Below are 111982 nucleotides of genomic sequence, written 5' to 3'. Positions count from 1 at the left end.
CGCGACCGGCCCGAACAGCCCGCGCCGCCATCCGGTCAGGAACCCGGGCAGCACCGAGGCGAGCAGCACGCCGACGTAGCCGGCACCGGTGATCCCGACCGTCCCGCCCGCGGCGAGCGCACCGGCGGCCGCCGCACCGGCCACCCCACCGGCCAGCACCGGGACGGCGATCCGCGGTCCCAGCAGCGGGTCGAGCTCGGCCCGCAGCCGCGCCGGCAGCAGCCCCGCCGCCGCGGCCACCACCAGCAGCGCCGCGAGCTGTCGGGCCGTGCCGGACCCCGACCACGCCGTCGCCAGGCCGCCGGCGACACCGGCCACCCACCACGGCGCCGTCGTGACCAGCGCGGCCCGGGCCACCAGCGGCCGGCCCCACAGCGCGACGCCCAGGCCGACCAGCGCGGTACCGAGGAACAACGCGGAGTGCAGCGGCCCCGCGACGTCGTCCGTGCCCTGGAGAACGGCGAGCTGCAGCGCGGCCCACGACGCGAGCGGCCAGGCGGCCGCGCTCCGGGCGGCCAGGTGCAGTCCGAGGCAGACCGCGGCCACGATCGCCGACGGGAGCGGGCTGTCGGTGTGCCACGAGGCGGCGATCAGCGCCAGCACGGCCGCGCACGCGGCCAGCGTCTCCTCGGTGCTGCGCAGCTCGTCGAGCGCCGCGACCAGCGAGAGCGCGGCCGTGATGACGGCCAGGACGGCGAACGCGATCCGCGCGTACGGGCCGCCGTAGACCCCGGCGACCGTCGCCGCGGCGGCGACCACGAGCACGGCCCCCACGCCAAGCAGCAGCTGCAGCGGCCGGACGCGGTAGGGCAGCCGAGGTTCCCCCACACCCTCACCGTAGGGCCGGTCAGCGCATCTGCACGACCCAGGCGACCGCCTCGCGGGCCTGCTGCCGCCGCCGCTCGTAGGTCGCCCCGAGCAGCAGGAGCAGCAGTCCGGCCACGGTCAGCGTGACCCACCGCGGCAGCAGCGGCGCGTACGGCCCCAGCCGGCCCAGGACGACGAACGCCAGCGCCGCCGCGCCCAGCACGAACGGCGCCTGCCGGTGGCTCAGGGTCCCGACGACCGTCAATGCCACCGCGGCCGCGACGACGAGCACCAGCCGCAGGGTGCTCGGCTCGGTCACGGCGAGGAACGCCGAGGGCACGAGCCCGACGGCGATCCCCGGTCCCTCGGCGGCCCAGGACGGACCGCGGGCCAGCAGCCGTGGCAGCCCGATCAGCAGGAGGCCCACCGCCGCGGGCAGCGTGTACGCCTCGGGGGTCTGCACGTCGGCGCCGGCCAGCGCGATCCACGCGGCGAGCACGAGGTCGCCGATCGCGACCGCGGCCACCCACGCGCGCTTGGTCAGGACGGCGTACCCGGCCGCCGCGGCGCCGGCGATCGCCAGCTGCAGGCCCACCTGGCCCCACGCGCCGACCGAGGCGGACGTCCCACCGGCCAGCACCGCCGCCACGCTCGCGGCTCCGGCGAACGGGATCTCGTCGGCCCGGCCGGCGCGCATCGTGGCCAGCCCGAAGCCGATCGCGGACAGCACCGCCAGCAACAGGCCGGCGACGGTCGTCGGCAGCAGTCCGCCGTCCTCGGCGACCAGCACGGACCCCGCTGGGGCCAGCACGACGAGCGCCGCGGCAGGCTGCCGGAGCGCCGGGCGCAGGACGATCGCGAGCGCGGCGGGCACCACGACCGCGAAGAGGATCACCGACAGCGGCAGCGAGCCGTGGCTCTCGGCGAGCCGGACGCAGCCGACCAGCCCCACGGTCGCGCCCGCGCTGCCCAGACCGGCGGCTGCGGCCGGCAGCCGGACGAGCGCGACCGCCGCGGTCAGCAGCGCGACGCCCAGCGCACCTGCGACCACCCGGCCCGGCTGACCAGCGGTGTCCAGGGAGCCGCCGAGTGCCAGCCCGGTCGCGACCCCGCCCAGCGTCGCGACCACCCACGGATCCGGGAGCTGGGCGGCGATCCGGGGTACTCGCAGCAGCAGGCACGCGCCGACCGCGGTGGCGAGCACGACCGCCGTCGACAGCCACGATTCCAGAGGCGGCCGGTACGCCGCGGCGCCCACGCCGCCGACCGCCGCGATCGCGGTCCAGAGGGCCGCGAGCACGCCGGCGACGAAGGCCAGGGCCGGGCGCAGCCGCAGCGCGGCCGCGACGTCGAGCACGGCCAGGCCGACCGCGGCCGCGACCCCGGCCGGGCCGGCGAGCACGTCCGTCGTCATCAGCAGGAACGGCACCGGCTGGGCGGCGAAGAGCGCCACCAGCGGCCAGGTGAGCGTGGTCCGCGTCAGCCGGCCCAGTCCCACGGCCACCAGGACGACGACGCCGAGGGCGATCGCCGACCAGATCCGCAGCGACAGTCCGTCCACCCCGAGCAGCCCCTTGCCGTAGGCGGCGGCCAGGTCGACGGCGAGCAGGGCCGCGCCGGCACCGGCGAGCGCCTCCTCGGTCGCGCGCAGACCGCGGCGGGCGGCGAAGGCGGAGGTCCCGCACGCGGCGGCGGTGACCAGCACCATGACCGTGGCCTGGAACGCCAGCCCGAGCCGGGTCCAGGCGAGCGCCACGAACGCGACCGCGCCCGCGACCAGCAGCAGCGCCCCGAGCCCGAGCAGCACCTGCTGCGGGCTCAGGCGTCGCCGTGGCGGCGCAGGCGGCGGGGGAGCGGGCGGTGGAGGAGCGGGCGGGACGAAGGCGGGCTGCGGCGGTGGGGCTACGACCACGGACGGTGCCGCGGCGCCGGGGGCGGACATCCGCAGCGTGGCGAGCAGGGCGTCCCGGTCGCGGGTCAGCTCGGCCAGCGTGGCCCCGATCCGCGCGACGACGAGCGCGGCCTGGCCGACCGCCGGCAGTCCGCAGACCGGGCACGGCGCCGCGGCCGGTCCGGTCGCGGGGGGTGCCGCAGACCGGGCAGGGGAGTCCCGACGGGTGCATGAGCGCATGGTGACGCGTCGGGGAGCTGCGCAGAAGCGTTCTCCACAGCGCGGGTGACACGGCCCACGAACGAGGAAATCGGGTCGGCCCCGGACGGGTGAGCGCCTACCCTGGGATCAGTGATCACGACGACCGGCCTCGAGCTGCGCGCCGGCGCCCGCATCCTGCTCAGCGACGCCGACCTCCGCGTGCAGCCCGGTGACCGCATCGGTCTGGTCGGCCGCAACGGCGCCGGCAAGACGACGACGCTCACCACGCTGGCCGGCGAGCGCCTCCCGCACGCCGGCAAGGTCGACGTCACCGGCGAGATCGGCTACCTGCCGCAGGACCCGCGCAGCGGCGACCTCGACATCACCGCCAGCGACCGGGTGCTCTCGGGCCGCGGCCTCGACGTGCTGCGCGCGCAGATGGTCAAGGCGCAGGTCGCGATGGCCGAGCCCGCCGACGACGCCGAGCGCGACCGCGCCGTCCGGGCGTACGGGCGGCTCGAGGACCAGTTCGCGGCTCTCGGCGGCTACGCGGCCGAGAGCGAGGCGGCCCGCATCTGCACCGCGCTCGGGTTGCCCGACCGGGTGCTCGTCCAGCCGCTGCGGACGCTCTCCGGCGGCCAGCGCCGCCGGGTCGAGCTGGCCCGCATCCTGTTCTCCGACGCCGAGACCCTGCTGCTCGACGAGCCGACCAACCACCTCGACGCCGACTCGATCACCTGGCTGAAGAGCTTCCTCTCCGCGCACAAGGGCGGCCTCGTCGTCATCAGCCACGACGTCGAGCTGCTCGACGCCGTCGTCAACAAGGTGTGGCACCTGGATGCCAACCGGGCCACCGTCGACGTCTACAACCTCGGCTGGAAGCCCTACCTCGCGCAGCGGGAGACCGACGAGCGCCGTCGCCGGCAGGAGCGGGCCAACACCGAGCGCAAGATCGAGGCGCTGTCGGCGCAGGCGGACAAGATGCGCGCGAAGGCGACCAAGGCGCGCGCCGCGCAGAGCATGGACAAGCGGGCGGCGCGGCTGGCGGCGGGCCTCGAGGAGGTCCGGGTCAACGACAAGGTGGCCAAGCTGCGCTTCCCCACGCCGACCGCCTGCGGCCGCACGCCGCTGATGGCCGAGGGATTGTCGAAGAACTACGGCTCGCTCGAGGTGTTCACGGACGTCGACCTGGCCGTCGACCGCGGGACGCGGGTCGTCGTCCTCGGCCTCAACGGCGCCGGGAAGACGACGCTGCTGCGGATCCTGGCCGGCACCGAGACCCCCGACACCGGCGAGGTGCAGCCCGGCCACGGCCTGCGGATCGGCTACTACGCGCAGGAGCACGAGACCCTCGACCTCGACCGCACGCTGCTGGAGGTCATGCGCTCGGCGGCGCCCCAGAGCACCGACACCGAGCTGCGGCGGATCCTCGGCGCGTTCCTGTTCTCCGGTGACGCCGTCGACCAGCGGGCCGGCACCCTCTCCGGCGGCGAGAAGACCCGGCTGGCGATGGCCACGCTGGTCGTCTCCGGGGCCAACGTGCTGCTGCTCGACGAGCCGACCAACAACCTGGACCCGGCCAGCCGCGAGCAGGTGCTGAACGCGCTGCGCACCTACACCGGCGCGATCGTGCTGGTCACGCACGACGAGGGCGCCGTCCGGGCGCTCAACCCCGACAAGGTGATCCTGCTGCCCGACGGCACCGAGGACGCCTGGAGCGAGGACCTGGCGGACCTGGTCGAGCTGGCCTGACCCAGCGTTCGATCAGGTTCCCTGATCAGAAGCTGTCCCCCCGGACCAACGCTGGTGCGGGAGGACAGCGTTCGATCAGGGGACCTGATCGAAGCTTCCCCGGACCGCCCGCTCTCCGGTCGCCGTCGTCACACTCCTGGGTGATCATGGCGTCGGGCGGGCGCGGCGCGTCGGCTCCGGCGGTGCCAGACACGGAGGGGACTCATGGCCGACTCGAACACGGCTGACCTGGGCAAGGGCAAGCGCATCACGGGAGGCGACCGCAGCTCGCTCGCCGATGATCTCCGCAAGCGCTACGACAACGGTGAGAGCATCCGCTCCCTGGCCACCTCCACGAACCGCTCGTACGGCTTCGTGCACCGGCTCCTGTCCGAATCAGGGGCGTCGCTGCGCAGCCGCGGTGGGGCCAACCGCAACGCCAAGAAGGCGGGGTAGATATACAGGACCGTGTGACAGACACGAGTCCTGACGGCTGGGTCCGCACCGACCGGGACGGCGCCGTCCTCACGGTCACCCTCGACCGGCCCGAGCAGCTCAACGCGCAGACGCCGGCCACCTGGGCGGCCCTGCGCCGGGTGGCCGACACCCTGGACGACGACGTCCGCGTCGTGGTCGTCCGCGGCGAGGGTCGGGCGTTCTCGGCCGGGCTGGACCGCAGCCTGTTCAGCACCGGCGAGGGCTCCGGCACGCTCGGCGAGCTCGCCGCCATGCCCGAAGGCCTCGCGCAGGAACGGATCCGCAGCTACCAGCAGGGCTTCCGGTGGCTGCGCTCACCGGGGATCGTGTCCGTGGCCGCGGTCCAGGGGCACGCGATCGGCGCCGGAGCGCAGCTGGCCCTCGCCTGCGACCTGCGGATCTTCACCGAGGACGCCCAGCTGCGGCTGCCCGAGGTGACCCTCGGCCTGGTGCCCGACCTGACCGGCACCAGCAACCTGGTCGACCTCGTCGGCTACGGCCGCGCGCTGGAGATGTGCCTGACCGGCCGGGCCGTCGGCGCGAGCGAGGCCCGCGCCATCGGGATCGCCAACCTCGTCGTCCCGCTCGACGACCTCGACGGCGCCGTCGCCGACCTGGTCGCCGCCCTGCTCGCACCGTCGGCGGGCGCCAGCCGGGCGACCGCGGAGCTGATCCGCTCCGCCGTGCACAACGACCACGAGGAGCAGGACGAGGCCGAACGGGTCGCTCAGGTGCGCCGGATCGCCGATCTCGTCAGCGGTCGCTGAGAGACTCCTGAGGAACAGCGCCCGCCCAGGCCGTGTTGGGCGGGGGCGAGAGGAGGTCGCACCATGAGCAGTCCGATGACCTCCATGGCGGCCATGCGGTCGTTCCGGCGGGATCCGTCGGTGACCGCGCGCGAGCTGCCCAAGGGCACCGTCAAGCGGATCCTCGGCATCGCCCAGCCCTACCGGCGCGAGCTGACGTTCTTCCTGCTGCTGGTGATCGCCTCGTCGGTCATCGGCGTGATCACCCCGCTGCTGGCCGGCGACATCATCAACCGGATCTCCGGGCTCCAGGGCACGGCGGGGCAGATCGTGCGCATCGCGCTGGTCATCGCCGGCCTGGCGGTCCTCGACGCGGGGATCTCGCTGGCCACGCGCTGGTTCTCCTCGCGGATCGGTGAGGGCGTCATCTACGACCTGCGCGGCCGGGTCTTCGAGCACGTCCAGCGCATGCCGGTGGCGTTCTTCACCCGCACGCAGACCGGCGCGCTGGTCAGCCGGCTGAACAACGACGTCATCGGGGCGCAGCAGGCGTTCACCTCGACCCTGTCGGGCGTGGTGTCCAACGTCATCGGGCTGGTGCTCACCGCCGGCGTGATGTTCAGCCTGTCCTGGCAGATCACCCTGATCTCGATCGTGATGGTGCCGCTGTTCGTGCTGCCCGCCCGGCGGATCGGCAAGCGGCTGCAGGAGATCACCCGGGAGTCCTACGGGCTCAACGCCTCGATGAACGCCACGATGACCGAGCGGTTCAACGTCGCCGGCGCGCTGCTGGTCAAGCTGTTCGGCCGCCCGCAGGTGGAGGCGGAGTCCTTCCGCTCCCGCGCGGCCCGGGTGCGCGACATCGGCGTCGTGTCGGCCATGTACGGGCGCACGTTCTTCACCGCGCTCACCCTGGTCGCGGCGCTCGCGACCGCGCTGGTCTACGGGCTGGGCGGCACCCTCGCGTTCAACGGCACGTTGAGCCCCGGCGACGTCGTCGCGCTGGCGCTGCTGCTGTCAAGGCTCTACGGACCGCTGACCGCGCTGTCCAACGTCCGCGTCGACATCATGAGCGCGATGGTCAGCTTCGACCGCGTCTTCGAGGTGCTCGACCTGCCGCCGATGATCCAGGAGGCGCCCGACGCGGCGCCCGTCCCGGCCGACGACCGCTCGATCGAGTTCGACGCGGTGTCGTTCAGCTACCCCTCGGCGGCGGAGGTGTCCCTCGCCTCGCTCGAGGACGTCTCGCTGCCCGAGCACGGCGGTCCCACGGCGGTGCTGCACGACGTCTCGTTCCGCGTCGAGCCCGGCCAGCTGGTCGCGCTCGTGGGGCACTCGGGCGCCGGCAAGTCGACCATCGCCGCCCTGGTGCCGCGGCTGTACGACGTCACCAGCGGTGCCGTGCGGGTCGGCGGCCTCGACGTCCGGCAGGCCACGCTGGCCTCGCTGCGCGACGCGATCGGCGTCGTCAGCCAGGACGCGCACCTGTTCCACGACACCATCCGGGCCAACCTGCTCTACGCCCGTCCGGAAGCCACCGAGGAGCAGCTGTGGGCGGCGCTCACGGGCGCCCGCATCGCCGCGCTGATCCGGTCGCTGCCCGACGGCCTCGACACCGTCGTGGGCGACCGCGGCTACCGGCTCTCAGGCGGCGAGAAGCAGCGGCTGGCCATCGCCCGGGTGCTGCTCAAGGGGCCCGGCATCGTGATCCTCGACGAGGCGACCGCCCACCTGGACAGCGAGAGCGAGCTGGCCGTCCAGCACGCCCTCGACGAGGCGCTGGCCGGCCGGACCTCCCTGGTGATCGCGCACCGGCTGTCCACGATCCGCGACGCCGACCGCATCCTCGTCGTCGACGACGGCCGGATCGTCGAGGCCGGTTCGCACGACGAGCTGCTGGCACTCGGCGGCCGCTACGCCGACCTCTACCGCACCCAGTTCACCGGCGGCGAGCCGCAGACCGTCGACGCCGCGTAGAACAAGGACCCCGTCCTCCCCACCCCTCGCGAGCTCGGGGCGGTGCCCTGGACGGGGCCGCACTAACGTCCCCTTCCATGCCGCCCGCCGCGCTGACCGCCGAGGGCGTGTGGTGGCGCTACCGGCGGGGACCGTGGGTGCTGCGCGAGCTGTCCGTCGAGGTCGCGCCCGGGCAGCTGCTGCGGGTGCGCGGCGGCAACGGCCGCGGCAAGTCCACGCTGCTGCGGCTGCTGGCCGGCGTCGTCGTCCCACCGAAGGGGCGGATCCGGACGCCGGGCCGCGCGGCCTACCTGCCGCAGCTCGCGCGCGACCTGCCGGCGGTCCGCGCCGGGCGCCTGTCCGCCCTGCTGCGCGGCCCGGACGGTCCGGACGACGACCGGCTGGCCGGCCACCTCGCCACCCGGGCCGACGAGCTGAGCGCCGGGACGGCGCGGCGGCTGCTGCTCGACGCCGTGCTGGCGTGGCCGGCCGGGGTCGTCGTCCTCGACGAACCGGCCGACGGGCTGGACGACACCGCCGTGCGCCGGCTCACCGGCGTGCTGACCGACCGGCTCGACGCCGGCGGGATCGTCGTCCTGGCCGAGCACCGCCCGCTGCCGCTGCCCGGCGGGACCGTCCTCGACCTCGGCGGGGTGGTCGAGGCGGAGCCGCGGGTCCGGATCACGCTCCAGGGGGACGGCGCCCGCTCGGTCGTGACCGTGCCCCCGGCGGAGCGGGACGCGGTGCTGCGCGACGCCCTGGGCCGCGGCTGGTCGGTGCTCGCCGTGGAGCCGGACCGGTGAGCGCGCCGCTGGTGCCGGCCGGCCGGGCGGTGCGGCTCGGCGCGACGGCCGCGGTGGCCAGCCGCAGCCTGCTCGGCGCGACCGTCGCGTGGCTGGCCGCCCTCGCCGCCGTCTACGCCTCCGACGCCGGTCCGCCCCGGCAGCCGATGGCCTTCACCGCGGCCCTGCTCTTCCCGGTCGCCGCCTGGGCCACCGCCGCGATGCTGGCCGCCGGCAGCGACGACCTGCGCGCCGTGCTCACGGCGGCCGACGGGCGCGGTCGGGTGCTGGTCGCCGACACCGCGCTGCCGCTCGCCTGGGTCGCCGGCGCCGCCCTCACCGGCGTGCTCGCGCCGCTGCTGTTCGACCCGCACCCGGCGCCGGCGACGTCCTACTTGCTGGGCGCGCTGCTGCACGTCCTCTGCGGCGCGGCCGGCGCGGCCCTGGCGCTGCTGCTGCACGCGCTGCGGGTTCGCCCCGGGGTGCAGCTGCTCGTCGTCGTCCTCACCGGGCTGGTCAGCGGACGGCTGGCGGTGCTGCCCCCGATCGGGCCGGTGCTCGCCGCCTGGTCCGGCGACGCGGACCCGGCGCCGGCCGCCGCGGTCTGGTCGTTCGCCGGACCCCTTCTGGCGACCGCGGGACTGGTCGTCGCGGCCGCAAGGACGCGGCGACGTCGCGGCTGAGCGTGACCGTCCGGGCACGCCGAGTACCGGCTGCGGAGCGCTGCGGCGAGGGTCGAACAGCACCGGCTCGGCGACCACTACCGTCACTCGCGTGACAGCTGCACACCCGCACGACGCCGCCATCCGCACGCTCTACGTGCAGTTCCTGGACGGGTGGAACCGGCGCAGCGGCGCGGGGGTCGCCTCGGCCTTCGCCGACGACGGCGACATCATCGGTTTCGACGGCAGCCACCACCACGGCCGGCTGGCCATCGCCGCCGACCTCCGGCAGATCTTCGGCAGCCACCAGACCCCTGCGTACGTGGCGCTCATCCGCTCGGTCCGCCAGGTCACGCCGGACGTCGCCGTGCTCATGGCGCACGCCGGGATGATCCCGCCCGGAGGGAACGACTTCGACCCGAGGCTGCACGCCGTGCACACGATGGTGGCCGTGCAGGAGTCGGGGCGCTGGAAGATCTCGCTGTTCCAGACCACGCCCGCGGCCTGGCACGGCAACGCCGAGGCGCGCGAGGCGCTCACGCAGGAGCTGCGCGGGCTGCTCGCCCCCCAGTGAAGGTCCTGATCCCGGCCGGGGAGCTGCTCGCCGCGGCGGACCGGCCACGGCTGCTCGACGTCCGCTGGGCGCTCGGGGACGACCGCGGACGCGAGCGCTACCTCGAGGCGCACCTGCCCGGCGCGGTCTTCGTCGACCTCGAGGCCGAGCTGGCGGACCCGCCGTCCCGCGAAGGTGGCCGGCACCCGCTGCCGTCGCTGCAGCGACTGCAGGACACCGCCCGCCGTTGGGGACTGCGCACCGGCGACCGCGTCGTCGTCTACGACGACACCGGCGGCGGCGCGGCCGCCCGCGCCTGGTGGTTGCTGCGCTGGGCGGGCATCGCCGACGTCCGGCTGCTGGACGGCGGTCTGCAGGCCTGGCAGCGCGCCGGGGGAGCGGTCGAGGCCGGCGAGGTCGTCCCGCCGCCCGGCGACGTCGTCCTGACCGGGGGCGGGCTGCCGACCCTCACCCTGGAGGAGGCCGCGGCGCTGCCCGCGGAAGGAGGGCTGCTCCTCGACGCCCGTGCCGGCGAGCGCTACCGCGGCGAGGTCGAGCCGATCGACCCGCGCGCCGGGCACGTGCCGGGCGCGGTCAGCGCTCCCACCACGCAGAACCTCGCGGACGACGGCACGTTCCTTCCAGTGGCTGCACTGAGCGAGCGGTTCGCGGCGCTGGGGGCCGCGAACGGCCGGACCGTCGGCGTCTACTGCGGCTCCGGGGTCACCGCGGCCCACGAGGTCGCCGCGCTGGCGGAGGCCGGCATCGACGCGGCGCTGTGGCCCGGGTCGTGGTCGCAGTGGTGCGCCGACCCGGACCGCCCGGCGGCGACCGGACCGGAGCCGGGATGACCGGGGCGAACCGCCCGTCCGCCGGCACCTGGGTGCTCGCGGCGCTGTCCGCGCTGCTGCACCTAGTGGTCGGCGTCTACTACCTGGCCTCGGGGCTGGTCGCGCCCGGCTGGGCGGTCGCCGTCCTGCTCGTGTGGTGGGTGCTGCTGGCCGTGCAGCTCTCCCGGCTGGCCCTGCGCGGCTCCTGGTGGACGCCGGCGGTACCGGTCGTCGCCTTCGCGACCTGGTTCCTCGTGATCACCCTGGGGGAGCGGTTCCTCCACTGGACCGCCTAGGAGAAGTGCGTCCGCGGCCGCTCGAGCAGCTGCCCGTCGAGGGAGATGTCGACCTTCTCGTTGTAGAACGCGACCAGGCCGGCGATCGGCAGCAGCTGCCGGGTCGGGAAGTCGTAGGACCACGCCAGGTCGCGGTGCAGCGCGTCGCCGATCCGCACCGACCAGTACGCGCTGGTCCGCCCCTTGTACGGGCACTCGGTCACCGAGTCCGACGGCTCCAGCGCCGCGAGCTGCAGGGCGGGACGCGGCAGGTAGTAGCGGGTCGGCAGGCCGGTCTCGAAGACCAGCACCGGGGACGACGACTCCGCGAGCAGCACGCCCTCGAGCTCGACCCGCACCGTCCGCGTCGAGCGGAGGGCGTCCACCCGCGTGTACGGGTTCCGCGGGTGGACGAACACCTGCTCGTCCTCCTCGAACCACGCGTCCAGCGCCGACCACTCGAGGTGGACGGTGCCCTCCAGCTCGCCGGAGGTCGGCGCCCAGGCGGCGGCCGAGCGCTTCTCGTCGCCCGCGGTGAGCCCGTACTGCCGCACCGGCCCGACCTTGCGGCGCTTGTCGACGCCCTCGTCGACGAGGACGCCGGGCGCCAGGTCGGCGATCGGCACGTAGAACTGCGGGTAGAACGGCCACTCCCACACGTAGCGGGCCGCGGTCGTGTCGAGCACGGTCTGCCCGCCGAGCAGGGCCCGCACGCGGCGGGGGACCGGCTCGACGTGCCCGACCGGGGTGATCGACTGGGGGTAGTCGGGCACGTCGTCCTCCTCGAGGGTGGGGGTCTGCCAGCCTGTCAGGCCGGGACGGCGAGCGGCACGCTGTGCAGCGCGGGACGGCGGCGGGAGCTCAGCAGGGCGCCGGCGCCGAGCAGCACCAGCCCGGCCGCGCACCACGTCGACAGCACCAGCAGCGGCGTGCCGGCACCCGCTCCGTCGAACCAGGACACCGAGCGCAGCAGCGTGCCGGTCGCGCCGGGCGGCAGCAGCTGGCCCAGGGTGCCCCAGCCGCTGGGCAGCAGCTCCGGCGCGCTGGTCAGCCCGGACAGCGGGTTGCCCAGCAGCACGATCACCGCCGCGCCGAGCGCGAACCCGATCTCGCGGAACAGGGCGTGCAGGCCGAGCAGGACGAGCGCGGTGGCCGCCATCCCGAGCGCGACGACGCCGGTCGTCGTCCACCAGCCGCTCTGCACCGAGCCGAGCCACGTGCCCAGCACGGTCGCGGTCACCATGCCGCCGACCGTCGCCATCGCCACCGCCGCGGCGGCGCGCAGCGGGATCCGGCGGATCATCCGCGACACCAGACCGGCGGTCAGGATGCCGCCGAGCGCCAGCGGCAGGGCGGCCGCGGCCAGTCCGGCGCCCCGCGGGTCGCTCGCCGGGGTCGGGACGACGTCCTCGACCCGCACCGTGCTGCCCGAGGCGGCGCCGAGCCCGGCGGCCACCTGGCGCAGCGACTGCGCCACCACGGGGGAGGCGGCCGAGGCCACCAGCAGGTGCGGCCCGTCGGCGCCCACGACGACCGCGCCGTAGACCTCGCGGTCGGTGATCGCGGCCCGGGCGGCCTGCTCGTCGGGGAGCGTGCGGACGTCGAGGGCGCCCGGCTCGGCCGCGGCGAGCGCGGCGGCGACCTGCGCCGTGGCCGCGGGCGGACCGGCGACGGCGACCGGGAGGTCCCGGGGAGCGGTGTTGACGGCCGGCCAGGCGAAGGCGGTCAGGACGACGGTGAGCAGGACGGCGAGCACCGCCAGCAGCGGCACCAGGCGGGCGGCGTCCCGGCGGGCGGAGGGGGTGGACATGGGGGTCTCCTCGATAAAACGAATGACCGTTCGCTTACGTCGAGCAGACTCCTCCGGGTTGTACCTGCTGTCAAGAACGATCGTTCGTTTTACGATGGCGACGTGCCTCGCGTCCCCGAAGCCCACCTGGCCGCCCGCCGCGACCAGATCATCGACGCGGCGACCGCCCGGTTCGCCGCCAACGGTTTCCAGGCGACCGGGATGGCCGACGTCATCGCGGCCAGCGGGCTGTCTGCCGGCGCGGTCTACCGCTACTTCCGCAGCAAGGACGAGCTGATCGAGGCGATCGTCGACCGGGTGCTGGGTCGGGCGGCCGACCGGTTCGAGCAGCTGCTGGAGGAGGGCCACGCCCCCGATCCCGCCGAGGCCGTCGCGGCGGCGGTGGACCTGATCGTGTCCGTCGGTGAGGCGGCCCCGGTCGACACCACACGGGTCGCCGTCCAGGCGTGGGCCGAGGCGCTGCGCAACCCCGCGGTGGCCGCCGTGGCCGGGGGCGCGTACGGGACGATGCGCGGCTACTTCGTGGAGGTCGCGCGCCGGGCGCAGCAGACCGGCCGGCTGCCGGCCGACGCCGATCCGGCGCAGCTGGGCGCGGCGCTGTTCTCCTTCGTCCTCGGCTTCCTGCTGCAGCGGCTGCTGCTCGGCGACGTGGACCCGGGCGGCTACGTCGAGTCCGTGCGCCGGCTGCTGGGGTAGCGGACGGTCAGTCGCCCGCGTCCAGGACGGCGCGCAGGGCCGGCTCCAGGAGCCGTTCGATGTCGGCCCGCTGCGCCTGCGCCAACCCGGGGATCTGCAGCAGGTAGCGGGCCAGGCCGAGCCCGAACGTGCACGCCATCACCAGGGCCGCCTTGAGCTCGGCGTCCTTCCCGCCGATCTTCCCGGCGAGCCCCTGGACCAGGGAGCACATCACCTCGTCGCGCATGATCCGGTGCGCCTCGGGATGGGTGAGGAAGTTGCGGGCGAGCGCTGCGGCTGCCTCGCGGTCGGTCGTCTCCTCGAACTTGGCGAACAGGTCGTGCAGGGCGGCGGCCGGGATGTCGGCGCGCTCGGCCTCGCGGAGCTGCCCGCCGCCGTGGGCGCCCTTCATGGCCGCGGCGAAGAGGCCTTCCTTGCTGCCGAAGTACTGCATGACCAGCGCGGGGTCGACGCCCGCTCGCTGGGCGACCGCGCGGATGGTGGCCCGGTCGAAGCCCTCCTCGGCGAAGAGCCGGCGGGCGATGTGGAGGATGCACGCCTCGGTCCGACGGCGCCGTTCCTCCCGTGACGTCGGTTCGGCACTGAACGTGGACACGCGCTCACTCTACAGGTGTTGACCCAGACCGGCGGTCGCTCTACGTTCGTTGAGTCAATGACTCCACGGCTGTTGAGCCAGCCACCAAGGGGCTTGCTGTGACCACCACCGACGCCGGCCCGACGGTCGGCCCATCCCGTCTCCCCGACGGCCGCGAGGTCCGCAAGGGCCTCGCCCTCCTCGTGCTCGCCATGAGCCAGCTGATGATCGTGCTCGACGTGAGCGTCGTGAACGTGGCCCTCCCGGACATCGCCAAGGAGCTGCACGTCGCCAGCGCGAACGACCTGTCCTGGGTCGTCACCGGCTACACCCTGACCTTCGGCGGCTTCCTGCTGCTCGGTGGCAAGCTCGCCGACCGGCTGGGCCGCCGCCGGGTCTTCGTCGCCGGTGCGCTCCTGTTCGCCGTCGCCTCGCTGCTCGGCGGCCTGGCCGGCAGCCTCGGCCTGCTGATCGGGGCCCGCCTGCTGCAGGGGCTGGGCGGGGCGCTGATGGCGCCGTCGGCGCTGTCGATGCTCACCGTCGTCTTCGCCGAGGGGCGCGAGCGCAACCGCGCCCTCGGCGTCTGGGCGGCCATCTCCGCCGGCGGCGCGGCGATCGGCCTCATCCTCGGCGGTGTGCTCACCGAGTACGCGAGCTGGCGGTGGGTGCTGTTCATCAACGTCCCGGTCGCGATCCTGGCCGTGCTCGGCGCGCTGCGGATCCTGCCCGAGAGCCGCGACGCGCGGGCCCGGGGCTTCGACGTCCCCGGTGCCGTGCTGGCGACCGGCGGGCTCATCGCGCTGGTCTACGCGCTGGTCAAGGGGAACGACTACGGCTGGACGTCGGCCCGCACGCTGCTGATGCTGGGGCTGGCCGTCGTGCTGCTCGCCGCGTTCGTCGTCGTCCAGCGCCGGACGCGCGACCCGCTGGTCGACTTCCGGCTGTTCCGCTCGCGGAGCCTGCTGGGTGCCGACCTCGGCGCGCTGTTCGTCGGGGCGGGCCTGTTCGCGGTCTTCTTCTTCCTGGTCCTCTGGATGCAGCAGGTGCACGGGTACTCGCCGCTGCGCGCCGGCTTCGCGATCCTGCCGATGACCGGGTTCATCGTGGTGGGCGCCGCCATCAGCTCCCAGCTGCTCGCCCGCATCGGGGCGCGACCGCTGCTCATCGTCGGGCCGACCCTCGGTGCGGCGGGCATGCTCGCGCTCGCGTTGCGGCTGCAGCCGGACTCCTCCTACGCGAGCGTCATCCTGCCCGCGCTGTGCCTGCTGGCCCTCGGCATGGGCATGACCTTCGTGGCCCTGACCAGCTCGGCGGTCGCCGGCGTGCCGCAGGAGGACGCCGGCGTGGCCAGCGCCCTGCTGAACTCGGGGCAGCAGATCGGCGGCTCGCTGGGGCTGGCCATCCTGACGGCGGTGAGCACGGCGCGGACCGACGCGATCGCGGCCGGCCCGCCCGGGACCCCGGCGTTCGTCGACGCGCTGGTGTCGGGCTGGGCGCTCGGCTTCGTGGTGGCGGCCGGCTTCCTCGCCATGGCCGGGATCGTCAGCGGCAGCCTGGTCCGGCTGCCCCGGACCGGCCCGGTCGCGGAGCCGGAGCCGGTGCCCGCCGTCTAGTCCCGCGCCGCGTCGTAGCGGTCCAGCAGCACGGCGGCGACCCGGTCGTCGGGCAGCAGGGGAGCGGTGACCGCGTCGGCGCCCGCGGCGGCCAGCTTGTCGGCGAAGTGCCCGGGGGCGAGCAGGTACGCGGCGACCACGACCCGGGTGGCTCCGGCCGCCCGGGCTGCGGCGACCGCGTCCGGCACCGACGGGGTCGCCGCCGATCCGTAGCCGCACGTCACCGGGCCGGACCGGCCCCACTGCAGCAGGGCCGCGGTGCGCTCGACGTCGGCCACCGCCCGCGGGTCGCTCGACCCGGCGGCGGCCAGGACGACGGCGGTGCCCGCATCGGCACCGGCCTCCCGCAGCCGGTCGGCCAGCACCTCGACCAGCCGCTCGTCGGGGCCGAGCGGCCGCGCCGCGACCGCTCCCGGGTGCGCCGCCACGGCACCGGCGATGTCGACGTGCACGTGGTAGCCGCCGGACAGCAGCAGCGGGACGACGACGGCCGCCCGTCCCTCGGCGGCCAGCGAGGCGACGACGTCGACGACGGTCGGCGGCTGCACGTCGACGAAGGCCGCGGTGGTGACCAGGCCGGGTCGCAGCCGGCGGGCGGCCAGCGCCAGCTCGGCGATCAGCCGGCGGCCGGTGGGGTTGCGGGTGCCGTGCGCGCAGGCGACGAGCACCGGCTCCTTCACGGAGACCGGAGCCGCCCGCCGTCGACGGCGACCACGGTCCCGGTCACGTAGGACGCGGCGGGGGAGAGCAGGAACGCCGCCACCCTGCCGAACTCCTCGGGCTCGCCGACCCGGCGCAGCGGGATGCCGGCCTCGGTGGCCTGGCGGGCGGCGTCCGGATCGCCGGACGTGTCCCACAGCGACGTCATCCGGTCGGTGGCGATCGAGCCCGGCATCAGCCCGAACACGCGGACGCCCTTGGGCCCCAGGTCGTCGGCCAGCGACTTGATCGTCATCGCCAGCCCCGGCCGCAGGGCGTTGGAGATGGCCAGGCCGCGCAGCGGCTCGCGGACCGACGTGGAGAGGACGAAGCCGATCGCGGCGCCCTCGGCCAGGTGCGGCACCAGCGCCCGGACCAGCCACACCGGCCCGAGGACGACGCTGTCGTAGGCCCGCCGCCACTGCTCCGGCGTCGTCTCGAAGATCTCCCCGGGGGCCGGCCCGCCCACCGAGATCAGCGCGCCGTCGAGGCGACCGAGCCGCTCGGCGGCATCGGCGGCCAGCTGCTGCACGGCGTCGCCGTCGGCGAGGTCGGCCGTCGTCCCGAACGCCTTCGGCTCACCGCCGAGGTCGGCGACGGCCTGCTGCACCGAGTCGGCACCGCGCGAGCTGAGCAGCACGCGCGCGCCGTCGTCGACGAGGGCCCGGGCGGTCGCGAAGCCCAGCCCCCGGCTCGCGCCGGTGAGCAGGTAGCCGCGACCGCCCAGCCCCAGGTCCATGCGGGCTCAGCCCTGCCGCAGCGAGCGCAGGACGTACTGCATGATCCCGCCGTTGCGGTAGTAGTTCGCCTCACCGGGGGTGTCGATCCGGACCCGGGCGTCGAACTCCACATCGCCGGCCGTGACCTTGACCGTGCGGGGGGTGGAGCCGTCGTTGAGCGCGGTGATCCCGGTGATCGAGAACTCCTCGTCGCCGGTCAGGCCGAGCGACTCGCGGTTCTGGCCCTCGGGGAACTGCAGCGGCAGCACGCCCATGCCGATCAGGTTCGACCGGTGGATGCGCTCGTAGCTCTCGGCGATGACCGCCTTGACGCCGAGCAGCGCCGTCCCCTTGGCCGCCCAGTCGCGCGACGAACCCGAGCCGTACTCCTTGCCGGCCAGCACGACCAGCGGGATCCCGGCCTCCTGGTAGGCCTGCGAGGCCTCGAAGATCGTCGTCGTCTCGCCGGTGAGGTGGTTCTTGGTGACGCCGCCCTCGGTGCCGGGCACCAGCTGGTTGCGCAGCCGGATGTTGGCGAACGTGCCGCGGATCATGACCTCGTGGTTCCCGCGCCGGGAGCCGTAGGAGTTGAAGTCGCGGCGGTCGACGCCGTGCTCGCGCAGGTACTGCCCGGCCGGGCTGTCGGCCTTGATCGAGCCGGCCGGCGAGATGTGGTCGGTGGTCACCGAGTCGCCGAGCACCGCGAGGGTGCGCGCACCGGAGATGTCCTCGACCGGCGCCGGCTGGTCGGCCATGCCCTCGAAGTACGGGGGCTTGCGCACGTAGGTGCTCTGCGCGTCCCACTCGAAGGTGTCGCCGGTCGGCGTGGGCAGGTTCTGCCACTGCTCGGTGCCGGCGAAGACGTCGGCGTAGTCCTCGGCGAACATCTCCGCGGTGACGGCCTCGTCGATGACCGACTGCACCTCGTGCGGGGAGGGCCAGATGTCGTGCAGGAACACGTCCTGCCCGTCCTTGCCCTTGCCCAGCGGCTCGGTGGTGATGTCGACGTCCATCGACCCGGCCAGCGCGTAGGCGATCACCAGCGGCGGGCTGGCCAGGTAGTTCATCTTGACGTCGGGGTTGATCCGGCCCTCGAAGTTGCGGTTGCCGGAGAGCACCGAGACGACGGCCAGGTCGGCCTCGTTGACCGCGGCCGACACCGGCTCGGGCAGCGGGCCGGAGTTGCCGATGCAGGTGGTGCAGCCGTAGCCGACCAGGTAGAAGCCGAGCTTCTCCAGGTACGGGGTGAGGTTGGCCTTCTCGTAGTAGTCCATGACGACCTTGGACCCGGGGGCCAGCGTCGTCTTCACCCACGGCTTGGTCGACAGCCCCAGCTCGACGGCCTTCTTGGCCAGCAGCGCGGCACCGATCATCACCTGCGGGTTCGAGGTGTTGGTGCAGGAGGTGATCGCGGCGATCACGACGTGACCGTGGTCGACGAAGGTCTCGGTGCCGTCCTCGAGCACGACCTTGGTCGGCGTGGAGGCGCGGTCGGCCGAGGCGGCCGGGACGATGGCGTGCGGCTTGCCGGCCTCGCCGTTGCCGTGGGCGAACGGGCTGGCCGGGTCGGAGGCCGGGAAGGTCTCCTCGACCGCCTCGTCGGCCGCGGAGCGCGCGTCGGCGGCGTCGTCGGGGTCGCTGTCGGCGTTCCCGGCGTACGTCGGCAGCGCCTCGCGGAAGGACGCCTTGGCGTCGGAGAGCGCGACGCGGTCCTGCGGGCGCTTCGGGCCGGCGATCGAGGGGACGACGGTGGCCAGGTCGAGCTCGAGGTACTCGGAGAACGCCGGCTCGCGCGATGCGTCGTGCCAGAGGCCCTGCTCCTTGGCGTAGGACTCGACCAGCGCCACCTGCTCGGCCGAACGGCCGGTCAGCTTCAGGTAGCTGATCGTCTCCTCGTCGATGGGGAACATCGCCGCGGTCGAGCCGAACTCCGGGCTCATGTTGCCGATCGTGGCGCGGTTGGCCAGCGGCACCGCGGAGACGCCCTCGCCGTAGAACTCGACGAACTTCCCGACCACGCCGTGCTGGCGCAGCATCTCGGTGATCGTGAGCACCAGGTCGGTGGCGGTCGAGCCCTCGGGCAGCTCGCCGGTCAGCTTGAAGCCGACGACCCGCGGGATGAGCATCGACACCGGCTGGCCGAGCATCGCGGCCTCCGCCTCGATGCCGCCGACACCCCAGCCCAGGACGCCGAGGCCGTTGACCATCGTGGTGTGGGAGTCGGTGCCCACGCAGGTGTCCGGGTAGGCGACGACGCGGTCGCCGTCCTGGCGGGGGAAGACGACGCGGGCCAGGTGCTCGATGTTGACCTGGTGGACGATGCCGGTGCCCGGCGGGACGACCTTGAAGTCGTCGAAGGCACCCTGGCCCCACCGCAGGAACTGGTAGCGCTCGCCGTTGCGCTCGTACTCGATCTCGACGTTGCGCTCGAACGACTCCGGCGTGCCGAAGACGTCGGCGATGACGGAGTGGTCGATGACCAGCTCGGCCGGCGCCAGCGGGTTGATCTTCTGCGCGTCGCCGCCGAGCTCGGCCATGGCCTCGCGCATGGTGGCGAGGTCGACGATGCAGGGCACGCCGGTGAAGTCCTGCATGACCACGCGTGCCGGGGTGAACTGGATCTCCTGGTCCGGCTCCGCGTTCGGGTCCCAGTTCGCCAGCGCCCGGATGTGGTCGGCGGTGATGTCCTCGCCGTCCTCGGTGCGCAGCAGGTTCTCCAGGAGCACCTTCAGGCTGAAGGGCAGCTTGTCGGAGCCCTCCACCGCGTCGAGCCGGTAGATGTCGTAGTCGGTGCCCTCGACGCGCAGCGTCGCCTTCGCACCGAAGCTGTCCTTGCTGGCTGCCACTGTGTGCGCCTCACCCTCGTGGTCTCTCCCGCTTGTTGCCACCCTGGATCATCCCAGTCCACCCTGCAGGGCGTAGCCCGGGGCCGTGGGTGGGTCACCCGTGAGCTGCGACACCCGGGGCGCAGCAGTTCCCCCCGGGACGCCCGCCGTTCACCTAACGTGCCCCGCCGTGACCTCGGTGGACTCCCCGGCAGTCCCCGCGGCGCTCGCGCCACCCGCCGCGGAGGTCCGGCCCGACCGCCGCCGGCTGCTCCGCGTCGCGCTGTGGGCCGTCCTCGCCGCGGCCTTCGCCGCCACCTGCGTGGAGGACGGCCTGCCGACCGACCGCATCGTGCTGCTGGGCTGGGTGCTCGCCGGCCTGGTCGTGCACGCGCTCAGCGCCGGGTGGCGCCGGCTGGTGCGGCTGGTGGTCGACTGGTTCCCCCTGGCCGCCGCGCTGCTCGCCTACGACCAGACGCGGGGCCTGGCCGACGGCTTCGGCTTCCCCGTGCACGTCACCGAGCCGGCGGCGGTCGACCGGTGGCTCGGCGGGGGAGTGCTGCCGACGGTCTGGCTGCAGCAGCACCTGACCGCCGAGTGGTGGCAGGCCCTGGCCGCGCTCGTCTACGGCAGCCACTTCGTGGTGACGCCCCTCGTGCTCGGCATCCTCTGGGTGCGCGACCGGCAGCGCTGGGCCCGCTACGCGCGGCTGGTCGTCGCCCTCTCCGTCGCGGGGCTGGTCACCTACGTGCTCTACCCGGCCGCGCCGCCGTGGCTGGCGGCGAAGGAGCACGTGATCGAGCCGGTGCACCGGCTGTCGGGCAGCGGCTGGCAGGTGCTCGGGCTGCCGCGCGCCCGGGCCCTGCTCGAGCACGGGCAGGGGCAGGTCAACCAGGTGGCGGCGGTGCCGTCGCTGCACACCGCGTTCGCCGTCCTCGTCGTCCTGGTCCTGCTGCCCTTCACCCGCCGGGTCTGGCTGCGGGCGGCGCTGGTGAGCTACGCGGTGCTCATGCCGCTGGTGCTGGTCTGGGCCGGGGAGCACTACGTGGTCGACACGCTGCTCGGGGCGCTCTACGCCCTCGCGGTCGTCCTGCTCGTGCCGCGGGCGGAGCGCGCGGTGCGCCGGCTGGTCCGGCGCCGGCGCGCACCCGCGGTGGCTGCGTGACGGAGGAGCCGCAGCGGCGGCGCCGCTCCTGGCTGCGCGAGCTGCCGATCCTGCTGGTCGTGGCGCTGGTGCTCGCCGTCGGCGTGAAGACCTTCCTGGTGCAGGCGTTCTTCATCCCGTCGGGCTCCATGGAGAAGACGCTGCACGGCTGCCCGGGGTGCACCGGCGACCGCGTGCTGGTGACCAAGCCGCCGTACTGGTTCGCCGACCCGCAGCCGGGGGACGTCGTCGTCTTCCAGGGACCGGACACCTGGGAGCCGGAGGCCGCCTCGGAGCAGCCGTCGAACTGGTTCTCCGGTGCGCTGCTCGCGGCCGGGCGGGCGATCGGGGTCGCGCCGCCGGCGGGGGACGACTTCGTCAAGCGGGTGGTCGCCGTCGGCGGGCAGACCGTGCAGTGCTGCGACGTGCAGGGGCGGGTCACCGTCGACGCGAAGCCGCTCGACGAGCCCTACATCTACGAGAACACGCCGATCGACAGGCGGGCGTTCGGGCCGGTGACCGTGCCGCAGGGACGGTTGTTCGTGATGGGCGACCACCGCTCGATCTCGGCCGACTCCACCCAGCACCTCCGGGACAGGTACGGCGGGACCATCGCCGTGGACGACGTGATCGGCAAGGTGTCGATGATCGTCTGGCCGCTGAGCCGGTTCGGCGGCGTCGACGACCCCGACCCGCAGGGAGGACCGTGACACCGCCCGACTGGCTCGCCGCCGCCCGGCAGGTCACCGTGCTGACCGGTGCCGGCATCTCCACCGAGAGCGGGATCCCCGATTTCCGGGGACCGCAGGGTGTCTGGACCCGCGACCCGGAGGCCGAGAAGCTCTCGACGCTGCAGTACTACGTCGGCGACCCCGACATCCGCCGCCGGGCGTGGCAGGAACGCCTGCGCCACCCCGCGTGGACCGCCGAGCCCAACGCCGGGCACGCGGCGCTGGTCGACCTGGAGCGGCAGGGCCGGCTGCGCGCGCTGGTCACGCAGAACATCGACGGGCTGCACCAGAAGGCCGGCTCCTCGCCGGCCGTGGTGATCGAGGTGCACGGCACGGTGCACGAGGTGACCTGCCTGTCCTGCGGCGACCGGACGCCGATGCGCACCGCCCTGGACCGGGTCGAGGCCGGCGAGCGCGACCCGGCCTGCCTCCTCTGCGGCGGCATCCTCAAGTCGGCCACGATCAGCTTCGGCCAGATGCTCGACCCCGACGTGATCGACGCCGCCGCGCGGGCCGCCGCCGACTGCGACGTCTTCGTGGCGGTCGGCACCTCGCTGACCGTGCACCCGGCGGCCGGGCTCACCGACGTCGCCGCGGCGCACGGCGCGCGGATCGTCGTCGTGAACGCCCAGCCCACCCCGTACGACGAGCTGGCCGACCTCGTCGTCCGCGAGCCGATCGGCACGGTGCTGCCGGAGCTGCTCGCGCGTTAACGTGACGGCGACCACGTCGTCGCGGCCGGTCGAGCCGGCCTGAGCACCCCGGAGCCGGACATGCGCGTGCCCCTGACCGCCCGTGACTTCCTCGACCGGGCCGAGCTGGTCTACGGCGACCGGGTGGGCGTCGTCGATGAGCCCGACCAGCCGGCTCCGTCGCTGGGCGAGGTGACCTACCGCGAGCTCGCCCGCCGCGGCCGCGCGTTCCAGGCCGGGCTCGACGCGCTCGGCATCGGCGAGGGGGAGCGGGTGGCGATCGTCAGCCACAACTCCGCCCGGCTGCTCGAGCTGCTGCTGTCCGTGCCGTCGTCGGGGCGCGTGCTCGTGCCGATCAACTTCCGGCTCTCGCCGGAGGAGGTCCGCTACATCGTCGGGCACTCCGGGGCGCGCGTGATGCTCGTCGACCCGGAGCTGGAGGAGTCGCTCAAGGGGGTCGACGCCGAGCACAAGTTCGGCACGGGGGAGGAGTACGAGCAGTTCCTCCGCTTCGACACCGAGCCGCGGCCGTGGGCCGAGCCGGACGAGGACGCCACGGCCACGATCAACTACACCAGCGGGACGACGGCCCGGCCCAAGGGCGTGCAGATGACCCACCGCAACATCTGGGTCAACGCGGTCACCTTCGGCATGCACATGCAGGTCAGCGACCGCGACGTCTACCTGCACACGCTGCCCATGTTCCACTGCAACGGCTGGGGCATGCCGTACACGACCGCCGGACTCGGCGCGAAGCAGGTGGTGATCCGCAAGATCGACGGCGCGGAGATCCTGCGCCGCGTCGAGCGGCACGGCGTCACGCTGATGTGCGGCGCGCCGGCGGTGTGGAACGCCGTCCTCGAGGCCGCGCAGCACTGGGACGGCGAGATCCCCGGCCGCGACCGGGTGCGGATCGTCGTCGCCGGCGCCCCGCCGCCGTCGAAGACGATCGCCCGCGTGGAGGCCGAGCTCGGCTGGCAGTTCAACCAGATCTACGGCCTCACCGAGACCGCGCCGCTGCTCACCATCAACCGGCCGCGCGAGGAGTTCGACGCCCTCGAGCCGGAGGAGCGGGCCAAGAAGCTCTCCCGCGCCGGGGTGCCGGCGCTGGGCATCCGGCTGCAGACCAGCGAATCCGGGGAGGTGCTGGCGCAGGGCAACGTCGTCCTGGCCGGGTACTGGGAGAACCCCGACGCGTCGGCCGAGGCGCTCGACGGCGGCTGGTTCCACACCGGGGACGGCGGCTCGATCGACGACGGCGGCTACCTCACGATCTCCGACCGCAAGAAGGACGTGATCATCACCGGCGGCGAGAACGTCTCGTCCATCGAGGTGGAGGACGTCGTCTTCAGCCACCCGGCCGTCGCGGAGGTCGCCGTCATCGGCATCCCCGACGACAAGTGGGGTGAGCTGGTGACCGCCCTGGTCGTGAAGGCCGAGGGCGCCGACGCCACCGAGGACGAGATCATCGCCCACTGCCGCGGCAAGATCGCCGGCTACAAGATCCCCAAGCGGGTCGAGTTCCGCGACGCCATCCCGCGCACCGCCACCGGCAAGATCCAGAAGTTCAAGCTCCGCGAGTCCTTCTGGTCGGCCTCGGAGCGCCAGGTCAACTGACAGCAGTGTGAGTCTGCGGCGGGTTTTCCGGCTGGAACCCGCCACAGACGCACGTCGCTCCCCGAGGACTGCGTCACCCCTCCGGGTGAGGGGCGCGGCGGCCCGCTGTCCACCTCCCGCCGTCCTGTCGATCAAGGACCTGGGCGTGTATCCGCACGTCAGGTCGTTGATCGGAGGTCGGTTCAGTGCGTGCGCGCAGAGTTACTGGGCGCTCGGTGGGGACGGCGCTCGGCGTCATCGTCACCGCTGCTCTCACCCTGGGCGTGCTCGCCGGACCGGCGAACGCGGCACCGAAGCGACCGTCGGACACCCAGGTCCAGCAGGCGAAGGCGGCCGCCGACGCGGCCACTGCGCAGATCAACGCGCTGTCCGGCCAGCTGGCCGAGGCCCAGGCCGGCGTGGACAAGGCGCAGGCCGAGGCCGCGATCGCGCTCGACGACTACCAGGCCAAGCAGGCGCAGTTCCAGGCCGCGCAGACCGCCGCCGACCAGGCCGCGGCCGCCGCCGCGCAGGCCGCCGCTGACCTGCAGACCTCGCACGACCAGCTGGTCGCCTTCGCCCGCCGCAGCTTCATCACGCACAGCACCTACGCGGGCGCCGAGGTGCTGATCACCTCGGCCGGCCCGGCGGAGCTGATCGAGCGGGCCGCGCTGCTCGACGCCGCCGGCGCGCACCGCACCGACCAGGTCGCCGAGTTCACCGCGGCCCGGCAGCAGGCCGACCAAGCCGACGCCGCCGCGCAGGTCACCCTGACCCAGGCCGGCCAGCTCCAGCAGCAGGCGGCCGACGCGCTGACCGTCGCGCAGAACTCCGAGCGCGCCGCGCGCCAGCAGGCCACGGAGGTCCAGGCCCAGCAGGTCGCGCTGCAGCAGCAGCTCGACCAGGCGCAGGCGCAGCTGGTCCAGCTCGTCGGGGAGCAGCAGGCCGCCGACCGCCTCGCCGCGCAGCAGAGGGCCGCCGCGCCGCGACCGACGTCGAGCTCCACCTCCGACCCCGTCGTCCGCACCGAGGCCGGCCCCGGTAACGCCTCGGCCGCGCAGGCCGCGATCGACGCGGCGATGACCCAGCTCGGCGTCAGCTACTCCTGGGGCGGTGGCGGCACGAACGGGCCGGGCTACGGCATCGACCTCGACCTCAACGTGGTCGGGTTCGACTGCAGCGGGCTGACCCAGTACGCCTACGCGCAGGCCGGCATCGCGATCCCGCGCAACAGCCGCGCGCAGTTCACCGCCCTGGCCAAGGTGGCCAAGGCCGACCTGCAGCCCGGGGACCTGGTCTTCTGGGCCAACGACCCGGCCGACCCGAGCACGATCCACCACGTCGCCATCTACCTGGGTGGCGGCAAGGTGATCCAGGCGCCGGAGAGCGGCGACGTCGTGAAGGTGTCGACCATGTGGTGGAGCGGCTACGCCGGCGCGGTGCGGCCTTCCGCGTGACGACAGCCCCGGGAGCATCGCAGCGAGGAACGAGCGAGGAGCGGACCGGGGCGCGGAGTCGCGCCAAGGACACGGCGTGAGCGACCTGAAAACGTAAGGGCGTCGGGCAGCCACGGGGGGAGCTGCCCGACGCAGGAAACAGGCTAGCAGTGATGGTGGCCGCAAGGCAGGGCCCATGGTGCGTGTCGTGAGATCACCGTGTCGGGCCCGGTCGACACAGCCCTCGCCCAGGAAGCTGTAGGACACTGGCCGTGACGGGCATGCGCCCCGTCGGCGGCCTTCCGCTGCGGAGGGCCGGACCGGCACGACCAGGGAGCCACGTGACCAGCGCCGCCAGCACCCCGCTCGAGACCCCCTCCGGCAGCCCCGCGCCGGTTCCGCCCTCGACCGACGCCGCCCGGCTCGAGCGGGTGCTGTTCGAGATCAAGCGGGTCATCGTCGGGCAGGACCGGCTGGTCGAGCGGATGCTGGTCGCGCTGCTGGCCAGGGGGCACGTGCTCCTCGAGGGCGTTCCCGGCGTGGCGAAGACCCTCGCGGTCGAGACGCTCGCGACGGTGGTCGGCGGCAAGTTCGCCCGCCTGCAGTTCACCCCCGACCTGGTGCCGGCCGACATCATCGGCACCCGCATCTACAAGGCCGGGCAGGACACCTTCGACACCGAGCTGGGCCCGGTGTTCGCCAACTTCGTCCTCACCGACGAGATCAACCGCGCGCCGGCCAAGGTGCAGTCGGCGCTGCTGGAGGTCATGGCCGAGCGGCAGGTGTCGATCGGCGGCGTGACCCACCCGCTGCCCGACCCGTTCCTGGTGCTGGCCACGCAGAACCCGATCGAGTCCGAGGGCGTCTACCCGCTGCCCGAGGCCCAGCGCGACCGGTTCCTCATGAAGGTCCTCGTCGACTACCCCAGCCCCGAGGAGGAGCGGGAGATCATCTACCGGATGGGCTCCGAGCCGCCGGTGGCCGAGACGGTCCTCTCGCCCGACGAGCTGCTCCGCATGCAGCACACGGCGGCGCACGTGTTCGTGCACCACGCGCTGGTCGACTACGTCGTCCGGCTGGTGGTCGCTACCCGCTCACCGCGCCAGCACGGCATGGACGACGTCGCGACGTGGGTCTCCTACGGCGCGAGCCCCCGCGCGTCGCTCGGCCTAATCGCCGCCGCGCGGGCGCTGGCCCTCATCCGCGGGCGGGACTACGTGCTGCCCCAGGACGTCCTCGACGTCACCGCCGACGTGCTGCGGCACCGGCTGGTGCTCTCCTACGACGCCCTCGCCGACGGCGTGCCGGCCGACCACATCGTCAAGCGGATCGTGCAGACCGTGCCGCTGCCCCAGGTGGCGCCGCGGCAGCGCGCCGGCGGCTACGGCCCGAGCCAGCCGGGCGGCCCGCACGTGCCGCAGGCGCCGGTGTTCGGCGTGCCGACGGCCGGTCCGATGCAGTTCGGCCCGCCGCAGGGCCCGCACCAGGGTCCGCCGCAGGGTCCGCCGCAGGGCCCGCCGCCCAACGGCGCGCCGCAGGTCCCCGGCGGCAACGGCTACGCGCAGGGTCCGCAGCCGGCGTGAGTCCCCGGTTCCGGCGCTCGTCGCCCGCGCCGGCCGAGGCCGACGGCCCGGCGCACGCGGGGTTGCTGCTGCACGCCACGGCCGGCACCCCCGGCTCGGGCATCGACCCGGGGCAGGGGGACGGCGCGCCGCCGCGGTTCACCGACGGGCCGGCCGACGTGCTGCTGCGCCGGCTGGAGCTGACCGTCCGCCGCAGGCTCGACGGGCTGCTGCAGGGCGACCACCTCGGGCTGGTGCCCGGCTCGGGCACCGAGGCCGGAGACTCGCGCACCTACCACCCGGGGGACGACGTCCGGCGCATGGACTGGCCGGTCACCGCGCGCACCCAGGTCCCGCACGTGCGGGAGACGATCGCCGACCGCGAGCTGGAGACGTGGGCGGTGGTCGACCTGTCGGCCAGCCTCGACTTCGGGACGGCGAACTGCCAGAAGCGCGACCTGGTGATCGCCGGCCTGGCCGCGGTGAGCCACCTGACCGTGCACGGCGGGAACCGGCTCGGCGCGGTGGTCACGACCGGTGAGCGGGTCGACCGCTATCCGGCGATGTCGGGCCGGGTGTCCGCCGAGCGGCTGCTGCGCTCCGTCGTCGCCACCCCGCGCGCTACGGGAGGCCGCCGGGGTGACCTCGCCGCGGCGCTCGAGACGCTGCGCCGTCCCTACCGCCGGCGCGGGTTGGTCGTCGTCCTGTCCGACTTCCTGGGCGACGCGGACTGGGAGCGCCCGCTGCGCGGCCTGGCCGCCCGGCACGAGCTGCTGGCCATCGAGGTCGTCGACCCGAGGGAGCTGGAGCTGCCCGACGTGGGCGACCTGACCGTGGTCGATCCCGAGACCGGCCAGACGCTCGAGGTGCCGACGGGCAACGCCGAGTTCCGCGCCCGGTTCGCCGCCGGCGCGGCCGCCCAGCGCGAGCAGGTCGCCGCCGCAATGCGCCGGGCGGGCGCCGGCCACCTGCGACTGCGCACCGACCGCGACTGGCTGATGGACGTCGTCCGCTTCGTCGCAGACCGCCGGCGTGCCGGCACCGGAGGGGCTTCCCGATGAGCTTCCAGTCACCGCTGTGGCTGCTCCTGCTGCTGGCGGTCGCCGCGCTGGTGGCGCTCTACGTCGTCCTGCAGCTGCGCCGCAAGCGCTACGCGGCGCGGTTCACCAACGTCGCCCTGCTCGGCTCGCTGGTGCCCAAGCGCCCGGGCTGGCGGCGGCACGTCGCGTTCGGGCTGGTCGCCTTCGGGCTGGTCGCGCTGGTCGTCTCCCTCGCCGTGCCGAGCGCCGAGGTGCGGGTGCCGCGCGAGAGGGCGACGGTGATCATGGCCGTGGACGTGTCGCTGTCGATGAAGGCCACCGACATCGACCCGACCCGGTTCAAGGCGATGCAGACCGCGGCCAAGCAGTTCGTCGACGTGCTGCCGGCGCGGATCAACCTGGGGCTGGTGTCCTTCGCCGGGACGGCCACCACGCTCGTGCCGCCGACCACCGACCGCGCGCAGGTGCGCACCGCCATCGACCACCTGCAGCTGGCCGAGGCGACCGCGATCGGCGAGGCGGTGTTCACCTCGCTCTCGGCGATCCAGAACTTCCAGGACAGCCTGGACACCCCGAGCGAGGACCTCCCGCCGGCGCGGATCGTGCTGCTCTCCGACGGCTACAACACGGTCGGCCGCGACGACACCCAGGCGATCGACGCGGCGACCGCGGCCAAGGTGCCGGTGTCGACGATCGCGTTCGGCACCGACTACGGCACCCTCGACCTCAACGGCGAGACGGTGCCGGTGCCGGTGGACCGCGCCACGCTGAAGAAGATCGCCGACGACACCGGCGGCAGCTACAGCCAGGCCGCCAGCGCCGCCGAGCTGGAGAAGGTCTACGCCGACCTGGGCAGCCAGATCGGGTACACGACCGAGCCGCACGACATCAGCCCGTGGTTCGTGCGGACCGGCGTCTTCCTGGCCTTCGTCGGCGCCGTCCTCAGCCTGCTCTGGACCCAGAGACTCCTGTAGGCGCTTCATCGCGACAAAGCACGCGTGCTTTGTCGCGATAAAGCGCGCTGTCTACCGGGACGGGTCGAGGACGAGCTTGCCGGTGGTGCGGCGGGAGAGCAGGTCCTGGTGCGCCTCGCGGACGGCGGAGAGCGGGTAGCGGCCGCCGCCGACCGGCTTGAGCACGCCCTCGGCGACCATCGGCAGCAGCTCGTTCATCGCCGCGTCCATCATCTCGGGCCGGGCCATGCAGTGGGCGAGCCAGAAGCCGATGACGGCGCGGCTGGTGCCCATGAGCGAAGTCGGGTTGACCGGCTTCGGCGGCACCCGGCCGGCCATGCCGTAGGCGACGATCCGGCCGAAGGGGGCCAGCGCCGACAGCGATCCGTCGAACACGTGCCCGCCGGTCATCTCCAGGACGACGTCGACCCGGTGCCCGTCGTTGGCCTCGCGCAGCGCGGCGGTGAAGGTCTTCGGGTCGTCGTCGGCGAGGGCCGGGTCGACGCTGGCGTCGGCGCCGAGCTCCTCGGTGAGCGCGCGCTTCTCGGGGCTGGACGCCGTCGCGATCACCCGGCCGGCGCCCCAGTGCTTGGCCAGCTGGATCGCCAGCGACCCGACCCCGCCGGCACCGGCGATGACGACGACCGACTCGCCGGGCTGCATGTGGGTCGAGGTGCGCAGCATGTGCCAGGCGGTCGCGCCCTGGATGACGAGGGCGAGCGCCTGCTCGTCGCTGACGCCGTCGGGGACCTCCCAGGTGAACCGCGACGGGGCGACGACCTTCTCGGCGTAGCCGCCCGCCGGGGCGAGGCCGACCACGCGGGGACCGCCCCCGGCCGGCGTGCCGACGAACTCGGTGCCCGGGATGAGCGGCAGCTGCTGCTGGGCGAGGTAGCTGTTCTCGGTCTGGTGGGTGTCGGCGTAGTTGATGCCGGCGGCCGACACCTCGTACAGCTGCTCGCCGTCCCCGGGGACGGGATCGGGCAGGTCGACGACGTCGAGGACCTCGGGACCGCCGAAGCGGGTGATCTGCACGGCTCGCATGCAGGGAGGCTACGGTCGCGCGCCGGCGGCGGATCGGCGAGGCTCGACCGCGTGCGGGTTCTGGTGACCGGGGCGTCCGGGTTCGTCGGCCGCCGGCTGGTGCCCGCGCTGGTCGCCGAGGGGCACGACGTCCGGGCGATGACCCGGCGTCCCGAGAAGTACCAGGGCGAGGGGACGCCGGTCGCCGGCGACGTCGGCGATGTCGGCTCACTGCGGCGGGCGCTGGAGGGCGTGGAGGCCGCCTACTACCTCGTCCACTCCCTCGGCGACGCCGACTTCGAGAGCAAGGACGCGCAGGGCGCGCGGTCGTTCGCCCAGGCGGCGGCCGACGCCGGCGTCCGGCGGATCGTGTACCTGGGCGGCCTGGGGGAGGACGGCGAGGGGCTCTCCCGGCACCTGCGCAGCCGCCGCCAGGTCGAGCAGCTGCTCGGCGCGACCGGGGTCCCGGTCACGGTGCTGCGGGCCGGGATCGTCGTCGGGCACGGCGGGGTGTCCTGGGAGCTCACCCGCCAGCTGGTCGCCCACCTGCCGGTCATGGTCACCCCGCGCTGGGTGCACACCCGGACCCAGCCGATCGCGGTGGCGGACGTCGTCCGCTACCTGGTCGGCGTCCTCGAGGCGCCCGAGGCCGAGGGCCGGGTGTTCGAGGTGGGCGGTCCCGAGGTGCTCACGTACGCGCAGATGCTCACGCGGCTGGCCGACATCCAGAACCGCCACCTCGCCGTCCTGCCCGTGCCCCTGCTCAGCCCCCGGTTGTCCTCGCGGTGGCTGGCGCTGGTCACCTCCGTCGACGTCGCCACCGGCAAGAACCTGGTCGACTCGATGACGAACGAGGTGGTGGTCACCGACGCGGCGATCCGCGACGTCGTCCCCTTCGAGCCGATGGACTACGACGAGATGGCGCTGCGGGCGCTGATCGAACGGGCGCGGGAGCGCCGCCGGTGACCCGCTGGCTGCCTCGCTCGCTCGTGGACAAGGTGCCCCGGGACCACCGGGAGAGCGACGCCGCCTTCCGGCGCCGGCGCCGGGTGACGGCGGCGACCGCGGTGACCGGAGCCGGGCTGCTCGGGCTCTCGCTCGCGCAGCCCCCGGACTCCCGGCGCTTCTACGGGCTGACGCTCGCCGTCGCGGCCACGTGGACGACGGGAGGCCTGGCCGCCGGACCGCTGCACGCCGGGTGGACGTTCGGCCCGCGGGGCACGGTCCGCCGCCCGTGGCTGAGCCCGGTGGTCACCGGCGCCGGGGCGTTCGGCGCGTTCTACGCCGCGGCGCTGGTCGCCCGCCGGGTCCCGCCGCTGGACCGCGCGCTGGTCTCGGTGCTCCGCTACGCCCGGCAGGGTTCCACCCCGCTGGTCCTGACGACGGCGCTGGCGAACGGCGTGGCCGAGGAGGTCTTCTTCCGCGGTGCCCTCTACGCCGCGGTCGCCGACCGGCCGGTGCTGACGACCACCGCCGTCTACGGCCTGGCGACGACGGCGACCCGCAACCCGGCCCTCGTCCTCGCCAGCCTCGTGATGGGGCCGCTGCTGGGGCTGCAGCGCCGCTCGAGCGGCGGCATCCAGGCCCCGGTGCTGACCCACCTGACCTGGTCGGCGCTCATGCTGCGCTACCTGCCGCCCCTGTTCGCCGACCGGGACAGGCGTTCGTCGAGCGCCTGAGTGAGCAGCCATCCGACCAGCAGCACCAGGTGCAGGAGGAACAGCCACAGCCCGACCGCGACGACGCTGCCGACCGCGGTGAACCCGCCGAACGGGGCGCCGAGGTGCAACGGCAGCGCGAGGAACAGCACGAACCCCTGCAGGAAGCCGGACAGGCAGGCGGCCGTGAAGAACACCCCCGCCAGCAGGGCCGGCCAGCCGACCCGGGCCCCGGCGACCACGCGGAAACCCCAGGCCAGCGGCACCATGAGGACGCCGAGCACGGAGTAGAACCCGAGGGCGATCCGGCCGATGGTCGCCGCCGTGCCGCCGGTCTCGGCGAGCTCGGCCATCCGACCGGCGGCCAGGAGCAGCAGGTAGAGCAGCAGCGGGGTCAGCGCCAGCAGGGGCAGCGCGAGCAGCCGCCCGCGCCAGGAGGTCAGCGACTCCCGCCGGTCGCCGAACCGCAGCAGCGCCCGGCGCAGGCCCTCGCCGTAGAGCGACATCGGCAGCAGCGCGAGCAGCCCACCCCAGACGTCGAGCGAGATGCCGGCGGCGATCAGCCGGCCCACCGCCGCGGGCGCCCCGAGCTGGTCGGGCAGCAGCTCGACGAGCCGCCCGCCGAGCTCGCGGACCGTCTCCGGCGAGGTCAGCCGGGCGGTCAGCGCGAAGGTCACCACCAGCAGGGGGACGACGGCGATACCCGCGTAGAACGTCAGCCCGGCCGCGATGAGCGCGAGGTCGCGACCCGCCAGCCGCCGGCGGGCGGAGCCGATCAGCCCGGCTGCCTCCGTCCGCCACCGCCGGGTCACCCCGCCATGTCACCAGGTCGGGCGGTGATCCGCGCCCGGAATCGTCGGACCCGGGTGCTTCGCTCCGGTCGTGAGCGAGCGCATCGTCCCGTCGGGGCCGTTCCGGCTGCGGGCCTCGGCGGAGTTCGGCTTCGGGCAACGGCACGCCGCCCGGTTCGACGGGGTCATGCGGATGGCGTTCGCTCTGGACGGCACGTTCGAGCCCGTCGCCGTCGCGGTGCGCCAGGCGGAGGACGACGGTCCGGTCGAGGTCGAGGTGCTCGGATCCGCCGACGTCGATCGGGTCGTCGCGCAGACCGCGCGGGTGCTGAGCCTCGACCACGACGCGGCGAGCTACCCCGAGGTCGGGCAGCGGGATCCGGTCGTCGGGAAGCTCATGGAGCTGCGCCCGGGGCTCCGCCCGCCGTTGTTCCACTCGCCCTACGAGGCGGCGGCGTGGGCGGTGCTGTCGGCCCGGCAACCGGCGCTGCAGATGGCGACGGTGCGCGACCGGCTCGCCGCAGAGCACGGTCGGGTCTTCCGGATCGCCGGCCAGGAGCTCCCCGCGTTCCCGTCGCCGGAGGCGCTGCTGGCGGTCGACCGGGTTCCGGGGCTGCCGGAGCTCAAGGTCCAGCGCCTGCACGCCGTCGCCCGCGCGGCGTCGGACGGGCTCCTGGACGTCGACCGGCTGCGGGCTCTCCGGCCGGAGGAGGCGCACGCCCAGGTGCTGACGCTGCCGGGTATCGGCCCGTTCTACGCGGCGCTGGTCGTGCTGCGCGCCGTGGGCTTCGCCGACGTCCCGGTGACCGAGGAGCCCCGGGCCCTGGAGCTGATGGGCCGGCTCTACGGTCTCGGCCGGCCCGCCACGGCAGATGACGTCGGGCGGCTCTCGGAGCCGTGGCGGCCGTGGCGCACCTGGACCGCGGTCCTCGTCCGGGCGGCCGGTCCGCTGCTGGGAACGCCCGAGGAGAGGTAGCCGGGGCGCGGCGGTCAGCCGTCGGCCGGGCGCGGCCAGCGGGCGAACTGCTCGGCGGCGGCCTCGGCGAAGCCGGCCGGTTCGCCGGCGGCGGCGAAGGTGCGCGCGATCTGGCGCATCTCCTCCTCCCACCGCCACCCCTTGTCCCGGGCCGCCGCGACCGCACCGGCGTGGCGCGCGGCCAGGTCGGGCTGCGAGCGCGCCCACTCCGCGACCAGCGCGTCCTCCACGCCGAGCTGGCGGGCGGCGCCGCGGAGGCTGACCAGCAGCGCGGCGGTGGTCTTGGTCCAGGCCGCGTAAGTCATCTTCAGCGCGGACGCGGCGGTATCGCCGTGCAGGACGACGGGCTCGAGCCGGCTGCCGGCGAACACCTCGGCGACCTGCGCCGCGCCCGAGCCGGAGAGGAACAGCCGCGTGGAGCCGGCCTCCGCCGGGGGCGGCCCCACGATGCCGCCGTCGACGTAGGTCGCGCCACCGACCTGCACCACGGCGGCGACCTCGCGCGCGGTCTCGGGGCTGACGGCGTTCGCGTCGACGTAGAGCCCGGAGAAGCCGGCCACGGAGCGGGCGGTGTCGACCGCGGCCGCGGGCGGGCACACGGACAGCACCAGGTCGCGGTCGTCCACGCCGGTCAGGGCGACGAGCCCGGCCTCCTCGGCGCGACGGCGGGTGCCCGGGCCGCGGCCCTCGGGCAGCCAGCCCACGTCGTGCCCTGCCTCGACCAGCGCGCGGCCGACGGCGGCGCCCATCTGGCCGGGGTGGAGGATCGCGATCCGCGTCATGCCGGCATCTCACCTCGGACGGGTGTGACCTGCGACCACCGGATAGGTTGCGTGCGGGAAGGCAGCCTGGCGCAGGGGAGTGGCACGTGGGCAGGTCGGTGCTGGTGACCGGGGGCAACCGCGGGATCGGGCTGGCGATCGCCCGGTCGTTCGCCGAGCAGGGCGACTCGGTCGCCGTGACGCACCGCGGCAGCGGTGCACCGGAGGGGATGTTCGGCGTCGAGTGCGACGTCACCGACGCGGCGGCGATCGACCGCGCGTTCGCCGAGGTCGAGGAGCACCAGGGCCCGGTCGAGGTGCTGATCAGCAACGCCGGCATCACCCGCGACGGGCTGCTCATGCGGATGAAGGAAGAGGACTTCGCCGACGTCCTCGACGCGAACCTGACCGCGGCCTACCGGGTGAGCAAGCGGGCCGCCGCGCGCATGGTGCGCAACCGCTGGGGGCGGCTGATCTACATCTCCTCGGTCGTCGGCCTGCTCGGCTCCGCCGGTCAGACCAACTACGCGGCGAGCAAGGCCGGCCTGGTCGGCCTGGCCCGCTCGATCGCCCGCGAGCTCGGCAGCCGCAGCATCACCGCGAACGTCGTGGCCCCCGGGTTCGTCGCCACGGACATGACGGCGGAGCTGCCGGAGGCGCGGCAGAAGGAGATCCTGGGGCAGGTCCCGCTCGGCCGTTACGCCGACGCGGACGAGATCGCCGGCGTCGTGCGCTTCCTGGCCAGCGATGCGGCGGGCTACATCACCGGGGCGGTCGTCCCGGTCGACGGCGGACTGGGGATGGGGCACTGATCGGCATGGCTGATGGAATTCTGGCGGGCAAGAAGGTCCTCGTCACCGGCGTGCTGACCGAGGCCTCGATCGCGTTCGCGACGGCCCGGCTGGCGCAGGAGCAGGGCGCCACCGTCGTCCTGTCCAACTTCGGCCGCGCCCTGTCGCTGTGCCAGCGGATCGCCAAGCGGCTGCCGCAGGAGGCGCCAGTCGTGGAGCTCGACGTGACGAACACCGAGCACCTCGCCACGCTGGCCGACCGGCTGCGCGAACACGTCGGCGACCAGCTCGACGGCGTCGTCCACTCCATCGGCTTCGCGCCGCAGGAGGCGATGGGCGAGGGCTTCACCGAGGTCGCCTGGGAGCACGCGGCCACCGCCTTCCACGTCTCGACCTGGTCCTACGCGTCGCTGACCCAGGCCTGCCGCCCGCTGTTCGGCTCGTCGGCCTCGGTGGTCGGGCTGACCTTCGACGCCACGGTGGCCTGGCCGGTGTACGGCTGGATGGGCGCGGCCAAGGCGGCGCTGGAGTCGACGTCGCGCTACCTCGCCCGGGAGCTCGGGCCGGAGGGTGTGCGGGTCAACCTGGTCGCGGCCGGCCCGCTGCGCAGCATGGCGATGAAGTCGATCCCGGGCAGCGTCCAGTTCGAGGAGGCCTGGGAGGGCCGCGCGCCGCTGGGCTGGTCGGTCACCGACACCGAGCCGGCCGGCAAGGCGGTCGTCGCCCTGCTGTCGGACTGGTTCCCGGCGACCACCGGCGAGATCGTGCACGTGGACGGCGGGTTCCATGCCGTTGGCGTCTGACGTCGACATCTACGCAGTTCAGCGGCCCGACGAGGACCCGTCGCTCGCCGTCCGCAACAACGGGGGAACCGCACCGTCCGCCCGGCCCGCCCCGGCCGGACGGCGGGAGGCGCTGCTGGTGCTGTCCTTCGGCGGACCGGAGGGGCACGAGGACGTGATGCCGTTCCTCGAGAACGTCACCCGTGGCCGCGGCATCCCGCGCGAGCGGCTGGAGGCGGTGGCCGAGCACTACCACCACTTCGGCGGCGTGAGCCCGATCAACGACCAGAACAAGGCGCTGATCGCCGCGGTCGAGGCCGATCTCGCGGCGCACGGCGTCGACCTGCCGGTGTACTGGGGCAACCGCAACTGGGCGCCCTACGTCGAGGACACCTGGCGGAAGATGGCCGACGACGGCATCGAGCACGTCTACGTCTTCGCCACCTCGGCCTACGCGTCCTTCTCCGGCTGCCGGCAGTACCACGAGGACATCGCCCGCGCCCGGGCCGCGCTTGGGGGCGGTCCGACGGCGGAGAAGCTGCCGCACTACTTCGACCGCCCGGGGTTCCTGCAGGCCAACGCCGAGGCACTGGCGGTCGCGCTGGCCTCGCTGCCGGCCGACGTCCGCGACACCGCCCGGCTCGTGGCGACCGCGCACAGCATCCCGGACGCGATGGCCGCCGTCGCCGGACCGCAGGGGCACGCCTACGAAGGCGAGCTGATGGCGGCGGCTCAGGCCGTGGTCGACGCCGCCGCACCGGGCCGGCCGTTCGACCTGGTCTGGCAGAGCCGCAGCGGTCCGCCGTCCGTGCCGTGGCTCGAGCCGGACGTCAACGACCACCTGAAGACGCTGGCGGCGGCAGGGGAGACGGCGGTCGTCGTCTTCCCGGTCGGGTTCGTCAGCGACCACCTCGAGGTGATCTGGGACCTCGACAACGAGGCCGAGCAGACCGCGCGCGACCTCGGGCTGGCCTTCGCCCGCGCCGCGACCGCGGGCACCCACCCGGCGTTCGTGGCCACGGTGCGCGAGCTGCTCGAGGAGCGCCGGGCCGGCGCCGAGGCCCGGCTGGGCACCGACTGCCCGGCGAGCTGCTGCTTCGTCCAGCGCCCGGCCCGCCCCGCGGCCTGAGCACTGACGGTCAGCGCCAGACGGGGGCGATCTCCTTCGTGTAGCGGCGGCCCAGGGCGCGGCTGAGCACGAACGTGAGCGGCGCCGGGACCGTGGCCTTCAGCGCCGCGCGGTCCTCGTCGCTGATGCCGTCGGTGAGCCAGGCGAAGAACGAGCCGGCGTCGCCGGGGGAGCGGTGGCGCAGCTGGTCGGTGACGGCCTTCCACTCCGGCGTCCCCTCGTGCGAGCGCAGCAGCGGCTCGAGCTCCTTCTCCTCGTGGTCGAAGTGGGCCTCCACCACGGTCCGCGTCCCCTCGACGCTCTCCCGGGCGGCCGCGGCGTCGTCGGCCGAGCCGCTCTGCGCCAGCCGGCTCAGCGCGGTCGCCGTCCCGGCCAGGGCCGCCGACATCGCGCCGTGCTCGGCCTCCATCTCGGCGAGCAGCCCTGCCTCGACCCCGGTGCGGGCGAGGAAGGGCCACACGTGTTCGTCCTCGCCCTCGTGGTGGTGGGTGAGCTCCCGCCGGAGGTTGGCGAAGGCCCGCTCCAGCCGCTGCGCCCGCGCGCGGTCGCCGTCCGGCCACGGGTCCAGGGCCGCGGCCAGGCGAGCCAGGTCCCGGCGCACCGCGTGGTGGATCAGGCCGTTCATCGTCGGCGCTGTCATGCCGGCCGACCGTAGCGGCGGTCGGCGCCGGGCAGACGCCCGATCAGCGCGGGACGGCGTTGTAGGCGGTGACCGTCGCCTCGCGGACGGCCTGCGCCAGCGGGCGGAGGGCGTCGTCGCGCGCCGCGGCCTGGGCGTGCGTGACGGCGGCACCCGGCGCGTCGGCCATCGCGAGGTCGAGCACCTGCGCCAGCCGCTGCGCGCGGGCCAGCACCGCCAGCGCGACCGGGTCGTGGTCGGGTGGCAGCCCGGTCAGCCGCGACGGCTTGGCCAGGCCGGCGAGCAGCGCCGGCACCTCGGGGTGCCAGCGGGCCAGGTCGAGGTCGGCGAGCGCACGGGCGGCGTCGCGGATCGCCAGGTCCAGCGCCCCGGCGGCCGCGCGCAGGTTGCCCTCCGGCGCCGGCGGTGGCGGGTCGGCCAGCGGGAACACCGTCCACGCGATCGCTTCGGGGCCGATCTCCTCGGGCACCAGCGCCAGCCTCTCGCCCACGGCCGCCTGCCCCGACTCGAGGGCGAGCGGTGCGAGCCCCGGCACCCGGGGCAGCCCGCGGACGTCGCCCGGCACCGGCAGCACGAGCCGGAAGCGCCGCTCGCCCTCCCCGCGCAGCGCGGTCAGCGCCCAGCCCAGGGGCACCGCCTCGTCGGTGCCGGGCAGGCCGGTCACCCGGTGCGCGGTCTCGCCGAGCAGGGCGTCGAGGGCCTCGTCGTAGGAGCTGCGGCCGGAGAGCCAGGCGGTCGCCCAGACCGCGAACCGGCCGGCGGGGAAGTCGCGCACCTCAGCGAGGCTACGTGGACCGCGGAGTCGTGACCCCGACGAGACCGTTCCGGTGGGAAACTCGATCACGTGGACCCGTGGCTGCTGTGGTTGATCGCCGGCGGCCTGTTCGCCGCAGGTGAGCTGGCCAGTACCGACCTCGTGCTGCTGATGTTCGCCGGCGGCGCGCTGGGCGGCATGGCCGTCGCGCTGCTCGGCGGTGCCGTCGCCCTGCAGCTGGTCGGCTTCGTCGTCGTCTCGCTCGCCCTGCTCCTGGTCGTCCGCCCGATCGCGAAGAAGCACCTGCTGGCGGGCACTCCGCAGCAGCTGGACGGCGTGGACGCCGTCGTCGGCCGCACCGCCCGGGTGACCCAGGCCGTCGACCGGCACAGCGGCCGGATCAAACTCGGCGCCGACGAGTGGACCGCCCGCAGCCAGTACGCCGGCGAGGCCTTCGCCATCGGCGACACCGTGCGCATCCTCAAGGTCGAGGGGGCCACCGCCGTCGTCGGCGACGCGATGGAGTGACAGCGCGCCCCCGGGGATGACCTGGGCGGATCACTCGTTGCAGGATCGAGGCCGTCCGTCGAGAAAGGGGGCCCACCGTGGAGCCCACCCTCATCGCGCTGCTGGTGGTCGCCGTCCTGGTGATCATCGTCGTCGTCAAGAGCCTGACCATCGTGCCGCAGGCCCAGGCCAAGGTGGTCGAGCGTCTCGGCCGCTACAGCCGGACCCTCTCGCCCGGCCTGAACCTGCTCGTGCCGTTCGTGGACCGCGTCCGGGCGACCATCGACCTGCGCGAGCAGGTCATCTCCTTCCCGCCGCAGCCGGTGATCACCGCCGACAACCTGCAGGTCGGCATCGACACGGTCGTCTACTTCCAGGTCACCGACCCGCGCCTGGCGGTGTACGGCATCGCGAACTACATCACCGGCATGGAGCAGCTGACGACGACGACGCTGCGCAACGTGGTCGGCGGGCTGAACCTCGAGGGCGCGCTGACCGGCCGCGACGGCATCAACAGCCAGCTGCGCGAAGTGCTCGACGGCACCACCGGCCCGTGGGGGCTGCGCGTCGCCCGCGTCGAGATCAAGGCCATCGAGCCGCCGGTGTCGATCCGCGACTCCATGGAGAAGCAGCTGCGCGCCGACCGCGACAAGCGCGCGATCATCCTGACCGCCGAGGGGCAGCGGCAGGCCGCGATCACCTCCGCCGAGGGCGAGAAGGCCGCGGCGATCCTCTCCGCCGAGGGCCGCAAGCAGGCCGCGATCCTCGAGGCCGAGGCGGAGCGGCAGAGCCGGATCCTGCGCGCCGAGGGCGAGCGGGCGGCGCTGTTCCTGCAGGCCCAGGGCCAGGCGAAGTCGATCGAGACGGTGTTCCAGGCGATCCACGACGGCCAGCCCGACCAGGCGCTGCTGGCCTACCAGTACCTGCAGACGCTGCCGCAGATCGCGCAGGGCGACGCCAACAAGATGTGGATCGTCCCGAGCGAGTTCAGCAAGGCGCTGGAGGGCCTGGCGAAGATGGGCGGGGCCGACAGCGAGAAGTCGTTCCTCGACGTCCCGGCGTCGTCCGGGAACGGGAGCGGCCGCTCCGGCGACGGCATCGACACCAGCAGCTGGTTCGAGTCGCAGCTGCCGCCGGCGGCCGCACAGCCCGAGGCCAAGATCGAGCTGCACACCATCCAGCCCGGCATCTCGACGGCGCCGTTGTCAGAGGTGGCCGAGCAGGCCCGCGAAGACGACGTCGCCAACGCCCTGCCGCCGCCCCCGCAATAACAAGTGCGGCCCTCCGGGCCGCACCGCGGCCAGGTGCCGTCCCCCGGCGGCGCTGAGCGGGTCCGTGTCCCGCGGCGGGGATCCTCCGGATCCCGCGCCGCGGCACACACTGCCTTCAGCTGATAGCCGTTGACCCCGTTCCTGCGGAAGCGTCCTGACGACGTTTCCGCGGTGGACGGGAGGTTGTCGTGGGCTTGCTGCACGAGGCGCTGCCGGCGTCGACGCTGGTGGTGGCCATCGATCCGGGGAAGGTCAGCAATCGGGTCTGGTTGAGCACCGGTGAAGTCGGCCAGGTGGTGCCGCCGCTGTCGCTGCCGGTGTTGCGTCCGGGGCTGGAGCAGCTGCACCGACTGGTCGTGGACCACGTCGGCCCCTCGGGTCCGGTGTTCGCCATCGAGGCCTCCGGCGGGCTGCATCAGGCCTGGCTGCGCGAGCTCAACCAGCGGTTTCCCGGATCGGTCCGGCTCTTCGCGCCCTCGGAGACCACCGCCGCCCGAGCACAACTGGGATCGCGGCGATTCAAGACCGATGACCGGGACTGCGCGGCGCTGACCTACCTGGCCCGCCAAGGACAGGGCCGGCCGGTGCCCGACCAGGAACAGGACGCGCTCACCGCGGCTGTTCGCCACCGCCGCGGCCTGATCGGCGAGCACAAGGTGGCCCAGCAGCGGCTGCACGATCAACTGCATGCCCTCTGCCCCGGACTGGCCGCACCCGACGGGCATGGCCGGGCGCTGCCGGCCGACAGCGTGATCGGGCAGGCGGTGCTGGACTGCGCCGCGGCCTTCGCCGGCCGACCGCCCTCGATCCGTTCGCTGCGCGCTCGAGCCCGGGGGCGCGTGCTCACCAGCGAAGCGGAGTTCTGGGTCGGGCGGTGGCGGGCCTGCCTGCCACCGCCGCCCGACGCCTCGGCACGAGCAGCGCGGTTGAGCCGGAGCGTGGCCCGCTGGCGGGCGATCGCTGCCGACATCGCCGCGGTCGACGCGGAGATCACCGCTCTGCTGGCCGAAAGCGCCGGGCAGATCCTCACCACGCTGCCCGGTGTGGCCACCAGTCGTGCAGCAGCCTTCGCCGCGTTCAGCCTGCCGATTGCCCGGTTCCCCACCGCGGAGCATCTCTACTCGGCCACCGGCCTGGCCCCGGGCAGCTACCGGTCGGCGACGATCAACCGGCGCACCCCGATCTCCCGTCAGGGGCTGCCCGAACACCGCGATGCGCTGATGAACCTCGCCTGGGGCCTGTCCCAGCACTGCGGGCCGTTCATCGACCGCGCCCACGAGCTGCGCGCCCGCGGCCTGCGCCCGATCCCGGTCCGCATCGCCCTGGCCCGCCACGCCTGCCGACTGGCCTACACCCTGCTCCAGACCCAACAACCCTTCGACGAACAGCGCTACCGTCGAGCCCGGCACCAGAGCGAGCGGTGACGGCTGTGACAGCTATGCCGCACGACGGCGCAACCTAGCTTGCCGCCCGCTCGCCCTGGGGCCGCCCACGGCGCACAAGAAAGCCTGCCGCTCGACGGCGTCTGATCAGCCTGCCGACCAGGCCCCACCGCCGGACCGATCACCGCGCTGCGCTCCCAGGCCGGACGCCCCCCGCACCCGGCCGGATGACACCTGCCCGCCCGACGGTCTTGACCTCAAGGGCGAAAGCTAGTCCTTGAGCAGGCCTTCGCGGAGCTTGGCCAGGGTCTGGGACAGCAGCCGGGAGACGTGCATCTGCGAGATGCCGATGTCGGCGGCGATCTGCGACTGCGTCATGTTGCCGAAGAACCGCAGGATGAGGATCCGGCGCTCGCGGGCGGGGATCGTGGCCAGCAGCGGCTGCAGCGACTCGCGGTACTCCACGCCCTCGAGCGCGGCGTCCTCCTCGCCCAGGGTGGCGGCGAGGGTCGGGGAGTCCTCCTCGCCGGAGAGCCGCTCGTCGAGCGAGCTCGACCGGTAGGCGTTGGCCACCGCCAGGCCCTCGAGCACCTCCTCGCGCGGGATGCCCAGGTGCTCGGCCAGCTCGGACGGCGTCGGCGCCCGGCCGTTCTTCTGCGCCAGCTCACCGACCGCCGCGTTGAGCGACAGGTGCAGCTCCTGCAGCCGCCGCGGCACGCGCACCGACCAGCCCTGGTCGCGGAAGTGCCGCTTGATCTCGCCGGTGATCGTCGGGACGGCGAAGGAGAGGAACTCCACCCCGCGGGTGGGGTCGAACCGGTCGATCGCCGCGATCAGCCCGAGCGTGCCGACCTGCAGCAGGTCGTCGAAGGGCTCGCCGCGGTTGCTGAACCGGCGGGCGAAGTGCCGCACCAGCGGCAGGTGCTCCTCGACCAGGATCTCCCGGAGCCGCTCCCGGCGCGGGTCGCCCTTCTCCAGCGTCGCCAGCTCGGCGAACAGCGGCGCGGTGCGCTCGGCCCGTCGCCGGTTGTCCGACACGGGCGGGCTGTCGGTGTCCTGCTCGGTCTCGGTGCCGCCGTCCTCGACGACGGCAGGCCGCGGCGTCGCCGCCTCGTCGTCCTGGACGTCGGCCGGCTGCTCGTTCGCAGGAATGTCGTCCTCCGCCGCTCGGGGGATCACGGACATGCCCTTGGGGAGGGTGTCCTCGTCTCCGGAGACCACCCGGCTCACTGCTGGACCGAGAGGTTCTGCCCGATCTGGGCCACGGCCTCGGGAGGTCGCTGGCCGGGCAGGTACTTGTCCATGGAGATCACCGCGACGGGCTCGGCGGTGCCGTTGCCACCGTGGACGTCGGCCTGCGTGGCCGGGCGTCCCTCCACGTTGTCGACGAGGGTCTGCAGCACCGCCCAGCCGAAGCCGTCGCGGGGGACGTCGGTGCCCTCGTCGGTCGGCACCCACGCGTCGATGTGCAGCCCGGACCGGGTGGTCTCGAAGACGACGGTCAGGCGGGCGTCGGTGGCCGCCACGAGCGCGAGCGTCGCGCAGGCCTCGTCGACGGCCAGGCGGAGGTCCTCGACGGAGTCGAGGTCGTAGTCCATGCGCATGGCCAGGTCGCCGGCCATCGCGCGCACCGCCGGCAGCTGGGTCGGCGTCGTGGGCACCCGCAGCTCCAGCCGCTCCGCGCGCCGTCCGTCCTGCGCGGGGGCACCCCTCGAGTCCGCCATCCGTCCGCCCTTCGTCGTCCCGCCGGCCGCGGGAACCCGCGGCACGGCGACCCAGTCTGCCCGATCGTCGCGGGGGACCGGCGGGCGCACGGGGGCGCGGGCTGCCGGTCGACCGCCCGAAGAGGTGGGTTACCCCCCGGGACGGGTGGGCGAAACGTGGCGCTGACCACGTCGGCGTCCCGGGAGGGCGCGGTTGCCGACCATTGGCCGGTGCGGTTGTCTGGCCGCACATGAGCGCAAGTCCGGACGCCGCGTCCCCGACGTCCTCGACCGGGGACGTCGGTACCGCCGTCCTGGTCGAGGCGATGGAGGCTGCGCCGGCCGGGCTCTGGTACCTCACCGGCGACGCCGAACCGGTCTGGGCGAACGCCCGCGCACGCGCCTTCGGGACCCGGTCCGAGGAGCTGCCGGCCATCGGCGGGCACCGGGTGTCCGAGCTGGTCGCCACGGCGCTGCGCACCGGCCGGCCGGCCGGCGTGCACGGCACGCTCGGTGACGACGGGCCCCTCGCCAGCGCCGTCGTCCGCCCGCTGCGCACGGCCGGCGGCGTCGGGGTCCTGCTCGTCGTCGAGCTCGAGGACGCCGGCGGCCAGGAGCCGTGGCCCACCGGCGAGGCCGAGGTCGTCGACAAGGTGCAGACCAGCCTGCTGCCACCGTCCCTGCCGTTGCTGCCGGACGTGTGGCTCTCGGGCAGCTACCACCGGGCCAGCTCGGTGCGCGCCGCCGGCGGCGACTGGTACGACGCGGTGCCGCTGGGCGAGGGCCGGCTGGCGCTGGTGGTCGGCGACGCGGTCGGTCACGGCGTCCCGGCGGCCGGCGCCATGAGCCGGCTGCGCGGCGCCATGCGCTCCAGCGCCCTGCTGGACCCCTCGCCGGTGGCGGTGATCGAGGCGCTGGACGCCTTCGCCGGCCAGATGGAGGACGTCGAGGGCGCCTCCGTCTTCTACGCCGTGCTCGACGCCTCGACCGGGCGGCTCACCTACGCCGCGGCCGGGCACCCCGCCCCGCTGGTGGTCGGCACCGACGGTGCGGCGCGGTTCCTGCCGGTAGAGCCCCGGCCGCCGCTGGGCAGCGTCCCCGACGTCGTCACCCACGCCTCCGAGCAGCAGCTCGAGCAGGGCGCGACGCTCATCCTGTTCTCCGACGGTGCGGTGGTCGGCGCCGGCCGCAGCCCGGAGAACGGCCTGGCCCGGCTCGCCGAGGTGGCCGCGGACGTGCTCTCCGGCGACGGCGCCGAGATCGAGCCCTCGACCGAGCTGGCCGCGGCCGTGGCCGAGGGCGTGCGGACGCCGGGCGGCTGGAGCGACGACGTCGCCGTCCTCGTCGCCCACCGCCGCGAGAGCACCCTCGAGCCGGTGGTGCTCGACCTGCCGGCCGTGCCCTCGTCGCTGCCGGCGGTGCGCCGCCGGCTCAGCGGCTGGCTGGCCGGCCTCGGCATGGGCGAGCAGGACCGGGTCGGCGTGATGGTCGCCGTCGGTGAGGCCTGCGCCAACTCCGTCGAGCACGCCTACCGCGGGCAGGAGCCCGGCCGCATGTACCTGCGGGCGTGGGTGGACGTCGACGGCGTGCTCACCGTCAGCGTGCGCGACGAGGGGACCTGGCGGCCGCCGGACCGCGACCCCGGTGACCGCGGCCGCGGCCTGCTGATCATGCGGCAGATGGTCGACCGGGTGGTGCTCGAGGAGGAGCACGGGACGACGGTCACGCTGAGCATGCGGCTGCGCCGCAGCCCGGAGGTCGACGTCGAGCGGGCCGTCGCCGAGGCGCGCGCCACGGTGACCGTCGACCGGACCAGCGGTCCCTGCGCGGTGGTCCGGGTGAGCGGCGCGGTCGACCAGGTCAGCGCCGAGCTCATGCGCATCCGGCTGCTCGAGGCCAGCCACGGCGGGACCACGCGGGTGGAGCTGGACCTCACCGGGGTTACCACGTTCACCAGCGCCGGCGTCCGCGTCGTCCTCGCCATCACCCGCATCGCCCGCGACGAGGACTGGCGGCTGGTGGTGCACGCGCCGCAGGGCGGCGTCACCCGGCACATCCTGCAGATCAGCGGCCTGGGCGGCCTGGTCGACCTCCCCTGACGGGCGAACCGGCGCCGCGCCGGTTTGGGGAACGGTGTCGTTGCCCATCCAGTCGGCGTGAGACTCAAGCGCAGCGACGTGAGCGGCCCCGGCTGGCGGCGTCGCCGCGCGGGCAGGGGATTCGCCTACTACGACGAGGACGGCGCCCTGATCAAGGGCGACCGGGTCGACCGCATCCGCGCGCTGGCGATCCCGCCCGCCTGGCAGGACGTCTGGATCTGCCCCTGGCCCAACGGGCACATCCAGGCCACCGGCATCGACGCCGCCGGCCGCAAGCAGTACCGCTACCACGACCAGTGGCGGGCCCGGCGCGACGCGGCCAAGCACGAGCGGGTGCTGGAGATCGCCCACCAGCTGCCCGACGTCCGCGACGCCGTGATGGACGCGATCGACGGCGCCGGGCTGACCCGCGAACGCGTGCTGGCCTGCGCCGTCCGGCTGCTCGACCTGGGCGCCTTCCGCGTCGGCAGCGAGCAGTACGCCGAGGACAACGGCACCTACGGGCTGGCCACGCTGCGCCGCGACCACGTCCGGGTGCGCGGGGAGAAGGTGTTCTTCGCCTTCCCCGCCAAGGGCGGCAAGGACTGGGAGCTCGAGCTCAAGGACCTGCCGACGGCCGAGGTCGTCCGGGAGCTGCTCAAGCGGGACGACGACACCGGCGAGGACCTGCTCGGCTACTGGGTGGACGAGCCCGACGGCCGGCAGTGGCACGACGTGACCAGCACCGAGATCAACGCCTACCTGAAGGAGATCAGCGACGCGGAGATCACGGCGAAGGACTTCCGCACCTGGAACGCCACCGTGCACATGGCGGTCGCGCTGGCCGAGACGGCGCCGCCGACCTCGAAGACCGGGCGCAAGCGGGTGGTGAAGGCGGCCTACGACCGGGTGTCGGACACGCTGGGCAACACCCCGGCGGTGTGCAAGGCGTCCTACGTCGACCCGCGCGTGGTGGACCGCTTCGAGTCGGGGGAGACCATCGCCCCGGCGCTGAAGAAGGCGGCGAAGGCACCCGACGACCGGTCGGTGCAACGGGTGCTCGAGCAGGCGGTCTGCCGGATGCTCACGGGCTGAGAACGACGGAGGGCCCCGCCGCAGCGGGGCCCTCCGGTCGCGTCGTTCAGCTGGACGCGCTGTCGGCGATCGTGAACAGGTCGATCAGACCGGTCACCTCGAGCGGCCGGGTGACGGCGCGGGTGGTGGCGATCAGGCGCAGGCTCACGTCGCGCGAGCGGGCCGACTTCTGCGTCTCCACGAGCACGGCCAGCCCGGCCGAGCCCAGGAACTGCACCCCCGAGAGATCGATCACCAGTTCGCGCGGCGACTGCTCCAGCTGGCTGTCCAGAGAACTGCGCAGCACGGGAGCGGTGAAGGTGTCCACCTCACCGACGACCGTCACCGTGACCGTGCCGTCCTCACCGGTGGAGGTGGACAGGGTGATGACGTCGTCGAACGGCGCCTCGGCACCCTCGGCCGGCACGTCGTGCTGGCCCTCGGCGGGCAGGTCGGAAGTCGTCACGGACAGCAGCTCCTCTCGGCGGCAGTACCCGGCGGCGGTGCCGCGCGGATCAATCTACCGCTGCCCCGATCGGGAACGTCGCCGCCCCGACCGAGCCTGGTCCTCGTGCCGGGATGCGTCCCCCGGCCGAGACGGCTGCTTGCTCAACCGCGATCCCAACGTAGACAACCGAGTTGCCGGACGCCAAGCCGCCCCCGCAGGATCATCCGGGCGGACGACCCCGCGGGGGCTCAGGGGTGAATCGGTCTCGGACGGGTCAACCGTCCGTGACGTGGACCGCGGTCTCCTCCGGGCCCTCACCTCCGACCACGGGCTCGCGCGAGGCCTCGACGTCGTCGGCCGTGCGGTTGGTCCCCGAGTCGCTGTCCGGGGTCGTGTCGTAGTCCTGGTCGAGCTGGCCGAGGCCGCGGTCGGGGTCCTCGGCGGGGCGCACACCGGGCGCGTCGTCCGGGATCTCCTCCTCCAGCCGCTGGGACAGCGACTCGCCCTCCTGCTGCTCGCGCGCCGTCGTGCCGAAGCTCACGGTCTCGTGGCTGTCCCGGTCGCCCGGCTCGGGGGCGAACTCCGGGTCCTCCGACCGCTGCATGGTCGGGAAGTCGTCCTGGGAGACGTCCGGAATGCCGTTGTCCTCGGGGAACACGTCGCGCGCGGTCTGGCCCTCGGGCGCGGGCGCCGCCGTGCCGTCGTGGGTGCCGGTGAGGCCGCGCTCGTCGTCGGGGAAATCGGCGTCGTTCTGGGCGGAGTGGACGGCGCCGCGGTTGCTGGTGCCCGGATCTGTCATGAGGCCGCCCTACCCGCCGACTCCGCTCTCATGCGGGACCGATCTCACGGCATGCCCTGCGCAGAGCGGGGGTAGCGGCCTGCGCATGGCGATCACGGACGAGCTGCGCCGGTGGGCCCGCAGCCAGCAGCGGCAGTACGCCCACGGGGAGCCGCGACCGCTCGGCGGGCTGCTCGGGGCGATGGGCGTGTACTCGGCGGTGGTCGCCGCGGGAGCGGCCGCCGTCCGGGTGTCCGGCAAGCGGCTGCCCGACCGGATCCCGCTCGGGGACGCCGTCCTGCTGACCGTCGCGACCTTCCGGACGGCGCGCACCATCGCCAAGGACCCGGTCACCAGCCCCCTGCGCGCGCCGTTCACCACGTACGAGGGCACGTCGGGCGAGGCGGAGGTCGCCGAGGGGATCCGGGAGCACGGCGGCGTGAAGCACGCGATCGGCGAGCTCGTCACCTGCCCGTTCTGCCTCGCCCAGTGGGTCGCCAGCGCGTTGGCCTTCTCCTACGTCGCCGCGCCCCGGGCCACGCGGATGGCGGCGCTCACGATGACCGCGGTCGCGGGGGCCGACGTCCTGCAGTTCGTCTACGACGCGATCCAGAACGGCGCACTGGAAGGCGACGACGGGGGACAATGAGCGCGTTCCGTCCGGACCTCGCGCAGGCCGGGGCGGTCCACGCACCGTGACCCTCTTCCCCCGCGGGCGCGTCCCCCATCCGGGGGAGACCGGTGGCCGGTCGACCTGCCGCGGGCGCCCGCCCGCCCCTATCCTGCTGATCTTGGCCTGATGTCAGGCGCTGGCTCGGTCGGGAGCCGTTGGAGGGAAGGGGCGGCATGCGATCGATCTGGCGCGGGGCGGTGTCGTTCGGCCTGGTCAGCATCGGTGTGAAGCTGTACTCCGCCACCGAGGACAAGGACATCCGGTTCCACCAGGTGCACGCCACCGACGGCGGCCGGATCAAGTACCAGCGGGTCTGCTCCATCGACGGCGAGCCGGTCGAGTACTCCGAGATCGCCAAGGGCTACGAGCTGCCCGACGGGCAGCTGGTGATCCTCACCGACGAGGACTTCGACGAACTGCCGCTGTCGACCCGCCGCGAGATCGACGTGCTCGAGTTCGTCGAGGCCGACCAGATCGACCCGATCCACTTCGAGAAGACCTACTACCTGGAGCCCGACGGCCCGGCGACCCGCCCGTACGTGCTGCTGCGTGACGCGCTGGAGAACGCCGGCCAGGTGGCGATCACCAAGATCGCCCTGCGGCAGCGGGAGTCGCTGGCCGCGCTGCGCGTCCGCGACGGCGTGCTGGTGCTGCACACCATGCGCTGGCCCGACGAGATCCGGACGCCGGACTTCGGCTTCCTCGACGAGGACATCTCGGTGCGGCCGCAGGAGCTGCAGATGGCCGAGGCGCTGATCTCCTCGATGTCCGGCGAGTTCGACCCGGGTGAGTTCACCGACGACTACCGCGCCGCGATGGAGTCGCTGATCGAGGCGAAGACCACCGGCGGCGACGTGCAGCCGGTGCCCGAGGTGGCCGACACCGGCGCCGCCGTGGTCGACCTGATGAGCGCGCTGCGGGCGTCGGTGGAGCGGGCTCGCGGGGGCGACGCCAAGCCCGCCCCGGCGAAGAAGGCGGCCCCCACGGCGAAGGTGCCGGCCAAGAAGGCGGCCCCGGCCAAGAAGGCCGCTGCCGCCAAGAAGACGACCGCCGCCAAGAAGACCACGACGGCGAAGAAGACGACCGCCAAGAAGGCCGCCGCCGAGGCGCCGGCCAAGCGCGCCCGCCGCAGCGCCTGACGTGCCCGCGCAGTCCTGAGCTGTGCCCACCCGCCGTCCCCCGGGCGCCGACCCGCTCGCCGAGTACCGCCGCAAGCGGGATCCGGCGCGCACCGCGGAGCCCGTGCCGGCGGAGGGGCAGCCGCTGCCGCGGGGCGAGGACGACACCTTCGTCGTCCAGGAGCACCACACCCCGCGTGGCCGCGGTGAGCGGGTGCACTGGGACCTGCGGCTGGAGCGCGACGGCGTCCTGAAGAGCTGGGCGGTGCCGAAGTCACCGCCGCTCGAGCCGGGCGTGAACCGGCTGGCCGTGCCGACCGAGGACCACCCGCTGGAGTACGCCTCCTTCGCGGGCGAGATCGCCGCCGGCGAGTACGGCGGCGGGCACGTGACGATCTGGGACGCCGGGCGCTACGCGACCGAGAAGTGGGACGACCGGCACGTCATCGTGCACTTCGAGGGGCGCCGGCTGCACGGCCGCTACGTCCTGTTCCCGCTGTCGGACGGCACCTGGAACATCAAGCGGCTCGACCCGGCCGAGGCCCTCCTGCCCCCGCGGCTGGCCCGCGAGGACTTCACCCCGATGCTGGCCACCCCCGGCGAGCTCCCGGCTGACGACGACCGGTGGGGCTACGAGTTCAAGTGGGACGGCGTCCGCGCGGTGGCGTTCGTGACCGGCGGCCGGCTGCAGCTGCGCTCGCGCAAGGGCGACGACATCACCGTCCGCTATCCCGAGCTGCAGCGGCTGCCCGACACGCTGGCCGGGCACGACGTGGTCGTCGACGGCGAGGTCGTGGCCCTGGACGAGCAGGGCCGGCCGGACTTCGGCGCGCTGCAGAACCGGATGCACCGGACCGGTCCCGAGGTCCCGAAGATGGCGGCGGACAAGCCGGTCACCTACCTCGTGTTCGACCTGCTCGCGGTCGACGGCGAGGACCTGCTCGACCGCCCCTACGCCGAGCGCCGGGAGCGGCTGGAGGCGCTGGAGGCCAGCGGGCACCGCTGGGGGGCCACGCCGTGGTTCGCCGGGGGAGGGCGGACGATCGCCGCGGCGGGCCTCGAGAACGGGCTCGAGGGCGTCGTCGCCAAGCGGCTCGACTCGCCCTACCGGCCCGGGGTCCGCGGCCCGGAGTGGGTCAAGGTCAAGAACTTCCGCACCCAGTCGGTCGTCGTCGGCGGCTGGCGGCCGGGCAAGGGGCGGCGGGCCGGCGGGATCGGCTCGCTGCTGTTCGGCGTCCACGACGACGAGGGCCGGCTGGTCTACGCCGGCCACGTCGGCACCGGCTTCACCGACGCCCACCTGCGCGAGCTGAAGGGGCTGCTGCACCGCCGCACGACCTCGCCGTTCGACGGCACGCTGCCGCGCGAGGTCACCCGCGACGCGGTGTGGGTCGAGCCCGACCTCGTCGGGGAGGTCGCCTACGGGGTGTGGACGGCGGACGGCCGGCTGCGCCACCCTTCCTGGCGGGGGATCCGGGACGACCTGGACCCGGAGGACGTGGTGGTCGAGTGGTAGAGCAGCAGCGCCAGCGGGTGCGGGTCGACGGACGGCAGCTGACCGTCTCGAACCTGGACAAGGTCCTCTTCCCGGACGTCTCGTTCACCAAGGCCCAGGTGATCGACTACTACGTCCGCATCGCGCCGGTGCTGCTGCCGCACCTCTCCGGCCGGCCGGTCACCTTCACCCGCTGGCCGGACGGCGTCGAGGGCCAGGCGTTCTTCGAGAAGAACACCGCGCGGCACGCGCCGGACTGGGTGCGCCGGGTGACCGTGCCGAGCCCGGGCAGCTCCCGGGGCCGGGAGATGCTCGAGATGGTGCTGCTGGAGACCGTCGCGGACCTGGCCTGGGCGGCCAACCTCGCCGCGCTCGAGCTGCACGTGCCGCAGTGGCAGATCGGATCGAAGAAGCAGCCCGCGCTGCCCGACCTGCTGGTGCTCGACCTCGACCCCGGCCCGAACACCGGCATCTACGAGTGCTGCCTGGTCGCCGAGCGGCTGCGTGAGCGGCTGGTCCACGACGGGCTGGACCCGGTGGTGAAGACCTCCGGCTCGAAGGGCATGCAGGTCTACGCGCCGATCCGGGTCACCGACCGGGAGCACCCGAGCCGGTACGCCAAGCAGCTCGCCCAGGACCTGTCGGAGGAGACCCCCGACGAGGTGGTCTGGCGCATGGAGAAGGTGCTGCGGCCGGGCAAGGTGCTCGTCGACTGGAGCCAGAACAACCCCGCGAAGACGACGGTGGCGCCCTACTCGCTGCGCGCCCGCCCCGACGCGACCGTCTCCACGCCGCTGGGCTGGGACGAGGTCGAGGCGGTCGTCGACGGGGCCGATCCGGGTTCGCTGCGGTTCCGCACGGAGGCGGTGCTGGAGCGGGTCGAGGAGTACGGCGACCTGTTCGACGTCGCCGATCGGCAGCGCGCCACCCTGCCGGAGGCCGACCCCCGCGCCTGAGGCGAGCATCGCCTTGTCCGACCGGGGGCCTTCAGCACGCCGTAGACCGCCTGAGGAGGCAGGGATGGCTGAGCGTCCCGGGTCGGCGACAACCACCACCCCCTGGGTCGCCGTCGCGCACTGATCTACCGCGGCTCGTGCCGCCGACCTACGGTTCGGCGGCATGAGCTGGATCGGAGAACCTGGCCAGGACGACGGCGCGGTCGCGGCCGCCTACGACCGCGACCGCGCCACCCTCGGGTACGTCGCCAACTTCACGAAGACCTTCGCGCACCGGCCCGCCGTCTACGAGGCGTGGCGCGGGCTCAACGGCGCGATCAAGGCCTCCATGGACCCGCGCCGCTACGAGCTGGCCACGATGGCGGCCGCGCTGCGGCTCCGGTCGAGCTACTGCTCGCTGGCCCACGCCAAGGTGCTGGTCGAGCAGCTGGACGGCGCGGCCGCCCTCGCGGCGCTGCTCGACGGGCACGGGGGCCTCGACCCGGTGGAGCGCGCCGTCGTCCGGCTGGCCGACACGGTCGCCGCCGGTGCCGCGAGCATGACCGAGGGCGACCTCACCGAGCTCCGCGACCTGGGCCTCGACGAGGCGGAGATCCTCGACGTCGTCCTCGCCGCCGCGGCCCGGTGCTTCTTCAGCACCGTGCTCGACGCGACCGGCACCGAGCCGGACGCCGCCTTCCGGGCGTTCGCGCCGGAGTTCCGCGACGCCCTGACCGTCGGCCGGCCGATCGCGAGCGCCTGACTAATCCCGGGGGCGCTTGCGGTCCTGGTCGGCGAGGAACCGCTCGAACTCGCTGGCCAGGTCGTCGCCGCTGGGCAGCTCGCCGGACTCGCCGAGCAGGCCGTTCTCCTCACGGGCAGCGGTGAACGCGTCGAACTGCTGCTCCAGCGCGGCCACGACGGCGGTGTTCTCCGGCGACTGCGCGATCTGCTCGTCGATGTCGGTGCGGTTGGCCTCGGCGGCCTCCTGCAGCGACTCGGCGGGCAGGTGCAGGCCGGTCAGCCGCTGCGCGTGCTCGAGCAGGGTGACCGACGCGGCCGGGAAGGTCGCCTGGGTGAGGTAGTGCGGCACGTGCGCGGCCACGCCGGAGGCGTCGACACCGGCCTCGCCGAGCCGCATCTCCAGCAGCGCCGAGACGGTGCCGGGGATGCGCATCTCGCCCCAGTACACCGGATAGGACTCGATCAGCGCGCGGCGCGTGGCGTGCGCGGTCACGGTCACCGGGCGGGTGTGCGGCACAGGCATCGGGATCGCCTGCAGCGCGACCACCGATGTCACGCCGAGCCGCTGGACCAGCCCCAGGACGGCGTCGACGAAGCGGCCCCAGGCGTAGTCGGGCTCGCTGCCGTGCAGCAGCAGGAACGGCTCGCCGGCGTCGTCCTCGAGCGCGTACAGGTTGATCTCGGGCGGGGTGAAGGCGGTGTAGCGGTCACCCTCGAAGGTCATCCGCGGCCGGTGGGCGCGGTAGTCGACCAGGCTGTCGACGTCGAAGCGCGCGATCACCTGGTGCGGCAGGCTGGCCAGCAGGTGGGCGCCGGCGAGCGCCGCCGCGGACGCCGCGTCGAACTCCCCGGCCAGGTCGTGGAGCAGCACCAGTCCCCGGCGCTGCCCGGCCTCGGACACCGCGGACTCGCGGGCGAGGAACGGCTCGGCTTCGGGGAGGAGCTCCACGAGGTCCTCCGGTCGTTGCGGCACGCCTCGCACCCCCTTCGTTCGTCGGCGCCGGGAAGCCCCGGCGGCTGGTGCAGCCGCGTGGTGCGGTCCGGCATTCCCATCGTGCCCCGGCCGGGTCAGGCCGGCGCAGTGTCGTCCTGCTCGGTCACCAGGCGGCTGCCGTCGTCGTCCCCGACCACCTGCGCCTGGGTGCCGTCGTCGGCCACCTCGGGCTCCCGGTGGTCCAGCTGGTCGCGGACGTACCGGTAGATCACCGCGATCAGCGCCGCCACGGGCACCGACAGGAACGCGCCGGTGATGCCGGCGAGGCTGCCGCCCGCGGTCACGGCCAGGATGACCACGCCCGCGTGCAGGTTGAACCCGCGCCCCTGGATGATCGGCTGCAGCACGTTGCCCTCCAGCTGCTGCACCACCAGGACGATGATCAGGACGATCAGCGCCGTGGTGAACCCCTTGCTGACCAGGGCGATCAGGACGGCGAAGGCGCCCGCGACGAACGCACCGATGATCGGGATGAACGCGCCGAGGAAGGTGATCACGGCCAGCGGGATCACCAGCGGGACGCCGAGGATCAGCAGGCCGAGCCCGATGAACAGCGCGTCGATGAACCCGACGAAGGCCTGCTGGCGGATGAACTCCGACAGCGTCGACCAGGTCTTCTGCGACAGCGCGACCACGTGCGGCGCCGCCCGCGGGCCGGTCTGCGCGGCCAGCCACGGCGTCCACTTCGGGCCGTCCTTGATGAAGAAGAAGGCGAGCACCAGGGCCAGCACGAGGTTGATCAGCCCGTTGCCGATCGAGCTGACGGTGGTCAGCGCGTAGCCGGCGATGTCGGTCGCGTTCTCCTGGAGCCGGTTGATGATCGTGTCGACGGCGTTGCCGATCTGGTCCTCGCCGATGTTGAACGGCGGGCCCTGCAGCCACTTCTGCACGTCCTCGAGCGCCTGCACGGTCTGGTCGGCGAGCTGGCCGGCCTGGTCGGCGACCTGCGGGGCGATGAGCGCGATCAGCCCGCCGAACAGGGCGAGCGCGCCGACCAGCACCACCCCGGCCGCGAGCGCCGGCGGCCAGCCGTGGCGGCGCAGGAACCGGGTCGGCGGCCACAGCACCGTCGAGATGAGCAGCCCCAGGACGACGGGCAGCAGGACCACCCAGAACGTGCCGAGCACGTACCCGATCACGTAGACGGCGAGGGCGATGAGCACCAGCTCGCCGGAGGCGATCGCCAGCGTGCGGGTCGCCGCGCGGACCCGCCGGCCGCGGTCGGGCGACGGGGCCGGTGCCTCCGTGGGCTCCTGGGTCGTCGTCTCCTCCGCGGTCCCGCGATCGGAACGGGGCAGCCTCATGCGCATGATCACAACACACCTGTCGGTGGCGCACCGTAGCGTCGAGGCATGCCGAGAGCCGCCACCGCCGACCGGGTCGACCGCGATGCCCTGCTCGATTTCCTCCGACCGCGGCACCGGGCGGTGCTGGTGACCCGGCGGGCGAGCGGCGGCCCGCAGCTCTCGCCGGTGACGTTCGGCCTGGACGGCGAGGGGCGGGTCGTCGTGTCGACCTACCCGCAGCGCGCGAAGGTGGCCAACGCCCGGCGTGACCCCGCCGTGTCGCTGTGCGTGCTCTCCGACGGGTGGGACGACCCGTGGGTGCAGCTCGACGGGGAGGCGGAGGTGCTCGACCTGCCCGAGGCGCTCGAGCCGCTGGTCGAGTACTTCCGCGGCATCAGCGGCGAGCACCCCGACTGGGACGAGTACCGGGCGGCCATGGTCCCGCAGGGCAAGTCGCTGCTGCGGATCACGATCACGGGCTGGGGGCCGATCGCGACCGGCGGCTTCCCGCCCGAGGTGATCGACAAGCTCTGAGCCTTGCTTCGAGCAGAGAAAGGTGCCAGGCTTGCGCGGTGCCGTACGTGCTGACCGTCGACCAGCGGGCCAGCCGCCGGAGCCCGGACCGGGTCGCCGACGCGCTGCGCCTGCTCGAGGGCAGCGTGCCGGTGCTGCTCGGCTTCGAACGCACCGCGGGCGACGAGTTCCAGGGCGTCCTGGGCGACCCTGCCGACGTCGTGGACGTGGCTCTGCGGCTGGTCCGGATGGGTGGCTGGAGCATCGGCGTGGGCGCGGGCCCGGTGCAGACGCCGCTGCCGGAGAGCACGCGGGCCGGTGCCGGTCCGGCCTTCCTCGCCGCGCGGCGGGCGGTCGACGCGGCCAAGCAGCGCCCCTTCCGGCTGGCCGTGCGCGGGGCTGTCCTCCTGGAGGCGGCCGACGCGCAGGCGGTGCTGAGCGCGCTCGCCGGGCTGGTGGACCGGCGCAGCGAGCAGGCGTGGGAGGCGATCGAGCTGGTCGACCAGGGGCGGACGCAGTCCGACGCGGCCACCGCTCTCGGCATCTCGCGTCAGGCGGTGGGCCAGCGGCTGGCCGCCGGCATGTGGGAGCTGGAGAAGGAGCTGCGCCCGACGGCGGCGCGGCTGCTCGCGCGGGCGGCCGGATGAGCGTGCCGTGACCGTCGCCGTCCTGGTCCTGCTGGCGCTGACCGCCGGCGGAGGGCTGGCGCTCATGGTGCTCGACGAGCGGCTGCGGCCGGCCTGGGCGGCGCTCACGCTGGTCGTCCCGCTGGGCATCGCCGCCGTCCTGGCCTGGGCGGCCGGCCCGGTCTCCGGCGGGTGGCTGCAGGCGGTGCTGCTGCTGGCCGTGGCCGCCGCGGTGAGCGCCGGCGGCCCGGTGGCGACCGCGGTGCTGCGCTCGGCCGATCCGACGTCGGCGTCGGTCGCCGGCGGTCCGAGCGATCCGGAGGTGCTGCGCGGCGGGGCCTGGATCGGGGTGCTCGAGCGGGTCGCCATCGCCGGCACCCTGCTCGCGGGCTGGCCGGAGGGGCTGGCCGTCGTCCTGGCGGTGAAGGGCCTCGGCCGGTTCGCGGAGCTTCGGGCCCCGGCGGCCGCGGAGCGCTTCATCCTCGGCACGCTGGCCAGCGCGCTGTGGGCGGTGGGCTGCGTCGGCGTCGTCGTGCTGCTGCGCCGCTGAGCGGTTGGGCTCCCGGGACGGCGGGAAGGAGGACAGGGCTCGACGTCCGTCGACCTCACCTGGAGGCCCTGTGTCCGAGTCGCCCGCCGCCGGCGGCATCCGCAATCCCGACCTCCTGGGCATCTACGTCAACGACCACCTGATGGCCGCGACCGGCGGGGTCGAGCTGGTCGGCCGCATGCTCCAGACGCACCGCGGCAAGCCCTTCGAGCCGCACCTGGAGCGGCTGCTCGGCGAGCTGCGCGAGGAGAAGGGGGCGCTGCTGTCGACGATGAAGGCGCTCGGCATCCCGGTGCGCCAGTACAAGCAGGTGGCAACCTGGCTGGGGGAGAAGATCTCCCGGCTGAAGCTCAACGGCCGGCTGCTGTCCCGCTCGCCGCTGTCGGACCTCATCGAGTTCGAGTTCATCTCGACCGCCGTGCTCGGCAAGCGGGCCGGGTTCGAGACGCTGCGCGAGGTCGCCGAGGTCGACGACCGGATCGACAAGGAGCTGCTCGAGCGGCTCATCCGGCAGGCCGACCAGCAGCACGAGTGGCTCTCCGAGGCGCGCCGGCAGGTGGCCGCGCGGGTGTTCGGCGGCCGGTCCGAGCCGGCCAGCGAGGTCGCCGGCGGCTGACCCGGGGGCGCGGACCGGCGCGACCGGCGGTAGAACGTCGGCATGTGCCACGACCACGACAGCCGCCCGCCCGCCCCGCCCCGGTCCGGAGACGTCGCCGAACGAGGCACGCTGACGCTGACCTCCGCCGACGGCACCCCGTTCTCCGCCGCGTACGCCGCGCCGGCGGGGGAGGCGAGGGTGGGGGTCGTGGTGCTGCCCGACATCCGCGGGCTGCACCCGTACTACGTGGCGCTCGCCGAGCGGTTCGCCGAGGCCGGGCTGGCCGCGGTGGCGATCGACTACTTCGGGCGGACGGCGGGGCTGGCCGGCGGCGAGACCGGCTCGGGCGTCCGCGAGGCCGACTTCGACTGGCAGAGCCACATCCCGCAGACCAGGCCGGAGTCGATCGACGCCGACATCGCCGCGGCCATCACCTATCTGCGCGGGCGGACGGGGCCCGATCTCCCGGTGCTCACGGTCGGGTTCTGCTTCGGCGGCAGCCACTCGTGGCGGCAGTCCGGCGGCGACCTCGACCTGGCCGCGTGCGCGGGCTTCTACGGCCGCCCGGCCATGGTCGGGGACGCGGCCCAGCACGCCCGCAAGCCGACGCTCATGCTCATCGCCGGCGCCGACCAGGCCACCCCGGTCGAGGACCAGCTCGCGCTGGCCGAGACGATGCGGTCGGGCGGCGCCGAGGTCGAGACCGCGGTCTACGACGGCGCCCCGCACTCCTTCTTCGACCGGTCCTTCGGCGAGTGGGAGGAGGCCTGCGCCGACGCGTGGCGGCGGATGCTCGCGCTGGCCGACCGCGTCGGCCGCTGAGACCGGGTGAGCTGCCCGCGAGAGGCGTTGCTCCTAGGCTGCCAAGGGTGAACGAGCCCATCGACCCGGGTGTGATCGAGCTGGCCGGTCGCGTCTTCGACCTGGCGCGCGCGGGCGCCACCGAGGAGCTGGTCGGCTACGTCGATGCCGGCGTGCCGGCGAACCTGACCAACGACAAGGGCGACACCCTGCTGATCCTGGCCGCCTACCACGCCCACGCGGACACGGTGGCGGCGCTGCTCGAGCGGAGGGCCGACCACGGGCGGGTCAACGACCGGGGGCAGACGGCGCTGGCCGCGGCCGTCTTCCGGCAGTCGTCCGAGGCGGTGCGGCGGTTGCTCGACGCCGGTGCCGACCCGGACGCCGGTGGGCAGAGCGCTCGGCTGACCGCGCAGTTCTTCGACCTGCCGGCCATGACCGAGCTGTTGGACGCCGCTCGTCGCTGACGGCAGGTACGAGGGGGGAGCATGGTCGCGCAGCCGAACCTGCCCGGCCGCCGGCTGACGCCGGGGCACGAGGCGTCCGCGGCGTCGTCCCGGCCGGTCCCGAGCGCCGAGCCGTCGGTCGAGCCGGAGGAAGAGCCGGCGAGCGTCGCCGACGTCGCCGACGCCGCCGAGGAGACCGCGCAGGCCGAGGGCACGCCGGTGCCGGACGCCCCCCTCGCGCCGTCGTCGTCCGGCGGGCTGCCCCGCTGGCTGCTGCTCCTGCTGGGCGGGGCCTCCGCGACGGTCGCCGTCGCCGGGCTCCGCGAGATCTCCTGGCTGGTCGCGCCCGTCCTGCTCGCGCTGGTGGTGGTCATCGCCCTGGCCCCGGTGCAGACGTGGCTGATGCGGGCCGGCTGGCCGCGGTGGGCGAGCGCCACCGTGCTGCTGGTGCTGGTCTGGACGGTGCTGCTCGGCTTCGTCGGGCTGCTCGTGCTCTCCGTCGCCCAGCTGGCCGCGCTGCTGCCCGACTACGCCGATCGTGCCGAAGTGCTGATCAACGGTGTCGTGCGGGACCTGAACAACGCCGGCGTGGTCAGCGGGCAGCTCTCCGACCTGGTGAACAACATCGACTACAGCCAGCTGGTCGGCGTGGCCACCGGGCTGCTGAGCCGGCTCACCGACGCCGCCACGACGCTGCTGCTCCTGCTCTCGGCGCTGGTGTTCCTCGCGATCGAGTCCGGCGGGTTCGGCCGGCGGCTGGCCCTCGTCGCCGCGGAGCGGCCGCACCTGCCGATCGCGCTCGGGCTGTTCGCCCGGGGCACCCGCAGCTACCTGCTGGTGAGCACGGTCTTCGGCGCGATCGTCGCCATCGGCGACGCGATCGGGCTGGCGCTGCTCGGTGTGCCGGCCGCCGTCCTGTGGGGCGTGCTGTCGTTCATCACCAACTACGTGCCCAACATCGGCTTCGTCCTCGGGCTCATCCCGCCCGCGCTGCTCGGCCTGCTCGCCGGCGGCTGGGGCGAGCTGATCGCGATCGTCGTCCTGTACAGCGTGCTCAACTTCGTGGTCCAGACGCTGATCCAGCCGCGGTTCGTCGGGGGACTCGGTCGGGCTGTCGATGACGGTCACGTTCGTCGCGCTGCTGTTCTGGGGCTGGGTCATGGGGGCGCTCGGCGCGCTGCTCGCCATCCCGCTGACGCTCCTGGTCAAGGCCCTGCTGGTGGACGTCGACCCGCGCGGGCACTGGCTGGACGTCCTGCTGCGCGAGGAGCCACGGGCGCCCCGGACCTCCCGCGCGCGCAAGCGGGCGCACGCCCGGCGGGCCGCGCTGGCGTCGGTGCGCTCGCTGCCCCACCCGCACCGCCGTCCGCACTCCGACTGACCCCTCGACACGCGGCGCGAGCTGCGGAAACGGAATGTCGTACCCCCTCCGTACGTTGTCGGTAGGTCGGGTGAACCGCCCGGCAGCCGAGGAGGAGAGAGCCATGCGAGGCGACCGAGTGGAGGTCGTCATCGACGCCGGTGACGACACCCGTACCTACGAGATCGAGGCCACCCGAGCGGGCCGCCGGGTGGAGATCACCCACGGCCGAGGGCTGGTCGAGGTCACCGAGACCACCCGCGGCGGCACCAAGGTCCGCACCGCGCGGTTCATGGCCAACCGGGTGCTGGCCCTGGTCGAGCACCCGGCGTCGCAGGAGCCGTTGCCGGACGACGCCGCGGTGACCCAGCTGCGCCAGCCCGCCTGAGGTTCGGTGCGCCGCGCCCGTACCGTGTCGGGGGAAGGGCGCGGCCACGCGGGGCGATCGAGCCGCCGGCGGCCGCCTATCTGCGTGAAGGGATCGTGTTGATGAGCGAGGCAGGTACGGCCCGGGTGGCCGTCGTGACCGGGGCGGCGCGCGGCATCGGCGCCGCGACGGCGATCCGGCTGGCCCAGGACGGGTTCGCCGTCGCCGTCCTGGACCTCGACGAGGCCCAGGCCAAGGGCACGGTCGAGGCGATCGAGGCCGCAGGCGGCAAGGCCCTGGCCGTGGGCGCCGACGTGAGCGACCCCGAGCAGGTCGCCGCCGCGGTCGAGCGCATCGCCGAGGAGCTCGGCGGGCCGACCGTGCTGGTCAACAACGCGGGCGTCACCCGCGACAACATGCTGTTCAAGATGACCGAGTCCGACTGGGACACGGTCATGAACGTCCACCTGCGCGGCGCCTTCCTGATGACCCGCGCGGTGCAGAAGTACATGACCGAGGCGAAGTTCGGCCGGATCGTGAGCCTGTCCAGCGTCTCGGCGCTGGGCAACCGCGGCCAGGCCAACTACTCCACCGCCAAGGCCGGTCTGCAGGGCTTCACCAAGACCGTCGCGATCGAGCTGGGCAAGTTCGGCGTCACCGCCAACGCGATCGCTCCGGGCTTCATCCAGACCGAGATGACCAAGGCGACCGCCGAGCGCATGGGCATCCCGTTCGACGACTTCATCAAGGGCGCTGCCTCGCAGATCCCGGTGCAGCGCGTCGGCCAGCCCGAGGACATCGCGCACCTGGTCTCGTTCCTGGTGAGCGAGGGCGCGGGCTTCGTGTCCGGCCAGGTGATCTACGCGGCCGGCGGCCCGCGCGCCTGAACCGCTGAGGGGGCCCGGACGACGCGACGTCGTCCAGGCCCCCTTCGCGTGTCGGTGCAGCGTTTTCTGTGGGGTAATGGGAAGGCGTGGCAGGTCTTCGTCTCGCGGTCCTCGGCGACTCCATCGGCTACGGGCAGGGCGCCCGGCATCCCGACGACCGGCTCGGTCCGCGGCTGGCCGACGTCCTGACCGCCGAGGGCTTCGCCGTCGAGCTGCACGTGCTCGCGGTGCCGCGGTCGACCTCCGCCGATCTGGCCGCGCAGGTGCGCCGGGCCGCGCCGCTCGGCATCGACCTGGCCGTCGTGGTCGTCGGCGCGAACGACCTGGCCCGCTTCGTGCCACCCGCCGAGGCCGCCCGGCAGCTGGCCGGCGCGGTGGCCGGGCTCCAGGCGGCCGGCACCGACGTCGTGGTGGTGCCGGCGCCGGACATGTCCGTGGTGCCGTTCGTGCCGCCGGCCTTCCGTGCGCTGGTGCAGGGCGCGTGCTCGATCCTGCAGCGCCAGCAGGAAGAGGTCGCCGGGGCCGCCGGCGTGGGGTTCGCCGACATCGGGCCTGCGGTGGGCGCGGCGTTCGCCGGCGACCCGGCGCTGTTCTCCGCCGACCGCTTCCACCCCTCGTCGGCCGGCTACGCGCTCATCGCCCGGGCGCTGGCCCCGCACGTCGTCGCGGCGGCCCGCGCCCGCCGCGACGCCGCCGCCTGAGCCGAAACCCGGTCGCCCGTTACGCGTCCGGCGGCTAGCGTCGCTCGCCGTGTCCGAACGCACCTACCGCGTCATCGTCCGCGGCGTCTTCGACGGTCTCGACGACGCCCAGCGCACCCGGCTGCGCGCCGAGGCCGCCGCCCACGACCTGTTCGTCTCGTCGTTCACCGAGGAGGGCACCCTCTCCTACGACGAGAAGCTGGCCGCGTTCTCCCACCGCGTGCTCGTTCGCGTCGAGGCCGGCCCCGGCGAGGAGGACGACGCGCACACCGCCGGCGAGCTCGCGGCCATGACCTACCTGGACGCCGCCGGGCTCGGCTACCGGAACCTGCGCTCCTCGGTGACCTGCGTGGACGACGTCAAGATCCGTCGCCGCTGAGCACGGTCAGAGGACCGGGGTCTCGTGGCCGTCGTCGGTCAGGTCGGTGACGGCGTGCTCGATCGCGAGGAAGCGGAACTCCTCGGGCGCCGGCCACTCCGCGGACCCGGCGACCGGCTTCGGCCGCGGCCGGCGCGGCACCGTGGCGCCCGCGCCGCCGCCACGACCGCGGTAGACCAGCAGACCGCTGACCCGGTCGGGCACGGCGTCCAGCGAGGCGACGACGGCGGGCAGCGCGCGGTAGCGCTCCAGCACCTCGTCGTCGGGGAAGACCAGTTCCAGGACGACGCCCCACCGGGTCTCGTGCCACTCCCAGTAGAGCGCGCCGTGCGTGATCGCGGCCTCGACGAGGTCGTTGCCGTGGGCGTGCTGCCAGAGCGACGCCGGGAACCCCTCGGCGTCGAGCACCTCGATCGTGAGCCACTCGGCCACGTCCCCACGGTAGATCCGCCTGCCCGTCCCGGTCCAGACTGCGGAGCCATGAGCGACCGACGCGTGCGCCAGCTCCGGCTGGTCGTCGAGGCCGAGGACTACGAGGCGGCCGTCCGGTTCTACCGCGACGTCCTCGGGCTGCCCGTCGAGGACGCCTTCGAGGCGCCGGGCGGCGCGCACGTGACGATCCTCGACGCCGGCCGGGCCACGCTCGAGCTCGCCAACCCGGCGCAGAAGCGCTACATCGACGAGGTCGAGGTCGGCCGCCCGGTCGCCCCGCGCATGCGGGTCGCGTTCGAGGTCGACGACGCGCAGCGGGTCACCGACGACCTCGTCCAGGCCGGCGCGGACGTCGTCGCGCCGCCCACCGAGACGCCCTGGCGCTCGCTGAACGCCCGGCTGGACGCGCCCGCCGGGCTGCACGTCACCGTCTTCCAGGAACTCGATCCGCCGCCGGCGTGAGACGGGCCGCCAGCAGCTCGGCCAGGTGCTGGCCCTGCCGTTCGGCGAGCTGGTCGAGCTGGGTGCGGCAGGAGAACCCGTCGGCCAGGACGACGGCGTCGGGGGAGAGGTTCCGGACGGCGGGCAGCAGCTGCTGCTCGGCGATCGTCACCGAGACGTCGTGGTGCCCGCGCTCGACGCCCCAGTTGCCGGCCAGCCCGCAGCAGCCGCCGAGGCGGGTCACCGTGGCCCCGGCCTGCCGCAGCAGCGTCTCGTCGGCCGACCAGCCGAGCACCGAGGCGTGGTGGCAGTGCGGCTGCGCGACCACCTCGAGCCCCTCCAGGGACGGCGGCGTCCACCCCGGCGTCGACACGAGCAGCTCGGCCAGCGTCCGGGTCGCCGCCTTGACCCGCGCCGCCGCGGGATCGGCGAGCAGCTCCACCGCCTCGCCGCGGAGCACGGCGGTGCACGACGGCTCCACGCCGACGATCGGGACGCCGGCGTCGGCCAGCGGCGCGAGGGCGCGCACGGTGGTCCCCAGGATCTTCCGCGCCGCGTCGAGCTGGCCGGTGGTGATCCAGGTCAGCCCGCAGCACGTCTCGTCACCGGGCACCTCGACCCGGTAACCGGCGTCCTCCAGCACCGCCACGGCCGCCCACGCCACCGAGGGGGCGAAGTGGTCGGTGAACGAGTCCACCCAGAGCGCCACCCGCGGGGCGTCGGAGACGGAGGAGAGCCGGGCCGCCCACTGCGCGCGGAACGTCCGGACGGCGAACGGCGGCAGCTCGCGCCGCTGGTCCATGCCCGCCGACCACTTGGCCACGGCCCCGCCGAGCTTCGAGCCCATGACGGCGTTGGCCAGCCGCGGTACCCGCGCCGCCAGGTCGGCCCACCGGGGCAGCTGCCCCAGCGTGTAGTGCGGGCGCGGCCGCAGCCGGCGCTTGTACGACTGGTGCAGCACCTCGGCCTTGTACGTGGCCATGTCGATGCCGGTCGGGCAGTCCCGCGAGCAGCCCTTGCACGACAGGCACAGGTCGAGCGCCTCGTGCACCTCCGGCGCGCGCCAGTCCCGCACCGGTCCACCCGGAGCGAGCATCTCCTGCAGCACCCGGGCGCGTCCCCGGGTGGAGTCCTTCTCGTCGCGGGTGGCCGGCCACGACGGGCACATCACCCCGCCGGTGGCGTGCAGGTCGGCCCGGCACTTGCCGACACCCGTGCAGCGGTGCACGGCGGCGGAGAAGTCGCCGCCGTCGTGCTCGTAGGCGAACGCCAACCCACGGGTGAGCCGCGGTGCCGCGGCGACCCGCACCACGTCGTCGAAGCGCGCCGGCCGGACCAGCACGCCCGGGTTGAGCACGTCGTCGGGATCGAAGAGCCCCTTGACCCGCTCGAACAGCGAGATCGCGGTGGGGGAGTACATCGTCGGCAGCAGCTCGCTGCGGGCCCGGCCGTCGCCGTGCTCGCCGGAGATCGACCCGCCGTAGCCGGCGACCAGCCGGGCGGCGTCCTCGATGAACGACCGGTACGCCCGACGACCGCCGTCGGACCCCTGCCCGAACGGGAAGTCGATCCGCACGTGCACGCAGCCGTCGCCGAAGTGCCCGTAGGGCACCCCCTGCAGCCCGTGCTCGACGAGCAGCCCCTCGAACGTGCGCAGGTAGGAGCCCAGCTGCTCGGCCGGGACGGCGGCGTCCTCCCACCCGGCGTGCGCCGGCCGCCCGTCGGAGGTGCGGTTGGCCAGGCCCGCGCCGTCCTCGCGGATCCGCCAGATCGCCGCGGCGTGCGCGACGTCGGTGACCACCATCGTGTCGACCGCACCCGAGTCGGCCAGCACCCCGCGCGCCTTGCCCTCGACCTCGGCCACCGTGTCGCCGGTCAGCTCCACGATCAGCCAGCCCTCGCCGCGGGGCAGGTCGGGCACCACCGCGGCCGGGACGTCGCGCAGCCGCTGCACGATCCGCGCGTCGAGCCCCTCGACCGCGGTGGGCCCGTGGGGGAGCAGCCCTGGCGTGGCGTCGGCGGCGTCGGCCATCGTGGGGTAGCCCAGGACGACGAGCCCGCGCACCGGCGCGTCGGCCACCAGCCGCACCGTCGCGCCGAGCACCAGCGCCAGCGTCCCCTCGCTGCCGACCAGCGCCCGGGCGACGTCGAAGCCGCGCTCGGGCAGCAGGTGCTCCAGCGAGTAGCCCGACACCTGCCGGCCGAAGCGGCCCAGCTCGGTGCGGATCGTCGCCAGCTCCCCGTCGACCAGGCGGCGGAGGTCGTCCAGCACAGCGGCAGAAGTCGCGACTTCTGCCCCCAGGGCGAGGCGCTGCCCGCCGCCGGTGAGGACGTCGAGCGCGACGACGTTGTCCGACGTCCGGCCGTAGCCCAGCGCGCGCGAGCCGCAGGCGTTGTTGCCGATCATCCCGCCGACGGTGCAGCGGTTGTGCGTGCTCGGGTCGGGCCCGAAGCGCAGCCCGTAGGGCTTCGCGGCCGCCTGCAGCGAGGCCTGCACGACACCGGGGTCGATCACCGCGGTGCGGGCCTCGGCGTCGATCCGGTGCACCCCGGTCAGGTGCCGGCTGGTGTCCAGGACGACGCCGGGGCCGACGGCGTTGCCGGCGATCGACGTCCCCGCCCCGCGCACGGTGAGCGGGACGCCGAGCTCCCGGCAGACCGACAGCGCCGCGACGATCTCGTCGGGGTGCCGCGGGCGGACCACCGCGCGGGGGAGCACCCGGTAGAGCGAGGCGTCGGAGGAGTACAGCGCGCGGGCCAGGCCGGAGTCGTCGACGTCGTCCAGCCCGGCCCGGCGCAGTGCCTCCAGGAGATCGGAGTCGGCAGCGCTCACCTGAGGAGACTAAGCGCCGCCACCCGGTCACCCCGTGGGCGGTTCGTCCTTGCCTTCCTCCTCGAGCCGGTCGGCCTCCTCCTTCGTCGTGTGCACCGCGCCGTCGGCGTGCTCGGGCGGCCCGTAGACGGTGTAGAGGATCAGCGGGTTCTGGCCGGTGTTGAGGAAGTTGTGCTTCTTCCCGGCCGGGACGACGACCAGGTCGCCCTGCGCGACGTTCTTCTCGCTGCCCGAGACGATCGCCTTCCCGGTCCCGCTGACGAACGTGAGGATCTGGTCGGTGTCCTCGTGGACCTCCTCGCCGATCTCCCCACCCGGCGGGATGGTCATGATCACCAGCTGGGTGTTCTGGCCGGTCCAGAGCACCCGGCGGAAGTCGGGGCTCTGCTCGGCCTCGGTCGCGATCGTGTAGTGGATGACGCTCGCCATCTTGCGGGGCTCCTCTCGTCGGGCGCTGTTGCGACCGGTCCTATCCCAAGATCACGACCGCTACGCATCGTGGTTTGACAATCCAACCGTCACTGCTACGGTGGCCTCGGTTCGTCGTCCGAACCGAGATGCCGTCGCAGGGGGAAGCCCATGGACTCCGTCGTCGCTCCCGAGCTCCGCCGCACCGGCGAGGCAGCCCCGGGGCGCACCCTCGCCGTCGTCGCGGCGAGCACCGTGCTCACCCTGGCCGCGTTCGTCACGCCGCTGGCGACGGGTGTGCGCACGGCGGCCGATCTGGGCACCGGCCCGGCCGGTCAGGCGTGGCTGCTCAGCGCGATGAGCGTCGGGCTGGCCGCGGCCCTGCTCGTGGCCGGCGTGGCCGCCGACGACCTGGGCCAGCGGCGGGTGTTCGCGAGCGGTCTCGTGCTGCTGGCCGCCGGCGCCGGGATCACCGCGGCCGCGGGCAGCACCGCCGTCTTCGTCGCCGGGCGGCTGGTGGAGGGGGTGGGCGGCGCCGCCGTGCTGGCCGCGACGCTCGGCCTCATCTCCCAGGCGTTCCCGGCCGGCCCGGAGCGGGCCCGCGCGGCGGCGCTGTGGGGCGCCAGCGTGGGCGCGGGCACCGGGATCGGCGGCATCGCCACCGTCGTCCTGGACCCCGGGTCGGGCTGGCGGACGACGCACGTGGTCACCGCGGGCCTGGCCGTCGTCGCCGCGGTCGTCGCCCGCCTGGTGCTACCCGCGTCCGGACCGCGCCGGCACCGCCGGGTGGACGTCGCCGGCACGGTGCTGCTGGTCGCCGCCCTCAGCTGCCTGCTCTCCGGGCTGGTCGAGACGCGCGCGCCGTCCGGCGGCGGGCTCGCGACCGTCGTCCTCGTGCTGTCGGGGGTCCTGCTGGTCGCCTTCGTCGTCGTCGAGGCGCGGGTGCGCGAGCCTCTGGTCGACCTGGCGCTGTTCCGGGTGCGCGGCTTCGTGGCCGCGAGCGTCGGCGCCCTGGTGACCGGCGCCGCGATCGTCGGGCTGATGTCCTACCTGCCCAGCGTGCTGCAGCGCGGGCTGGGAGAGAGCCTGCTGTCGGTCACCCTGCTCGTCCTGGTCTGGTCGGCGGTGTCGACCGCGACCGCGCTCGCGGTCCGCCGGCTGCCCGGCCTGGACGGGCGGGTGCTGCTCGCGCTCGGCCTGGCCCTCTCGGCGGCCGGGCTGGCCGCGCTCGCGGTCCTCGGCGCCGGGGCGAGCGGGATCCGCTTCCTGCCCGGGCTGCTGGTCCTCGGCGTGGGCTACGGCGCCGCCAACGCCGCGCTCGGCCGGGAGGCGGTGGCGCACGTCCCGCCCGCCCGCGCCGGCATGGGCAGCGGCGCCAACAACACCGCGCGCTACGTCGGCGCGGCGGTCGGCGTCACCGTGGTCGTGCTCGTCGTGGGCACCGGCACGCCCGAGCAGCTCGCCGGCGGCTGGAACGCCGCGGCGCTCGGGGCCGCCGCGGTCAGCGCCCTCGGCGCGCTGGTCGTCGCCGCGCTGCGCCCGGCGCGCCGGCTCAGCGGCGCTCGAGCAGACCGATGAGCACGGCCGAGGCGACCTCGGCGTCCTCGGTGAGCCGGTCGGCCTCGCCGCGCTCCACCCGGGCGAGCATGAGCTCGTTGATGCCGCCGACCGCGGCCAGCAGCAGCTCCCGGCTCAGCGGGCGGACCTCGTCGGGGTGCTCGGCGTGCAGCTCGGTGGCCGACTGGCCGAGCAGGTCGACGTAGCGGTCGACGACGTCGCGGCGCAGCGCCAGGGCGGAGGTGCCGGCGGCCTGCACCTCCACCAGCGCCGCCCAGGCCAGGGCGGGTCCGGCGGCGAGCACCTCCAGGTAGGCCTCGACCGCGGAGCGCACCCGCGCGCGCCACGGCAGCCCGGCCGCCCGAGCGGCGTCCTGCGCCTCGCGCACGGTCTCCAGGACGGCGTCGGTCGCCCGCGAGTACAGCTCGAGCAGGCACTGCTCCTTGTCGCGGAAGTGCGCGTAGACGACGGTCTTCGACACCTGCCCGACGCGGGCGATGTCCGACATGGTCGTGGCGCGGTAGCCCTTCTCCGCCATGCAGACGGCCAGCGCCCGCAGGATCCGCCCGCGGCGGTGCCCGTCGTCGACCGCGGGGTCGTCGACCGGCGCCAGCTCCTCCGGTAGCGGGGCCACCGGGGCGTCGGGAAGTGCGGGGACGAGACCGACCATCGCCGAGACTGTATCGGGCGCAACCGGATCGGGGCGCTTCGATCAACGGAACAGTGGGCATCGCAATCCGGTGACCATCTCTGTGCAGCCGCCGCGCGAGCGGGTCCCGGTGCGGACCATCCTCACCGTGATCGGGCTCGGGCTCGCCACCGCGCTGCTCATCTACCTCGTGCTGCAGACCCGGCAGGTGCTGACCTGGATCGTGGTCGGCGCGTTCTTCGCCATCGCGCTCGCGCCACTGGTCGGCTGGGCGCAGCGGCGGCTGCTCGGCGGCAAGCGACGCGCGCTGGCCACGTTCCTGGTCTTCCTCGTCGTCTTCCTGGTCCTGGCCGGACTCGTCACCGCGTTCGTCGTCCCGCTGGTCAACGAGGGCACGAAGCTCGCGGCCCAGCTCCCGCGCGACATCGCCGACGCCCGGGCCGGGCGCGGGCCCATCGGCGACCTGCTGCAGCGCTTCCACGTGCTGCAGTGGATCCAGGACAACCAGGACAAGATCAGCCACTTCGCCAGCGGCCTCACCGCGCCGGCCGCCGGCGTGCTCGCCGGCGTGGCCACCGCCCTCACCGGCACGGTCACCGTGCTCGTGCTGGCCTACCTGATGGTGCTCGAGGGGCCGCGGATCGTCGACGGCTTCACCAACCTGTTCGCCCCGACCACCGGCGAGCGGATCCGCCGGGTCGGCGCCGACTGCGCGCGGTCGGTGACCGGCTACATCTCCGGCAACCTGCTGATCAGCGTCATCTGCGGGGCGACCACCTGGATCGTGCTGCTGATCATGGGCGTGCCGTTCGCCGGGCTGATCGGGCTGTTCGTGGGGATCGTCGACCTCATGCCGCTGGTCGGCGCCACGATCGGCGGGGTGGTCGCGGTGCTCGCCGGCTTCATCCACTCGGTGCCGGCCGGCATCGTCGTCCTGGTCTGGTTCGTCCTCTACCAGCAGCTGGAGAACCACCTGCTGCAGCCGCTGGTGTTCAAGCGGACGGTGCAGCTCAACCCGCTGACGGTGATCATCGCGATCCTGATCGGCGTCGAGCTGCTCGGCGTGCTCGGCGCGCTGCTCGCGATCCCGGTGGCCAGCATGGTCCAGGTGGTCCTGCGCGACGTCTGGGACCACCGCCGCGGCCGGCCCAAGGAGGAGCCGACGGTCGGGGAGGAGCGCACGCCCGCCGACGACGTGGGCAACGTCACCGACGGTGAGGGAAGGGTCGGCGTCGGTCACGCGTCGTCCTAGGGGTGACGACGGTAGCCACCCCGATCCCCAGCCGCGCGCCCGCCCGCGCCTACGCCGTCTGGCTGATCGGGCTGTTCGCCTACGCCGTCGCGGTGTTCCACCGTGCCTCGCTCGGGGTGGCCGGGGTCGAGGCCCAGGAGCGCTTCTCCGCCGGGGCGTCGGCGCTGTCGCTGTTCCTCGTCCTGCAGCTCGGCGTCTACGCGGCGATGCAGATCCCGGTCGGGGTGGCCCTGGACCGGTACGGCTCGAAGGCGCTGGTCGTGGCCGGCGCGCTGGTCATGGCCGGCGGCCAGCTGACCCTCGCGGTGGCCACCGACGTGCCGACCGCCGTCGTCGCGCGCGTGCTCATCGGCGCCGGCGACGCGATGACCTTCATCAGCGTGCTGCGCGTGATCGGCCTGTGGTTCCCCGGCCGGACCGTCCCGCTGATCACCCAGCTCACCGGCATCCTCGGCCAGCTGGGGCAGATCGTCGCCGCCTACCCGCTGGTCAGCCTGCTGCACCACGCCGGCTGGAGCACCACGTTCCTCGGGGCGGCCGCGGTCGGCGTGCTCGCCGCCGTCCTCGTCCTCGCCGCGCTGCGCGACGCCCCGCCGGGCACCCTGCGGCCGGCGCCGCCGGGCCTGGCCCAGGTGCGCCGCAACCTCGCCGACACCTGGCGCGAGCCGGGCACCCGCATCGGGCTCTACACCCACCTGGTCACCCAGTTCTCCGGCACGGTGTTCGCGCTGCTGTGGGGCTATCCGTTCCTGGTCGTGGGGGAGGGGCTCTCACCGGCGACCGCCGCCGTGCTACTGACGCTGCTCGTGCTCGTCGGCATGGGAGTGGGCCCGCTGCTCGGCCGGCTGTGCGGGCACTGGCCGCTGCGCCGCTCCAACCTCGTCTTCACCGTGCTGCTCTCGACGGCGGCGATGTGGACCGTCGTCCTGCTCTGGCCGGGACGGGCGCCGCTGTGGCTGCTCGTGCTGCTGGTCGTCGTCCTGGGCACCAACGGACCCGGCTCGATGATCGGCTTCGACTTCGCCCGCACCGAGAACCCTGCCGAGCGGATGGGCAGCGCCAGCGGCGTGGTCAACGTCGGCGGCTTCGTCGCCTCGCTGTGCACGATCCTCGCGATCGGCGCGGTGCTCGACGTCCTGACCCCGGGCTCGTCGACCGCCTACGACCTGGGCGCGTTCCGCGCGGCCTTCGCCGTCCAGTACGTGTTCTGGGCGATCGGCCTGGTCGGCGTCGTCCGGCACCGGCGGCAGCTGCGCGCCCGGCTGGCCCGCGACGGCATCGTGCTGGCGCCGCTGCACGTCGCCGCCGCGGCCCGGCTGCGCGGGGGCTCGGCCTACCGCTGAACGGCCGCCCGCGAGCGGAAGTCGCCGCGGCCGGTGTCGGAGCGCCAGTCGGCGAACGACTCGCCGGTGACCTCCTCGAGGAGCGCGATGTCCTCCAGCAGCGGCTCGAGCACCTCCCGGCGCGCCTCGACCGGGAGGGCGGGGCGCGACGTCCGGCCGGCGTGCAGGGCGGCGAGCAGCGGTCGGCTGGCCAGCCGCCACACCTGCGGCGGGGCGAAGGCGCCGAGCGCCGCACCGGTGCGGGCCGCGCGGGCCAGCAGCTGGTAGCGGACGCCGTCGGGCACGTAGGGCTTCACGTTCTCCGGCGGGACGGCGTGCGCCTGCCCCTCGGCGACGCCGAGGAACGCGCAGACCCGGTCGAGGGTCTGCTGGGGGGAGTCGACCAGCTGGCGGTAGCGGAGCAGCAGCACCTGCTCGCGCGGGAAGTGCTCCAAGAGGTCCCGCAGCTGCTCGCCGTAGCGGCCCAGCCCCCGGTAGTGCCAGAACGGCGCCCAGCCGGAGGCGATGCGGTGCTCCTCGGCCCGCACGGCGGGAAGGAAGTCGGCCTCCGGTTCGAGCCCGTCGGCCCGCAGGTGCACCCAGTTGGAGACGGCGCGGTCGACGGGGTCACGGACGACGAGGACGATCCGCGCCTCGGGGATGTCGGCGGCGATCCGCCGGTGGGCGTCGCGGTCGTAGAGGTACAACGGCGTGCTCTCCCCGCTGGGGACGTCGGGCGGCGCCGCGGCGAACAAGGCCTGGTACCGGTCGCGCCGCCAGATCCACTCGCGGGCGCTGTGCGCATCGCCGGGCCCCCGCTGGTGCGCGCGGTCGGGCGGCCGGCCGCCGGTCAGGTAGAACTTCGGTTCCTTGACCGGCGAGAGGTAGAGGCCGGGGTGCGTGGCCAACGCGGCGTGCAGCGCCGTCGTCCCCGCCTTGGGGGCGCCGGCGATGAAGAACGTGGGCAGCCGCTCCGCCATGGCGATATTCCTACCAATCGGGTGCGGAAAGCGCGCGAGCGGCGGCACTACGCTGGCCGTACCGCCACCGCCGCCGGGGGAGCCCTTCCGTTGACCAGCCTGTCCCACCGTCCCGTCCTGCCGACGCCGGAGGGGCTGGCCGCCCGGACCGACCGCTTCTGGGACGACGCGGCGGTCGCGGTCGTCCCCGAGGACGCCCGCCCCGGCGGCTGGGCCGGTGGCCCCTCCGCGCTGCTCGTCGACGGCGTCTGGTGGCTGGCCTACCGGCTGCGTCGACCGGTCGGGGAGGGGCGCGGCTACGCCAACGTGATCGCCCGCTCCGACGACGGGGTGGGCTTCGAGCAGGTCGTGCGGATCCACCGCGACGAGTTCGCCGCCGAGTCGCTCGAACGGCCCGCCCTCGTGCACACCCCCGACGGGCGCTGGCGGCTCTACGTCAGCTGCGCCACGCCGGGCACCAAGCACTGGCGGGTGGACCTGCTGGAGGCGGACTCGATCGAGAGGCTCGCCGGCGCCCGGCCGCAGACGGTGCTGCCCGGGAGTGCCACCGCGGCGTGGAAGGACCCGGTGGTCCGCTGGTCCGGTGGCAGATGGCACCTCTGGGCCTCGGTGCACCCGCTCGACGACCCCGACGCGACCGATCGGATGACCACCGAGCACGCGACCAGCGACGACGGGCGGGCGTGGACCCACGACGGGACGGCGCTGGCGGGCACCCCCGGCACCTGGGACGCCCGCGGCGTGCGGTTCACCACCGTGCTGCCCGGCCCCGACGGCGTCGACGACCCGGCGACCTGGGCGCTGTACGACGGGCGGGCGTCAGCGGAGGAGAACTGGGAGGAGCGCACCGGCCTGGCCCGGATGACCGGCTCCGGCTTCACCGCCGCTCCCGACGGGCCGCTGCTGCAGAGCCCGCACGCTCCGCACGGCCTGCGCTACGCCGACGCCGTCGCGCTGCCCGACGGCACCACCCGCTGGTTCTACGAGGCCACGCGTCCCGACGGGGCGCACGAGCTGCGCACGGTGCTGCTGCCCTCCTGACGGCAGGCGGCCGGGTCGGCTCGGGCGCACACTCCGCCCATGAGCTGGGTCAGCCGAGCCGCAGCAGCCGGCCTCTCCGCCGTGGCGGCCGTCGCCGCCCGGGACCTCCTGCAGCGCGAGCACACGCTGCTGCGCAACTTCCCGGTGCTCGGGCACGCGCGCTACCTGATCGAGGCGGTCGGCCCCGAACTGCGCCAGTACCTCGTCGCGGGCAACAACGAGGAACGGCCCTTCACCCGCGACCAGCGCCGCTGGGTCTACGCCTCGGCGAAGAAGCAGAACAACTACTTCGGCTTCGGCACCGACAACGACCTCGAGTACACCGCCGGGTACCCGGTGATCAACCACCGCACGTTCGGCCGGGCGGTGCCGACCACCAACGTGCACGCCGGCAGCGAGGTCCGGCTGCCCTGCGCCAAGGTCCTGGGCGCGGCCCGCGGGCGGCCGCAGACCTTCCGGCCCTCCTCGGTGGTCAACGTCTCCGCGATGAGCTTCGGCTCGCTGTCCGGGCGTGCGGTCGAGGCCCTCAACCGCGGCGCCGCGCTGGCCGGCTGCCTGCACAACACGGGAGAGGGCGGGGTGTCGGTGCACCACCGGCACGGCGGTGAGCTGGTCTACCAGATCGGGACGGCCTACTTCGGCTGCCGCGACGAGCACGGCCGCTTCGACCTGGCCCGGCTCAAGGACCTGGTCGCCTCCGCGCCGGTCCGGGCGATCGAGATCAAGCTCAGCCAGGGCGCCAAGCCCGGCCTCGGCGGCGTGCTGCCCGCGGCCAAGGTGTCGGCCGAGATCGCCGCGGCCCGCGGTGTGCCGGAGGGCGTGGACTGCATCAGCCCGTCGCGGCACGCGGAGTTCTCCGACCCCGACAGCCTGCTCGACTGGGTGGAGCTGCTCGCCGCCGAGACCGGGCTGCCGGTCGGCATCAAGTCCGCGGTCGGCGACATGGGCTTCTGGCACGAGCTCACCGACCTGATGACGGCGACCGGCCGCGGCGTCGACTTCGTGACGATCGACGGCGGTGAGGGCGGCACCGGCGCGGCGCCGCTGATCTTCACCGACTCGGTGTCGCTGCCGTTCCAGCTCGGCTTCGCCCGCGTCTACTCCGTGTTCGCCCGCGCCGGGCTGCACGAGCAGGTCGTGTTCGTCGGCGGGGGCAAGCTGGGCCTGCCGGACAACGCGGTCGTCGCCTTCGCGCTGGGCTGCGACCTGGTCAACGTCGCCCGCGAGGCCATGCTCGCGATCGGCTGCATCCAGGCGCAGAAGTGCCACACCGACACCTGCCCGACCGGTGTGGCCACGCAGAACGCCTGGCTGGCGCACGGGCTGGACCCGGCGCTGAAGTCGGTGCGCGCGGCCGCCTACATCGCGACCCTGCGCCGCGACCTGCTCAAGGTCGCCGAGGCGTGCGGCGTGGAGCACCCCGGGCTGATCGACACCTCGGCGGTGGAGGTGCTGACCGGCCGGACGGCGTCGCGGCCGCTGCGGGAGGTCTACGACTACGAGCCGGAGTGGGGGCTGCCGTCGGCCGCGGACCGGGTGGAGATCGTCCGGCTCATGACCGCGGAAGCACCGCAGGGCGGCAGCGCTCCGCCGTCCCCCACCGCCGTCGGTTAGTTGCCGCGGAGCAGCTCCTCGAACGACGGGGTGCCGCCGAAGGGGCCCTGCAGCGCGTCGGCCGGCGGCGCGGTCGGCAGCCCCGCGACCAGGTCGGCCAGCTCACCCGCCGCGCGGCGGATCCGCTCGTTCAGCGCGCGGCTGACGCCGTCCCCGCCGGCCCAGTCCTCCGACGCGGCGAACACCGCGGTCGGCGCGACCGCCGCTCGCAGGTAGGCGAACAGCGGCCGCATCGCGAACTCCAGCGCCAGCGAGTGGCGTGCGGTACCGGCGGTAGCAGCCAACAAGCTCGGCTTGGAAGTCAGCGCGTCCTGGTCCAGGACGTCGAAGAAGGTCTTGAACAGGCCGCTGTAGCTGGCGGAGAAGATCGGCGTGACGGCGATCAGGCCGTCGGCGCCGGTCACCGTCTCGATCGCGGCCCGCAGCGACGTGTTCGGGAAGCCGGTGACCAGGTTGTCGGCCAGGTCGCGGGCGTGCTCGCGCAGCTCGACGACCTCGACGGTGGAGGTGATCCCGCGCTCGCGCAGGGCCTCCACGGTGGCCGTGGTCAGCCGGTCGGCCAGCAGCCGGGTGGACGACGGGACCGACAAGCCCGCGCTGACGACGGCGAGGGTGCGGGTCGTCATCGGGCCTCCACCTCCTCGGCCTCCTCGCGCGCCTGACCGGTCACGTCGTCGCCGCCGGCGTAGACGGTGGCGTCCTTCGCCCCGCCCGCGGCCGCGACCAGCGAGGCATGGGTCGGCGCGTCGGGGACGTGGGCCGGCTTGAGCGCCGCGAACTCCTTGCGCAGCACCGGCACGACCTCCTCGCCGAGCAGGTCGAGCTGCTCGAGGACGGTCTTCAGCGGCAGCCCCGCGTGGTCGACGAGGAACAGCTGCCGCTGGTAGTCACCGACGTAGTCGCGGAAGCCGAGCGTGCGCTCGATGACCTGCTGCGGGCTGCCCACGGTCAGCGGCGTCTCGGTCGAGAACTCCTCGAGCGACGGGCCGTGGCCGTACACCGGGGCGTTGTCGAAGTAGGGCCGGAACTCGTTCACCGCGTCCTGGCTGTTCCTGCGCATGAACACCTGCCCGCCCAGCCCGACGATCGCCTGGTCGGCGGCGCCGTGGCCGTAGTGCTCGAACCGGCGGCGGTAGAACTCGACCATCCGCTGGGTGTGCTCCGGCGGCCAGAAGATGTGGTTGTGGAAGAACCCGTCGCCGTAGTACGCGGCCTGCTCGGCGATCTGCGGCGAGCGGATCGAGCCGTGCCAGACGAAGGGCGGGACGCCGTCCAGCGGGCGCGGGGTGGAGGTGAAGCCCTGCAGGGGCGTGCGGTACTTCCCGGACCAGTCGACGACGTCCTCGCGCCAGAGCCGGCGCAGCAGGGCGTAGTTCTCGACGGCCAGCTCGATGCCGTTGCGGATGTCCTGGCCGAACCACGGGTAGACCGGGCCGGTGTTGCCGCGGCCCATCATCAGGTCCACCCGGCCGTCGGAGAGGTGCTGCAGCATCGCGTAGTCCTCGGCGATCTTCACCGGGTCGTTGGTGGTGATCAGCGTGGTCGCGGTCGACAGCTGCAGCGTCGTCGTCTGCGCGGCGATGTGCGCCAGGGTCGTCGTGGGGGAGGACGAGAAGAACGGCGGGTTGTGGTGCTCGCCGAGGGCGAAGACGTCCAGCCCGACCTCCTCGGCCTTCGTGGCGATCGCGAGGACCGCCTTGATCCGCTCGCCCTCGGTGGGCGTGCGACCGGTGGTCGGGTCAGTGGTGATGTCGCTGACCGAGAAGATGCCGAACTGCATGACCGTCTCCGTTGCTAGTTGAGAGTGCAACTATCTTCGCACGGCACAACGCGGCGACCGCTGCTCGTATGCCCGGCGGTCCTCGCGGCCACGGATCAGTGCCGCCGGCCGAAGCGGAAGTACGTCAGCGGACCCACGACGTTCACCGCGATGACCAGGGCCCACAGCGGCTTCGGGCCGTTCACCTGCCGCGCCGGGCGCCGGGCCAGGTCGGTCCAGGCGGCGGCCGCGAGCGAGACCTGCACCGCTCCGAGCGCCACGACCCCGGCCCGCTGTCCCGGCGATGCCATGTCCCCTCCCGGTCCGGTCGTGACCTGTTCGTGACGTTGTGAGCGCCCTATGACCACGCCCCGTGATCAGCCCTGCACCGGGCGGGTAGCTACGCCGGGGGCGCCGCCGACGCGCCGGTCCGGTCGCGCGACCGTCCGGGCGTGTCTGCCAGTGTCCAGGAAGAAGAGACGGATCGGTCCCTCAGGAGGCGGTTGCCGCATGTTCCGACGTACCGAGGTGGCCCCCGACGGTTCCGGCCGCGAGCAGGGCAGCACCCTGCACGCCGGCGCCACCGCGGCGGGGAACTTCGTCGTCGACCCGGAGATGCCCAACCTCTCCGGCGACCTCGACGCCCTGCTCACCACCGCCCCGGTGTTCCGGTCGGCGGTGCGCGGCTACGACCGCCTGCAGGTCGACAACTACGTCTCGTGGGCCGAGGCGGAGCTGCGGGCGGCCCGGCGGGAGACCGACGACCTGGTCGAGCGCTACGGCCGCGCCTGCGCGGAGCTGGAGATCTCCCGGCGGCTGCTGGCCCGCTCGCCCGAGGGCCAGGAGATGACCGTCATCTCCGAGCGGATGGGCCGGATGCTCCGGATGGCCGCCGACGAGGCGGCCGCGCTCACCGCCGGTGGGCAGGCCGAGGCCGACCAGGTCCTCGCCGACGCCCGCACCGAGGCCGACGCGCGGCTGCGCAAGGCGCACGAGATCAAGCAGATGGCCGTGGAGGCCAGCGACCGCATGCGGGAGGAGGCGCGCCTGCTGCGGGCCGAGGCCACCGCCGAGGTCGACCGCGCCAAGGCCGAGGCGGCGCAGATCCTGCGCGAGGCCAAGGCGGAGCGCGACCGGCTCGCCCTCGAGGCCGCCGACAAGCGGTCGAAGGCCGAGGCGGAGCTGGCGAGGTGGCTGGCCGACACCCGGGCCGGCGCACGCCGCGAGCAGGAGGAGACCGCCGCTGCCGCCGAGGCCGCGCTGGCCGAGGTCCGCGGGGAGCTCGAGGACCTGCACCGCCGCCGCGACCGGGCGTGCGAGTCGCTGCTGCGGCTCAACGAGCAGATCGGGGTGGCACTGGAGACCGTCGCCGACGTCGGCGGCCTCGCCGCCGCGGCTCCGGGGCAGCCCGCCGGGGTCTGACCTCCTACCCCCAGGTCGTCCCACCCCGGCCGTCGGGCACCGGGGCGGGGCGCACGACGGCCGGCGTCGGCGCTGGTGCCGGTGCCGGCTGGCGAGGGACGGCGGGCGCGTCCGGATGGCTGCTGTTCTCGACGACGGCCCGGCGCGGCCGCCGCGCGGTGGGCTCGGCCGGGGCCGCACGGCCCACCCGGAGCAGCATCTGCGGGACGAACGGATCCGTCAGCTCGCCCAGCCGCGCGCGGGTCTCCGGGACCTCCAACGACTGGGTGAGCGGGCCGGCCACCCAGTCCCGCCGGGTCAGCTCCAGCAGCAACCGCTGCAGCGCCTCGCCCGCCCGGAGCCAGGCGAGGACGTCGTCCTGGGCGGTGGCGAGCAGGAGCAGCGTCTGGTCGACGCCCGACCCGGTCTGCTTGGGGAGACCCCCGGTACCCCGCAGGTCGAAGTCCCGCACCGGGACGGCGTCCGTGCGCGGACCCGCTGTGCGCGGAACCGAGCTCGCAGGCACGCCGTCGCCCTGCGCGGGGGACTGGCCGGTCCACCGGCGCAGTTCGTCGCGGTAGTCCGGATCGGCGTTCTGCAGCAGGTCGGCCAGCCGGGTGAGCTCTCCGACGAGGACGCGCTGCTGGGCGGCGCGGACCGGTACGAGCACGGCGTCCTCGGCCGCGACCGCGGCGGCGAGCTCCTCGAGGTCCTCGGCGGGCACGGTCTCCGGGCCGAACGGGTGCCGGTTCGTGTGCCGCCGCGCGGTCACCCGGTCCAGCGGGGCCAGCGCGGGGTCAGGCGCACCGGAGCCCTGCTCCACGGTGGCCAGCAGATCGGGGTCGTCCGGGTCGGGGAGCCGGCGCACCTCCGGGGCGAGCCGCGAGGCGGCCAGCGAGGCCCGGACGCCGAACAGGGCCGCACCCACGCTCATGACCAGCTCCCGCCCCTCGGGATCCAGGACGGCGAGCTGCCGGGAGCGGTCCGCCCGCACCTCCAGCCGGTCGGGGAAGAGCGCGAAGACCCACGGCTGGGTGTTGTGCACCGACGGGGCGAGCCGGCCGTGGTCGGCCGCGACCTCGAGGGCCTCGCGCCAGGCCTCGGGAGACCCGATGGGGTGCGGGTGGGGAGTGGGTGCGCGCACCGGCCTCACCTCTCCAGGTCGTCGGTCCGCCGGGCACCCAGCCTCGCCGTCCCGGCTGCCGGGCGACTGCTGGAAGAGGTCCCGAAACGCCCGTCGAACGTCCGTGCCCCGCGGGTCGTTGGTCACCCCGCCGGCGAGTGGACGCTCCAGGCCGTGGTCACGAGGACGTCGTTCCACATGTCGAGGATCCGGTCGAGCCGCGCCCGGCACTCGTCCACCCGCTGCCGGGATGCCGGGGAGTCGTCGGCCAGGAAGGCCCGCCGCGCATCGGCGAGCTCCAGTCGGGCCAGGTCGAACTCCAGCTGGATGCCGTCCTCGAGACTCTCGGGATCGCCGTCCACGGTGCACCTCCGCTACAGGTGGCTCTCCGCGATCCTCCCGCTCTCGCGGTGCGCCTCCCAAGGGGTTTGCGCGGCCGGGCCGAGGAGAGCCGCCAGGTCCCGGCGCAGCCCCCCGGCCAGGACGTCGAGATCGGCCACCGCCTCCCGGTCGACGGTGAGCATGATCCCGAGCCGCCCCGCGTAGGACAGCGCACCGATCCCGACGGGCACGGTGCCGACCAGGTTGAGCAGCGGGAACACCTCGAGCACCCGTGCGCCGGCGAGGAACACGGGCTCCGTCGGCCCCGGTACGTCCGCGGTCTCCACGTTCACCGGCCGGCGGGCCATGAGCTTCAGCAGGACCAGCGAGACCAGCCGCCCGTGGAAGAGCGTCGCGAGCGAGGGGCGGCGGCGCGCCTTGCGACGGGTGGTCTCCGCCGCGATCGCCTCGAGCCGGGCGACAGGGTCCGCCGTCCCGACCGGCAGGGGCACGACCATCTGGCCGATCAGGTTCCCGCGCGCCCGCGCACGCGAGCCCCGCGGCCGCAGCGTGACCGGCACGAAGACGCGTACGACCAGGTCGTCGGAGAGCTCGCCCCGGGCGGCGAGCAGTGCCCGGAGCCCGCCCGCGGTGACGGTCAGGAGGACGTCGTCGACCGTCGCGCCGTGCGCTGCCGCGAGCGCCGTGACCTCGGGCATGTCGGCCCGGGCCAGCGCCAGGCGGCGTTCGGCGCCGACCACCCGGTTCAGGGTCGTGGTCCGCGCGCCGTCGTCGGCCAGCAGCTCCTGGAGCTCGCCCCGGACGGTCCCGAGGGTGCCGAGGGCGGCGCGCGGGTGCCCGAGCGCAGAGCCGGCCCGCCGGATCCGTGAGCGCAGGTCGTCGATCAGCAGCTCCCGTGCGCTCGGCGCCGGCGCGGGTGTCCAGGGCGGAATCGTCTCCCGCGCGCCGGGGGCGTCGAGCAGCGCGCCCATCGTGGCGACCCCCGCGATGCCGTCCGCGACGACGTGGTGCAGCCGGACGAACAGACCCACGCGCCGGTCCGGCAGGCCCGGGAGCACCCACATCTCCCACAGCGGCCGGGCGCGGTCCAGGCGCCGCCGGCGCAGGGCCGCCACGCACTCCAGCAGCTCGGACTCGTCCGGGTGCGCCGGCAGCGGCGCGACGCGCACGTGGGCGTCGATGTCGAACCGCGGGTCGTCCACCCACAGCGGCCGCCCCAGCCCTCGTCGCGGCGTGACCAGGAGCTGCCGGAACCGGGGAACCAGGTGGAGCCGACCGGCGATCACCCGGCGGAGGTCGTCGATGCGCACCGCCCCCGACCCGTCGAGCAGGTCCGCGCCGTCGAGCACGAGGAGAGCGCCGATGTCCTGCGGCCAGACCCGGTCCGGCCACAGGACGAGGCGGTCCTCCGCCGTCAGCCGCTGCACCGCCGGATCCGTCGCCCTCACCCCGCTCGCGGCCGGGGGAGCCCCCCGTCCGCCGGGACGACCTCGGGCCGGTCCGGAACGGCCGCCGCTGCGCGGCGTCCGGCGCGGCGTTCGGCGCGCAGCAGGAGCACCAGCGCCGGGAGCACGAGGACGACGTAGACCGCCTCGAACCACCCGAACAGCCACAGCAGCGCGTGGAAGGCGATCGCGGCGGCGTAGCCGAACTGCGTGCGGCGCCCGCCGCTGAGGACCAGCACGCCGACCGTCGCCTCGAACAGCACCAGCAGCCCGATCAGGACGACGTGGTGGGCCGGGACGACCGCCTCCCAGGCGTCGGTCACCCAGCCGAAGGGCGACGGGTCGGCGAAGCCGCTGTAGTCGTTGCCGAGCAGCAGCTGCACGAGGTTGAAGACGGCGCCGCCGACGAGCATGAGCACCCCCACGGCGACCCGGCCGACGACCATGGCCCGGCGGCTGCGGCCGGCGAGCACGGCGGAGACCAGCGCGACGAGGAAGCACGCCGACCACAGGACCGGCCCGATCACCGTGAACACGCACCGATCCCAGCCGCGACCGGGCAGGCGGAGGAGAGCCCAACGCCCCGTGTGACGAGGGCCGCTCGCCTCCTGTGCCTGCCGCGCGCCGGCGCCACCGTGGGGCGTGCCCGAGATGGATGCTCGTGAGCTGTCCGCCGCGGTCGCCGGGATCCTCGGCCGCCACCCGGCCGTGGGGCTGGCGCTGGGCGTCGTCCGCGGCGGCACCCTGGACTTCTTCGTCGGCCACGGTCTCGCCGATGACGTGACCGGCCGGCCGGTCACGGAGGACACGGTCTTCCGGGTCGCCTCGATCACCAAGACCTTCACCGCGATCGCCGTCCTGCAGCTGGTGGAGCAGGGCCTGGTCGACCTCGACGAGCCGGCCAACGCCTACCTGCGGACCGTCCAGCTGGTGCACAAGGGGGAGGCCCGACGGCCGGCCACGGTCCGGCACCTGCTCACCCACACCGCCGGCATCGGCGAGGAGGTGACCCGCTCGGCGATGTTCCGCCGGGACTTCGGCGAGAGCGTCCCGGCCGGGCAGCCGGTGCCGGCCCTCGCGGAGTTCTACCGGGGCCGGGTGCGGCTGGCCGCCGAGCCGGGCACGCGGTTCCGCTACGGCAACCACAGCCCCGCGCTCCTCGGCCAGCTCGTCGAGGACGTGAGCCGCGAGCCGCTCGGCCGCTACCTGCGCGAGCAGGTGTTCCGGCCGCTGGGGATGACCGACACCGACCTCGACCCTCCGGCCCAGGTGCGGGCGCGGCTGGCCACCGGGTACCGGCTGGGCCGGCGCGGCGCCCGGGCGGTGCCGCTGCGCGAGTTCGTGACGGCCGGTGCCGCGAGCGCCTACTCCACTCCCCGGGACATGGCCCGGTACGTCGCGGCGCTGCTCGGCGGGGGCACCAACGAGCACGGCACGGCGCTCAAGCCCGACGGCGTCGCCGAGATGTTCGCCCCCCAGTACCGGCCGGACCCGCGCATCCCGGGGATGGGCCTCGCCTTCTTCCGCGGCGAGGCCGGCGGTCGTCCCGTCGTGGAGCACCAGGGAGTGATGCCGGGGTTCGACTCGCAGGTCTTCCTCGCGCCCGACGACGCCGTGGGCATCGTGGCCTTCACCAACGGCACGCGGCAGGGTGGCTTCTGGCTCCCGAGCGAGACGGGGCGGTTGCTCGACGACCTGCTCGGCGTCCCGCACGCCGGCATCCGCGGCGACGTGCCGCACCACCCCGAGATCTGGGCCGATCTCCGTGGCCTGTACGTCCTGCCCGGTCCGCTGTCCGACGTGCGGATCCGGGGGGCGTTCGGCGCGGGGTTCGACGTCGTCGTCCGGAAGGGCCGGCCGCACCTGCGGATGCTGAGCCCGGCCGGGGCAGCCGTCGGCGCCCTCCCGCTGCACCCCGACGACCCGGCCGACCCGTACGCCTTCCGGGTCGACCTGATGCGGGACGGACTGGTGACCGTGAGGGTCGTCTTCAGCCAGGACGGGCTGGGCCGGACGACGGCGATGCACCTGGACCTGATGCCGATCACGGCCGTCAAGCGGTCCGCCGGCTGAGGCGGCTGCCGGAGTGGACAACGCGGTGCTCCCGGCCGCGCCCGTCGAGGCGCGCAGGGCCGGCGAACCGCCCGGCCCTCTCTGGCGGCGCTGGCTGGTCGCGGCCACGCTGGGGGAGACGCTGGGGTTCCTGGTCCCGGTCCTGGTCTCCGTCCTCGGGGGCGACGGGCTGCCGGAGGGGCCGCGGTTGCTCGCCTTCGCCGTGGCCGGTGCGGGCGAGGGGGCGGTGCTCGGCATCGCCCAGAGCCGGGTCCTCGGCGGCGTGCTGCCGGGTTTCCCGGCCCGCTCGTGGACCGCGCGCACCGCCCTCGCCGCCGCTCTGGCCTGGGTGCTCGGCATGACGCCGAGCGCGGCCGGGGACGGCTGGCAGGACTGGCCGGTCCCCGTGCAGGTGGGCCTCGCCGTGGCCGGCGGGCTGACCCTGCTGCTCAGCATCGGCGTCGCCCAGTGGACCGTGCTCCGGTCCCTCGTCCCGGGAGCCGCGCGCTGGATCGGCTGGACGGCGCTGGCCTGGCTCGCGGGCCTCGCCGTCTTCACGGCGGTGGCCACGCCGCTCTGGCAGCCGGGTCAGGCGGCCTGGCTGATCGCGGCGATCGGCGCGCTGGCCGGGTGCCTGATGGCGCTGACCATGGCGGCGGTCACCGGCTGGGGGCTGCTGCGGGTGCTGGCCGGCCGGCCCGCGCCGGTGGCCGACGCCGGGCTCCCGGTCCGGGCCGTCGCCGAGCGGGAGACGCCGCCGTCGGGGCTGACCGGGGCCGAGGTCGCCGACCGCGTCGCGCGAGGCCTGTCGAACGCCTCGAGCGTGCGGACCAGCCGGTCGCTCGGCCAGATCGTCCGCGCCAACGTGTTCACGTTCTTCAACGGCCTGCTGGCCGTGCTGTGCGTGGTCGCGCTGGCAGCCGGCCCGTGGCAGAACGCCCTGTTCGGCGGGGTCGTGGTGGCCAACGCCGGGATCGGGATCGTCCAGGAGCTGCGGGCCAAGCGCACCCTGGACCGGCTGGCGGTGCTCACCGCGCCGCGCGTGCGCGTCCTGCGGGACGGCGCGGAGGCCGAGGTGGCGGTGGCCGACGTCGTCCTCGGCGACCTGCTCGACCTGCGGGCGGGCGACCAGGTCCCGGCCGACGGTGCGGTCCGCACGTCCGGGGGCCTCGCGGTCGACGAGTCCCTGCTGACGGGCGAGGCCGAGGCCGTCGCCAAGGCCCCCGGGGATCCGGTGCTGTCCGGCTCGATCGTCGTGTCCGGCGCCGGCCGCGTGCAGACCACGGCAGTCGGGGACGACGCGTACGCCGCCCGGCTGGCGAGCGAGGCCCGCCGCTTCACGATGACCTACTCGGAGCTGGTGGCCGGCACGAACCGGCTGCTGCGCTGGATCGCCGTCGTCCTGGTCGTCGTCGGGCCGCTCGTGCTCTGGAGCCAGTTCCGCAGCACCGAGAACGAGAGCTGGCGCGAGGCCGTCACCGGCACCGTGGCCGCGCTCGTCGGCATGGTCCCCGAGGGGCTGGTGCTGCTCACCACGCTCGCCTTCGGCGTGGCCGCGCTCACGCTGGCGCGGCGGCGGACGCTGGTCCAGGAACTGCCGGCTGTGGAAGCGCTGGCGCGGGTCGACGTCGTGTGCCTGGACAAGACCGGCACGCTCACCCACGGCGACGTCCGCTTCGACGACTGGGTGCCGCTCGACCCCCGCTGCGAGCCCGCGGCGCGTGCGGCGCTCGGGGCGCTGGTCGCCGCCGACCGCGCGAACGCGACGGCCGCCGCCCTCGCCGGCGAGTTCCCCCCGCCGTCCGGGCCACCGGGGACGGTGGTCCCGTTCTCGTCGGCCCGGAAGTGGTCGGCCGTGCAGACCGGCGACGGCGCCACCTGGGTGCTCGGGGCTCCCGAGATGGTGCTCCCCGACGCCGCAGCCCGCGGGCGGGCGGACGCGCTGGCCGCGGAGGGGCGCCGGGTGCTCCTGCTGGCCCGCTCGCCGCACCCGCCCGGGACCGGCGACGGCGACGCGCACCTGCCGACCGGCCTGACGGCGGTCGCGCTCGTCGTGCTGGCCGAGCGGATCCGGGAGGACGCCAGGGAGGTGCTCGGGTACTTCACCGCGCAGGGCGTCGCGCTCAAGGTCCTCTCCGGGGACAACCCCCGCACCGTGGGCGCGGTCGCCGCTGCGGTCGGCGTCCCCGGGGTGTCGGGGGCCGCCGACGCCGTCGACGCGCGGACCCTCCCGGAGGACGACGGCGCGCTCGCCGCCGCGATGGAGCGGGGGAGCGTCTTCGGCCGGGTCACGCCGTACCAGAAGCGCGCGATGGTGCGAGCCCTGCAGCGCTCGGGGCACGTGGTGGCCATGACCGGCGACGGCGTCAACGACGCCCTCGCCCTCAAGGACGCCGACATCGGCGTGGCCATGGGCACCGGGGCGCCGGCGACCCGCGCCGTGGCCCAGCTGGTGCTGCTCGACGGGCGGTTCGCCCACCTGCCCGACGCCGTCGCCGAGGGCCGGCGGGTCATCGCGAACATCGAGCGCGCGGCCAACCTGTTCCTGACCAAGAACGTCTACTCGCTGGTGCTGGCGCTGGTCACCGTGGTCACGGCCGTCGCCTATCCGCTGGCACCGGTGCAGCTGACGCTCATCTCCGCGGTCACCATCGGCGTCCCCGGCTTCGTCCTGGCGCTGGGCCCGAACCGGCGCCGCTACCTGCCCGGCTTCCTCGCCCGGGTGCTGCGCTTCTCCCTGCCGGTCGGCCTGATCACCGGGATCGCGGCCTACACCGCGTACGCGGTCACGCGCTGGGCCGACCCGGGGGCCGGCGTGAGCGGTGCGCGGACGACGGCCACCCTGGTCGTCCTCGTCGTCGCCTTGTGGACCCTCGGCATCCTGGCCCGGCCGCTCACCGCCTGGAAGGCGGCCCTGATCTGCGCCATGGTGGGCGTCGTCGTCCTGGTCCTGGCCGTGCCGGCACTGGCGGAGGGGGTGCTCCTGCTGCGTCTGTCGCCCGCGGTGCTCGCGCTGGCCGCCGCCGTCGGGGCGCCGGCCGCGGCGCTCGTCGAGCTGGCGACCCGGCTCTCGGGACGCCCGGCGTGAGGCTGCTGGTCGTCAACGCCGGCTCGAGCAGCCTCAAGCTGTCGGTCCTGGAGGACGACGGGAGAACGGGCGCCGAGCGCACGCTGCAGCCGTGGCAGGGGGCGGACGAGCCCGCGCCCCTGGCGGACTTCCTCGCCGGCTGCGGCTCCGTCGACGCCGTCGGGCACCGCGTGGTGCACGGAGGTCCGCGGTGCGACGGCCCGGCGGTCGTCGACGAGGACCTGGTCGCCTACCTGGGCTCGATCAGCCACCTCGCGCCGCTGCACAACCCGCGCGCGCTCGCCGGGATCGCGGCGACGAGCGCCCTGCTGCCCGGCGTGCCGCAGGTCGGCTGCTTCGACACCACCTTCCACGCGACGCTGCCGCCGGCAGCCCGGACGTACGCGGTGCCGCGGGAGTGGAACGCCCGGTGGGGGCTGCGGCGCTTCGGTTTCCACGGGCTGTCGCACGCCTGGGCGGTGCGTCGTGGCGCCGAGCTCGTCGGCCGACCTCCGGAGAGCCTGCGGATCGTCTCCTGCCACCTCGGCGCGGGCGCCTCGCTGGCCGCCGTCCGGAACGGCCGGTCGGTCGACACCACCATGGGGTTCACACCGCTGGCCGGCCTGGTGATGAACACCCGGCCGGGCACGCTCGACCCCGGTCTCCTGCTGTGGCTGCTCGAGCAGGGCGGCCTGCCCCGCACCGAGCTGGCCGACGTGCTCGAGCACGGCGCCGGGCTGAAGGGGCTCTCCGGGACGTCGGGCGACCTGCGCGAGGTGCTCGCCGGGAGGGCGGCCGGGAACCCGGACTGCGCGCTGGCGTTCGACGTGTACGTCCACCGGCTCGTGCGGGAGATCGCCGCGATGACCGCGGCCACCGGCGGGCTGGACCTGCTCGTGCTCACCGGCGGCGTGGGCGAGCACGCGGCCGTGCTGCGGGCCTCCGCCGCGCACGGACTCGCCCACCTCGGGGTGGCGCTGGACGACGAGCGCAACCAGGCGACCACGGGGGACGCCGACATCAGCGCTCCCGGGGCGGTCGTGCGCACGGTCGTCGTCACCGCCCGGGAGGACCTGGAGATCCGCCGTCAGGTGCTGGGTCTGCTCAGCTGACCGACCAGGTCCAGTCGCGGACGTCGGGCAGGTCCTCCAGCGCCTCGACCACGTACGCCCGGTGCCGCGCCAGCTGCTCCCGGCAGAGCCGGGCGAGGCGGTCGCCGCCTTCCGGGACCCGCCGCGAGCGCCTCAGCGCCTCCAGGACGAGGTCGTAGCGGCTCATCCGGTTGAGCACGACCATGTCGAACGGCGTCGTCGTCGTCCCGTGCTCGGTGAAGCCGCGCACGTGGAAGCGGTCGACGTCCGGCCGGCCGTGCAGCAGCGGGTGGATCGCCCGCGGGTGCCCGTGGAAGGCGAAGACGACGTCGGCGGTGTCGGTGAACAGGTCGTGGAAGCGCGACTCGGTGAACGCCGCGGGGTGCTCGCCGGGCGGCAGCAGGCCCATGAGGTCGACGACGTCCACGACCCGCAGCCGCAGGTGCGGCACGTACTGCCGCAGCAGCTGCGCGGCGGCCAGGACCTCCAGGGTCGGCACGTCGCCGGCCGCGGCGAGGACGACGTCGGGCAGGTCGGCGCGGGAGCGGTCGGGGTCCTCGGTGCCGGCCCACTCCCAGACGCAGCCGCCGCCGGAGACGAGCGTCCGCGCAGCCTCGAGGTCCAGGTACTGCAGGTGCCGCTGCTTGTCGACGACGATCAGGTTGAGCTGCCCGCGGCTGCGCAGGCACTGCTCGGCGACCACCAGCGTGCTGTTGGCGTCCGGGGGGAACCAGATGCGCGTCACGTCCGGCGCGAGCGGCGCCACGGTGTCGATCAGCCCGGGACCCTGGTGGGAGAACCCGTTGTGGTCGTTGCGCCAGGTCGTGCTGGTCAGCAGCACGTTGAGCGACGGGACCGGCGTGCGGCCCGGGTGGTTGCGGGCGGTCTGCAGCCACTTGGCGTGCTGCACGATCATCGACGCGCTCACCATGGCGAACGCCTCGTAGGTGGCGAACAGGCCGTGCCGGCCGGTGAGCGTGTAGCCCTCGAGCCAGCCCTCGCACAGGTGCTCGCTGAGCACCTCCATCACCCGGCCGTCCGGCCCGAGGGAGTCGTCGCCCGGCAGCACCGGCAGCTGCCAGCAGCGGTCGGTCACCTCGAAGACGGCGCCGAGCCGGTTGCTGTTGGTCTCGTCGGGGGAGAACAGCCGGAAGTCCCCGCCGCCGTCGGGCCGGCCGGTGCGCAGGAGCACGTCCCGCAGCAGCTCGCCGAGCGGCCGGGTGGTCTCGTGCCGGACCACACCCGGGCCGGGCACGTCGATCGCGTAGTCCTCCAGCGGCGGCAGCGGCAGCGGGCGGACCCGGAACCGCGGTCCGCCCGCCCGGGTGCTCGCGGAGATGCGCAGGTCGCCGTCCGGGACGAGCGCGGCCAGGTCGGGGACCAGCCGGCCGTCGTCGGTGAAGCACTCCTGCGGGCGGTAGGACAGCAGCCACCGCGACAGCTGGGCGAGGTGGGCGGGGTCGTCGCGGACCCCGGCCAGCGGGACCTGGTGCGAGCGGAAGGTCCCTTCCACCGGGACACCGTCGACCTCCTGGGGCCCCGTCCAGCCCTTCGGGGTGCGCAGCACGATCGCCGGCCAGGCGTGCGCCGGGCCACCGTCCCCGTCGCGGGCCCCGGCCTGGAGCTCCCGGATGGTCGCGTGCGCGTGGGTGAGCGCCGCGTCGAGAGCGCGGAACACCGGCTCCGGGTCGTCGCCGGCGACGACCACCGGGTCCCAGCCCTGGCTGCGCAGGTAGGCGCAGACGTCCTCGTCGGAGGTGCGGCCGAGGATCGTCGGGCCGGAGATCTTGTAGCCGTTGAGGTGCAGGATCGGCAGCACCGCGCCGTCGCGCCGCGGGTTGAGGAAGGCCGGCAGCCGCCACGAGCCGGCCAGCGGCCCGGTCTCGGCCTCGCCGTCCCCGACGACGCAGACGGCCAGCAGGTCGGGGTCGTCGAAGACCGCACCCGCGGCGTGCACCAGCGCGTAGCCGAGCTCGCCGCCCTCGTGGATGCTGCCCGGGATGTGGATGCCGGCGTGGCTGCTCACGCCGCCGGGGGTGGAGAACTCCCGCACCAGGCGGGTGAGCCCCGCGAGGTCCCGGCCGATCTCGGGACGCACCTCGCTGTACGTGCCGTCGAGGTAGGCGCCGGCCAGGACGGCGGGGCCGCCGTGGCCGGGGCCGGTCACCAGCAGCGTCTCGGCGCCGGTGCGGCGGATCAGCCGGTTGAGCAGCGTGTAGATCATCGTCAGGCCGGGACTGGTGCCCCAGTGGCCGAGCAGCCTCGGCTTGATGTGCTCGCGGCGCAGCGGCTCGCGCAGCAGCGGGTTGTCGAGCAGGTAGATCTGCGCGGCCGTGAGGTAGTTGGCCGCCGCCCAGAAGCGCAGGTCCAGCGCCAGGTCCTCGGGCGGGCCGTCCGTCGTGGTGCCGGGCCGGGCTGCGGTGCTCGTCATGGGGCGGGGCCACCTCCTCGTCTCGATGGGCTCACCGTGCCGAGCCGGCACGGCCGCCGTGAGGGTCGGAGGAGGGGACGAGGCGTGCCCGGACGTCCCCCTCGTCGGGACGTTGGGCCCTGCACCCCGCCGGGGTCGGTCGTCCTAGCCTGCGGGGGACGGCGGGAACGGTGACGGGAGTGCACGGGTGAGCGACGACGGACAGGCGCCGATCAAGGTCTTCCTGCTCGACGACCACGAGATCGTCCGGCGCGGCGTCGCCGACGTGCTGGAGAGCGACCCGGGCCTCACGGTGGTGGGGGAGGCGAAGAACGCCGCCGAGGCGCTGGCACGGGTGCCGGCGCTGCGTCCGGACGTCGCCGTCCTCGACGTGCGGCTGCCGGACGGCGACGGCGTCTCCGTCTGCCGCGAGCTGCGCTCGAAGATGCCGGACCTGCGGGTCATCATGCTGACCAGCTACAGCGACGACGAGGCGCTGTTCGAGGCGATCATGGCCGGCGCCTCGGGCTACCTGCTCAAGCAGATCCTCGGCCAGGACCTCGTCAGCGCGGTCCGGACCGTCGCGGCCGGCGGCTCGCTGCTCGATCCCACGGCCACCACCGCCGTGCTGGAGCGGATGCGCCGCGCCGCCGAGCCCGCCGGGCCCCTGGCCAAGCTCAGCGACCAGGAGCGCACCGTCCTGGAGCTGATCGGCGAGGGGCTGACCAACCGGCAGATCGGCGAGCGGATGTTCCTCGCGGAGAAGACCGTGAAGAACTACGTCTCCCACCTGCTGGCCAAGCTCGGTCTGGAGCGCCGCACGCAGGCCGCCGTCCTGGCCACCGAGCTCCGCGGCGGCGCGGGCGGTCGCTGAGCGCGCAGCCCGGTCACGCCAGCGGCGACGACCAGCGCAGCCGGGTGCCGCCCTCGGGCAGCGGCTCGACCGAGATCGCGCCGCCCCGCTTCTCCGCCCGCTGCTGGAGGTTGCGCAGGCCGCTCCGGGCGGCGTCGGGATCGAGGCCGCGGCCGTCGTCGACGACCTCCAGGACGACGCCGTCGGCGACGTCGAGGGTCACCGTGACGTGGTCACCCCCGGAGTGCCGGGCGGCGTTGCTGACCCCTTCCCGGACGACGGCCTCGACGTCGGCGGCCAGCGCCCCGGTGACCAGGCTGTCGACGGCGCCGGACATGCGCACCGAGGGCTGCAGGTCGCCGGCGGTCGCGGTGACGATGTCGAGCAGCCGGCGGCGCAGGCTGTCGCCGGCGTCCGCGTCGTCGGTCGAGTGCAGGTCGAAGATCGTCGTCCGGATGTCGCGCACCGTCTCGTCGAGCTGCGCGACGACGAAGGAGATGCGCTCGCGCACCTGCGCGTCCTGCACGCGGGGGAGCACCGCCTGCAGGGCGAGACCCGAGGCGAAGACCCGCTGGATCACGTGGTCGTGGAGGTCGCGGGCGATCCGGTCGCGGTCGGCGTAGACGTCGAGCTGGTGGCTCAGCAGCTGCCGGGCCGCCATGTCCAGCGAGGCGGTGGCCTGGTCGGCGAAGGCGGTGACCAGCGGCAGCACCGACTCGTCGAACGGGGCGGCGCCGGCCCGGCGGCAGGCGATGACGACGGCGCCCTCGGCGTGCGTGCCGCGCAGCGGGATCGCGATGCAGGGACCCCACCCGCCCGCCGGGTCGCGGTCGTCGAACTCGAGGGTGGACAGGTCCAGGGTGATCACCTTGCCGGCGGCCTCGACCGCGGCCAGCACGGGGCTGGTGGCCGCGGACCTGCGCTCGCCGGTCAGGTCGCGCGCGCCGCGGCGGCTCTGGGCCGCGATCGTGTACGTCCCGGTGCCGGGCTCGGGTCCCCGGAGCAGCCAGGTGACGTCGGCCTCGGTCAGCTCGGTGAGGCGGTCGGCGATGAGGACCAGGGCGGCCCCGGCCGACGGCGCGTCCAGCAGGACGGCGCGGACGTCGGCGATGGCCGCCAGCCAGCGGCGGCGTCCCTCGCTCTCCTCGTACAGGTGCGCGTTGTCGATCGCGATGCCGGCCGCGCCGGCCAGGGCGGTGAGCACCGCCTCGTCCTCCGCGGTGAACTCGCCGTGGCGCTTCTCGGTCATGTAGAGGTTGCCGAACACCTCGCCGCGGACGAGCACCGGAACGCCCAGGAAGGTCCTCATCGGCGGGTGGTTCGGGGGGAATCCCACCGACGAGGGGTGCGTGCCGAGGTCGCGGATCCGCAGCGGGTAGGGCTCGGAGATCAGCTGCCCGAGCACGCCCTTGCCCTCGGGCAGGTGCCCCATCCGGGCGGCCAGCTCGTCGTCGACCCCGACGTGGATGAAGGCGGCCAGGCCGTCACCGCCGTGGCGCAGCACGCCGAGGGCGCCGTACTGCGCGTCGACGAGCTCGCAGGCGCTCTCCACGATCCGGCGCAGCGTGCTCGGCAGGTCCAGTCCCGTGGAGACGCTGAGGAAGGCGTCGAGCAGGTTCTGCACGCGGGCCTGGGCGCGGGCGACCGAGGCCAGCCGGTCCTGCACCTCGTCGATCAGCTCGGTCAGGCGCATGCCCGACAGCGGCGAGTCCTCGCGGCCGCCGATGTCGGTTCGCCCATCCCGACCGGGCATCGTCCTGGTCCCTCCCACGGCGACCGTGCCACTGGTGATCATCCCGTGCAAGGGAGCCCGTGGATCACCCGAGCGGCGGCGCGCACGTCCGCCAGCCCCGGACGAGCCCCTGGTGGACGGCGATGAGGCAGAGGTCCGGCCGGGGCAGCCCACCGAGCACCCGGGACGGGCCGATCACGGTCACCGTCCAGCCGGTGCGCGCGATCGCGTCGTACGCGTCGGCCTCGAACGCCACCACCGAACCGCGGACCGCGCCGAGCAGCGGGCTCCCGGGGGTGGCCGGGATCAGCACCTCGTCGCCGTCCAGGGAGAAGGAGACGGGACGGACGACGGGCAGCGCGGCCTGGGTGTAGGCCAGCCGGCCGATCGCGGTCGTGGCGAGCAGCCGCAGGCAGTCCTCGCGGACGAGCGCCTCGTGGCGCCGGTCGGGGTCGGTCGTCGGCACCTGTCCACACCCCCGGGTCGCGGTGCCGGGGGCACCGTGGGTTCGATGCGTCGCCGGGCCTGCTCCCGGAACTCTCAGGTCGCCCCCGGTAGTTGTGGCAGGGACGGAGGTCCTGACCTGCGCCGCGTCGGCCCCTGCCGGTGGCTCCCGGCGCGGCGGAGGATCCCCGAGGACGAGGAGGAGCCGTGGGAACCGAGGTCCGCGAGGCCGTGGAGATCGCCGGTGGCGTGCTGGTCGGGCACGACGGCTCGGAGTGCGCGCAGCAGGCGCTGCGCTGGGCGGCCGGCCTGGCGGCGCGGGCCGGCCTGGACCTGCACGTCGTGCGGGCGTGGGGGATGACCACCGCGCCCCGGCCGGCGTCCTGGCAACCCGGTTACGTGCCGCCGCTCACCGACTTCGAGCAGGCCGTGCAGGCCGAGCTGGACGGCTGCGTGACCGCTGCCGGCCTCGATCCCGCCGTCCGGGTGCACAGCCACGTGCTGCACCGGCCGCCGGCCAAGGGGCTGATCGAGACGGCGAAGGGAGCCGACCTGCTGGTCGTGGGGGCCCGCGGCAGGGGCGGCTTCTCCGGCCTGCTGCTGGGGTCGGTCAGCGACCAGTGCGTGCACCACGCGCCCTGCCCGGTCACCGTGGTCCGCACCGGGGCGCACCGGCCGCTGCCCGCCGATCCCCGGAGCGGCTGAGCCGCGCTCAGACCTGCCCGGCCGGCACCTCCGCGGTGACCGCCGCGGCGATGTCGCGGCCCCAGGCGGCGATCCGGTCCCAGTCGCGGAAGTCCCCGAGCGGGGCGCGCATGGCGGTGACCATGGCGCGCTCGCCGAACGTCAGGCGGTCCTTGTCCAGCCGTCCGGGGAAGACCCGGTGCTCCCGGGCGCCGGTGAGCGCCGCCATGGGCGCGGCGTCGTGCGGCTCGTCGGGCGGGAAGGGCGGCTCGCCGATCGGCCCGCTGGAGAACAGCCACACGGGTCGGTGGCGCAGGGTGTCGGCGTAGAGAGTGGCGTACTGGCGCGCCTCCTCCAGCCATCTGCCGGCGTAGACCGCGCTGCCCAGCACGACGCCGTCGAACGAGGTCGGCGTCGGCCGCTGGTGGGCCGGCACGGCGATGGCCGACAGCCCGGCGGTGCGCCCGGCCGGGCAGTCGGCGGCCGCCCGCGCGAGGGCGGCGGCGATCTCCGCGGTGGACCCGTGCTTGCTGGCGACCACGACCAGGAGGCGCGGGGGGTTCGCCGTCATCGCGGACCGGCCGGGACGGGGAGGACCGGGACCCGGACGTCCACCACGCCGGCGACGCTCGCCGCGAGCGCCCGCAGCGCCCGTTCCTCGACGTCGCGCGACACCTGCGGTGCTCCGCGGGTGCGCCGGATCGTGACCATGCCGTCCGCGACGTCGACGGTCCAGGAGTCGAGGTCGCCGGTGTACTCCTCGACCCGCCGCAGGAGCTCGGCGCGGATCTCGGGGTCCGGTCGCACCAGGGTCCGCAGGACGTCGCGGCGGCTGATGATGCCGACCAGCCGCCCGTGCTCGAGCACCGGCACGCTGCGCAGCCGGTCGTCGACGAACAGGCGGGCCACGTCCGCGACGTCGGCGCCGGCGTCGACGGTGCGCACGGGGCTGGTCATCACCCCCTGCACCAGCAGGGACGGCGCCGACGCGACCGGCTGCTCGTCCCGGCGGGCGTGCAGGCGCGGGTCGCGCGGCAGCCGGTCGCGCAGCACGTCGGCCTCGGCCACGATGCCGACGACCCGGTCGTCGTCCACCACAGGCAGCGCGGCGAACCCCCGCTCGGCCATGACCTCCGCCGCGTACTTGGCGGAGGTGGCCGGCCCGACCGTGACCACCTCGCGTGTCATGACGTCGCGTACCCGCACGGCGCGCCCCCCTCGTCCTCGGTGCGCGATCCCGCGCACGGGAACGACGCTAGGGACCTCGGGGGTCCGGGACCAAGGGGTCTCCGGGCGGGCTCTCCCGGGACTTCCGCCCCTGCTCGGGAGGAGGTTCAGCGGAACCGGCTGACCCACAGGGGCTCGACCGACGCCCAGCCCTTCTCCCAGCCGCGGACGCGTCCCCGCTCCAGCAGCCAGACGACGACGAGGTGGCTGGTCATCCCGGCGATGACCACGCCCAGGCCGACGAGCACGCCGATGACCACGGCCTGGCCGACCACCTCGCCGTCGGTGAGCGGCCGCTCGGTGCGCCGGCCGTCCGCGTCGACCCAGATGTCGACGGTGGAACCCGCGCGGGCACCGGGTCGGGCCTCGACGTCCCCGGTGCGGGCGCCGCCGTCCGGTGCCGTCCACCGGGCCGAGGTCGGCACGGTGACGGCGTCCGAGCCGCCGTTGCCGGCGTCGGCCAGCAGGGTGGCGGTCTCCATCGTGCGGGTCGCGGCCTGCTGCTGCTCCACCGCGGTCACCGCGGTGGAGGCCATCGCCCCGGCCAGCAGGCCGAGCGGCACGGCGAGCAGCAGGGCCAGGGCGAGGACGACGCGCGAGGCGAACTCCGCCCGGTCCGACGCCCGCTTCAGCGGACCCGAGCCGAGGGTGAACCGGCGGCGCAGGGTGCGCCCGGGTTCTCCGCGACTCGCCACCGAGCCAGCCTGTCGGCGTGGACGGGCAGGCGGAAAGGGAGGAGGTCCCGGCGAGGCGAGACCTTCGCAACTCACCAGGACTCTGTCGCGACGCCCACGGTTCTGCTATGGCCCTCCCGACGACCCGGCGCGGCTGGACCGAGATCGCCGTCGGCGCGGCGCAGGTGCTGGCCGCGCTGCTCACGGCGCCGCTGCTGCGGCGCCGGTACAACCGCTGGGGCGCGCTGCCGCACGAGGTCGGGGCCGCGCTGCCGGGCGACGAGCTGGTGCCGGCCCCGCGGCTCGGCTACACCCGGGCGATCACCGTCGACGCACCGGTCGAGGCGGTCTGGCCGTGGCTGGTCCAGATCGGCCAGGGACGCGGCGGGCTCTACAGCTTCGACGCCCTGGAGAACCTGTTCGGGTTCGACCTGCACAGCGCCGACACGATCCGGCCGGACCTGCAGGAGCCGGCGGTGGGCGAGCGCATCCGGCTGGCCGCCACCGAGGGCGCGCCCGCCTACGAGGTCGAGCGGATCGACCCGCCGACCACTCTGGTGCTCCTGGGCGGGGAGCCGGCCGGACCGCGCATCACGTGGCAGTGGCAGCTGCGGTCCGTGGGCGGCGGGCGGCGGACCCGGCTCCTGGTGCGCCAGCGGCTGGACCACCCGCCGTCGCAGACCGTCCTGTGGCGCCTGGTGGAGCCGGTCGCCTTCGTGATGGAGCAGCGGATGCTCCGGGGCCTCGCGCGCCGGGCCGAGGGGCGCGCGCTCACGCCGAGCGGACGACGACCTCGCTGACCAGGCGGCGCGGGGTCTCCGGGGTCGGGGCCGCGTGCCCGATCCGCAGGATCAGCTGCGGGTGGGCGTCCCAGGCCAGCGCCGAGCGCAGTTGCGTGCGGGTCAGCGGCACCTCGATCAGCTGCGTGAACGGGCTGGCCGCCCAGCCGAGCGCGGTGAGCTCGAGCAGGACCCGCTGCATGGCCTCGCCGCACTCCAGCCACGCGCGGGAGTCGTCGGTCGGGGTGGCCAGGACGACGAGCGTCCCGTCGACGCCCGAGGCGGTCTCGGCGGGGAGCCCCCCGGCGCCGCTCGTGTCGAAATCCCGCAACGGCAGGTCGTCGTGCTGCCGGCCGTCGACCTTCGGGACGGCGGCCGCGGGCACGCCGTCCCGGTCCTCGGGCCGGCGGTTCGTCCAATGCCGCAGCTCGGCCCGGTAGCCCGGTTCGGCCGCCTGCAGGCGGTCGGCCTGCTGCGTCAGCCGGGCGAGCAGCCGCCGGTGCGTCTCGCGCAGCACCGGGACGAGCAGGGCACCCTCCGCCGCGGCCCCGGCGGCGAGGCCGCGCAGCACCTCCTCAGGCACCTCGCCAGGGAGGAAGGCCCGCCGGTTGGTGCGGCGCAGGGGGACCGCCGGGGCGAGGGCGGCGAGCGCGGGATCGGGCGTGGCAGCCGCGCACCGCACCACCGCCAGCAGGTCGGGGTCGGCCGGGTCCGGGAGCCGCTCGACGTCGGCGTCCCAGCCCTCGGCGGCCAGTCCCACGCGGATCGTGAACAACGCCGCGCCGACGCTCTGCACGAGCTCCCGGCCGGTCGGGTCCAGGGCCGTGAGCTGGCGCGAGCGGTCGGCCCGGACGACGAGCCGGTCGTCGCGCAGCCCGAACAGCCACGGCTGCGTGTTGTGCACCGAGGGCGCCAGGACGGCGAGCCGTGCGCTCCGCTCGAGCGCCGCGGCCACGCCCGTCGGCGTGGACGCGGTGGGGACGAACCGGGACATCGGCGCTCCTCGATCGGTGCTCCTCGCACCCTCGCTCCGAGGGCCACCCGCGCGCGCGGGGCCAGCGGTCCCTCGGCGCAGGACCTAGGTCCGTGTCCGCCCGGCGCCGGCTCTCGGGAGCCTCGACGCAGCGGAGGCACCGGGCACTCGCCCGTCCGAGCCGCCGAGGAGGAGGTCGAGATGACCGAGAGCCGGCCGACCTACCCCGTCCGCGTCGACGCCGCGGTGGATCCGCAGGTGTCACGGGCGCTGTGGCTGGTCAAGTGGCTGCTGCTGGTCCCGCACTGGATCGTGCTGGCGTTCCTGTGGCTCGGGTTCGTCGTGGTGAGCGTGCTCGCGTTCTTCGCGATCCTGTTCACCGGGCGCTACCCCCGGTCGCTGTTCGAGTTCAACGTGGGCGTGCTGCGCTGGTCGTGGCGCGTGCACTACTACGGCTACGGCGCCAACGGCACGGACCGCTACCCGCCGTTCAGCCTCGCCGACGTCCCCGACTACCCGGCCCACTACGAGGTGCCCTACCCCGAGCGGCTCTCCCGCGGGCTCGTGCTGGTGAAGTGGTTGCTGGCCATCCCGCACTACGTGGTGCTGGTGGTCTTCATCGGCGGCGGGGCCTGGCTGACGACCCGGGCGAGCAACGACGGGTGGAGCAGCGGCTGGGGCTGGGGCGGCCTGGTCGGGCTGCTGGTGTTCATCGCGGCCGTCGTCCTGCTGTTCTCCGGCCGGTACCCGCGGGCGCTCTACGACTTCGTCCTGGGCATGGACCGCTGGGCGCTGCGCGTGGCCGCCTACGTCGGCCTGATGACCGATGCCTATCCGCCGTTCCGGCTGGACATGGGTGGTCCGGAACCCGGCGCGGTCCCGGCCACGCCGATCCCATCGCAGCCCCTGCCGACGGGGGCGAGCCGGCCCGGCTGGACCGCGGGCCGGGTCATCGCCCTCGTGATCGGTTCGCTGCTGCTGTTCGCCGCCGCCGGCACCCTGATCGGCGGGGGGACGCTGCTCTGGGCCGACCGCACCCAGCGCGAGGCCGGGTACCTCTCCACCCCCGCGGCGCTGGTCCGGTCGGACGGCTACGCCGTGACCACCGAGGGCTTCCGGCTCGAGGGCGCCGGGTTCGACTGGGCCGTGGACAACGTCCTCGGCCGCGCGCGCATCGAGGTCAGCCCCGTCGGCGGCAGCGGGCCGCTGTTCGTGGGCATCGCGCCCACCGCCGCGGCCGACCGGTACCTGGACGGGGTGGCCGTGGGCTCCCTCGAGGACCTGAACCTGCGGTGGGACGGCACCCCGGCCGACAGGTGGACGACGGTCGAGCACGCCGGCGGTGCCCCGGCCACGCCGCCGACGGAAGCGGGGATCTGGACCGACTCGTCCAGCGGCCCGGGCACGCAGGTGCTGACCTGGCGGCCGACCGCGGGGAACTGGACCGTCGTCGTGATGCGCGCCGACGGGACCGCCGGGGTGAGCGCCGACGTGCGGGCCGGCGCCACGCTGCCGGGTCTGCCGTGGATCGCCGGCACGATCCTGGGCGTCGGCGTCGTCCTCCTGGTGATCGGTGGTCTGCTCGTCGCGCTCGCCGTGCGCCGCGCGGCGCAGCCTCTCTACGTCGAGGTGCCCACCTCCGGTGGCCCGCCCGCGCCCGCCGAGCCGCAGGCGGCCGGCACGCGGACCTAGGTCCTGCGAGGGGAGAGGAGTCGCCGTGGGGACGACGAAGCAACGGGTGGTCGTCGGGGTCGACGGTTCGGCGGGGGGCCGGCTGGCGCTGTCGTGGGCGCTCGCCGAGGCGGTGCGGCGCGACGCGGACCTCGAGGTGCTCGCCGCCTTCCCGGTCGACTTCTACTGGACCGACGCCTACCTCGTCGACCGCGACCAGGTCGATGCGCTGCGTGCGGACACCGAGGCCCGCGCCCGCGCGCTGGTCGACGACCTGCGGTCGCAGGTCGCGGGGGCAGCGGACCTGGCGGTGGACGTGGTCGTCTGCGCGGGGGCCCCGGCGGCGCACCTGGTCCAGCGCGCCGAGGGCGCCGGCCTGCTCGTCGTCGGCAGCCGGGGCCGTGGTGCCGTCCGGAGTTCCACGGCCGGCTCGGTGGCGCTGCACTGCGCCGCCCACGCCCGGTGCCCGGTCGTGGTGGTGCACCCGGCGGCCGTCGCCGCGTCCGGCCCGGGCCGCGTGGTGGTCGGGCTCGACGGCTCCGACCACGCCCGCGCCGCCCTGACCGCGGCGGTCGCGGAGGCGGCCGTCCTCGGGGCGGACGTCGAGGCCGTGGTGGCCCACGAGCCGCCCAACCACTGGAGCGACCTCTACGCCGTCGTGGCCCCGCCGGCGGGGGAGTCCGCCGAGCACGCGCAGCGGCGGGGTGCGGCGATCGTGCGCGAGGTCCTCGGGGCCGAGGCGCCCGCCGTCCACGTCGTCGCGGTCGAGGGGCACCCGGTGCCGGTGCTCATGGACCGGGCGCAGGGCGCCTCGCTGCTCGTGCTGGGCAGCCGCAGCCGCAACCAGCTGGCGGGCGTGGTGCTCGGTTCGGTCGCCCTGCACGCCGTGATGCACGCACCGTGCCCCGTGCTCGTCGTCCATCCCTCTCGCGCCGCCGTCGCACCGGCCGCGGGCTGAGGTCGCCGTGCGGGCCTGGGTGGTCGAGACGCCGGCGCCGATCGACGCCGGTCCGCTGCGGCGGGTCGAGCGCGAGCTGCCCTCACCCGGTCCGGGCCAGGTGCGGGTCCGGGTCCTGTGCTGCGGGGTCTGCCGCACCGATCTGCACCTGGCGGAGGGTGACCTGCCACCGCGCCGGCCGCGGGTCACGCCGGGGCACGAGGTGGTCGGCGTCGTGGACGCGCTCGGCCCGGCCGCGTCGCGGTTCGCGGTGGGGGAGCGGATCGGCGTCGCCTGGCTCGGGCACACCGACGGCAGCTGCCGCTACTGCCGCCGCGGCGACGAGAACCTGTGCGCCGCGCCGCTGTTCACCGGCTGGGACGTCGACGGTGGCTACGCCGACGCCTGCCTGGTCGACGAGGCGTTCGCCTACCGCTTGCCGGAGTCCCTGGCGGACGAGGCGGCGGCCCCGCTCCTCTGCGCCGGGATCATCGGCTACCGCGCCCTGCGGGCCGCCGCCGTCCCGCCGGGCGGGCGCCTCGGCATCTACGGCTTCGGCGGCAGCGCCCACCTGACCGCGCAGGTGGCCCTCGCGCAGGGTCTGCGGGTGCACGTCCTCACCCGGGGTGAGCACAACCAGGCGCTGGCGAAGGAACTCGGCGCCGACTCCGTGGGCGCAGCGACCGACCCACCGCCCGAGCCGCTGGACGGCGCCGTGCTGTTCGCGCCGGCCGGGGAGCTCGTGCCGGTGGCCCTGCGCGCGCTCGACCGGGGCGGCACGCTCGCCGTGGCCGGCATCTGGCTCTCGACGATCCCCGCGCTCGACTACGCCGCGGAGCTGTTCGAGGAGCGGCGGCTGCGCAGCGTCACCGCCAACACCCGGCGCGACGGCGAGGAGTTCCTCCGCCTCGCCGAGCGGCTGGGGGTCCGCGCCACCACCACCGCCTATCCGATGGCCGACGCGCCGCGCGCGCTGGCCGATCTCGCGCACGGCCGCTTCGGCGGCGCCGCCGTCCTGGTCACCTGAGGAGGGGTCGTCATGTCCCAGCAGATCGTCCCGCCGCGCAGCTCCGCGGAGAACCGTGCCCGCGTCGTGGTCGGCCTCGACGGGTCGGCCGGCTCGCGCGCAGCCCTGGAGCAGGCCTGGCTCCGGGCCGCCCGGAGCGGCGCCGTGCTCGACGTCGTCTCGGTCCTGCCGGTGCAGCACGTCTGGAGCCGTCCCGCGCCCGACGTCCAGCGGCAGGACGAGGCGCTGGCCGACACGCAGATCCGCGCGCGTGCCCTCGTCGACGAGGTCGTCTCCGAGGGGGTGGCCGGTGCGGTGGAGGTGCGGGTCCGCGCCGTGCCGGGCTCACCGGCCGGGGCGCTGGTCGAGGCGGCCGAGGGCGCGGCGGCGCTCGTCGTCGGCAGCCGGGGACGCGGTGCCGTCCGCAGCGCCGTGCTCGGCTCCGTCGCGCTGCACTGCGTGACGCACGCCCGCTGCCCGGTCGAGGTCGTGCACGCCGCACCGGACCAGCGGGCCTCGGGCGTCGTCGTCGGTGTCGACGGGTCGGCCGAGTCGTTCGGCGCGCTGCGCGTCGCGATCGGCGAGGCGGTCGCACGAGGGACGACGGTGCGGGTGGTCGCTGCCTGGGAGGTGGGCAACATGTGGTCGGACATGTACGCCCTCACCGGGCCGGAGAAGAACTCCGTGCGGACCCGGTTGCAGGACGCCGTCGCGTCCGCCGTGGCCGACGCGCAGCAGGAGGCCGCCGACGTCCACAGCCGACCGCCGCTCCTGACCATCGACGTCGCCGAGGGCCCGCCGTCGGACCTGCTGGTCACGGCGGCGGAGGGCGCTGAGCTGCTCGTCGTCGGCAGCCGCGGCCACGGGGCGATCCGCGGGCTGCTGCTCGGTTCGGTCGCGCTGCGCTGCGTCGTCCACGCGCCCTGCCCGGTGCTCGTGGTGCCGCCGCCGCGACGGGCCGCACCGGCGGAGGAGGAGCTCGCGCCGGCGACGGCGCAGACCTGAAAGGGGTCAGCGGCGGCGGACCGCCCGGGTGACCAGCCACGCCACGACCGCCCAGCCGAGCACCGCTACGGTGACCACCCGCTCGACGTCGACGGCCGGCTGCCAGGTCACCGCGCCGTCCTTGACGACGTAGGCGCCCACCGGGCGGGCGGTGAGCACGAATCCGCCGCCGTCACCCTCCTGGCCGCGCTCGTCCTTGCCACCGCCCCCGCCGCCCGCGCCGCGCACACGGGCGGCGGGGATCACCGTCGCCCCGTCGCGCTCGTAGGGCTCGCCGAAGACGCGCCGCACCGTCATGGAGTCGCGAGCGGTGTCGAGCAGCTGGGACAGGCTCATGGGTATCTCCTCGGCTCGGGGCATCCAGCCTCCCAGCTCCTGGCCGGCGCGTGCGGAGGACCTTCGGCCCCCCGATGGCGACCGACGGACGTATCAGCTGCCGGCGGCCGACCGTGGACTGGGCGGGATGACTCTCACCCATCGGACCGCGCCCGCTCCCGTCGCCGGTCCGGACGACGTCGGCGACCCCCGCGAGCCGGTCACCCGGCTGCTGCGGGACCTCCGCTCCACCGCGCAGGGGCTGAGCGCCACCGAGGCGGCGCGCCGGCTGGTGGTGCTGGGCCCGAACGAGCTGGCGCGGGCGGCGCGGCGCCCCTGGTGGCGCTCCGTGCTGACCCAGGTCGTGCACCCGCTGGCGCTGCTGCTCTGGGTGGCGGCGGCGCTGGCCGCCGTCTCGGGGTCCACCGAGCTGGCCGTGGCGATCGTCGTCGTGATCGTGCTCAACGCCGGCTTCGCGTTCTGGCAGGAGACGCAGGCCGAACGGGCGGTGGAGGCGCTGCAGGGCTACCTGCCCGACGAGGTCTGGGCGGTGCGCGGCGGGGCGCGGGTGCGGGTCGCGGCCCGGGAGCTCGTCCGCGGCGATCTGATCGCCCTCGAGGAGGGGCAGCGGGTCCCGGCGGACGTCCGGCTGGTCGGCGGTGCCCTGGAGGTGGACACCGCCGCGCTGACAGGGGAGTCCTACCCGGTGGCGCGCAGCGCCGACGCCGTCGACGACGCCGGTCGCCTGCTCGACTCACCGGTGCTGGTGTTCAGCGGATCGGCCGTGACGGCGGGCACGGCCACCGGCCTGGCCTTCGCCACCGGTGCGCACACGGAGCTGGGCCGGATCGCGGCCCTCTCGCAGCGGGTGGACGCCGAGCCCAGCCCGCTGGAGCGGCAGGTCCGGCGGGTGGCGTGGCTGATCGCGGCCGTCGCGGTCGGCGCGGGCCTCGCGTTCCTGCCGATCGGGCTGCTGGCCGGCCTGACGCTCACCACGGCGGCGGTGTTCGCCATCGGGCTGCTGGTCGCCAACGTCCCCGAGGGGCTGCTGCCGACGATCACGCTGGCGCTGGCCGCCGGGGTGCGGCAGATGGCCTCGCGGGGCGCGGTGGTCAAGCGGCTGTCCGCCGTCGAGACCCTCGGCTCCACGACCACGATCTGCACCGACAAGACCGGCACGCTGACCGCCAACCGGATGACGGTCGCCGCGGTGGCGCTGCGCGTCGAGGTCGCGCCGGGGTCGCCCGTGGCCGCGACGCTCGCGCAGGTGCTGGTCCGCTGCAGCACGGCGGACCTGGCCGACGGGGACGGCGACCCGACGGAGCTGGCGCTGCTCGCGTGGGCCCGTGGGTCCGGGGTGGAGCTGGCTCCCGCCGTGCGCGACTCCGATCGCTGGGTCCTGCACCGCTTCGAGGCGAGGTTCCGCCGGATGACGACCGTGGACCGGGTCGCCGGTCGTGTCGTCGTCTCGGTGAAGGGTGCGCCCGAGCAGGTGCTGCCGCGGTGCGCCGCCCTCCTGGGGGCCGACGGGACGGCGACGGCCCTCGACGCGGCGGCGCGGGACGCCGTCGAGCGGGACGTCGAGCGGCTGGCCGGGGTGGGGCTGCGCGTCCTGGCCGTCGCCCGGCGTGACCTCGGCCCGGTCGACCCGGCCGCGGTCCCGCCGGACCGGGACACCACCGACCGCGACCTGTGCCTGGTCGGCCTCGTCGGGCTGGAGGACCCGCCGCGGGACGGCGTCGCCGGCGCCGTGGCGGGCTGCCACACCGCCGGCATCCGGATCCACGTCGTGACCGGGGACCACGGCAGCACGGCCGCCGAGATCGCCCGCCGCGTCGGCATCCGCGCCGACCGGGTCGTCGACGGCGAGCTGGTCGACGCGATGTCCGAGGGGGAGCTGCGCGAGCTGCTCACCGCCGACGACGAGCTGGTCTTCGCACGGGCGACCCCGGAGACGAAGCTGCGGATCGCGGACGCCCTGCACCGGTCGGGCGAGGTCGTGGCGATGACCGGCGACGGGGTCAACGACGCGCCGGCGCTGCGCCGCGCCGACATCGGGGTGGCCATGGGCGCCAGCGGCACCGACGTCGCGCGCGAGGCGGCGACCGTCGTCCTGACCGACGACAACTTCGCCACGCTCACCGCGGGCGTCGAAGAGGGCCGGCGGGTCTTCGACAACGTGCGGAAGTTCGTCCTCTACATCTTCGCCCACGCCGTGCCCGAGGTCGTGCCGTTCCTGGTCTTCGCCCTCTCCGGCGGTGCGATCCCGCTGCCGCTCACCGTGCTGCAGATCCTCGCCATCGACCTGGGCACCGAGACGTTGCCGGCGCTGGCCCTCGGCCGCGAGCCGGCCGAGCCGGGGCTGATGCACCGGCCGCCGCGGCCCCGGTCGGAAGGCGTGATCACCGGCCGGATGCTGTGGCGCGCCTGGGGCGTGCTCGGCCTGCTGTCGGCGGTCCTGGTGCTGGGGGTGTTCGCCGCCGTGCTGCTGCACGCCGGGTGGCGCCCGGGAGACGCCGTCGGCCCCGGCACCGCGCTGCACGACGTGTACCGGCAGGCCACCACCGCGACGTTCGCCGCGATCGTGGCCTGCCAGATCGGCACGGCCTTCGCCGCCCGGACCGAGTGGGCGTCGCTGCGCGCGGTCGGCCTGGCGACCAACCCGCTGCTGCTCTGGGGCATCGCCGGTGAGCTGCTGTTCACCGGCGTCCTCGTCTACTGGCCGCTCGCCCAGGACGTGTTCGGTACCGCCGCGCTGCCGGGTTGGGTGCTGCTGGTGCTGCTGCCGTTCCCGGTCCTGGTCTGGGGCGTGGACGAGCTGCTGCGCGCCCGCCGCCGGCGGCGGTGAGCGGTCACGGAGCGGCGACCGCCTCGCTCAGCGGCTCTGCAGCCGCTCCATCTCGCGGTCGACCGCTGCCTCGTCGATAGGCCGGCTCGGCGGGCCGAACGTGGCCCAGGTGTCGAAGGCCAGGCCGATGCCCCAGCCCGCGATCGGGAACAGCGGCCAGGGGAACCAGGCGCCGGTGGTGAGCCCGATGACCAGCCAGACGACGACGAGCACGCCGTTGACGATCAGGTAGCTGGTCAGGTGGGCGAAGTAGTCGCGCTTGCGGTGCAGCCGGCGGATCGCGAGCGATCGGAGATCACCGGCGGGGACGGGCGGGTCGGCGGTGGGCATCGGGGCCTCCTCGGCATCGAGGGTCGACCTCAGCCTGTCGCGGACTCCCGGGCGCCGACGCCGTCCGGACGGCCCGCATCGCGCCGACCTTCGGCCCGTGTCGGTCCCGTCCGTCGCGCGCAGGGTGGGATCGTGACCGTCGAGCGAGCCAGCTCCGCCGATCTGGCGATGGGCGCGGTGTCCACGCACAGCGCTGTGCCCCAGCAGTTCGGCGTGGTGCTGCGGCTCGAACCGGGGGCGGATGCCGAGGCGCTGCGCCGGCTCGTCGCCGGCCGGCTCGGCACGGTGCCCCGGTTGCGCCAGCGGCTGGTCCGGGTGCCACCGCCGGCGGGCCGGCCGGTCTGGGTGGACGACCCCGCCTTCGACGCCGAGGCGCACGTCCGTCGGCTCACCTGCCCGACCCCGGGGGACGAGCCGGCGCTGCTGGACCTCGCCGTGGGGCTCGTCTGCGCCCGGCTGGACCGGGCGCGCCCCCGGTGGTCGGCGGCCGTAGTGGAGGGCCTGGCCGACGGCGGTCTCGCGGTCGTGGTCGTGATCGACCACGTGGTCTCCGACGGCATCGGCGGTCTGGCCGTGCTAGCCCGGCTGGCCGACCCGGGCCCGCCCGGCGACGCCGCCGCGCCGCCACCCCGGCCGCGACCGTCGTACCGGGCGCTGGTCGCCGATGCCGCCCGCACGAGGTGGTCGGCGCTGCGCCGGGCGCCGGGAGCCCTGCGGGCGCTGCGGGGATCCTTCCGGGCCGGCGGTGGGCTGCACCCGCCGCGCGCGGCCACCTGCTCGCTGCTCGCCCCGACGGGGAACGGCCGCCGGTTCGGGGTGGCCAGGACCGACCTCACCGCGCTGCACGCCGCGGCCGCCGAACTCGGCGGGACCGTCAACGACGCCGTCCTGGTCGCGGTGTCGACGGCGCTGCGCGACCTGCTGGCCGCGCGCGGCGAATCGGTGCCGGAGTTCCAGATGGGGATCGTCGTCACGGGACGCCGTTCCGCCGACCTGGCGCACCTGGGCAACGTCACCTCGCCGCTGCTCGTCCCGGTGCCATCGGGCGGACCGGCCGGGGAGCGGATGCGCCGGATCGCCGGCGTCGTCCGCCGCGAGCGCGACGGGTCCGCGAGGTCGGCTGCTCTCGCGGTCCTGGTGGTGCGGCTCGCCGCCGGGACCGGGCTCTACCGGCGGTGGCTGCGCTCGCAGCGGCGCCTGCACACGCTGGTGAGCAACGTGCCCGGCCCGCCCGGGTCGATGCACCTCGGCGGACTGCTGGTGACCGGGATGGTGCCGATCGCGGTCGGGGACTCCGGGAACGTGACCGTGTCGTTCGCGTGCCTGTCCTACGCGGGCACGCTGTCGGTCACGGCGGCGGCGGACCCCGAGCAGGTGCCCGACCTCCCGGCGCTCGTCGAGGCGTTGCAGGCGGGGCTCGACGAGCTGGCGGCACCCGGCGTCCGGCATCGCCTCGCGTCAGAGGAGCAGACGGTGCTCGAGCCGGCCGGACAGCGCCCAGCCGAGGACGGCCGGTAGCCAGAAGGTCAGCACCCGGACGGCGAGCACCGCCCCGCCGGCGGCGGCCGACGGCGCCCCCGCCGCGGTGAGCGCGAGCAGCAGTGCGGCCTCGGCGAGCCCGGGTGCACCCAGCACCGGCAGCCCCGCCCAGAGCAGGCGCAGCACGGTGTACAGCGCGGCCGTCGTCAGCACCGGGATGTCCCCGCGCAGCCCGTGCAGGGCCGCGGCCAGCGCCGAGGCCTCGAGCAGGATGCCGAGCGCCGTCCAGGCGAGCTGCGCCGCCCAGCTGCGCAGGTCCGCCGGGCCGTCGTCGCGCCACCCCCGGTCCGGCAGGCCCAGCAGCCGCCGGTGCAGCGGGCTCGGCGCGGCCGGGCCGCCGTGCCGGGCGGCGAGCACCTGGCCCAGGGCCACGAGGACGAAACCGGCAGCGCCGATCAGCACCGTGCCCAGCTGCTGCTCGGGTGGCCGCCAGTCCACGAGCACCCCGTCGAGCAGGGCGAGGACGATCGCGCCCGCCGCCGCGACGACCCCCGCGAGGACGGTGCCGACGTCGTAGCGGTCGACGGCCCGCTCGGCCGCGGCCGGTAGCACGCCGCTGCGCTCCAGGAACCGGGCCGCCACCCGGCGCCGGTCGACCGGCCCGCGGCGCAGCAGGGCGCCGTCGACGGCGATCGTGGCGGCGAAGACCCGGCCCAGGGCGAGCCGCCGGTCGACGGCCATCACCGCTGCCGCGGCCAGGGCCCCGCGGGCGAGGACGGCCAGGGCGACCGCGCCGCCGAGCCAGCGCCAGCCGTTCAACTCGACGGTGTCGGCGAGCCCGGTCAGCCCGGTCAGCCAGGCGAGCCCGCCCAGGACGACGACCGCCGCGGCACCGATCGTGACCCAGGCCAGCGGACCGGCCGGCCCGAACTGCAGCCGGGAGGGGTCGGGCAGCTCCAGCCGGCGGCGCACCTCGACCCGCAGCGGCGTGATCCCGGCCGGGGTGCTGCGCAGGGCGGCGCGGGTGGCGCTCGACAGGGCCAGCGGCGCGAGCTCCGGCAGCGCGGCGCCCACCGCCTCGGGACCGAGCCGGCCGATCGCGGCGGCGACCACGGCCCGGACGTCGGTGCGCAGCGACAGCGACGCCATCAGCTCGGCCACGTCGCCGGCGAGCGTCCTGTCGTCCGCGCCGGTCTCGGCGTTGCCGAAGTCGACCAGCCACGGCCGGCCGCGGTCGTCGACCACGATGCTCGAGGCGACCAGGTCCCGGTGCGCGATCCGGGCCCGGTGCAGCAGCGCCACCTGCTCCCAGACGCGGTCGAGCAGCGGCGGGGTGAGCTCCTCGGGTGGCAACTCGTCGAGCGGGCGCCCGGGCAGGTACTGCTGGGCGACCACCGCACCCCGGTCGTTGCCGCGCGCCAGCAGCACCTCCGGCACGCGGACCCCGCGGGCGCGCGCGGTGAACGCCGCCACGGCCTCGTGCTCGGCCTGGCGGCCCAGAGGGGCGAGGGCGTCGGCGTCCTTGACGTCGCGCACCGCCAGGAGCCGGGCCAGCCGGTAGAACCAGTCGCGTTCGTACCGGTGCGGGTCGAGCACCTTGACGAACACCCGGCGGCCGGATCCGTCGACGGCGGTGAAGGGGTGCGAGCTGCGCGCGTGCGCCGCGACCGGTCGCAGGTCCTGCACGGGCAGGCCGTAGCGGGCCAGTTGCGCGGCGACCCGCTCCGGCCTCGGCCGCCATCTCGGCACGCCCAGCACCCAGTGCACGGCCGAGCCGATGGCCCAGCCCGCGGCGAGCCCGCCGACGACGTCGAGCGGGAGGTGGGCGCCCACGTAGATGCGGGCCAGGCCGACGGTCCAGGCCAGCGCCCACACCACGCGCCGCCAGCGCCGGGTGAGGTAGGGCGCCGCGGCGGTGGCCATCGCGGCGGCGACGGCGGCGTGACCGCTGATGAACCCGGCCCCGCCGATCACGCCCTCGTGCAGCACCGCGCCGACCGGCAGCCCGGACGGGCGCTCCCTGCCCACGACGCTCTTCACCAGGTCGGCGGCGTAGTAGGCGAGCAGCCCGGAGAGCAGCAGGTCACGGGCCAGCCGGAAGCGCCGGGTGAGCGCCGCGACGGCCGCCAGCGTCGGCACCGCGACCACGTTGCCCAGCTGCATGACCGCCCAGACGACCGGGAAGAAGAAGCCGGGCAGGTCGTTGACCAGCCGGAACAGGTCCCGCTCGAGCGGGGACAGCTGCCCCTGCTGGGCGATCAGGAACCCGATGCCCAGGACCACCAGGCCCAGGGCCACGCGCAGCAGGTCACCCGGGTGCCGTTGCGGGCGGTCCGCCGGGTGCACCGGACGCGGTGCGGAGGCCGCGCGACGCCGGATCCCCGCCGTCGGCAGCACAGCCATGATCGCGAGTCGACACCTGTTCGGCCCGTCGCGGAAGGGGTCTTGGGGCTCTGGCTGCTCAGTCGGCCGGGCGGCTGCCCGGCGGGTTCGGGGTGTGGTAGATCGCGGTCAGCCAGACGTCGAGCAGGACGTCGACCGCGTCCTCCTCGGCGATCGCCGGGCCGTCGCCGGCGAAGGTGCCGTGCAGCGCCCGCTCGTTCATGGAGTTCAGCGCGATCGCCAGATCACGCGCCGGAGGCCCGGGGGGAGCGAAGCCGCGGGCCCGCTCGGTCGCGATCACCTCGGCGCAGTGGTCGACCCACTGCTCGAAGCCGCCCGCCCAGAGCTCGCGGACCTCCTCGTTGGTGATCCGGGCCTCGGCGGCGGCGAGGGTGACGCCGCGGTGGGTGCGGAAGGTCTCGAAGTAGGCACGGATGCCGTTGCGCCAGTCCTGCCGCCGGTCGCCGACCCGCGCGGCGAAGGCCTCGGCGGAGGCGCGGTCGGCCTCGGCGATCACCCGGTCCAGCAGCGAGAGCAGGACGGCGTCCTTGGACCGGAAGTAGAAGTAGAAGGTCGGGCGGGAGATCCCCGCGCCACGGGCGAGGTCGTCGACCGAGATCGCCGACAGGGGCCGCTCGGCCAGCAGCTTCTCGCAGGTGGTCAGGATCGCCAGTTCGCGGTCGTCGCCGGACGGCCGCGGGGGACGACGGCTGCGTGCGCCCCGGCGCGTACTGGGAAAGGCGACCATCTGCACACCTTACCGGCGGTGTGACCTGTGCCTCAACATGCTGTTGACCCGTTCGACGGACTGTCGATACGGTTCCTCGGTGGCAGCGCAGCCGGAGCATGTGGACGTCCTGATCGTGGGAGCCGGCCTGTCCGGCATCGGCGCGGCCTGCCGGCTGCGCACCGAGTCGCCGGGAAGATCCTTCACCATCCTCGAGGCCCGCGACGCGATCGGCGGCACCTGGGACCTGTTCCGCTATCCCGGGGTCCGCTCGGACTCGGACATGTTCACCCTGAGTTACCGCTTCCGCCCCTGGACGGGCAAGAAGTCGATCGCCGACGGCTGGTCGATCAAGAACTACATCGAGGAGACCGCCCGCGAGTACCGGGTGGCCGACTCGATCCGCTACCACCACCGTGTCGTGGCGGCGGAGTGGTCCAGCGAGGACGCGCGCTGGACGGTCACCGCCGAGCGCACCGACACCGGTGAGACCGTGGTGCTCACCTGCTCGTGGCTGTCGGTCTGCGCCGGCTACTACCGCTACGACGAAGGTTTCCGGCCGCACTTCGAGGGCGAGGAGTCCTTCCGCGGGCAGCTGATCCACCCGCAGCACTGGCCCGAGGACCTCGACTACGCCGGCAAGCGGGTCGTCGTCATCGGCAGCGGCGCCACCGCCGTCACCCTGGTGCCCAGCCTGGCCGACCAGGCCGAGCACGTCACGATGCTGCAGCGGACGCCGAGCTACATCGTCTCGCTGCCCGGTGAGGACCCGCTGGCCAACAAGCTGCGGGGCAAGCTCTCGCCGAAGGCGACCTACCGCGCCGTCCGTGCCAAGAACCTGGTGCTCAGCACGCTCATGTACCAGTTCAGCCGGCGCCGGCCGCAGGCGATGAAGGCGCTGCTGCGCAAGGGACAGGTCGCCGCGCTGCCGCCGGGCTTCGACGTCGACACGCACTTCGCCCCGCCCTACGACCCGTGGGACCAGCGCCTGTGCCTGGTGCCCGACGGCGACCTGTTCAAGGCGCTGAGCTCGCACAAGGCCGACATCGTCACCGGGCGGATCGACCGCTTCACCGAGACCGGCGTCCGCCTCGAGTCGGGGGAGGAGCTGCCGGCCGACATCGTCGTCACCGCCACCGGCCTGCAGGTGCAGCCCGTCGGCGGCATGACGCTCGCGGTCGACGGGGAGAAGGTCGACCTGGCCGGCCGGGTCTCCTACAAGGGGATGATGCTCTCCGGCGTGCCGAACATGGACATGGTCTTCGGCTACACCAACGCCTCCTGGACGCTCAAGGCCGACCTGATCAACCGCTACGTCTGCCGGCTGCTCAACCACATGGCGGCCGAGGGCTACGTGTCGGCCACCCCGGTCGCTCCGCCCGAGGGCGCGAGCGACCCGTTCGTCCCGCTGACCTCCGGCTACATCCAGCGCAGCCTCGCCCAGCTGCCGAAGCAGGCGTCGCGGGCGCCCTGGCGGGTGTACCAGAACTACTTCCTCGACCGCCGGATCATGGGCCGCGGGCGGCTGGACGACGAGGGCATGACGTTCCAGCGGGCCGGGGAGCGGCTGCCGGTCGCCGCCTGATGGAGGCCTACGACTTCGCCGGCGGGACCGCCGCGGTCACCGGCGCGGCGAGCGGCATCGGCGAGGCGCTGGCGCACGCCCTGGCCGCGCGGGGCAGCGACCTGGTCCTGGTCGACCGCGACGCGGTCCGGCTCGAAGCGGTGGCCGAGTCCGTCCGCCGCTCCGGGCGGAAGGTCGCGACCTACGTCGTCGACCTCGCCGACGACGCGGCGGCGCAGGCGATCGGCGCGACGCTCGCCGCCGAGCACCCGGAGATCACGCTGCTGGTCAACAACGCCGGCGTGGCGCTCGGCGGGCGGTTCGACCAGGTGACCCTCGAGGAGTTCGACTGGGTCCTGGCGATCAACTTCCGCGCCGTCGTCCGGCTGACGCACGCGCTGCTGCCGGTGCTCACGGCGCACCCCGGCGCGCACCTGGTCAACGTGTCGAGCATCTTCGGCATCCTCGCCCCGCCCGGGCAGGCGGCGTACGCAGCGAGCAAGTTCGCCGTCCGCGGCTTCTCCGAGGCGCTGCGCGCGGAACTGGCCGCCGACGGCGTCGGGGTCACCGTCGTCCACCCCGGCGGCATCCGCACCCGGATCGCCGAGTCGGCGCGGATGGGCTCCGGCGTCGACCCCGAGGAGATCGCCCGCGGCAAGGAGCAGTTCGCCAAGCTGCTGCGCATCCCGCCGGAGAAGGCGGCCGCGCTGATCGTCGCGGCGGTCGAGAAGCGTCGTCCGCGGCTGCTCATCGGCGCGAGCGCGAAGATCCCCGACATCCTCGTGCGGCTCTTCCCGGGCGGCTACTCCAAACCCCTGTCCCGCCGCCGCTGAGCGCGTGAGCCGCTCTGCGCCGATCGATCGAACGTCAGAGGCCCGGAATCCGACGGATTCCGGGCCTCTGACGTTCAACGGTCGCGGGGCTACGCCTCGCTCGGGGTGGCCTCCCCACGGGCACCTGCACCCAGAGCGGCCAGCTCGCGCTGCACCATCTCCTCGTGCTCCCGCTCGTCCTCACGAGCCTTGCGCGGGCTCCACCGGCCGGACATGACGAACACGAACGGCAGGAAGACGATCTGGCCGGCGACGCAGACCCACCACCACGTCTGCCACT

Annotated in this window: 110 protein-coding genes (2 of these 110 only partly in view); 67 read left to right on the top strand and 43 right to left on the bottom strand. The window is 74.7% G+C overall.

Going from position 1 to position 111982, the window contains the following annotated elements; genetic code table 11:
- Both GGQ55_RS25780 and GGQ55_RS25775 read right to left on the bottom strand, forming a co-directional pair.
- A protein-coding gene (locus tag GGQ55_RS25780) for an SCO7613 C-terminal domain-containing membrane protein (protein ID WP_179721757.1) crosses the window boundary here: on the bottom strand, positions 1 to 828 show its beginning. 924 nt of this gene lie to the left of the window's left edge; only the first 828 of its 1752 coding nucleotides appear in the window; its start codon is at positions 826 to 828; its stop codon lies off the left edge, out of view.
- 19 nt (positions 829 to 847) lie between these two features.
- Positions 848 to 2938: an SCO7613 C-terminal domain-containing membrane protein gene (locus GGQ55_RS25775; protein ID WP_179721754.1), complete on the bottom strand. Its 2091-nt coding sequence runs from the start codon at positions 2936 to 2938 to the stop codon at positions 848 to 850.
- 111 nt (positions 2939 to 3049) lie between these two features.
- Here GGQ55_RS25775 and GGQ55_RS25770 point away from each other — a divergent pair, with 111 nt between their 5' ends.
- The 9 genes from GGQ55_RS25770 to GGQ55_RS25730 all read left to right on the top strand — a co-directional run bounded on the left by GGQ55_RS25770 (position 3050) and on the right by GGQ55_RS25730 (position 10932).
- Positions 3050 to 4651: an ABC-F family ATP-binding cassette domain-containing protein gene (locus tag GGQ55_RS25770; protein ID WP_179721751.1), complete on the top strand. Its 1602-nt coding sequence runs from the start codon at positions 3050 to 3052 to the stop codon at positions 4649 to 4651.
- 204 nt (positions 4652 to 4855) lie between these two features.
- Positions 4856 to 5086, top strand: coding sequence for a helix-turn-helix domain-containing protein (locus tag GGQ55_RS25765; RefSeq protein WP_179721748.1), 231 nt, complete (start codon positions 4856 to 4858; stop codon positions 5084 to 5086).
- Between the two features lie 14 nt (positions 5087 to 5100).
- Positions 5101 to 5874, top strand: coding sequence for an enoyl-CoA hydratase/isomerase family protein (locus tag GGQ55_RS25760; RefSeq protein ID WP_179721745.1), 774 nt, complete (start codon positions 5101 to 5103; stop codon positions 5872 to 5874).
- Between the two features lie 63 nt (positions 5875 to 5937).
- The gene (locus tag GGQ55_RS25755) at positions 5938 to 7830 is read left to right on the top strand and encodes an ABC transporter ATP-binding protein (protein WP_179721743.1); all 1893 of its coding nucleotides are present in this window, start codon (positions 5938 to 5940) and stop codon (positions 7828 to 7830) included.
- A 77-nt stretch (positions 7831 to 7907) separates the two neighbouring features.
- Positions 7908 to 8612, top strand: coding sequence for an ABC transporter ATP-binding protein (locus GGQ55_RS25750; protein ID WP_179721740.1), 705 nt, complete (start codon positions 7908 to 7910; stop codon positions 8610 to 8612).
- Positions 8609 to 9274, top strand: coding sequence for a hypothetical protein (locus GGQ55_RS25745; RefSeq protein WP_179721737.1), 666 nt, complete (start codon positions 8609 to 8611; stop codon positions 9272 to 9274). Before GGQ55_RS25750 ends, GGQ55_RS25745 begins: the two co-directional genes overlap by 4 nt.
- A gap of 91 nt (positions 9275 to 9365) precedes the next feature.
- A complete protein-coding gene (locus GGQ55_RS25740; protein ID WP_179721734.1) occupies positions 9366 to 9827 on the top strand; it encodes an SgcJ/EcaC family oxidoreductase in 462 nt (153 codons plus the stop codon).
- Positions 9824 to 10657 carry a sulfurtransferase gene (locus tag GGQ55_RS25735; protein WP_179721732.1) on the top strand — a complete coding sequence of 278 codons (834 nt, stop codon included), beginning with the start codon at positions 9824 to 9826 and terminating at the stop codon, positions 10655 to 10657. Before GGQ55_RS25740 ends, GGQ55_RS25735 begins: the two co-directional genes overlap by 4 nt.
- A complete protein-coding gene (locus GGQ55_RS25730) occupies positions 10654 to 10932 on the top strand; it encodes a hypothetical protein (RefSeq protein ID WP_179721729.1) in 279 nt (92 codons plus the stop codon). Before GGQ55_RS25735 ends, GGQ55_RS25730 begins: the two co-directional genes overlap by 4 nt.
- On the opposite strand, the gene GGQ55_RS25725 is transcribed toward GGQ55_RS25730, so the two are convergent.
- Complete coding sequence (locus tag GGQ55_RS25725; protein WP_179721727.1) at positions 10929 to 11684, bottom strand: DUF427 domain-containing protein; 756 nt, start codon at positions 11682 to 11684, stop codon at positions 10929 to 10931. The two genes, GGQ55_RS25730 and GGQ55_RS25725, sit on opposite strands and share 4 nt — an antisense overlap.
- 35 nt (positions 11685 to 11719) lie before the next feature.
- Positions 11720 to 12721, bottom strand: a complete 1002-nt coding sequence (locus GGQ55_RS25720; protein ID WP_179721725.1) for a hypothetical protein — start codon at positions 12719 to 12721, stop codon at positions 11720 to 11722.
- A 102-nt stretch (positions 12722 to 12823) separates the two neighbouring features.
- Here GGQ55_RS25720 and GGQ55_RS25715 point away from each other — a divergent pair, with 102 nt between their 5' ends.
- A complete protein-coding gene (locus GGQ55_RS25715; RefSeq protein ID WP_179721723.1) occupies positions 12824 to 13417 on the top strand; it encodes a TetR/AcrR family transcriptional regulator in 594 nt (197 codons plus the stop codon).
- A 7-nt stretch (positions 13418 to 13424) separates the two neighbouring features.
- Here GGQ55_RS25715 and GGQ55_RS25710 read toward each other — a convergent pair whose 3' ends face one another.
- Positions 13425 to 14012: a TetR/AcrR family transcriptional regulator gene (locus GGQ55_RS25710; RefSeq protein WP_179721721.1), complete on the bottom strand. Its 588-nt coding sequence runs from the start codon at positions 14010 to 14012 to the stop codon at positions 13425 to 13427.
- A 98-nt stretch (positions 14013 to 14110) separates the two neighbouring features.
- Here GGQ55_RS25710 and GGQ55_RS25705 point away from each other — a divergent pair, with 98 nt between their 5' ends.
- A complete protein-coding gene (locus GGQ55_RS25705; protein ID WP_218859447.1) occupies positions 14111 to 15604 on the top strand; it encodes a DHA2 family efflux MFS transporter permease subunit in 1494 nt (497 codons plus the stop codon).
- Here GGQ55_RS25705 and GGQ55_RS28685 read toward each other — a convergent pair.
- Genes GGQ55_RS28685 through GGQ55_RS25690 form a run of 3 tightly spaced genes read right to left on the bottom strand, consistent with a single transcriptional unit; the run spans position 15601 to position 19868 of the window.
- Positions 15601 to 16284: a sirohydrochlorin chelatase gene (locus tag GGQ55_RS28685; protein ID WP_366490266.1), complete on the bottom strand. Its 684-nt coding sequence runs from the start codon at positions 16282 to 16284 to the stop codon at positions 15601 to 15603. The genes GGQ55_RS25705 and GGQ55_RS28685 overlap by 4 nt on opposite strands.
- Positions 16281 to 17042 carry an SDR family oxidoreductase gene (locus tag GGQ55_RS25695; RefSeq protein WP_179721719.1) on the bottom strand — a complete coding sequence of 254 codons (762 nt, stop codon included), beginning with the start codon at positions 17040 to 17042 and terminating at the stop codon, positions 16281 to 16283. The genes GGQ55_RS28685 and GGQ55_RS25695 overlap by 4 nt, the downstream gene beginning before the upstream one ends.
- 6 nt (positions 17043 to 17048) lie before the next feature.
- Complete coding sequence (locus tag GGQ55_RS25690) at positions 17049 to 19868, bottom strand: aconitate hydratase (protein ID WP_179721717.1); 2820 nt, start codon at positions 19866 to 19868, stop codon at positions 17049 to 17051.
- Between the two features lie 169 nt (positions 19869 to 20037).
- Here GGQ55_RS25690 and GGQ55_RS27445 point away from each other — a divergent pair, with 169 nt between their 5' ends.
- From GGQ55_RS27445 to GGQ55_RS25650, 8 genes are all read left to right on the top strand, one after another.
- Positions 20038 to 21012, top strand: coding sequence for a phosphatase PAP2 family protein (locus GGQ55_RS27445; protein WP_179721715.1), 975 nt, complete (start codon positions 20038 to 20040; stop codon positions 21010 to 21012).
- On the top strand, positions 21009 to 21701 hold the full coding sequence (lepB, locus tag GGQ55_RS25680; RefSeq protein ID WP_179721713.1) for a signal peptidase I: 693 nt from the start codon (positions 21009 to 21011) through the stop codon (positions 21699 to 21701). The genes GGQ55_RS27445 and lepB overlap by 4 nt, the downstream gene beginning before the upstream one ends.
- Positions 21698 to 22435: an SIR2 family NAD-dependent protein deacylase gene (locus GGQ55_RS25675; RefSeq protein WP_179721712.1), complete on the top strand. Its 738-nt coding sequence runs from the start codon at positions 21698 to 21700 to the stop codon at positions 22433 to 22435. The genes lepB and GGQ55_RS25675 overlap by 4 nt, the downstream gene beginning before the upstream one ends.
- A 60-nt stretch (positions 22436 to 22495) precedes the next feature.
- A complete protein-coding gene (locus GGQ55_RS25670) occupies positions 22496 to 24031 on the top strand; it encodes an AMP-binding protein (protein ID WP_179721711.1) in 1536 nt (511 codons plus the stop codon).
- 215 nt (positions 24032 to 24246) lie between these two features.
- On the top strand, positions 24247 to 25467 hold the full coding sequence (locus GGQ55_RS25665; RefSeq protein ID WP_366490262.1) for a C40 family peptidase: 1221 nt from the start codon (positions 24247 to 24249) through the stop codon (positions 25465 to 25467).
- A 320-nt stretch (positions 25468 to 25787) separates the two neighbouring features.
- Positions 25788 to 27029, top strand: coding sequence for an AAA family ATPase (locus GGQ55_RS25660; RefSeq protein ID WP_436277840.1), 1242 nt, complete (start codon positions 25788 to 25790; stop codon positions 27027 to 27029).
- A complete protein-coding gene (locus GGQ55_RS25655; RefSeq protein WP_366490260.1) occupies positions 27026 to 28069 on the top strand; it encodes a DUF58 domain-containing protein in 1044 nt (347 codons plus the stop codon). Before GGQ55_RS25660 ends, GGQ55_RS25655 begins: the two co-directional genes overlap by 4 nt.
- Positions 28066 to 29022, top strand: a complete 957-nt coding sequence (locus GGQ55_RS25650) for a VWA domain-containing protein (RefSeq protein ID WP_179721710.1) — start codon at positions 28066 to 28068, stop codon at positions 29020 to 29022. Before GGQ55_RS25655 ends, GGQ55_RS25650 begins: the two co-directional genes overlap by 4 nt.
- Positions 29023 to 29073: 51 nt before the next feature.
- Here GGQ55_RS25650 and GGQ55_RS25645 read toward each other — a convergent pair whose 3' ends face one another.
- Positions 29074 to 30045, bottom strand: coding sequence for a quinone oxidoreductase family protein (locus GGQ55_RS25645; RefSeq protein ID WP_179721709.1), 972 nt, complete (start codon positions 30043 to 30045; stop codon positions 29074 to 29076).
- Positions 30046 to 30096: 51 nt separating this feature from the next.
- Here GGQ55_RS25645 and GGQ55_RS25640 point away from each other — a divergent pair, with 51 nt between their 5' ends.
- The gene (locus GGQ55_RS25640; RefSeq protein ID WP_179721708.1) at positions 30097 to 30990 is read left to right on the top strand and encodes an NAD(P)H-binding protein; all 894 of its coding nucleotides are present in this window, start codon (positions 30097 to 30099) and stop codon (positions 30988 to 30990) included.
- Complete coding sequence (locus GGQ55_RS25635; RefSeq protein ID WP_179721707.1) at positions 30987 to 31703, top strand: CPBP family intramembrane glutamic endopeptidase; 717 nt, start codon at positions 30987 to 30989, stop codon at positions 31701 to 31703. Before GGQ55_RS25640 ends, GGQ55_RS25635 begins: the two co-directional genes overlap by 4 nt.
- Here the strand turns inward: GGQ55_RS25635 and GGQ55_RS25630 are convergent.
- Positions 31652 to 32494 (bottom strand): YhjD/YihY/BrkB family envelope integrity protein, encoded by an 843-nt coding sequence (locus GGQ55_RS25630; protein ID WP_179721705.1) that lies wholly within the window; start codon positions 32492 to 32494, stop codon positions 31652 to 31654. The genes GGQ55_RS25635 and GGQ55_RS25630 overlap by 52 nt on opposite strands.
- A 70-nt stretch (positions 32495 to 32564) precedes the next feature.
- Here GGQ55_RS25630 and GGQ55_RS25625 point away from each other — a divergent pair, with 70 nt between their 5' ends.
- A complete protein-coding gene (locus GGQ55_RS25625; RefSeq protein ID WP_179721703.1) occupies positions 32565 to 33449 on the top strand; it encodes a DNA-3-methyladenine glycosylase family protein in 885 nt (294 codons plus the stop codon).
- A gap of 14 nt (positions 33450 to 33463) precedes the next feature.
- On the opposite strand, the gene GGQ55_RS25620 is transcribed toward GGQ55_RS25625, so the two are convergent.
- A complete protein-coding gene (locus GGQ55_RS25620; protein ID WP_179721701.1) occupies positions 33464 to 34231 on the bottom strand; it encodes an NAD(P)-dependent oxidoreductase in 768 nt (255 codons plus the stop codon).
- 86 nt (positions 34232 to 34317) lie between these two features.
- Here GGQ55_RS25620 and fabG (GGQ55_RS25615) point away from each other — a divergent pair, with 86 nt between their 5' ends.
- Genes fabG (GGQ55_RS25615) through GGQ55_RS25605 form a run of 3 tightly spaced genes read left to right on the top strand, consistent with a single transcriptional unit; the run spans position 34318 to position 36912 of the window.
- On the top strand, positions 34318 to 35022 hold the full coding sequence (gene fabG, locus GGQ55_RS25615) for a 3-oxoacyl-ACP reductase FabG (protein WP_179721699.1): 705 nt from the start codon (positions 34318 to 34320) through the stop codon (positions 35020 to 35022).
- A 5-nt stretch (positions 35023 to 35027) separates the two neighbouring features.
- On the top strand, positions 35028 to 35804 hold the full coding sequence (gene fabI, locus GGQ55_RS25610) for an enoyl-ACP reductase FabI (RefSeq protein WP_179721697.1): 777 nt from the start codon (positions 35028 to 35030) through the stop codon (positions 35802 to 35804).
- Positions 35788 to 36912, top strand: coding sequence for a ferrochelatase (locus GGQ55_RS25605; RefSeq protein ID WP_179721695.1), 1125 nt, complete (start codon positions 35788 to 35790; stop codon positions 36910 to 36912). Before fabI ends, GGQ55_RS25605 begins: the two co-directional genes overlap by 17 nt.
- 10 nt (positions 36913 to 36922) lie before the next feature.
- On the opposite strand, the gene GGQ55_RS25600 is transcribed toward GGQ55_RS25605, so the two are convergent.
- Together GGQ55_RS25600 and GGQ55_RS25595 are read right to left on the bottom strand one after the other, a co-directional pair.
- A complete protein-coding gene (locus tag GGQ55_RS25600; RefSeq protein ID WP_179721693.1) occupies positions 36923 to 37552 on the bottom strand; it encodes a hemerythrin domain-containing protein in 630 nt (209 codons plus the stop codon).
- A gap of 43 nt (positions 37553 to 37595) precedes the next feature.
- Complete coding sequence (locus GGQ55_RS25595; protein ID WP_179721691.1) at positions 37596 to 38327, bottom strand: Rv1486c family protein; 732 nt, start codon at positions 38325 to 38327, stop codon at positions 37596 to 37598.
- A gap of 69 nt (positions 38328 to 38396) precedes the next feature.
- Between GGQ55_RS25595 and GGQ55_RS25590 the strand changes: the two genes are divergently transcribed.
- The 3 genes from GGQ55_RS25590 (at position 38397) to GGQ55_RS25580 (ending at position 41508) form a co-directional block, all read left to right on the top strand.
- The gene (locus tag GGQ55_RS25590) at positions 38397 to 38834 is read left to right on the top strand and encodes an NfeD family protein (RefSeq protein ID WP_179721689.1); all 438 of its coding nucleotides are present in this window, start codon (positions 38397 to 38399) and stop codon (positions 38832 to 38834) included.
- Between the two features lie 77 nt (positions 38835 to 38911).
- Positions 38912 to 40084 (top strand): SPFH domain-containing protein, encoded by a 1173-nt coding sequence (locus GGQ55_RS25585; RefSeq protein WP_179721687.1) that lies wholly within the window; start codon positions 38912 to 38914, stop codon positions 40082 to 40084.
- 188 nt (positions 40085 to 40272) lie between these two features.
- On the top strand, positions 40273 to 41508 hold the full coding sequence (locus GGQ55_RS25580) for an IS110 family RNA-guided transposase (protein WP_179714810.1): 1236 nt from the start codon (positions 40273 to 40275) through the stop codon (positions 41506 to 41508).
- 228 nt (positions 41509 to 41736) lie between these two features.
- Here GGQ55_RS25580 and GGQ55_RS25575 read toward each other — a convergent pair whose 3' ends face one another.
- Both GGQ55_RS25575 and GGQ55_RS25570 read right to left on the bottom strand, forming a co-directional pair.
- Positions 41737 to 42651, bottom strand: coding sequence for an RNA polymerase sigma factor SigF (locus tag GGQ55_RS25575; RefSeq protein WP_246323872.1), 915 nt, complete (start codon positions 42649 to 42651; stop codon positions 41737 to 41739).
- 41 nt (positions 42652 to 42692) lie between these two features.
- A complete protein-coding gene (locus GGQ55_RS25570; RefSeq protein ID WP_366490253.1) occupies positions 42693 to 43235 on the bottom strand; it encodes an ATP-binding protein in 543 nt (180 codons plus the stop codon).
- A gap of 185 nt (positions 43236 to 43420) precedes the next feature.
- On the opposite strand from GGQ55_RS25570, the gene GGQ55_RS25565 reads away from it, so the two are divergent.
- Both GGQ55_RS25565 and GGQ55_RS25560 read left to right on the top strand, forming a co-directional pair.
- Entirely contained in the window at positions 43421 to 45268 is a 1848-nt protein-coding gene (locus GGQ55_RS25565; RefSeq protein WP_179721685.1) for a SpoIIE family protein phosphatase, read from the top strand.
- A gap of 57 nt (positions 45269 to 45325) precedes the next feature.
- Complete coding sequence (locus tag GGQ55_RS25560) at positions 45326 to 46342, top strand: DNA topoisomerase IB (protein ID WP_366490251.1); 1017 nt, start codon at positions 45326 to 45328, stop codon at positions 46340 to 46342.
- A 46-nt stretch (positions 46343 to 46388) separates the two neighbouring features.
- Here GGQ55_RS25560 and GGQ55_RS25555 read toward each other — a convergent pair whose 3' ends face one another.
- Both GGQ55_RS25555 and GGQ55_RS25550 read right to left on the bottom strand, forming a co-directional pair.
- On the bottom strand, positions 46389 to 46787 hold the full coding sequence (locus tag GGQ55_RS25555) for an STAS domain-containing protein (RefSeq protein ID WP_179721683.1): 399 nt from the start codon (positions 46785 to 46787) through the stop codon (positions 46389 to 46391).
- 256 nt (positions 46788 to 47043) lie between these two features.
- On the bottom strand, positions 47044 to 47568 hold the full coding sequence (locus GGQ55_RS25550) for a hypothetical protein (RefSeq protein WP_179721681.1): 525 nt from the start codon (positions 47566 to 47568) through the stop codon (positions 47044 to 47046).
- Between the two features lie 85 nt (positions 47569 to 47653).
- Between GGQ55_RS25550 and GGQ55_RS25545 the strand changes: the two genes are divergently transcribed.
- From GGQ55_RS25545 to GGQ55_RS25525, 5 genes are all read left to right on the top strand, one after another.
- The gene (locus tag GGQ55_RS25545) at positions 47654 to 48196 is read left to right on the top strand and encodes a DUF1360 domain-containing protein (RefSeq protein WP_179721679.1); all 543 of its coding nucleotides are present in this window, start codon (positions 47654 to 47656) and stop codon (positions 48194 to 48196) included.
- Positions 48197 to 48393: 197 nt separating this feature from the next.
- Entirely contained in the window at positions 48394 to 49359 is a 966-nt protein-coding gene (gene ku, locus GGQ55_RS25540; protein WP_179721677.1) for a non-homologous end joining protein Ku, read from the top strand.
- Positions 49360 to 49381: 22 nt separating this feature from the next.
- Positions 49382 to 50854 (top strand): non-homologous end-joining DNA ligase, encoded by a 1473-nt coding sequence (ligD, locus tag GGQ55_RS28680; protein WP_179721675.1) that lies wholly within the window; start codon positions 49382 to 49384, stop codon positions 50852 to 50854.
- The gene (gene ligD / locus GGQ55_RS25530) at positions 50848 to 51789 is read left to right on the top strand and encodes a non-homologous end-joining DNA ligase (RefSeq protein ID WP_366490248.1); all 942 of its coding nucleotides are present in this window, start codon (positions 50848 to 50850) and stop codon (positions 51787 to 51789) included. The genes ligD (GGQ55_RS28680) and ligD (GGQ55_RS25530) overlap by 7 nt, the downstream gene beginning before the upstream one ends.
- A gap of 163 nt (positions 51790 to 51952) precedes the next feature.
- Positions 51953 to 52531 carry a carboxymuconolactone decarboxylase family protein gene (locus GGQ55_RS25525; protein ID WP_179721673.1) on the top strand — a complete coding sequence of 193 codons (579 nt, stop codon included), beginning with the start codon at positions 51953 to 51955 and terminating at the stop codon, positions 52529 to 52531.
- Here the strand turns inward: GGQ55_RS25525 and GGQ55_RS25520 are convergent, their stop codons facing one another.
- Together GGQ55_RS25520 and GGQ55_RS25515 are read right to left on the bottom strand one after the other, a co-directional pair.
- On the bottom strand, positions 52532 to 53485 hold the full coding sequence (locus tag GGQ55_RS25520) for a proteasome assembly chaperone family protein (RefSeq protein WP_179721671.1): 954 nt from the start codon (positions 53483 to 53485) through the stop codon (positions 52532 to 52534).
- Positions 53486 to 53580: 95 nt separating this feature from the next.
- Positions 53581 to 54810: an AI-2E family transporter gene (locus GGQ55_RS25515; RefSeq protein ID WP_246323871.1), complete on the bottom strand. Its 1230-nt coding sequence runs from the start codon at positions 54808 to 54810 to the stop codon at positions 53581 to 53583.
- 48 nt (positions 54811 to 54858) lie between these two features.
- Here GGQ55_RS25515 and GGQ55_RS25510 point away from each other — a divergent pair, with 48 nt between their 5' ends.
- From GGQ55_RS25510 to GGQ55_RS28675, 11 genes are all read left to right on the top strand, one after another.
- Positions 54859 to 55326, top strand: a complete 468-nt coding sequence (locus GGQ55_RS25510; RefSeq protein ID WP_179721667.1) for a PPOX class F420-dependent oxidoreductase — start codon at positions 54859 to 54861, stop codon at positions 55324 to 55326.
- Between the two features lie 38 nt (positions 55327 to 55364).
- On the top strand, positions 55365 to 55952 hold the full coding sequence (locus tag GGQ55_RS25505) for a hypothetical protein (protein WP_179721665.1): 588 nt from the start codon (positions 55365 to 55367) through the stop codon (positions 55950 to 55952).
- Positions 55953 to 55959: 7 nt separating this feature from the next.
- A complete protein-coding gene (locus tag GGQ55_RS25500; protein ID WP_179721663.1) occupies positions 55960 to 56481 on the top strand; it encodes a hypothetical protein in 522 nt (173 codons plus the stop codon).
- Between the two features lie 70 nt (positions 56482 to 56551).
- Complete coding sequence (locus GGQ55_RS25495) at positions 56552 to 57097, top strand: hypothetical protein (protein WP_179721661.1); 546 nt, start codon at positions 56552 to 56554, stop codon at positions 57095 to 57097.
- A 42-nt stretch (positions 57098 to 57139) separates the two neighbouring features.
- A complete protein-coding gene (locus GGQ55_RS25490; RefSeq protein WP_179721659.1) occupies positions 57140 to 57901 on the top strand; it encodes a dienelactone hydrolase family protein in 762 nt (253 codons plus the stop codon).
- A gap of 47 nt (positions 57902 to 57948) precedes the next feature.
- Positions 57949 to 58347, top strand: coding sequence for an ankyrin repeat domain-containing protein (locus tag GGQ55_RS25485; protein WP_179721658.1), 399 nt, complete (start codon positions 57949 to 57951; stop codon positions 58345 to 58347).
- A 21-nt stretch (positions 58348 to 58368) separates the two neighbouring features.
- Entirely contained in the window at positions 58369 to 59772 is a 1404-nt protein-coding gene (locus tag GGQ55_RS25480; RefSeq protein WP_246323870.1) for an AI-2E family transporter, read from the top strand.
- Positions 59773 to 59810: 38 nt separating this feature from the next.
- Positions 59811 to 60074, top strand: coding sequence for a DUF8836 family protein (locus tag GGQ55_RS25475; protein WP_179721656.1), 264 nt, complete (start codon positions 59811 to 59813; stop codon positions 60072 to 60074).
- A 101-nt stretch (positions 60075 to 60175) separates the two neighbouring features.
- A complete protein-coding gene (gene fabG, locus GGQ55_RS25470; protein WP_179721654.1) occupies positions 60176 to 60940 on the top strand; it encodes a 3-oxoacyl-ACP reductase FabG in 765 nt (254 codons plus the stop codon).
- Between the two features lie 86 nt (positions 60941 to 61026).
- Positions 61027 to 61641, top strand: a complete 615-nt coding sequence (locus GGQ55_RS25465; RefSeq protein ID WP_179721652.1) for an SGNH/GDSL hydrolase family protein — start codon at positions 61027 to 61029, stop codon at positions 61639 to 61641.
- Positions 61642 to 61690: 49 nt separating this feature from the next.
- Positions 61691 to 62020 carry a DUF6204 family protein gene (locus GGQ55_RS28675; RefSeq protein ID WP_179721650.1) on the top strand — a complete coding sequence of 110 codons (330 nt, stop codon included), beginning with the start codon at positions 61691 to 61693 and terminating at the stop codon, positions 62018 to 62020.
- Between the two features lie 6 nt (positions 62021 to 62026).
- On the opposite strand, the gene GGQ55_RS25455 is transcribed toward GGQ55_RS28675, so the two are convergent.
- On the bottom strand, positions 62027 to 62452 hold the full coding sequence (locus GGQ55_RS25455) for a hypothetical protein (protein ID WP_179721648.1): 426 nt from the start codon (positions 62450 to 62452) through the stop codon (positions 62027 to 62029).
- A gap of 48 nt (positions 62453 to 62500) precedes the next feature.
- Between GGQ55_RS25455 and GGQ55_RS25450 the strand changes: the two genes are divergently transcribed.
- Positions 62501 to 62914, top strand: a complete 414-nt coding sequence (locus GGQ55_RS25450; RefSeq protein ID WP_179721646.1) for a VOC family protein — start codon at positions 62501 to 62503, stop codon at positions 62912 to 62914.
- On the opposite strand, the gene GGQ55_RS25445 is transcribed toward GGQ55_RS25450, so the two are convergent.
- Both GGQ55_RS25445 and GGQ55_RS25440 read right to left on the bottom strand, forming a co-directional pair.
- Positions 62877 to 65726: an FAD-binding and (Fe-S)-binding domain-containing protein gene (locus GGQ55_RS25445; RefSeq protein ID WP_179721644.1), complete on the bottom strand. Its 2850-nt coding sequence runs from the start codon at positions 65724 to 65726 to the stop codon at positions 62877 to 62879. The two genes, GGQ55_RS25450 and GGQ55_RS25445, sit on opposite strands and share 38 nt — an antisense overlap.
- A 27-nt stretch (positions 65727 to 65753) precedes the next feature.
- Complete coding sequence (locus GGQ55_RS25440; RefSeq protein ID WP_179721642.1) at positions 65754 to 66155, bottom strand: cupin domain-containing protein; 402 nt, start codon at positions 66153 to 66155, stop codon at positions 65754 to 65756.
- Positions 66156 to 66305: 150 nt separating this feature from the next.
- On the opposite strand from GGQ55_RS25440, the gene GGQ55_RS25435 reads away from it, so the two are divergent.
- On the top strand, positions 66306 to 67712 hold the full coding sequence (locus GGQ55_RS25435) for an MFS transporter (RefSeq protein WP_179721640.1): 1407 nt from the start codon (positions 66306 to 66308) through the stop codon (positions 67710 to 67712).
- Here the strand turns inward: GGQ55_RS25435 and GGQ55_RS25430 are convergent.
- A complete protein-coding gene (locus tag GGQ55_RS25430; RefSeq protein WP_246323869.1) occupies positions 67687 to 68361 on the bottom strand; it encodes a TetR/AcrR family transcriptional regulator in 675 nt (224 codons plus the stop codon). The two genes, GGQ55_RS25435 and GGQ55_RS25430, sit on opposite strands and share 26 nt — an antisense overlap.
- A 70-nt stretch (positions 68362 to 68431) precedes the next feature.
- Here GGQ55_RS25430 and GGQ55_RS25425 point away from each other — a divergent pair, with 70 nt between their 5' ends.
- Together GGQ55_RS25425 and GGQ55_RS25420 are read left to right on the top strand one after the other, a co-directional pair.
- Complete coding sequence (locus tag GGQ55_RS25425; protein ID WP_366490241.1) at positions 68432 to 69592, top strand: AI-2E family transporter; 1161 nt, start codon at positions 68432 to 68434, stop codon at positions 69590 to 69592.
- Between the two features lie 2 nt (positions 69593 to 69594).
- On the top strand, positions 69595 to 70935 hold the full coding sequence (locus GGQ55_RS25420) for an MFS transporter (protein ID WP_366490239.1): 1341 nt from the start codon (positions 69595 to 69597) through the stop codon (positions 70933 to 70935).
- Here the strand turns inward: GGQ55_RS25420 and GGQ55_RS25415 are convergent.
- Positions 70926 to 71894, bottom strand: a complete 969-nt coding sequence (locus GGQ55_RS25415; RefSeq protein WP_179721634.1) for a sulfotransferase family protein — start codon at positions 71892 to 71894, stop codon at positions 70926 to 70928. The genes GGQ55_RS25420 and GGQ55_RS25415 overlap by 10 nt on opposite strands.
- A 90-nt stretch (positions 71895 to 71984) precedes the next feature.
- Between GGQ55_RS25415 and GGQ55_RS25410 the strand changes: the two genes are divergently transcribed.
- Together GGQ55_RS25410 and GGQ55_RS25405 are read left to right on the top strand one after the other, a co-directional pair.
- Positions 71985 to 72935: a glycoside hydrolase family protein gene (locus GGQ55_RS25410; protein WP_246323868.1), complete on the top strand. Its 951-nt coding sequence runs from the start codon at positions 71985 to 71987 to the stop codon at positions 72933 to 72935.
- 39 nt (positions 72936 to 72974) lie between these two features.
- The gene (locus GGQ55_RS25405; protein WP_179721632.1) at positions 72975 to 74549 is read left to right on the top strand and encodes an FMN-binding glutamate synthase family protein; all 1575 of its coding nucleotides are present in this window, start codon (positions 72975 to 72977) and stop codon (positions 74547 to 74549) included.
- On the opposite strand, the gene GGQ55_RS25400 is transcribed toward GGQ55_RS25405, so the two are convergent.
- From GGQ55_RS25400 to GGQ55_RS25390, 3 genes are all read right to left on the bottom strand, one after another.
- Positions 74546 to 75175, bottom strand: a complete 630-nt coding sequence (locus GGQ55_RS25400) for an FMN reductase (RefSeq protein ID WP_179721630.1) — start codon at positions 75173 to 75175, stop codon at positions 74546 to 74548. The genes GGQ55_RS25405 and GGQ55_RS25400 overlap by 4 nt on opposite strands.
- On the bottom strand, positions 75172 to 76329 hold the full coding sequence (locus GGQ55_RS25395) for an LLM class flavin-dependent oxidoreductase (RefSeq protein WP_179721628.1): 1158 nt from the start codon (positions 76327 to 76329) through the stop codon (positions 75172 to 75174). Before GGQ55_RS25395 ends, GGQ55_RS25400 begins: the two co-directional genes overlap by 4 nt.
- A 95-nt stretch (positions 76330 to 76424) precedes the next feature.
- On the bottom strand, positions 76425 to 76619 hold the full coding sequence (locus GGQ55_RS25390) for a PLD nuclease N-terminal domain-containing protein (protein WP_179721626.1): 195 nt from the start codon (positions 76617 to 76619) through the stop codon (positions 76425 to 76427).
- A gap of 199 nt (positions 76620 to 76818) precedes the next feature.
- On the opposite strand from GGQ55_RS25390, the gene GGQ55_RS25385 reads away from it, so the two are divergent.
- Positions 76819 to 77730, top strand: coding sequence for a hypothetical protein (locus GGQ55_RS25385; RefSeq protein WP_179721624.1), 912 nt, complete (start codon positions 76819 to 76821; stop codon positions 77728 to 77730).
- Between the two features lie 4 nt (positions 77731 to 77734).
- Here the strand turns inward: GGQ55_RS25385 and GGQ55_RS25380 are convergent, their stop codons facing one another.
- The 4 genes from GGQ55_RS25380 to GGQ55_RS25365 all read right to left on the bottom strand — a co-directional run bounded on the left by GGQ55_RS25380 (position 77735) and on the right by GGQ55_RS25365 (position 81155).
- A complete protein-coding gene (locus GGQ55_RS25380) occupies positions 77735 to 78853 on the bottom strand; it encodes an Acg family FMN-binding oxidoreductase (protein ID WP_179721622.1) in 1119 nt (372 codons plus the stop codon).
- 122 nt (positions 78854 to 78975) lie between these two features.
- Positions 78976 to 79194, bottom strand: coding sequence for a hypothetical protein (locus GGQ55_RS25375; RefSeq protein WP_179721620.1), 219 nt, complete (start codon positions 79192 to 79194; stop codon positions 78976 to 78978).
- Positions 79195 to 79206: 12 nt separating this feature from the next.
- Positions 79207 to 80601: a wax ester/triacylglycerol synthase family O-acyltransferase gene (locus tag GGQ55_RS25370; protein ID WP_179721618.1), complete on the bottom strand. Its 1395-nt coding sequence runs from the start codon at positions 80599 to 80601 to the stop codon at positions 79207 to 79209.
- A gap of 17 nt (positions 80602 to 80618) precedes the next feature.
- Positions 80619 to 81155, bottom strand: coding sequence for a hypothetical protein (locus tag GGQ55_RS25365; RefSeq protein WP_179721616.1), 537 nt, complete (start codon positions 81153 to 81155; stop codon positions 80619 to 80621).
- 115 nt (positions 81156 to 81270) lie between these two features.
- Here GGQ55_RS25365 and GGQ55_RS25360 point away from each other — a divergent pair, with 115 nt between their 5' ends.
- The 3 genes from GGQ55_RS25360 to GGQ55_RS25350 are packed head-to-tail and all read left to right on the top strand — an operon-like array spanning position 81271 to position 86850.
- On the top strand, positions 81271 to 82692 hold the full coding sequence (locus GGQ55_RS25360; protein ID WP_218859444.1) for a serine hydrolase domain-containing protein: 1422 nt from the start codon (positions 81271 to 81273) through the stop codon (positions 82690 to 82692).
- A 25-nt stretch (positions 82693 to 82717) separates the two neighbouring features.
- Entirely contained in the window at positions 82718 to 85759 is a 3042-nt protein-coding gene (locus GGQ55_RS25355; protein WP_218859443.1) for an HAD-IC family P-type ATPase, read from the top strand.
- Entirely contained in the window at positions 85756 to 86850 is a 1095-nt protein-coding gene (locus GGQ55_RS25350) for an acetate/propionate family kinase (protein WP_179721612.1), read from the top strand. Before GGQ55_RS25355 ends, GGQ55_RS25350 begins: the two co-directional genes overlap by 4 nt.
- Here GGQ55_RS25350 and GGQ55_RS25345 read toward each other — a convergent pair.
- A complete protein-coding gene (locus GGQ55_RS25345; RefSeq protein WP_179721610.1) occupies positions 86843 to 89260 on the bottom strand; it encodes a phosphoketolase family protein in 2418 nt (805 codons plus the stop codon). The genes GGQ55_RS25350 and GGQ55_RS25345 overlap by 8 nt on opposite strands.
- Positions 89261 to 89447: 187 nt before the next feature.
- On the opposite strand from GGQ55_RS25345, the gene GGQ55_RS25340 reads away from it, so the two are divergent.
- Positions 89448 to 90113 carry a response regulator gene (locus tag GGQ55_RS25340; protein WP_366490233.1) on the top strand — a complete coding sequence of 222 codons (666 nt, stop codon included), beginning with the start codon at positions 89448 to 89450 and terminating at the stop codon, positions 90111 to 90113.
- 13 nt (positions 90114 to 90126) lie between these two features.
- Here the strand turns inward: GGQ55_RS25340 and GGQ55_RS25335 are convergent, their stop codons facing one another.
- Both GGQ55_RS25335 and GGQ55_RS25330 read right to left on the bottom strand, forming a co-directional pair.
- On the bottom strand, positions 90127 to 91845 hold the full coding sequence (locus GGQ55_RS25335; RefSeq protein WP_179721608.1) for a sensor histidine kinase: 1719 nt from the start codon (positions 91843 to 91845) through the stop codon (positions 90127 to 90129).
- A 64-nt stretch (positions 91846 to 91909) separates the two neighbouring features.
- Positions 91910 to 92290, bottom strand: coding sequence for a pyridoxamine 5'-phosphate oxidase family protein (locus tag GGQ55_RS25330; RefSeq protein ID WP_179721606.1), 381 nt, complete (start codon positions 92288 to 92290; stop codon positions 91910 to 91912).
- 185 nt (positions 92291 to 92475) lie between these two features.
- On the opposite strand from GGQ55_RS25330, the gene GGQ55_RS25325 reads away from it, so the two are divergent.
- Positions 92476 to 92973 (top strand): universal stress protein, encoded by a 498-nt coding sequence (locus GGQ55_RS25325; protein WP_366490230.1) that lies wholly within the window; start codon positions 92476 to 92478, stop codon positions 92971 to 92973.
- A gap of 7 nt (positions 92974 to 92980) precedes the next feature.
- On the opposite strand, the gene GGQ55_RS25320 is transcribed toward GGQ55_RS25325, so the two are convergent.
- From GGQ55_RS25320 to GGQ55_RS25310, 3 genes are all read right to left on the bottom strand, one after another.
- On the bottom strand, positions 92981 to 93523 hold the full coding sequence (locus GGQ55_RS25320; RefSeq protein WP_179721604.1) for a flavodoxin domain-containing protein: 543 nt from the start codon (positions 93521 to 93523) through the stop codon (positions 92981 to 92983).
- Positions 93520 to 94140, bottom strand: coding sequence for a CBS domain-containing protein (locus tag GGQ55_RS25315; RefSeq protein ID WP_179721602.1), 621 nt, complete (start codon positions 94138 to 94140; stop codon positions 93520 to 93522). The genes GGQ55_RS25320 and GGQ55_RS25315 overlap by 4 nt, the downstream gene beginning before the upstream one ends.
- 146 nt (positions 94141 to 94286) lie before the next feature.
- Positions 94287 to 94874 carry an Rv1733c family protein gene (locus tag GGQ55_RS25310; protein WP_179721600.1) on the bottom strand — a complete coding sequence of 196 codons (588 nt, stop codon included), beginning with the start codon at positions 94872 to 94874 and terminating at the stop codon, positions 94287 to 94289.
- A 107-nt stretch (positions 94875 to 94981) separates the two neighbouring features.
- Here GGQ55_RS25310 and GGQ55_RS25305 point away from each other — a divergent pair, with 107 nt between their 5' ends.
- Positions 94982 to 95653: a hypothetical protein gene (locus GGQ55_RS25305; protein WP_179721598.1), complete on the top strand. Its 672-nt coding sequence runs from the start codon at positions 94982 to 94984 to the stop codon at positions 95651 to 95653.
- On the opposite strand, the gene GGQ55_RS25300 is transcribed toward GGQ55_RS25305, so the two are convergent.
- Positions 95625 to 96626, bottom strand: coding sequence for an Acg family FMN-binding oxidoreductase (locus tag GGQ55_RS25300; RefSeq protein WP_179721596.1), 1002 nt, complete (start codon positions 96624 to 96626; stop codon positions 95625 to 95627). The two genes, GGQ55_RS25305 and GGQ55_RS25300, sit on opposite strands and share 29 nt — an antisense overlap.
- A 180-nt stretch (positions 96627 to 96806) precedes the next feature.
- Between GGQ55_RS25300 and GGQ55_RS25295 the strand changes: the two genes are divergently transcribed.
- From GGQ55_RS25295 to GGQ55_RS25280, 4 genes are read left to right on the top strand one after another with little or no spacing between them, the layout of a single operon-like run.
- On the top strand, positions 96807 to 98297 hold the full coding sequence (locus tag GGQ55_RS25295; RefSeq protein WP_179721594.1) for a DUF4389 domain-containing protein: 1491 nt from the start codon (positions 96807 to 96809) through the stop codon (positions 98295 to 98297).
- Between the two features lie 25 nt (positions 98298 to 98322).
- Positions 98323 to 99234 (top strand): universal stress protein, encoded by a 912-nt coding sequence (locus GGQ55_RS25290; RefSeq protein ID WP_179721592.1) that lies wholly within the window; start codon positions 98323 to 98325, stop codon positions 99232 to 99234.
- A 7-nt stretch (positions 99235 to 99241) separates the two neighbouring features.
- A complete protein-coding gene (locus tag GGQ55_RS25285; protein WP_179721590.1) occupies positions 99242 to 100240 on the top strand; it encodes a zinc-dependent alcohol dehydrogenase family protein in 999 nt (332 codons plus the stop codon).
- Between the two features lie 12 nt (positions 100241 to 100252).
- Positions 100253 to 101224 (top strand): universal stress protein, encoded by a 972-nt coding sequence (locus tag GGQ55_RS25280; RefSeq protein ID WP_179721588.1) that lies wholly within the window; start codon positions 100253 to 100255, stop codon positions 101222 to 101224.
- Positions 101225 to 101230: 6 nt separating this feature from the next.
- Here GGQ55_RS25280 and GGQ55_RS25275 read toward each other — a convergent pair whose 3' ends face one another.
- Positions 101231 to 101560, bottom strand: a complete 330-nt coding sequence (locus GGQ55_RS25275; RefSeq protein WP_179721586.1) for a sporulation protein — start codon at positions 101558 to 101560, stop codon at positions 101231 to 101233.
- A gap of 127 nt (positions 101561 to 101687) precedes the next feature.
- Between GGQ55_RS25275 and GGQ55_RS25270 the strand changes: the two genes are divergently transcribed.
- Positions 101688 to 104387, top strand: coding sequence for a cation-translocating P-type ATPase (locus GGQ55_RS25270; RefSeq protein ID WP_179721584.1), 2700 nt, complete (start codon positions 101688 to 101690; stop codon positions 104385 to 104387).
- 27 nt (positions 104388 to 104414) lie between these two features.
- On the opposite strand, the gene GGQ55_RS25265 is transcribed toward GGQ55_RS25270, so the two are convergent.
- Positions 104415 to 104717, bottom strand: coding sequence for a 2TM domain-containing protein (locus GGQ55_RS25265; protein WP_179721582.1), 303 nt, complete (start codon positions 104715 to 104717; stop codon positions 104415 to 104417).
- A gap of 132 nt (positions 104718 to 104849) precedes the next feature.
- Between GGQ55_RS25265 and GGQ55_RS25260 the strand changes: the two genes are divergently transcribed.
- Positions 104850 to 106235, top strand: coding sequence for a wax ester/triacylglycerol synthase domain-containing protein (locus GGQ55_RS25260; RefSeq protein ID WP_179721580.1), 1386 nt, complete (start codon positions 104850 to 104852; stop codon positions 106233 to 106235).
- Here the strand turns inward: GGQ55_RS25260 and GGQ55_RS25255 are convergent.
- Complete coding sequence (locus tag GGQ55_RS25255; protein WP_179721578.1) at positions 106176 to 108599, bottom strand: phosphatase PAP2 family protein; 2424 nt, start codon at positions 108597 to 108599, stop codon at positions 106176 to 106178. The two genes, GGQ55_RS25260 and GGQ55_RS25255, sit on opposite strands and share 60 nt — an antisense overlap.
- Before the next feature lie 58 nt (positions 108600 to 108657).
- Positions 108658 to 109326 carry a TetR/AcrR family transcriptional regulator gene (locus GGQ55_RS25250; RefSeq protein WP_179721576.1) on the bottom strand — a complete coding sequence of 223 codons (669 nt, stop codon included), beginning with the start codon at positions 109324 to 109326 and terminating at the stop codon, positions 108658 to 108660.
- 79 nt (positions 109327 to 109405) lie between these two features.
- On the opposite strand from GGQ55_RS25250, the gene GGQ55_RS25245 reads away from it, so the two are divergent.
- Positions 109406 to 110890, top strand: coding sequence for a flavin-containing monooxygenase (locus GGQ55_RS25245; protein ID WP_366490224.1), 1485 nt, complete (start codon positions 109406 to 109408; stop codon positions 110888 to 110890).
- Complete coding sequence (locus GGQ55_RS25240; RefSeq protein ID WP_179721572.1) at positions 110890 to 111702, top strand: SDR family NAD(P)-dependent oxidoreductase; 813 nt, start codon at positions 110890 to 110892, stop codon at positions 111700 to 111702. The genes GGQ55_RS25245 and GGQ55_RS25240 overlap by 1 nt, the downstream gene beginning before the upstream one ends.
- Positions 111703 to 111791: 89 nt before the next feature.
- Here the strand turns inward: GGQ55_RS25240 and GGQ55_RS25235 are convergent, their stop codons facing one another.
- Positions 111792 to 111982, bottom strand: the 3' end of a protein-coding gene (locus GGQ55_RS25235; RefSeq protein WP_179721570.1) for an MFS transporter. It continues 1945 nt past the right edge of the window; only the last 191 of its 2136 coding nucleotides appear in the window; the start codon falls outside the window, past its right edge — the gene reads right to left on this strand; the stop codon is at positions 111792 to 111794.

It is taken from the genome of Petropleomorpha daqingensis (assembly GCF_013408985.1).
Taxonomy (GTDB): Bacteria; Actinomycetota; Actinomycetes; order Mycobacteriales; family Geodermatophilaceae; genus Petropleomorpha; species Petropleomorpha daqingensis.
The sequence above is the reverse complement of the archived record's forward strand: the minus strand, read 5'-3'. Positions and strand labels throughout refer to the sequence as shown.

Bases quoted from the DNA above. Each gene is read 5' to 3' on its own strand.
- GGQ55_RS25775 (WP_179721754.1), bottom strand. From the start codon at position 2,938: ATGCGCTCATGCACCCGTCGGGACTCCCCTGCCCGGTCTGCGGCACCC.
- GGQ55_RS25765 (WP_179721748.1), top strand. From the start codon at position 4,856: ATGGCCGACTCGAACACGGCTGACCTGGGCAAGGGCAAGCGCATCACG.
- GGQ55_RS25755 (WP_179721743.1), top strand. From the start codon at position 5,938: ATGAGCAGTCCGATGACCTCCATGGCGGCCATGCGGTCGTTCCGGCGG.
- GGQ55_RS25750 (WP_179721740.1), top strand. From the start codon at position 7,908: ATGCCGCCCGCCGCGCTGACCGCCGAGGGCGTGTGGTGGCGCTACCGG.
- GGQ55_RS25730 (WP_179721729.1), top strand. From the start codon at position 10,654: ATGACCGGGGCGAACCGCCCGTCCGCCGGCACCTGGGTGCTCGCGGCG.
- GGQ55_RS25720 (WP_179721725.1), bottom strand. From the start codon at position 12,721: ATGTCCACCCCCTCCGCCCGCCGGGACGCCGCCCGCCTGGTGCCGCTG.
- GGQ55_RS25695 (WP_179721719.1), bottom strand. From the start codon at position 17,042: ATGGACCTGGGGCTGGGCGGTCGCGGCTACCTGCTCACCGGCGCGAGC.
- GGQ55_RS25670 (WP_179721711.1), top strand. From the start codon at position 22,496: ATGCGCGTGCCCCTGACCGCCCGTGACTTCCTCGACCGGGCCGAGCTG.
- GGQ55_RS25650 (WP_179721710.1), top strand. From the start codon at position 28,066: ATGAGCTTCCAGTCACCGCTGTGGCTGCTCCTGCTGCTGGCGGTCGCC.
- GGQ55_RS25645 (WP_179721709.1), bottom strand. From the start codon at position 30,045: ATGCGAGCCGTGCAGATCACCCGCTTCGGCGGTCCCGAGGTCCTCGAC.
- GGQ55_RS25620 (WP_179721701.1), bottom strand. From the start codon at position 34,231: ATGACGCGGATCGCGATCCTCCACCCCGGCCAGATGGGCGCCGCCGTC.
- fabI (WP_179721697.1), top strand. From the start codon at position 35,028: ATGGCTGATGGAATTCTGGCGGGCAAGAAGGTCCTCGTCACCGGCGTG.
- GGQ55_RS25605 (WP_179721695.1), top strand. From the start codon at position 35,788: ATGCCGTTGGCGTCTGACGTCGACATCTACGCAGTTCAGCGGCCCGAC.
- GGQ55_RS25600 (WP_179721693.1), bottom strand. From the start codon at position 37,552: ATGACAGCGCCGACGATGAACGGCCTGATCCACCACGCGGTGCGCCGG.
- GGQ55_RS25575 (WP_246323872.1), bottom strand. From the start codon at position 42,651: ATGTCCGTGATCCCCCGAGCGGCGGAGGACGACATTCCTGCGAACGAG.
- GGQ55_RS25565 (WP_179721685.1), top strand. From the start codon at position 43,421: ATGAGCGCAAGTCCGGACGCCGCGTCCCCGACGTCCTCGACCGGGGAC.
- GGQ55_RS25550 (WP_179721681.1), bottom strand. From the start codon at position 47,568: ATGACAGATCCGGGCACCAGCAACCGCGGCGCCGTCCACTCCGCCCAG.
- GGQ55_RS25545 (WP_179721679.1), top strand. From the start codon at position 47,654: ATGGCGATCACGGACGAGCTGCGCCGGTGGGCCCGCAGCCAGCAGCGG.
- ku (WP_179721677.1), top strand. From the start codon at position 48,394: ATGCGATCGATCTGGCGCGGGGCGGTGTCGTTCGGCCTGGTCAGCATC.
- GGQ55_RS25525 (WP_179721673.1), top strand. From the start codon at position 51,953: ATGAGCTGGATCGGAGAACCTGGCCAGGACGACGGCGCGGTCGCGGCC.
- GGQ55_RS25515 (WP_246323871.1), bottom strand. From the start codon at position 54,810: ATGAGGCTGCCCCGTTCCGATCGCGGGACCGCGGAGGAGACGACGACC.
- GGQ55_RS25510 (WP_179721667.1), top strand. From the start codon at position 54,859: ATGCCGAGAGCCGCCACCGCCGACCGGGTCGACCGCGATGCCCTGCTC.
- GGQ55_RS25490 (WP_179721659.1), top strand. From the start codon at position 57,140: ATGTGCCACGACCACGACAGCCGCCCGCCCGCCCCGCCCCGGTCCGGA.
- GGQ55_RS25480 (WP_246323870.1), top strand. From the start codon at position 58,369: ATGGTCGCGCAGCCGAACCTGCCCGGCCGCCGGCTGACGCCGGGGCAC.
- GGQ55_RS25475 (WP_179721656.1), top strand. From the start codon at position 59,811: ATGCGAGGCGACCGAGTGGAGGTCGTCATCGACGCCGGTGACGACACC.
- fabG (WP_179721654.1), top strand. From the start codon at position 60,176: ATGAGCGAGGCAGGTACGGCCCGGGTGGCCGTCGTGACCGGGGCGGCG.
- GGQ55_RS25450 (WP_179721646.1), top strand. From the start codon at position 62,501: ATGAGCGACCGACGCGTGCGCCAGCTCCGGCTGGTCGTCGAGGCCGAG.
- GGQ55_RS25440 (WP_179721642.1), bottom strand. From the start codon at position 66,155: ATGGCGAGCGTCATCCACTACACGATCGCGACCGAGGCCGAGCAGAGC.
- GGQ55_RS25435 (WP_179721640.1), top strand. From the start codon at position 66,306: ATGGACTCCGTCGTCGCTCCCGAGCTCCGCCGCACCGGCGAGGCAGCC.
- GGQ55_RS25430 (WP_246323869.1), bottom strand. From the start codon at position 68,361: ATGGTCGGTCTCGTCCCCGCACTTCCCGACGCCCCGGTGGCCCCGCTA.
- GGQ55_RS25415 (WP_179721634.1), bottom strand. From the start codon at position 71,894: ATGGCGGAGCGGCTGCCCACGTTCTTCATCGCCGGCGCCCCCAAGGCG.
- GGQ55_RS25405 (WP_179721632.1), top strand. From the start codon at position 72,975: ATGAGCTGGGTCAGCCGAGCCGCAGCAGCCGGCCTCTCCGCCGTGGCG.
- GGQ55_RS25400 (WP_179721630.1), bottom strand. From the start codon at position 75,175: ATGACGACCCGCACCCTCGCCGTCGTCAGCGCGGGCTTGTCGGTCCCG.
- GGQ55_RS25395 (WP_179721628.1), bottom strand. From the start codon at position 76,329: ATGCAGTTCGGCATCTTCTCGGTCAGCGACATCACCACTGACCCGACC.
- GGQ55_RS25390 (WP_179721626.1), bottom strand. From the start codon at position 76,619: ATGGCATCGCCGGGACAGCGGGCCGGGGTCGTGGCGCTCGGAGCGGTG.
- GGQ55_RS25385 (WP_179721624.1), top strand. From the start codon at position 76,819: ATGTTCCGACGTACCGAGGTGGCCCCCGACGGTTCCGGCCGCGAGCAG.
- GGQ55_RS25360 (WP_218859444.1), top strand. From the start codon at position 81,271: ATGGATGCTCGTGAGCTGTCCGCCGCGGTCGCCGGGATCCTCGGCCGC.
- GGQ55_RS25345 (WP_179721610.1), bottom strand. From the start codon at position 89,260: ATGACGAGCACCGCAGCCCGGCCCGGCACCACGACGGACGGCCCGCCC.
- GGQ55_RS25335 (WP_179721608.1), bottom strand. From the start codon at position 91,845: ATGCCCGGTCGGGATGGGCGAACCGACATCGGCGGCCGCGAGGACTCG.
- GGQ55_RS25320 (WP_179721604.1), bottom strand. From the start codon at position 93,523: ATGACGGCGAACCCCCCGCGCCTCCTGGTCGTGGTCGCCAGCAAGCAC.
- GGQ55_RS25315 (WP_179721602.1), bottom strand. From the start codon at position 94,140: ATGACACGCGAGGTGGTCACGGTCGGGCCGGCCACCTCCGCCAAGTAC.
- GGQ55_RS25305 (WP_179721598.1), top strand. From the start codon at position 94,982: ATGGCCCTCCCGACGACCCGGCGCGGCTGGACCGAGATCGCCGTCGGC.
- GGQ55_RS25300 (WP_179721596.1), bottom strand. From the start codon at position 96,626: ATGTCCCGGTTCGTCCCCACCGCGTCCACGCCGACGGGCGTGGCCGCG.
- GGQ55_RS25295 (WP_179721594.1), top strand. From the start codon at position 96,807: ATGACCGAGAGCCGGCCGACCTACCCCGTCCGCGTCGACGCCGCGGTG.
- GGQ55_RS25280 (WP_179721588.1), top strand. From the start codon at position 100,253: ATGTCCCAGCAGATCGTCCCGCCGCGCAGCTCCGCGGAGAACCGTGCC.
- GGQ55_RS25275 (WP_179721586.1), bottom strand. From the start codon at position 101,560: ATGAGCCTGTCCCAGCTGCTCGACACCGCTCGCGACTCCATGACGGTG.
- GGQ55_RS25270 (WP_179721584.1), top strand. From the start codon at position 101,688: ATGACTCTCACCCATCGGACCGCGCCCGCTCCCGTCGCCGGTCCGGAC.
- GGQ55_RS25265 (WP_179721582.1), bottom strand. From the start codon at position 104,717: ATGCCCACCGCCGACCCGCCCGTCCCCGCCGGTGATCTCCGATCGCTC.
- GGQ55_RS25255 (WP_179721578.1), bottom strand. From the start codon at position 108,599: ATGGCTGTGCTGCCGACGGCGGGGATCCGGCGTCGCGCGGCCTCCGCA.
- GGQ55_RS25250 (WP_179721576.1), bottom strand. From the start codon at position 109,326: ATGGTCGCCTTTCCCAGTACGCGCCGGGGCGCACGCAGCCGTCGTCCC.
- GGQ55_RS25240 (WP_179721572.1), top strand. From the start codon at position 110,890: ATGGAGGCCTACGACTTCGCCGGCGGGACCGCCGCGGTCACCGGCGCG.